The 115,343-nt window shown below is 41.1% G+C and carries 118 protein-coding genes and 2 pseudogenes (2 of these 120 cut by a window edge); 100 read left to right on the top strand and 20 right to left on the bottom strand.

All coding sequences use genetic code 11. The features are described from left to right. Window positions 1-144, bottom strand: partial view of a helix-turn-helix domain-containing protein gene (locus BLS49_RS05115; RefSeq protein ID WP_091227254.1) — the 5' portion only. It extends 75 nt beyond the left edge of the window; 144 of the gene's 219 nt are visible here — the first part of the coding sequence; the start codon lies at window positions 142-144; its stop codon lies beyond the left edge, outside the window. 108 nt (window positions 145-252) lie between these two features. On the opposite strand from BLS49_RS05115, the gene BLS49_RS05110 reads away from it, so the two are divergent. The 3 genes from BLS49_RS05110 to BLS49_RS05100 all read left to right on the top strand — a co-directional run bounded on the left by BLS49_RS05110 (window position 253) and on the right by BLS49_RS05100 (window position 1,339). Continuing rightward, window positions 253-528 carry a DUF6809 family protein gene (locus tag BLS49_RS05110; RefSeq protein WP_091227252.1) on the top strand — a complete coding sequence of 92 codons (276 nt, stop codon included), beginning with the start codon at window positions 253-255 and terminating at the stop codon, window positions 526-528. 198 nt (window positions 529-726) lie between these two features. After that, window positions 727-1,008 (top strand): hypothetical protein, encoded by a 282-nt coding sequence (locus BLS49_RS05105; RefSeq protein ID WP_091227251.1) that lies wholly within the window; start codon window positions 727-729, stop codon window positions 1,006-1,008. 52 nt (window positions 1,009-1,060) lie between these two features. Continuing rightward, entirely contained in the window at window positions 1,061-1,339 is a 279-nt protein-coding gene (locus BLS49_RS05100; RefSeq protein ID WP_091227249.1) for an NlpC/P60 family protein, read from the top strand. A 585-nt stretch (window positions 1,340-1,924) separates the two neighbouring features. Here BLS49_RS05100 and BLS49_RS05095 read toward each other — a convergent pair. Then, window positions 1,925-2,332 (bottom strand): DUF6979 family protein, encoded by a 408-nt coding sequence (locus tag BLS49_RS05095; RefSeq protein WP_091227248.1) that lies wholly within the window; start codon window positions 2,330-2,332, stop codon window positions 1,925-1,927. Between the two features lie 205 nt (window positions 2,333-2,537). Between BLS49_RS05095 and BLS49_RS05090 the strand changes: the two genes are divergently transcribed. The 17 genes and pseudogenes from BLS49_RS05090 (at window position 2,538) to BLS49_RS05010 (ending at window position 24,763) form a co-directional block, all read left to right on the top strand. Beyond that, on the top strand, window positions 2,538-3,077 hold the full coding sequence (locus BLS49_RS05090; protein WP_091227246.1) for a VUT family protein: 540 nt from the start codon (window positions 2,538-2,540) through the stop codon (window positions 3,075-3,077). 51 nt (window positions 3,078-3,128) lie between these two features. Then, a complete protein-coding gene (gene dpdA, locus BLS49_RS05085) occupies window positions 3,129-5,159 on the top strand; it encodes a tRNA-guanine transglycosylase DpdA (RefSeq protein ID WP_091227244.1) in 2,031 nt (676 codons plus the stop codon). Between the two features lie 57 nt (window positions 5,160-5,216). Continuing rightward, the gene (locus BLS49_RS05080; protein ID WP_091227243.1) at window positions 5,217-6,005 is read left to right on the top strand and encodes a hypothetical protein; all 789 of its coding nucleotides are present in this window, start codon (window positions 5,217-5,219) and stop codon (window positions 6,003-6,005) included. 99 nt (window positions 6,006-6,104) lie between these two features. After that, window positions 6,105-7,037 (top strand): tRNA guanosine transglycosylase family protein, encoded by a 933-nt coding sequence (locus BLS49_RS05075; RefSeq protein WP_091227240.1) that lies wholly within the window; start codon window positions 6,105-6,107, stop codon window positions 7,035-7,037. Beyond that, window positions 7,003-7,779, top strand: a complete 777-nt coding sequence (locus tag BLS49_RS05070) for a hypothetical protein (protein WP_091227239.1) — start codon at window positions 7,003-7,005, stop codon at window positions 7,777-7,779. The genes BLS49_RS05075 and BLS49_RS05070 overlap by 35 nt, the downstream gene beginning before the upstream one ends. Next, a complete protein-coding gene (locus BLS49_RS05065; protein WP_091227238.1) occupies window positions 7,748-10,939 on the top strand; it encodes a hypothetical protein in 3,192 nt (1,063 codons plus the stop codon). The genes BLS49_RS05070 and BLS49_RS05065 overlap by 32 nt, the downstream gene beginning before the upstream one ends. Window positions 10,940-11,005: 66 nt before the next feature. Beyond that, on the top strand, window positions 11,006-11,677 hold the full coding sequence (gene queC / locus BLS49_RS05060; RefSeq protein WP_091227326.1) for a 7-cyano-7-deazaguanine synthase QueC: 672 nt from the start codon (window positions 11,006-11,008) through the stop codon (window positions 11,675-11,677). Continuing rightward, entirely contained in the window at window positions 11,674-12,165 is a 492-nt protein-coding gene (gene queD, locus BLS49_RS05055; protein WP_091227236.1) for a 6-carboxytetrahydropterin synthase QueD, read from the top strand. The genes queC and queD overlap by 4 nt, the downstream gene beginning before the upstream one ends. After that, window positions 12,162-12,896, top strand: coding sequence for a 7-carboxy-7-deazaguanine synthase QueE (queE, locus tag BLS49_RS05050; RefSeq protein ID WP_091227234.1), 735 nt, complete (start codon window positions 12,162-12,164; stop codon window positions 12,894-12,896). The genes queD and queE overlap by 4 nt, the downstream gene beginning before the upstream one ends. Before the next feature lie 161 nt (window positions 12,897-13,057). Further along, window positions 13,058-15,928 (top strand): PD-(D/E)XK nuclease family protein, encoded by a 2,871-nt coding sequence (locus tag BLS49_RS05045; protein WP_091227232.1) that lies wholly within the window; start codon window positions 13,058-13,060, stop codon window positions 15,926-15,928. Window position 15,929: 1 nt separating this feature from the next. After that, entirely contained in the window at window positions 15,930-18,221 is a 2,292-nt protein-coding gene (locus tag BLS49_RS05040; protein ID WP_091227231.1) for a UvrD-helicase domain-containing protein, read from the top strand. A 415-nt stretch (window positions 18,222-18,636) separates the two neighbouring features. Beyond that, entirely contained in the window at window positions 18,637-20,418 is a 1,782-nt protein-coding gene (locus tag BLS49_RS05035; protein WP_091227229.1) for a hypothetical protein, read from the top strand. Window positions 20,419-20,555: 137 nt separating this feature from the next. Then, window positions 20,556-20,810, top strand: coding sequence for a hypothetical protein (locus tag BLS49_RS05030; RefSeq protein ID WP_091227227.1), 255 nt, complete (start codon window positions 20,556-20,558; stop codon window positions 20,808-20,810). A 473-nt stretch (window positions 20,811-21,283) separates the two neighbouring features. Then, entirely contained in the window at window positions 21,284-22,210 is a 927-nt protein-coding gene (locus BLS49_RS05025) for an ATP-binding protein (RefSeq protein WP_091227226.1), read from the top strand. 50 nt (window positions 22,211-22,260) lie between these two features. Next, a complete protein-coding gene (locus tag BLS49_RS05020; protein WP_091227225.1) occupies window positions 22,261-22,896 on the top strand; it encodes a hypothetical protein in 636 nt (211 codons plus the stop codon). Between the two features lie 201 nt (window positions 22,897-23,097). Beyond that, window positions 23,098-23,433, top strand: a pseudogene (gene tnpA, locus BLS49_RS05015) (IS200/IS605 family transposase); the annotation flags it as partial. Between the two features lie 484 nt (window positions 23,434-23,917). After that, window positions 23,918-24,763, top strand: a complete 846-nt coding sequence (locus BLS49_RS05010; RefSeq protein ID WP_091227223.1) for a MerR family transcriptional regulator — start codon at window positions 23,918-23,920, stop codon at window positions 24,761-24,763. A gap of 39 nt (window positions 24,764-24,802) precedes the next feature. Here the strand turns inward: BLS49_RS05010 and BLS49_RS05005 are convergent, their stop codons facing one another. Next, window positions 24,803-25,063 carry a hypothetical protein gene (locus tag BLS49_RS05005; RefSeq protein ID WP_425432111.1) on the bottom strand — a complete coding sequence of 87 codons (261 nt, stop codon included), beginning with the start codon at window positions 25,061-25,063 and terminating at the stop codon, window positions 24,803-24,805. Window positions 25,064-25,388: 325 nt separating this feature from the next. Between BLS49_RS05005 and BLS49_RS05000 the strand changes: the two genes are divergently transcribed. The 11 genes from BLS49_RS05000 to BLS49_RS04955 all read left to right on the top strand — a co-directional run bounded on the left by BLS49_RS05000 (window position 25,389) and on the right by BLS49_RS04955 (window position 32,409). Continuing rightward, window positions 25,389-26,372 carry a MerR family transcriptional regulator gene (locus BLS49_RS05000; RefSeq protein ID WP_245742272.1) on the top strand — a complete coding sequence of 328 codons (984 nt, stop codon included), beginning with the start codon at window positions 25,389-25,391 and terminating at the stop codon, window positions 26,370-26,372. Next, the gene (locus tag BLS49_RS04995; RefSeq protein ID WP_091227219.1) at window positions 26,359-26,976 is read left to right on the top strand and encodes a DUF6273 domain-containing protein; all 618 of its coding nucleotides are present in this window, start codon (window positions 26,359-26,361) and stop codon (window positions 26,974-26,976) included. Before BLS49_RS05000 ends, BLS49_RS04995 begins: the two co-directional genes overlap by 14 nt. 444 nt (window positions 26,977-27,420) lie before the next feature. Beyond that, window positions 27,421-28,113 carry a hypothetical protein gene (locus BLS49_RS04990; RefSeq protein ID WP_091227218.1) on the top strand — a complete coding sequence of 231 codons (693 nt, stop codon included), beginning with the start codon at window positions 27,421-27,423 and terminating at the stop codon, window positions 28,111-28,113. 18 nt (window positions 28,114-28,131) lie between these two features. Next, window positions 28,132-28,365: a hypothetical protein gene (locus BLS49_RS04985; protein WP_091227216.1), complete on the top strand. Its 234-nt coding sequence runs from the start codon at window positions 28,132-28,134 to the stop codon at window positions 28,363-28,365. Next, on the top strand, window positions 28,355-28,615 hold the full coding sequence (locus tag BLS49_RS24470; protein WP_139173100.1) for a hypothetical protein: 261 nt from the start codon (window positions 28,355-28,357) through the stop codon (window positions 28,613-28,615). Before BLS49_RS04985 ends, BLS49_RS24470 begins: the two co-directional genes overlap by 11 nt. A 162-nt stretch (window positions 28,616-28,777) precedes the next feature. Continuing rightward, window positions 28,778-29,503: a LytR/AlgR family response regulator transcription factor gene (locus tag BLS49_RS04980; RefSeq protein ID WP_139173099.1), complete on the top strand. Its 726-nt coding sequence runs from the start codon at window positions 28,778-28,780 to the stop codon at window positions 29,501-29,503. Further along, window positions 29,503-30,804 (top strand): sensor histidine kinase, encoded by a 1,302-nt coding sequence (locus BLS49_RS04975; protein ID WP_091227213.1) that lies wholly within the window; start codon window positions 29,503-29,505, stop codon window positions 30,802-30,804. The genes BLS49_RS04980 and BLS49_RS04975 overlap by 1 nt, the downstream gene beginning before the upstream one ends. Window positions 30,805-30,897: 93 nt before the next feature. Further along, window positions 30,898-31,041 carry a cyclic lactone autoinducer peptide gene (locus BLS49_RS04970; protein WP_091227211.1) on the top strand — a complete coding sequence of 48 codons (144 nt, stop codon included), beginning with the start codon at window positions 30,898-30,900 and terminating at the stop codon, window positions 31,039-31,041. 23 nt (window positions 31,042-31,064) lie between these two features. Beyond that, window positions 31,065-31,628 carry an accessory gene regulator B family protein gene (locus BLS49_RS04965; protein ID WP_245742275.1) on the top strand — a complete coding sequence of 188 codons (564 nt, stop codon included), beginning with the start codon at window positions 31,065-31,067 and terminating at the stop codon, window positions 31,626-31,628. Window positions 31,629-31,664: 36 nt separating this feature from the next. Then, complete coding sequence (locus BLS49_RS04960; RefSeq protein ID WP_091227208.1) at window positions 31,665-31,988, top strand: DUF3221 domain-containing protein; 324 nt, start codon at window positions 31,665-31,667, stop codon at window positions 31,986-31,988. Window positions 31,989-32,046: 58 nt separating this feature from the next. Further along, entirely contained in the window at window positions 32,047-32,409 is a 363-nt protein-coding gene (locus tag BLS49_RS04955) for a hypothetical protein (RefSeq protein WP_091227206.1), read from the top strand. A gap of 103 nt (window positions 32,410-32,512) precedes the next feature. Here BLS49_RS04955 and BLS49_RS04950 read toward each other — a convergent pair. Then, window positions 32,513-33,320 (bottom strand): annotated as a pseudogene (locus BLS49_RS04950) (alpha/beta hydrolase fold domain-containing protein). A gap of 215 nt (window positions 33,321-33,535) precedes the next feature. On the opposite strand from BLS49_RS04950, the gene BLS49_RS04945 reads away from it, so the two are divergent. Both BLS49_RS04945 and BLS49_RS04940 read left to right on the top strand, forming a co-directional pair. Next, window positions 33,536-34,435: a LysR family transcriptional regulator gene (locus BLS49_RS04945; protein ID WP_091227204.1), complete on the top strand. Its 900-nt coding sequence runs from the start codon at window positions 33,536-33,538 to the stop codon at window positions 34,433-34,435. Window positions 34,436-34,495: 60 nt separating this feature from the next. Then, window positions 34,496-34,678 carry a hypothetical protein gene (locus BLS49_RS04940; RefSeq protein WP_091227203.1) on the top strand — a complete coding sequence of 61 codons (183 nt, stop codon included), beginning with the start codon at window positions 34,496-34,498 and terminating at the stop codon, window positions 34,676-34,678. Between the two features lie 152 nt (window positions 34,679-34,830). On the opposite strand, the gene BLS49_RS04935 is transcribed toward BLS49_RS04940, so the two are convergent. Beyond that, entirely contained in the window at window positions 34,831-35,805 is a 975-nt protein-coding gene (locus BLS49_RS04935) for a GntR family transcriptional regulator (protein ID WP_091227201.1), read from the bottom strand. Between the two features lie 122 nt (window positions 35,806-35,927). On the opposite strand from BLS49_RS04935, the gene BLS49_RS04930 reads away from it, so the two are divergent. The 9 genes from BLS49_RS04930 to BLS49_RS04890 all read left to right on the top strand — a co-directional run bounded on the left by BLS49_RS04930 (window position 35,928) and on the right by BLS49_RS04890 (window position 44,364). After that, window positions 35,928-36,452: an HPP family protein gene (locus tag BLS49_RS04930; RefSeq protein WP_091227200.1), complete on the top strand. Its 525-nt coding sequence runs from the start codon at window positions 35,928-35,930 to the stop codon at window positions 36,450-36,452. Window positions 36,453-36,593: 141 nt separating this feature from the next. Beyond that, the gene (locus BLS49_RS04925) at window positions 36,594-37,508 is read left to right on the top strand and encodes an ABC transporter ATP-binding protein (RefSeq protein WP_091227198.1); all 915 of its coding nucleotides are present in this window, start codon (window positions 36,594-36,596) and stop codon (window positions 37,506-37,508) included. Beyond that, a complete protein-coding gene (locus BLS49_RS04920; RefSeq protein WP_091227197.1) occupies window positions 37,505-38,359 on the top strand; it encodes an ABC transporter permease in 855 nt (284 codons plus the stop codon). Before BLS49_RS04925 ends, BLS49_RS04920 begins: the two co-directional genes overlap by 4 nt. 87 nt (window positions 38,360-38,446) lie before the next feature. After that, entirely contained in the window at window positions 38,447-39,649 is a 1,203-nt protein-coding gene (locus tag BLS49_RS04915; protein ID WP_217640032.1) for a DNA glycosylase AlkZ-like family protein, read from the top strand. Window positions 39,650-39,783: 134 nt separating this feature from the next. Beyond that, window positions 39,784-40,332, top strand: a complete 549-nt coding sequence (locus tag BLS49_RS04910) for a polymer-forming cytoskeletal protein (RefSeq protein ID WP_091227194.1) — start codon at window positions 39,784-39,786, stop codon at window positions 40,330-40,332. Window positions 40,333-40,575: 243 nt separating this feature from the next. Beyond that, window positions 40,576-41,397: a histidine racemase CntK family protein gene (locus BLS49_RS04905; RefSeq protein WP_091227192.1), complete on the top strand. Its 822-nt coding sequence runs from the start codon at window positions 40,576-40,578 to the stop codon at window positions 41,395-41,397. Window positions 41,398-41,430: 33 nt separating this feature from the next. After that, complete coding sequence (locus tag BLS49_RS04900; RefSeq protein WP_091227190.1) at window positions 41,431-42,231, top strand: nicotianamine synthase family protein; 801 nt, start codon at window positions 41,431-41,433, stop codon at window positions 42,229-42,231. A gap of 2 nt (window positions 42,232-42,233) precedes the next feature. Further along, on the top strand, window positions 42,234-43,514 hold the full coding sequence (locus BLS49_RS04895; RefSeq protein WP_091227188.1) for an opine metallophore biosynthesis dehydrogenase: 1,281 nt from the start codon (window positions 42,234-42,236) through the stop codon (window positions 43,512-43,514). Further along, a complete protein-coding gene (locus BLS49_RS04890; RefSeq protein ID WP_091227186.1) occupies window positions 43,504-44,364 on the top strand; it encodes a DMT family transporter in 861 nt (286 codons plus the stop codon). The genes BLS49_RS04895 and BLS49_RS04890 overlap by 11 nt, the downstream gene beginning before the upstream one ends. A 230-nt stretch (window positions 44,365-44,594) precedes the next feature. Here BLS49_RS04890 and BLS49_RS04885 read toward each other — a convergent pair whose 3' ends face one another. Beyond that, window positions 44,595-45,863: a condensation domain-containing protein gene (locus tag BLS49_RS04885; protein WP_091227185.1), complete on the bottom strand. Its 1,269-nt coding sequence runs from the start codon at window positions 45,861-45,863 to the stop codon at window positions 44,595-44,597. Between the two features lie 24 nt (window positions 45,864-45,887). Further along, window positions 45,888-46,409, bottom strand: a complete 522-nt coding sequence (locus tag BLS49_RS04880) for a TetR/AcrR family transcriptional regulator (RefSeq protein WP_091227183.1) — start codon at window positions 46,407-46,409, stop codon at window positions 45,888-45,890. 226 nt (window positions 46,410-46,635) lie between these two features. Between BLS49_RS04880 and BLS49_RS04875 the strand changes: the two genes are divergently transcribed. From BLS49_RS04875 to BLS49_RS04850, 6 genes are all read left to right on the top strand, one after another. Beyond that, window positions 46,636-48,300: an ABC transporter substrate-binding protein gene (locus BLS49_RS04875; RefSeq protein WP_091227182.1), complete on the top strand. Its 1,665-nt coding sequence runs from the start codon at window positions 46,636-46,638 to the stop codon at window positions 48,298-48,300. 5 nt (window positions 48,301-48,305) lie between these two features. Next, a complete protein-coding gene (locus tag BLS49_RS04870) occupies window positions 48,306-49,271 on the top strand; it encodes an ABC transporter permease (RefSeq protein WP_245742271.1) in 966 nt (321 codons plus the stop codon). A 1-nt stretch (window position 49,272) separates the two neighbouring features. Next, a complete protein-coding gene (locus tag BLS49_RS04865) occupies window positions 49,273-50,142 on the top strand; it encodes an ABC transporter permease (protein WP_091227178.1) in 870 nt (289 codons plus the stop codon). 14 nt (window positions 50,143-50,156) lie between these two features. After that, on the top strand, window positions 50,157-50,987 hold the full coding sequence (locus BLS49_RS04860; RefSeq protein WP_091227176.1) for an ATP-binding cassette domain-containing protein: 831 nt from the start codon (window positions 50,157-50,159) through the stop codon (window positions 50,985-50,987). Then, window positions 50,978-51,580, top strand: a complete 603-nt coding sequence (locus tag BLS49_RS04855; protein ID WP_091227175.1) for an ABC transporter ATP-binding protein — start codon at window positions 50,978-50,980, stop codon at window positions 51,578-51,580. The genes BLS49_RS04860 and BLS49_RS04855 overlap by 10 nt, the downstream gene beginning before the upstream one ends. A gap of 178 nt (window positions 51,581-51,758) precedes the next feature. Beyond that, window positions 51,759-51,998 carry a hypothetical protein gene (locus BLS49_RS04850; protein ID WP_175471313.1) on the top strand — a complete coding sequence of 80 codons (240 nt, stop codon included), beginning with the start codon at window positions 51,759-51,761 and terminating at the stop codon, window positions 51,996-51,998. Window positions 51,999-52,179: 181 nt separating this feature from the next. On the opposite strand, the gene BLS49_RS04845 is transcribed toward BLS49_RS04850, so the two are convergent. The 5 genes from BLS49_RS04845 to BLS49_RS24735 form a co-directional block, all read right to left on the bottom strand. Continuing rightward, window positions 52,180-52,854 (bottom strand): ABC transporter permease, encoded by a 675-nt coding sequence (locus tag BLS49_RS04845; protein ID WP_091227173.1) that lies wholly within the window; start codon window positions 52,852-52,854, stop codon window positions 52,180-52,182. Window positions 52,855-52,874: 20 nt separating this feature from the next. Then, a complete protein-coding gene (locus BLS49_RS04840) occupies window positions 52,875-53,744 on the bottom strand; it encodes a DUF4097 family beta strand repeat-containing protein (protein WP_091227171.1) in 870 nt (289 codons plus the stop codon). A 33-nt stretch (window positions 53,745-53,777) separates the two neighbouring features. After that, window positions 53,778-54,452 (bottom strand): ABC transporter permease, encoded by a 675-nt coding sequence (locus tag BLS49_RS04835; RefSeq protein WP_091227169.1) that lies wholly within the window; start codon window positions 54,450-54,452, stop codon window positions 53,778-53,780. After that, a complete protein-coding gene (locus tag BLS49_RS04830; RefSeq protein ID WP_091227167.1) occupies window positions 54,449-55,186 on the bottom strand; it encodes an ABC transporter ATP-binding protein in 738 nt (245 codons plus the stop codon). Before BLS49_RS04830 ends, BLS49_RS04835 begins: the two co-directional genes overlap by 4 nt. A gap of 257 nt (window positions 55,187-55,443) precedes the next feature. Continuing rightward, entirely contained in the window at window positions 55,444-55,620 is a 177-nt protein-coding gene (locus BLS49_RS24735) for a hypothetical protein (protein WP_175471312.1), read from the bottom strand. Window positions 55,621-56,140: 520 nt separating this feature from the next. Here BLS49_RS24735 and BLS49_RS04825 point away from each other — a divergent pair. From BLS49_RS04825 to BLS49_RS04765, 13 genes are all read left to right on the top strand, one after another. Then, the gene (locus tag BLS49_RS04825; RefSeq protein ID WP_091227166.1) at window positions 56,141-56,509 is read left to right on the top strand and encodes a GntR family transcriptional regulator; all 369 of its coding nucleotides are present in this window, start codon (window positions 56,141-56,143) and stop codon (window positions 56,507-56,509) included. Further along, the gene (locus BLS49_RS04820) at window positions 56,510-57,214 is read left to right on the top strand and encodes an ABC transporter ATP-binding protein (RefSeq protein WP_091227164.1); all 705 of its coding nucleotides are present in this window, start codon (window positions 56,510-56,512) and stop codon (window positions 57,212-57,214) included. Continuing rightward, entirely contained in the window at window positions 57,211-57,996 is a 786-nt protein-coding gene (locus BLS49_RS04815; RefSeq protein WP_091227162.1) for a hypothetical protein, read from the top strand. Before BLS49_RS04820 ends, BLS49_RS04815 begins: the two co-directional genes overlap by 4 nt. A 332-nt stretch (window positions 57,997-58,328) precedes the next feature. Beyond that, window positions 58,329-58,538, top strand: a complete 210-nt coding sequence (locus BLS49_RS04810) for a hypothetical protein (protein ID WP_139173098.1) — start codon at window positions 58,329-58,331, stop codon at window positions 58,536-58,538. 477 nt (window positions 58,539-59,015) lie between these two features. Beyond that, entirely contained in the window at window positions 59,016-59,687 is a 672-nt protein-coding gene (locus BLS49_RS04805) for a GntR family transcriptional regulator (RefSeq protein WP_091227159.1), read from the top strand. 52 nt (window positions 59,688-59,739) lie between these two features. Then, complete coding sequence (locus BLS49_RS04800) at window positions 59,740-60,897, top strand: amidohydrolase (RefSeq protein ID WP_425432112.1); 1,158 nt, start codon at window positions 59,740-59,742, stop codon at window positions 60,895-60,897. A gap of 35 nt (window positions 60,898-60,932) precedes the next feature. After that, entirely contained in the window at window positions 60,933-61,958 is a 1,026-nt protein-coding gene (locus BLS49_RS04795) for a methionine ABC transporter ATP-binding protein (protein WP_091227158.1), read from the top strand. Next, the gene (locus BLS49_RS04790) at window positions 61,951-62,610 is read left to right on the top strand and encodes a methionine ABC transporter permease (protein ID WP_091227156.1); all 660 of its coding nucleotides are present in this window, start codon (window positions 61,951-61,953) and stop codon (window positions 62,608-62,610) included. Before BLS49_RS04795 ends, BLS49_RS04790 begins: the two co-directional genes overlap by 8 nt. Before the next feature lie 28 nt (window positions 62,611-62,638). Then, on the top strand, window positions 62,639-63,658 hold the full coding sequence (locus BLS49_RS04785) for a uroporphyrinogen decarboxylase family protein (protein ID WP_091227154.1): 1,020 nt from the start codon (window positions 62,639-62,641) through the stop codon (window positions 63,656-63,658). 11 nt (window positions 63,659-63,669) lie between these two features. Further along, window positions 63,670-64,497 (top strand): MetQ/NlpA family ABC transporter substrate-binding protein, encoded by an 828-nt coding sequence (locus tag BLS49_RS04780; RefSeq protein WP_091227153.1) that lies wholly within the window; start codon window positions 63,670-63,672, stop codon window positions 64,495-64,497. Between the two features lie 12 nt (window positions 64,498-64,509). Continuing rightward, window positions 64,510-65,322: a pyrroline-5-carboxylate reductase gene (proC, locus tag BLS49_RS04775; protein ID WP_175471311.1), complete on the top strand. Its 813-nt coding sequence runs from the start codon at window positions 64,510-64,512 to the stop codon at window positions 65,320-65,322. Window positions 65,323-65,324: 2 nt separating this feature from the next. Next, a complete protein-coding gene (locus tag BLS49_RS04770) occupies window positions 65,325-66,089 on the top strand; it encodes a VOC family protein (RefSeq protein WP_091227150.1) in 765 nt (254 codons plus the stop codon). A gap of 339 nt (window positions 66,090-66,428) precedes the next feature. Then, window positions 66,429-66,665, top strand: a complete 237-nt coding sequence (locus BLS49_RS04765) for a hypothetical protein (RefSeq protein ID WP_091227148.1) — start codon at window positions 66,429-66,431, stop codon at window positions 66,663-66,665. A gap of 114 nt (window positions 66,666-66,779) precedes the next feature. On the opposite strand, the gene BLS49_RS04760 is transcribed toward BLS49_RS04765, so the two are convergent. Beyond that, window positions 66,780-67,730 (bottom strand): serine hydrolase domain-containing protein, encoded by a 951-nt coding sequence (locus tag BLS49_RS04760; protein WP_091227147.1) that lies wholly within the window; start codon window positions 67,728-67,730, stop codon window positions 66,780-66,782. A 113-nt stretch (window positions 67,731-67,843) separates the two neighbouring features. After that, window positions 67,844-68,194 (bottom strand): DJ-1/PfpI family protein, encoded by a 351-nt coding sequence (locus tag BLS49_RS24980; RefSeq protein ID WP_217640030.1) that lies wholly within the window; start codon window positions 68,192-68,194, stop codon window positions 67,844-67,846. Between the two features lie 377 nt (window positions 68,195-68,571). On the opposite strand from BLS49_RS24980, the gene BLS49_RS04750 reads away from it, so the two are divergent. The 6 genes from BLS49_RS04750 (at window position 68,572) to BLS49_RS04730 (ending at window position 75,322) form a co-directional block, all read left to right on the top strand. Continuing rightward, window positions 68,572-69,006 (top strand): hypothetical protein, encoded by a 435-nt coding sequence (locus BLS49_RS04750; RefSeq protein WP_091227145.1) that lies wholly within the window; start codon window positions 68,572-68,574, stop codon window positions 69,004-69,006. A gap of 59 nt (window positions 69,007-69,065) precedes the next feature. After that, a complete protein-coding gene (locus BLS49_RS04745) occupies window positions 69,066-69,374 on the top strand; it encodes a DUF6933 domain-containing protein (protein WP_091227144.1) in 309 nt (102 codons plus the stop codon). Window positions 69,375-69,789: 415 nt separating this feature from the next. Then, entirely contained in the window at window positions 69,790-69,966 is a 177-nt protein-coding gene (locus BLS49_RS24730) for a hypothetical protein (RefSeq protein WP_175471310.1), read from the top strand. Window positions 69,967-70,128: 162 nt separating this feature from the next. Beyond that, on the top strand, window positions 70,129-72,435 hold the full coding sequence (locus BLS49_RS04740) for an ATP-dependent DNA helicase (protein ID WP_091227142.1): 2,307 nt from the start codon (window positions 70,129-70,131) through the stop codon (window positions 72,433-72,435). Between the two features lie 110 nt (window positions 72,436-72,545). Next, window positions 72,546-74,015 (top strand): protein adenylyltransferase SelO, encoded by a 1,470-nt coding sequence (locus BLS49_RS04735; protein WP_091227140.1) that lies wholly within the window; start codon window positions 72,546-72,548, stop codon window positions 74,013-74,015. Between the two features lie 119 nt (window positions 74,016-74,134). Then, window positions 74,135-75,322, top strand: coding sequence for a glucosaminidase domain-containing protein (locus BLS49_RS04730; protein WP_091227139.1), 1,188 nt, complete (start codon window positions 74,135-74,137; stop codon window positions 75,320-75,322). A 116-nt stretch (window positions 75,323-75,438) separates the two neighbouring features. On the opposite strand, the gene BLS49_RS04725 is transcribed toward BLS49_RS04730, so the two are convergent. Further along, on the bottom strand, window positions 75,439-76,170 hold the full coding sequence (locus tag BLS49_RS04725; RefSeq protein ID WP_091227137.1) for a DsbA family protein: 732 nt from the start codon (window positions 76,168-76,170) through the stop codon (window positions 75,439-75,441). Between the two features lie 211 nt (window positions 76,171-76,381). Further along, window positions 76,382-76,948, bottom strand: coding sequence for a beta-class carbonic anhydrase (locus BLS49_RS04720; RefSeq protein ID WP_091227136.1), 567 nt, complete (start codon window positions 76,946-76,948; stop codon window positions 76,382-76,384). Window positions 76,949-77,101: 153 nt separating this feature from the next. On the opposite strand from BLS49_RS04720, the gene BLS49_RS04715 reads away from it, so the two are divergent. The 19 genes from BLS49_RS04715 (at window position 77,102) to glnA (ending at window position 100,173) form a co-directional block, all read left to right on the top strand. Next, complete coding sequence (locus tag BLS49_RS04715) at window positions 77,102-78,619, top strand: carboxypeptidase M32 (protein WP_091227134.1); 1,518 nt, start codon at window positions 77,102-77,104, stop codon at window positions 78,617-78,619. 178 nt (window positions 78,620-78,797) lie between these two features. Beyond that, window positions 78,798-79,799, top strand: coding sequence for an ABC transporter substrate-binding protein (locus tag BLS49_RS04710; protein ID WP_091227133.1), 1,002 nt, complete (start codon window positions 78,798-78,800; stop codon window positions 79,797-79,799). A gap of 136 nt (window positions 79,800-79,935) precedes the next feature. Continuing rightward, window positions 79,936-80,715 (top strand): ABC transporter ATP-binding protein, encoded by a 780-nt coding sequence (locus BLS49_RS04705; protein ID WP_091227323.1) that lies wholly within the window; start codon window positions 79,936-79,938, stop codon window positions 80,713-80,715. A 22-nt stretch (window positions 80,716-80,737) separates the two neighbouring features. Next, window positions 80,738-81,541, top strand: a complete 804-nt coding sequence (locus BLS49_RS04700) for an ABC transporter permease (RefSeq protein WP_091227320.1) — start codon at window positions 80,738-80,740, stop codon at window positions 81,539-81,541. 120 nt (window positions 81,542-81,661) lie between these two features. Next, window positions 81,662-82,633, top strand: a complete 972-nt coding sequence (locus BLS49_RS04695; RefSeq protein ID WP_245742270.1) for an aromatic acid exporter family protein — start codon at window positions 81,662-81,664, stop codon at window positions 82,631-82,633. Window positions 82,634-82,768: 135 nt separating this feature from the next. Then, window positions 82,769-83,311: an outer spore coat protein CotE gene (gene cotE, locus BLS49_RS04690; protein ID WP_091227129.1), complete on the top strand. Its 543-nt coding sequence runs from the start codon at window positions 82,769-82,771 to the stop codon at window positions 83,309-83,311. Between the two features lie 166 nt (window positions 83,312-83,477). After that, the gene (locus BLS49_RS04685; protein WP_091227128.1) at window positions 83,478-84,941 is read left to right on the top strand and encodes a putative amidoligase domain-containing protein; all 1,464 of its coding nucleotides are present in this window, start codon (window positions 83,478-83,480) and stop codon (window positions 84,939-84,941) included. A gap of 57 nt (window positions 84,942-84,998) precedes the next feature. Further along, a complete protein-coding gene (gene mutS / locus BLS49_RS04680; protein WP_091227127.1) occupies window positions 84,999-87,677 on the top strand; it encodes a DNA mismatch repair protein MutS in 2,679 nt (892 codons plus the stop codon). 55 nt (window positions 87,678-87,732) lie between these two features. Continuing rightward, window positions 87,733-89,682: a DNA mismatch repair endonuclease MutL gene (mutL, locus tag BLS49_RS04675; RefSeq protein WP_091227126.1), complete on the top strand. Its 1,950-nt coding sequence runs from the start codon at window positions 87,733-87,735 to the stop codon at window positions 89,680-89,682. Window positions 89,683-89,698: 16 nt separating this feature from the next. Continuing rightward, window positions 89,699-90,478 (top strand): class I SAM-dependent methyltransferase, encoded by a 780-nt coding sequence (locus tag BLS49_RS04670; protein ID WP_091227124.1) that lies wholly within the window; start codon window positions 89,699-89,701, stop codon window positions 90,476-90,478. Beyond that, window positions 90,468-91,445: a tRNA (adenosine(37)-N6)-dimethylallyltransferase MiaA gene (miaA, locus tag BLS49_RS04665; protein WP_091227123.1), complete on the top strand. Its 978-nt coding sequence runs from the start codon at window positions 90,468-90,470 to the stop codon at window positions 91,443-91,445. Before BLS49_RS04670 ends, miaA begins: the two co-directional genes overlap by 11 nt. A gap of 24 nt (window positions 91,446-91,469) precedes the next feature. Continuing rightward, window positions 91,470-91,709 (top strand): RNA chaperone Hfq, encoded by a 240-nt coding sequence (hfq, locus tag BLS49_RS04660; RefSeq protein ID WP_091227121.1) that lies wholly within the window; start codon window positions 91,470-91,472, stop codon window positions 91,707-91,709. Window positions 91,710-91,873: 164 nt separating this feature from the next. Beyond that, on the top strand, window positions 91,874-94,513 hold the full coding sequence (locus BLS49_RS04655; protein ID WP_091227120.1) for a PBP1A family penicillin-binding protein: 2,640 nt from the start codon (window positions 91,874-91,876) through the stop codon (window positions 94,511-94,513). A gap of 155 nt (window positions 94,514-94,668) precedes the next feature. Further along, window positions 94,669-95,217: a ribonuclease FAU-1 family protein gene (locus BLS49_RS04650; RefSeq protein ID WP_091227318.1), complete on the top strand. Its 549-nt coding sequence runs from the start codon at window positions 94,669-94,671 to the stop codon at window positions 95,215-95,217. A gap of 82 nt (window positions 95,218-95,299) precedes the next feature. Then, window positions 95,300-95,905, top strand: a complete 606-nt coding sequence (locus tag BLS49_RS04645; protein ID WP_091227317.1) for a YdcF family protein — start codon at window positions 95,300-95,302, stop codon at window positions 95,903-95,905. 97 nt (window positions 95,906-96,002) lie between these two features. Next, window positions 96,003-96,980 carry an AAA family ATPase gene (locus BLS49_RS04640; protein WP_091227118.1) on the top strand — a complete coding sequence of 326 codons (978 nt, stop codon included), beginning with the start codon at window positions 96,003-96,005 and terminating at the stop codon, window positions 96,978-96,980. Between the two features lie 64 nt (window positions 96,981-97,044). Then, complete coding sequence (locus BLS49_RS04635; RefSeq protein WP_091227116.1) at window positions 97,045-98,298, top strand: methionine gamma-lyase family protein; 1,254 nt, start codon at window positions 97,045-97,047, stop codon at window positions 98,296-98,298. Window positions 98,299-98,415: 117 nt separating this feature from the next. Next, a complete protein-coding gene (locus tag BLS49_RS04630) occupies window positions 98,416-98,826 on the top strand; it encodes a MerR family transcriptional regulator (protein WP_091227115.1) in 411 nt (136 codons plus the stop codon). Window positions 98,827-98,844: 18 nt separating this feature from the next. Then, window positions 98,845-100,173, top strand: a complete 1,329-nt coding sequence (glnA, locus tag BLS49_RS04625) for a type I glutamate--ammonia ligase (protein ID WP_091227113.1) — start codon at window positions 98,845-98,847, stop codon at window positions 100,171-100,173. A gap of 252 nt (window positions 100,174-100,425) precedes the next feature. Here glnA and BLS49_RS04620 read toward each other — a convergent pair whose 3' ends face one another. Both BLS49_RS04620 and BLS49_RS04615 read right to left on the bottom strand, forming a co-directional pair. Beyond that, complete coding sequence (locus BLS49_RS04620; RefSeq protein ID WP_091227112.1) at window positions 100,426-100,602, bottom strand: YjfB family protein; 177 nt, start codon at window positions 100,600-100,602, stop codon at window positions 100,426-100,428. Window positions 100,603-100,688: 86 nt separating this feature from the next. Further along, window positions 100,689-101,027 carry a L,D-transpeptidase gene (locus BLS49_RS04615; RefSeq protein WP_091227110.1) on the bottom strand — a complete coding sequence of 113 codons (339 nt, stop codon included), beginning with the start codon at window positions 101,025-101,027 and terminating at the stop codon, window positions 100,689-100,691. An 86-nt stretch (window positions 101,028-101,113) separates the two neighbouring features. Between BLS49_RS04615 and BLS49_RS04610 the strand changes: the two genes are divergently transcribed. Then, window positions 101,114-101,923: a hypothetical protein gene (locus BLS49_RS04610; RefSeq protein WP_091227109.1), complete on the top strand. Its 810-nt coding sequence runs from the start codon at window positions 101,114-101,116 to the stop codon at window positions 101,921-101,923. A 418-nt stretch (window positions 101,924-102,341) separates the two neighbouring features. On the opposite strand, the gene lexA is transcribed toward BLS49_RS04610, so the two are convergent. Continuing rightward, window positions 102,342-102,968, bottom strand: coding sequence for a transcriptional repressor LexA (lexA, locus tag BLS49_RS04605; RefSeq protein WP_091227107.1), 627 nt, complete (start codon window positions 102,966-102,968; stop codon window positions 102,342-102,344). Between the two features lie 202 nt (window positions 102,969-103,170). On the opposite strand from lexA, the gene BLS49_RS04600 reads away from it, so the two are divergent. The 5 genes from BLS49_RS04600 to BLS49_RS04580 all read left to right on the top strand — a co-directional run bounded on the left by BLS49_RS04600 (window position 103,171) and on the right by BLS49_RS04580 (window position 105,770). After that, window positions 103,171-103,545 (top strand): LysM peptidoglycan-binding domain-containing protein, encoded by a 375-nt coding sequence (locus tag BLS49_RS04600; RefSeq protein ID WP_091227106.1) that lies wholly within the window; start codon window positions 103,171-103,173, stop codon window positions 103,543-103,545. 138 nt (window positions 103,546-103,683) lie between these two features. Then, complete coding sequence (locus BLS49_RS04595; protein ID WP_091227104.1) at window positions 103,684-103,857, top strand: DUF896 domain-containing protein; 174 nt, start codon at window positions 103,684-103,686, stop codon at window positions 103,855-103,857. A 70-nt stretch (window positions 103,858-103,927) separates the two neighbouring features. Further along, window positions 103,928-104,458, top strand: coding sequence for a hypothetical protein (locus BLS49_RS04590; protein WP_091227103.1), 531 nt, complete (start codon window positions 103,928-103,930; stop codon window positions 104,456-104,458). 61 nt (window positions 104,459-104,519) lie between these two features. After that, window positions 104,520-105,314: an HAD family hydrolase gene (locus BLS49_RS04585; RefSeq protein WP_091227101.1), complete on the top strand. Its 795-nt coding sequence runs from the start codon at window positions 104,520-104,522 to the stop codon at window positions 105,312-105,314. 30 nt (window positions 105,315-105,344) lie between these two features. Beyond that, window positions 105,345-105,770 (top strand): FixH family protein, encoded by a 426-nt coding sequence (locus tag BLS49_RS04580; protein WP_245742269.1) that lies wholly within the window; start codon window positions 105,345-105,347, stop codon window positions 105,768-105,770. Between the two features lie 63 nt (window positions 105,771-105,833). Here BLS49_RS04580 and BLS49_RS04575 read toward each other — a convergent pair whose 3' ends face one another. After that, window positions 105,834-106,055, bottom strand: a complete 222-nt coding sequence (locus BLS49_RS04575) for a hypothetical protein (RefSeq protein WP_091227099.1) — start codon at window positions 106,053-106,055, stop codon at window positions 105,834-105,836. 192 nt (window positions 106,056-106,247) lie between these two features. Between BLS49_RS04575 and metH the strand changes: the two genes are divergently transcribed. The 8 genes from metH to BLS49_RS04535 form a co-directional block, all read left to right on the top strand. Further along, window positions 106,248-109,685 carry a methionine synthase gene (metH, locus tag BLS49_RS04570; protein ID WP_091227097.1) on the top strand — a complete coding sequence of 1,146 codons (3,438 nt, stop codon included), beginning with the start codon at window positions 106,248-106,250 and terminating at the stop codon, window positions 109,683-109,685. A gap of 96 nt (window positions 109,686-109,781) precedes the next feature. After that, window positions 109,782-110,711 (top strand): ribonuclease Z, encoded by a 930-nt coding sequence (rnz, locus tag BLS49_RS04565; protein WP_091227095.1) that lies wholly within the window; start codon window positions 109,782-109,784, stop codon window positions 110,709-110,711. A gap of 150 nt (window positions 110,712-110,861) precedes the next feature. Further along, window positions 110,862-111,665: a TIGR01457 family HAD-type hydrolase gene (locus BLS49_RS04560; protein ID WP_091227094.1), complete on the top strand. Its 804-nt coding sequence runs from the start codon at window positions 110,862-110,864 to the stop codon at window positions 111,663-111,665. A gap of 34 nt (window positions 111,666-111,699) precedes the next feature. Next, window positions 111,700-112,518, top strand: a complete 819-nt coding sequence (locus BLS49_RS04555) for an Fpg/Nei family DNA glycosylase (protein WP_091227092.1) — start codon at window positions 111,700-111,702, stop codon at window positions 112,516-112,518. Beyond that, window positions 112,508-113,383 carry a deoxyribonuclease IV gene (locus tag BLS49_RS04550; RefSeq protein WP_091227091.1) on the top strand — a complete coding sequence of 292 codons (876 nt, stop codon included), beginning with the start codon at window positions 112,508-112,510 and terminating at the stop codon, window positions 113,381-113,383. Before BLS49_RS04555 ends, BLS49_RS04550 begins: the two co-directional genes overlap by 11 nt. A 32-nt stretch (window positions 113,384-113,415) precedes the next feature. Further along, complete coding sequence (locus BLS49_RS04545) at window positions 113,416-113,769, top strand: cyclic-phosphate processing receiver domain-containing protein (protein WP_091227315.1); 354 nt, start codon at window positions 113,416-113,418, stop codon at window positions 113,767-113,769. A 56-nt stretch (window positions 113,770-113,825) separates the two neighbouring features. Next, the gene (locus BLS49_RS04540; protein WP_091227089.1) at window positions 113,826-114,884 is read left to right on the top strand and encodes an SAM-dependent methyltransferase; all 1,059 of its coding nucleotides are present in this window, start codon (window positions 113,826-113,828) and stop codon (window positions 114,882-114,884) included. 183 nt (window positions 114,885-115,067) lie between these two features. Next, window positions 115,068-115,343 carry the start of a serine/threonine-protein kinase gene (locus tag BLS49_RS04535; RefSeq protein ID WP_091227088.1) on the top strand. Its footprint extends 1,251 nt past the window's final position, so only the first 276 of its 1,527 coding nucleotides appear in the window; it begins with the start codon at window positions 115,068-115,070; its stop codon lies beyond the right edge, outside the window.

Here is a 115,343-nt window from a genome sequence, read left to right as displayed (position 1 = left end):
TAGCTTAATCAAAATCGTAGTAGGAATATCAACATCACCCCGTTCGTAATTGCTGTATATCCGTTGACTACAGTTTAGATGTGCAGCAATCTGTGTCTGCGTCAAATCCTTATCCTCACGTAAATTTCTGATTCTTTCGTACATACCTGACACCTCCGTTACTAGGATATCCTAGCGAATTATTCGCTATTGAATTTTAGCGAAAATATCGCTAAAATATTCAGTAACGAAATTACAAAGGGGAATTAGGTAATGAGCAACAGTATATTAGAACAACTGTATTTTGGAGAAATTCGACCTGAAGAAGTTATTGTGCCTAAAAATCCTGAGTACCGAGCACTTAATAAGAAAATATCTATCTCCAAGGAGTATTTCAAAAATATCCTTTCTGAAAATGACTTCAAGCTTCTTGAAGAAACGTTTGATTTAACTGGGGAATCATGCTCAATGCATTCGACAGAAGCTTTTATTTATGGGTTTAAGATGGGGGCTTTGATGATGGGGGAGGTGTTTGGTGGGAAGGATTGATCAAATGGATAAGTTGAAGTAAAGTCTGATCTTTAGGTAGGCTTTTCTTTATAGCCTAATAGGTAGCTTCAATATATGAATGTGGGAAATTAAATCTATTCGAATAAGCGAGTAAATCTTAGCTGAGTAGAAATGAAGATACATAGCAAAATAGTTACTATTCAAGCAGAAGAAATGGTATACGGGTGTTAAGCATGATTGATAACGTTAGACAAGTTGCATGAGTTATATGAAGAGGACATGCTAACGAAGCAGGTATTTTTGGAGTATAAAGCTATTCGGTCTAGACAGATAAAGAAGCAGGAGGAAGAGTTGAAGGATTTGCGGAAAGTTATATTAGATGAAGGAAATTATCCGACTATTGAGCAGATATATGAACGGGCAGGTCGGTTTAGGGAGTTGTGGAGCATTGCAGTGAGCGGTGACAAGTTAAGAGAAGAATGGGGCGTTGAAGAAGCTGGTGCAGTGGATTGTATATAATCAGGGGGGATCTGTGGAATTGATATTTCGTTATAAATAAGAGTGAGTACTTTTGGAAGTCACTTCCCTTGTCTTACATACAGCGGCAGAACAGCCACCTTATATTGTAGATAATAGTCTTGCAATTCAATATGAGATTTTAGCACCGGGTGATTTGGTTTTTTGGAGCTATGAACGAAATGGTTGTTTTATGGATATAACACATGTAGGAATCTATGCAGGGAATGGCAAGGTAGTCGATGCCTTCTCAAGCCGTGGGCAGGTGGTTTATCGGAATTTGTTTGATGGGGATAAGCAGGTTATGTATCGGAGGGCTTCAAGGCCATTTTAATAAGAAGTTATAAAATAAAAGTTTAACTCGTATTTAGAAATAATAATGGGAAGCATTTATAATCGAATCAACAGTGTGAGTGTGGCCCGATCTTTGAAATCTGAAGCCAATCCATTTATTTAACAATTCTCCTTCTTGTTAAACGTATAGGTTAAAGCACAGAAAAACCATTTTAAAAAACGCGGCCCAACCTAATTGTGAGCAAGTAGGCGGAAATTACTTATACTTTTTAATGCTTTGACCAAGCCCACCTTGTATTGAAAGACGGATCAACAGATATGTAATGAGCAGGCCGCTGATGACGCAATGGTATGCGTATTTAGTTTCGAGCATAGTGTTTCCGATTCAGACCAATTGCTTTCGCAAGAGATGCATGATTATCGAATTTATAAAATGAAACTAAGTAGCCAGCCCGGCAAAAATTTTACCGGGCTACCGCTTCACAATGTGAGTAGGGGCTATGGCTTCCATTTAACCATTGATTATAGGCAGATCGAGCTATTCTGGCACTTTTTTTTATTTTTGCACTGTCTACTTGACCGGGAATACCTCAGTCTGGATTGTGCATTTATTTTTTTATGAAGATTAAGCCATAATATAAGTTTTAGCGGGAGAAATCATGCCATTGTTCCATAGTGCCAGTACTACGTCCATTTGGAAATTATGTGACTTTTGATTTCCTAGCATAATAATCCTCCACAACTGAAGCGATTTGTATGAAGCGTAATCTTCATTTTCTGTGAGCAGTTGAACAGCTTCAATCGCATGATCTTTGTTAATTGTATTTTTGAGAGGCTGTTTGATATGTATCTGATGAACATCTTTTATTAAGCCTGCTTCGCAAAGCCCCAAAAAAGCACTTCTGGGACATGCCTTGGTTTTAATTGTGAAAAATTCTGTGGTCGCTTTTTTCCAGGCATCTTCCGTATAAGGAACTTCACCGGATTGAATGAGTTCTACTGCTCGAATAGCAGATTTTCCATAATTATTCAAAAAAATAACCTCCATCTTCAACCAATCTATAAAAGTTTAATCTCTCATTTAATTATTCGACTTAAAGTAAAAAATACCTCCCTTAATAAATATTTCTTAGCAAACTGAGTCGAAATTTGTAGTATGATTTAGTTTAGCGAGGGTAGGTCGGAATCAAAAGTGGTGTTATAATTGGTGATGGATCAAATTGAAGAGGTGATGTAAAATTAAATATTTAACCATCGTAGCTTATTTACTGGCTATCGTTTCATCAAATGTTGTAACAGCAGGAGTACCCCCATTTTTTATCGGTCCCTTCATTGTTCCGGCAGGGACTTTTATAATTGGGGCAACATTTATTTTCCGTGATTTTGTTCAAAATTTCATTGGTCGACGCAGGACCTATTTGCTTATTTTATTAGCAATGATTTTATCAGCATTAACATCGCTTTTACTGGGAGATACACTTTGGATTGTTTTTGCATCAATTATTACATTTGCAGTATCTGAGACCACAGATACAGAAATCTATTCCCGTCTTAAATTACCTTTTCATCTAAGGGTAGCGTATAGTGGAATTGTTGGTGGAATCTTAGATAGTATTATTTTCGTTGTTATTGGTTTATCACCGTTGGGGGCTAATATTCTTCCGTGGAATGCTGTGTTTTTAGCTATCGTTGGCCAAATTATTGTTAAGACATTAGTTCAATTAGTTGCTGCAATTATTGTTAAACGAATTTTCTTTAAACAAGCAAAAGTTGTTTGAAAATAGGGCGTTCTCGCCCTATTTTATATTGTGTTAAAGGATGGGATGTTTTTGTCAAACCGTATTCTTGTTGTGACTTCTTGTACTGGAGAGAAGTTACACAAACCTATAAATCAACTTGTATTTGACGATTTTAAAAATAAAGAAGTCTTGAGAAGAAGAGAAGAAGAATTATTGGAATTTAAAGAACGTGCTGATGAAATGTACACCGGTAGTCAACATCTTGCGCTAATGAATGGTATTAAAGAATATCGTCAGCAAGGAGGGGACATTGATCTTTGCATTATTTCAGCGGGTTATGGCCTTTTGAATGAAGATGAGCAAATTGTGCCTTATGAAGTAACTTTTAACACGATGGACTCACGGTCTATAAAAAGATGGGCGCGAGAACTCAAAATTACGCAGGTACTACAAACAAAAATTGCAGAATATGATCTTATTTTTTTCTTGCTCGGAGATAAATATTTACAAGCTGTGGAGTGGCCACTGAATCTGGATAAAAATCAAAAGGTTATCTTTTTTGCTGGAGCATCTAGTCGTGCTAGAATTTTAAATTGGGATGATTATCATGTATTAACTATTGGTGAAAAAGAAGCTAAAACCTTTAAATATGGATTGATCGGAATTAAAGGTTATCTTTTTGCACATTTATTAAGAAATATTATTACAACTGATATTGATCAGAAATGGAGCACAATAATACATCATCCTGATCAAATTAGATCATTTATTTTAGATTCGATTGCTTCAACTAAACAACTTGAGTTATTTAATGAAACATCGGATAGTGGAAATTTATTAAAGTTCTTTAGTGAAATGTTCCCTGTACCGGATGAGTTGGTCGCTATAAATTGCATTGAGGAACCAAGATTTTACCTTCCAGAGAATGATGATAGGGTAGATCCTAATTATGATTTTATGACTGATTTCTCAGAAAAAAATAGAAATCCATTAGAAAATGATGTGTATGCTCACCAGATATTCGATAGACCACAGTTTGATGGGTTACTTGTCTCTAAAGTAAACATTGATAGTGCCACCAAACAAAAAAATCAGATGATTGAAGAAATGGGTTTGCACGATTTTTATAAACTACCTAGAGAGTATCCTATTATGGGTGATTGCGGTGCTTTTAGTTATATTGATAAAGATGTACCACCGTATACGACCGAAGAAATTATGGATTACTATCATACTTTAGGTTTAGATTATGGTGTATCTATTGATCATCTGATAGTCGGACCCTTTCAAAAAGATGAAAACATTCGAAATCAGCGTTATGAATTAACCCTTACGATGGCGGAAGAATTTTTACACATGTATAGAGAAAGAAAAGAAATAATGAACTATCAGTTCCATCCGATAGGTATAGTTCAAGGGTGGGACCCGCCTTCTTTCCGAAGAGCGGTTGCGCATCTTATTGGGTTAGGTTACGATTATGTTGCCCTAGGTGGTTTAGCCAGAGAACAATCTGAAAAAATATATGAAATTTTAAAAGAAATAGCGCCTATTATTCCAAGCCCTACGTTTCGAATGCACTTATTTGGTGTTGCACGAGATGTGAGAACAATGGAGTCATTCCATAAGTTGGGCGTGACATCATTTGACTCTTCTTCACCATTGAGAAGAGCATGGTTAGGAACAGGGCATAATTACCACTCTTTAAATGGAAAACATTATACAGCGATTAGAATTCCAGAAGCCAAAGAAACATCTGGTCGAGTGAAAAAAATGTTGCAAAATAGTGATGAAATAGAGTTTGCGGAATATAGAAGACTTGAACAAGAGGCTTTGGGCGCTCTTAGAGAGTTCAGCGCAGGGACAAGAGAGTTAGATTCGACACTTGAAGCTATACTGGAGTATGACAAAATACTTGGTGAAAAGCGTGAAGTTCATGAGGACATGTATAGAGAGGTTTTATCTGAAAGACCATGGGAACAATGTGGTTGTAATATATGTAGGGAAATTGGAATTGATGTCATAGTATTCAGGGGTAACAATAGGAACAGACGAAGAGGCTTCCATAATACACATGTATATTATAGTCAAATTCAGGAATTAAAGAAGCGGTGGAATAAATAGTGCGCAAATATGCCTTAGTGTGGTACACTAAGGCATATTTGCGTTGGGGGAAATTCCATGTTTTTTACTTTTGAGAACATAAGCAATTTAACGAGAAAGAACAATAAAGTTTATTTTACTGTCTTGCCCCTAGGTCAGATCAAAGATTGGGGATTTCCAGTAGTTCAGTCTGATGTAGTTGGCGAAGACGTCATTTTAGTCAATTATGATACTGTCGTGAGTTTAATTGATAACAAATTACAAGTGAAAAACCCACAATTTACATACAAATTGCCCAATGGTAGTAAGAATGATGAGTATGTTGTTCTAATTGTATCTGAAGTACAACAGTTTCCAAGTTACTGTGTTCATCAATTATTGTCTTATCAACGTTTTGAACGGTTAATAGAGAGGGGAGAAAAGATAAGTAGTAACTCCACTAAACTAATGACCATCAGATCGTTGCATGATATTTTTGAAGATTTTCTAAACTATCGAATTGAGCGTAGTTTATATCCTCAATTAACCAAAGATTTAATCAAGTACGTTGATTCTTTAATGAATGATTACTCTGAATTAGGATACCTTTCTGTGGTACAAAGGAAACAGTTCCGAAAAAAATCTATTGCTGATTCCTCTATAGCGTGGTATTGCTATATTAGATATTTCATTGAACAATGGATTACTGGTTCACAAATTTTGCCGCGTCCATTGTTATTAAAGAAATTTCATTATGAAAATTGGACTGGAAACTTCTTTGACAGAGATAATCCTGTCTTAAATGTAAATAATGGTCGCTTCAAATTTAATGATGAACAGCGCGGATTAATATATGAAATATGGAGACAATGGATAAAAGAAGCCTGAAGGCTTCTTTTTTTATATTTTTTAGAGTAGTTATGTGAAGAAAAATATGCTAAAATCAAAATATCACGTATAATCACGTATGAAAAGGAGGTTCGTGTTGTGGATTTTTATATTGGTTGGTCACATAGTGATGCAATTTTTTGTGACTACTTCCCTACGTGTCCGGTGCTAATAAGTGCAATTCCAGACAATAGAGGAGGAGTAAAGAAGTATAGAAACAAACCTAAAAAGTTAATACTAGATTGTGGATCAGTTTTTTATGTTAAACAAAAAAGTAGGCCACCACTAAAAGATGTTTTTGATATTCAACTATCAATCTTGGAAGATTGCGATTCAACGGCAAAAATTCAAATGGTTCATTTTGATGAACCCCTATTAAATAAGACCTCTTTATCTGAACGATACATGGCCATAGAAAGAACGCTATTTAATGCGTACGAATATTTAAATCTCTTTAATAAGTATGAGCTTCCTAAATTTGTTCAACCAATGGGAGTAATCCAAGGTTATGACCAAGCTAGTATAGAGTTTTCAGCATATGAGTTAATTAAGATGGGGTATGAAAATTTCGGGATCGGGTCCTTGTTATTTAAGCATCAGACTGAACAGATTGAAATGATTAGGAGAGCTGTAGATGTTGTTGGATCTGCCAACCTTCATGTCTTTGGAGTAACAGGGATTCCTCAACTTCATGCGATGGTTGATATTGGAGTAAAGTCATTTGATTCAACTCGACCAACAATGGCCGCTGCATTCTTTCAGGTATTTTACAGTAGACCATTTAGAACATTTTTTTTATCAGAATCCAGAGCAAAACCCACAAGCCCTCGATTGGAAAATCCACTTCATTGTGAATGCCCTGTATGTGAAATTAATGCAAAACAGATTTTTATTCCCTCCCCGAGAGAATATATGAAGTTAAGATCAGTCCACAATTATTATCACTTATTAAGAACATTTAAAGATATTTTAGAAAATAAGCAGAGGAGGGGCGAACATGTTGTTCCAAATGTGTTACGGGCCAGAAATTGAAGTAATTTATGAGGAACTAAGAGCTAAGCCTGGAATGGATGCAAATGGGTTAAAAACAAAGTTCCAGTATCGGGAAGAGGGTGACATTACCTCTTTAATCGAATGTGCCTTGACGGTATTAGAAGATTTACAATTCATATATAAAGACAAAGCACGATTTTATGTGTCACAAAATAAAGCATGGTCTAACAAAGAAGTTTTTCTGAGATTAAGGGGGATTTCAACTTCTGATAATATGCCGAGCGATTCACTTGATAATTTATTTACGACAATTTTTGAAGAGTTCTTTGTAAAGCCAGATAGACTATTTGTGAGTAATATTCATTACCAAGTTAATAGCCAATTAATGAAGACAGTAGTTGGTCATGAAAAAGTAAATGCATGGAAGCGTATGATGGAATGTTGGGGATTGGGGAGACGTGTCTACTCAGGTTTTTATGCACTTCCACAACTTTCATTAATGAGAAGTATTATTGAAAGAAACGAGACATGGGAGGGTGGATTACATCTATTCTGTGAAAGATTTATTCACCCGGTTATTCCATGCTTAACATCAGAAGGGAATATTTATAAAGGGATTATTTTTTCATTGATGGGATTAGCTGAGGCAGGGGAAATAGAATTGAGTTATGTGCAAGATTTTCCATATAAATCCTATGGGCCAAAAAATACATTGAACTGGATTAAGGTAGAGGGGAGATGTGATACTAATGCTTCCTTGTCTCAACAAAAATTCGCTTAAACTTTTAGCTGGTACTGCAGATGAGCGATATGACCAATCACCTGAGTATTTCAGAAGAACGCATTTTCCGCAAGTAATGCATAGGTATAACGGTAGTCAGTTAATCGCTGAGGTTACGGAAGATGAATTGTTGGGAGAACTCAAAGAAACTGATACTAGTGGCAACAGAGTTTATTTAGTATTCGGTTCGACAGGATCGGGGAAATCCGAACTGCTTCGTTGGTTAAAAGATAAGTGGGTAGCGGAAGTATCAGATAGACCCGTGATACGAATCTCACGAACAGAACTAAATCCTCAGACCCTGATCAAAAAATGTTTAGAAACACTGAATTTATCCCTAGATGTTTGTATTGATGAAGACAGGTGGGGGATTTTGCTTAAAAAGCCCATAACCCTTGTTAACCAAATGGTTTGGACAACATTAGCGGAAGCTATGGAGTCCGATGAGGAGATCGTTCCAACAGCACTATTGTTAAGGCCGGTGATTGAGCAAAATATTATTGATTTTACATCACAAGTTAAACGAGGAAAAATTAAAAATCCACTAGAGGTGATGCATCGGGAACAGTTTGAAACTTTACTCGCCAATACAACCCTTCATATTCCATTAGAATACGCAGCATTTCGACAAAATCTCTCGCGGCAGTTGGACCATTTTCTTTTCGAGGGACAAGATATCGGAACCCTTTTTAAACAAATGTCTTTGCAGATAAAAAGCAGAGGAATCCGTCCTTTGTTGTTGATTGATGATTTAGTTCAATCAGTTAATATTTACGCAACCAGTATCCTTGATCAACTTATTACATTAGAAGAAGGGAGCTGGGATGTGGTCATTGGTTTGACACCTGGTGCAGTTCAGGATACAGAGAAGGGGTTTAGTCTCACACAAAGAATACAGAATCTTGATACTATTAATGATCGTGTAAAAAAGCTATGGCTATCGGATGAGTCTGGGAAAGACTTTTTCAATCTTGATCGTAAGCAAGTAGTACCATATATAGCAAATTATCTTACCCAACTGAAAGCGACGCAGGGATTCAACTGCTCTCTTAAATGTCCGCACTACAAACAATGTTCTGGTATCCTGCCAGAGGAAAGCGACAAGGATAGTAATTTAAATTATCTTGGAGTTCAGTTGCTCCCATTTAATAGTCACATGCTAAGACGCACATACGATGCTATTCCTATAGGAAAAGGTAAATTACGTTACATGATACTGAATAGCAAGGAAATCTTACGCTTCTTTCTAAAAGGTAAAAAGCATGTTAGTAGAGTTATTCCACTTATACGCAGGGAAATGTTTGCGGAGCATGAAGATATGTTTATTAAAACACTATCTGAATGGTATGCGTCTGAGGATGCAATTCAAATGATAATTTCTGAACCCCTGTTAAAGCACTTTGGTTATAGCGAAAATCAAATATCTATTAAGTTAAACAAGATAGCAGCAGGTAATACAAGGGAAGAACTACCGCTTCAAATAGAGTATAAAAATGAAAATAATGCTGTCTTCAATGAAAAAGAGGTAGTCAGAGATTGGGTAGAAGGAAAAGAAGTAAACGATGAACTATTATTACCTGTTAGATCTGGAGTTGCTGCTCTGGTACATGATGTTATAAAGGGGGTACATATGAACCGCTCATTCACATCTCGAACCTCCTCAGTTATTCAATGGAATGAAGTTGTTAATCGAACACGATATCCTATTAAACTAGACAAAAATGACGAGTTCTCTATAAATGTAAATCGTAGCTACGTTGGCATTCAAATTACCAACTTTCAAACGATGAAGTATTCAGAAAAATTAAATACATTTCAAAAAATCTCGAATGAATATGAAACCTCCAAATGGATATATCAGGCAGAAAATGTTCGTAAAATATGGTTTGAATCTCTCGAGCTAGCTCTTGGGTTGAAGCTACCTGTATTTGTGCACGGAATGAGGAATTGGGCGCAACAAGCCAGAATATATAGCGAATCCTCATGGACTTCCGATGCGAAAGGAAAATCTCCCTTCAACAAAGAATTAATGTCATTGCTTGATGAATGTTATTCAGATTGGTATTTGTTACGTGAAAATTTTTATGAGACTCCAGATGATGATGTATTAGCGAATGAAGAATTTGATCTATGGTTATTAAGTCTTGTACCTTCTAAAACGTTAGAAAGCTTTACAATAGGTAGTCTAACCTTGAAGGAATTCTTATCAAACTTAAAAGAAAGCTATAGTGGTTATCTTGAACTGCTTCATCAAAGCTTTAGGCAATCAATTGAAAAAAGACTAACGATGATTCCATTTCTAATGGGTTCTTGTAAATCAGAATGGATTAAACTTGCAGACCAAATTTGTACTTTTAACGAAAAGATATTTCTTCGACAACAAGACCTTGTGAATTATACGCTGCTGGAACAACAATTAGAACAACCAGAGTTAGTCATTCAATTTAATAGGTTATTTGCTTTAAACAATGAAGTTGATCAATTATCAAAGCAATTTGACCAGGCTTTAATGGAAGTAGTTGATTTTCTTATTGAGTGTGGTATGCAAGCGACTTATGAAGAAGTGGGAGTAGAAATTGTTGATGATGGTAAGTTCTCTTTGTCTGAATTAGAGAAGAAGAAAAGAAAAATTCTAACTAATGTGCAGCAGGTATCAAATCTAAAAAACTGTCTTGCTTTAACTCCGCGCACTTTAGTTAAGTATTTGTTAAATCTTCAAGTCCAATTAGAAATTCTAAAGCCAATTAAGGAACTTAAATTAAAAATGATTGCATGTGTTGAGCTCTTAATGGAGGGTTCACAGATTGAATCTGAACTCAATTCCGTAATTGATGAGTGGCAATCAATAGACTTTTATGAATTAAGAGAACTGGTTGAAAGAAAACTTCAACTTGAGCAGATCAAAATAAACCTTCTTGAAGTAATTCGGAATGATCTTGATTATGAAGACGTTGGGAATATTTATCAACTACTCGAAAGAATAAATCACAATTCTCAAATCAGGCCTTCTATAAAAAGACATATTAGATTACTCATTGAGAATGGTTATAGTACCCTCCCACCAGTCCAAGGTAAACGTCTGTTAGAAGAGATTAAAGAGAAGTTTCCTAATTTGTTTGAAGTTGTAGAGATTAGATTAGTTGTGGGCAACGATAAATAGTCAACTTTCGATAAAATAGTACATCTGTTATCATTAAGGGAGAATGGTGAGAAAGTGGGTAAGATTATGGAACAAAAAAACAGAAAAGCCGTTGTAGTTTTTAGTGGCGGTCAAGATAGTACAACTTGTTTGTTTTGGGCAATGAAGCACTTTGACGAAGTTGAAGCAATCACCTTTAATTATGGACAAAGGCACGCTTTAGAAATTGAATGTGCTAAAAAAATCGCCGATGAACTTGGAGTAAAGTGGACGTTACTTGATATGAGCTTGCTCGGTCAACTAACTCAGAATGCTCTGACACGTAATGACCTCCAAATTGTTCATAATGATGGTGAACTTCCCAGCACATTTGTGGAAGGACGTAATCATTTGTTTTTAAGTTTCGCCGCAGTATTTGCTAAAGGAGTAGATGCTAGACATATTGTAACAGGCGTCTGCGAGACAGATTTTAGTGGATATCCTGACTGCCGGGATGATTTCATCAAGTCCCTAAATGTGACGTTAAATTTAGCGATGGATCATAATTTTATCATTCATACTCCGTTAATGTGGATTGATAAAGCAGAGACGTGGGAAATGGCAGATCAATTAGGGGCGTTTGAATTTGTACGCCAAAAGACTTTAACTTGCTACAACGGTATTATCGGTGATGGATGTGGTACTTGTCCTGCTTGCCAGTTGAGAAAAGCTGGTTTGGATAGATTTTTGCAAGGAAGAAATCCGGAGCAGATGTTATGAACAAAATGCCAGGGCAATTCGTCATTGTAGATGCATTGCAAAAGTTTAAAGAGGATATTACTCAAGAACAGTTGAAATATCATCAGCGCAGAGTATTAGTCAGTAAAGAATTTACTTTTGACGCGGCGCATCACTTGCATGCATATGAGGGTAAATGTAAAAATCTACATGGTCACACCTATAAAGTTGTTTTTGGAGTAAGTGGATATACAAATGAAATTGGCATGACGATAGATTTTGGAATGATAAAAACAATTTGGCGTGAGCAAATAGAGCCATACTTAGACCACAGATATCTAAATGAGACGTTGCCGTTAATGAATACGACTGCTGAAAACATGGTCGTTTGGCTTTATGAGCAGATGGAAACAGCGCTAAGTACTGATAAATACTCATCAAAAGACGTGGATGCAAGAACTGAATTTGTCCGGTTATTCGAAACACCAACCAGCTATGCCGAAGCAAGACGGGAGTGGATGGCAGATTGACTTCTAAGGAAAAGCCCATCCCGGTGCTGGAAATATTCGGTCCAACTGTTCAGGGAGAAGGTTTGGTGATTGGACAAAAAACAATGTTTGTTCGAACAGCTGGCTGTGACTATTCCTGTTCATGGTGTGATTCTTCCTTTACATGGGACGGTTCTGCAAAGAATGAAATTAAACAATTATCTGCCCAAATGATTTGGGATGAATTGAAAATTCTTGGTGGAAACACTTTTGAGCATGTAACCATCTCTGGCGGTAATCCAGCACTCTTAAAGAATATTGGATACTTAGTGAATCTGCTTCATGACCAAGGAATTCGAGTTGGGTTGGAGACACAAGGAAGCAGATGGCAAGAGTGGATGGCAGATATTGATGACTTGACGATTTCCCCGAAACCACCAAGTTCAGGAATGATAACTGATTGGGAAAAATTAGACGAGGTTATGGAGAACTTGAAAAATAGTTCAAATGAAATATGTATTAAAGTAGTCGTTTTTGATGAAGATGATCTTCAGTATGCAGTACAAGCTCATAAACGATATCCTCACATAAGGTTGGTTTTGCAGGTAGGTAATAGCGATGTAACGACATTAGATAGAGAAGGATTGGCATTTGCACTATTAGAGAAGTATGAATGGTTGATTAATCAAGTCATGGCTTCCTCAGATTTGAGACAAGTTAAAGTTCTCCCGCAGTTACACACTTTGTTGTGGGGTAATAAGCGTGGGGTTTGAAGTGAAGATAAAGAACATTCCTATTGGGAGTGTTCTTTTTTTTCTAAAAAAGGGTTTGAAGGGTACGCTAAAAGAGTAGTTCTATCTTCCTATGAGCGTAAATTATGGTAAAATGTAAAAAAGATGAAACTTGAAAAAATTTAAAGGGTAGGAGGGCTTTAATGCCTTACTTATGTACGTATGAGAATTCTCGACCATCTGATGCATTAATTAAACAAGAGATGATTATGGGTAAATCCTATTTATATGTCACTGCAACAAAAGCATTGGCTCGTGAACGTAAGGAGCTAATTCCTAGGACTCAAATATGGGAGGATAAAAAGTGTGCCTTGTTTAATGATTTTCTTAAAGGAGTTCTGAAAGAAAAAGGTGTTAAGTTTGCTACACGTGGAGAGGAAAAGACCTTTCTAAAAAGAGCTTTAAAAGAAGTAGCTGCTGACGATATATTGCTACATGATTTATTTCATAAGGACACGAATTCTTTTTTGCGTGTTTTTTATGATTTAGCAACTCAGGGTATTGACTTGCGATACACTTCTCTTCCGCAGGAAAAATTAGATTGTCTTGTGAATCCAGAATTGGGTAGGTATTTGATTGCAATACATAATTCATTTCATAATGAAATGAAAGCAAAAAATCGAGAGCTATTTGAAACTGCTGCTAGGAAGTTTCTGCTTAATGGATTTGCTCCAGAATCAGTTGTGATAATGGAAGGATTTACATTTTTTACTGAACTGCAGAAGCTTTTTGTTCAAACTTGTTTGAATAAAAAAATCCAACTATATTTTGTCGTTCCCTTAAATCCTAATCAACCTAAAGGATTTGAAATAATAAGCAACACCTACAGTTCTGTTCCGAATATTACAAATAAAGTTCTGGAGACCGATCCCAATAGTAAAAAAGAAGACTTAAACTTTTTGCAATCAAATCTATTTTCTGATAATACAGTGAACTACGCAGGGGATACTTCAAATATTATCATAAAAAAATATCCAAATCGTGATAGGGAAATGTTGGCTTGTATCGACCAACTGCAAGTTTGGTTCGCAGACAAAACGTACAAACCTGATGATGTAGTGATTGTTATGAGAAGATCTAAAGAATTTATTGATCGTTTTAGAGATCACTTAGCGATGAACCCACTATTATTTTATTCGGACAGTTCTTCGGAACCAATTCCGGTTACATTGTCTATTCAACCTCGTTTGTTGTTACTCACACCAGTTGGTCGTTTTGTATTGACTTTGTACCGTATATGGGAAAATGGAAATTTAAAGTTGACAATGGACGAACTGGAGACAATTCTGGCTTCAGGTTGGCTTGGGCCGCGGTTGCAAGATTCAGCATCGTTGTTTCGCTCTGTAAAACATCAGTATTTTAGTGATTGTGAAACTCAGGAACAGTGGAATTCGGTTTTGGAACGACTTATTCTGAAACATAAAACACAATATAAAAGATTACCTTTACATTTACTTGAACTTGATCATCATACATTAGCAAGGTGGAAGGAAGTTGTTTCACTTCTAGAAAGTGCATGTGTTCGGTTGTTTGTTAGAGGGCAAAAAACAATTGCATCTCATATTGAATTATTGCAAGCCGAAATGAAAAAATTATTACCAAAACGGCTGCGTCGTGAAGAACAAGAAGTTCTAGAACAAATTCAACAGGTTTTCGAAGAACTTGGGAGTTATTATTCTATAGATATCACATCGAGTGAATTTGGAGAGGCAATTCACGCTCTGACTCGGGGTACTACTGAGCAGGAGGAGGAAGACGAGGATAACAACAACGATAACGACGATCATGGTAAAGAAGATCACCGTTTAAGCATTGTAACTCCAGAAACATTGGATGGAATTAACAAGCCAGCAGTTTTGTATGTAGCTGTTGACAGTCAGCACTCTCCAGTATTGTACTCTGAATCATGGCCTTTTTATGAGGACAATCGAGAGAATCATATGATGAAAGAACGTTATATGTTCTTAACCGTAATTCGTTCTGCAAGTGAAAAGCTTTGGTTATCATACTCTAGCAAGGATGGGGAACGTGCATTTCAAAAAAGTGTTTATCTTGGCGAAATTGAAAGGCTAATGAATAAGCCTACTGAAGTTAGCAGTATTTTTGATCAATTAGATATCTCACTCGCCAAAGTCCCACCAGTCTTTCCACCTCCGCCTCCTGCACGGAGAAAAAGGTATGAGTTAAATGAGCTTGCCCATTATGGGTTATGTCCCCTACGATATCGTTTAGAACTACTGCATCCAGAGGCTATGGTTTACCGCACTGAATGGCAACTTAATATTGTTGCAAAAGGAATTTGGTTAGATAAAATTTATACAAATTTAGCTCAATATACAGGTGAATGGCCAAATCCGAGGGTCCTAAGATCAGAAGATGAGAAGATAGATGGATTGTTTCGCTTTCTTTTGGAAGCCAAAAAGTGTGTTAAGGATCAAGTAACAGAGTTGTTCCCAACTTTTGATTCTAAGACATGGGTAGCCGTTGAACGTCAAGTTGAAGACCAACTTCAATTTCATGCAAGTAAGCGTGGACTGTATCCAGTAAGAATAATTGATGGGGAGAATGAAGAATTTGATGTCACACTTCCTAGTGATGATAACAAAATTATTTCTTTCAATGTGCCTAACTATTTGAATTCTGGAATCCTAACTATTCCGTTATTAGATTATGAACTTAGTCATGAATGGCTTCTAAGTGCTACAAAAAAACAAGATGAAACCCGTGCCCAATCAATTATGATGAAAGATATTGATGGTGTAGAAGTATTTGAAACATTATTTGATGCTGTTTCTTGGTGGAGGTTAACTATTCAATCCCATGTAATCGAAAAATTTCAATATAAAGACACTGATTACACGAGAAAAACACTTTCGCACAAAGATTCATCGGAAGAACAATTAGCAAACTGGATAGTTTCTATAGAGGAAAATAAGTTTCCAAAACATGCTGGTAAACATTGTACTACTTGTCCAGTTCGTATGGAATGTTTGGGAATTGGAGGAGGGGAATAAGATGAGTGGAGGAATTTCTATTACAGTTGAAAACAATAAACGTGGAGGAATCGAACTTTCAGAAGAGCAACTACTTATAGTTGATCGAGTAATTGGTTCTGATAAGATAACAGTTGTTTCTGCCGGAGCGGGTTCCGGTAAAACGCGGGTGATGGTAGCTACTGTATTACATCTGGTAGATACTTTTCGAAGTGAAACTTCTATAGATGATTTCGCCCTCATCACGTTTACTAATAAAGCCACTGATGAGATGCGCCAACGCCTTGAAGAAGGTGTTGAAAATCTGTTAAGGAAGTCTGAACTAGAGGATAACGAACAAGAGCGTAAATTTTGGTTCGCACAGAAAGAAAGATTGTCATCTACTTTTATTGGAACTATTCATGGTTTCTGTTCCATGATGCTTAAAACATTTGGTTACCAGGAATACGTACCGCACGAAACAGAGGTTTTGATTGCCCGCAGACACTTTCTTGGAGCTTTAGATGATACAATGAACTATGCTTTAGAAAATGCAGAGATGTCAATCTTGTTTCAATCTAATAAAATACCTTGGGCTATACATGAAATGCGTTCAAAATTAGAAGAATGGTATGAACGGGTACGTGGAAATGGTAGGAAAATTGAAGATCTCTACAATGAAACAGTAAATCAACCAAATGATGATGGGAAAGAATATCGTGTGGCGGTTGCTGCCTTTTTGAATAATTTAGACAAGAGATATAAGAGTATTAAAGAGTCTTTAGGCGGGGTTGATTCCAATGATTTACTTCACAAGACTGCAACTATGATGCAGCAAAATGGAAGTACTATTGCCCCCCTTTTAGGGCGCAGATTCCAATACCTCTTTGTGGATGAATTTCAAGACACAGATCGCTTACAAAAAACAATAATTGATCAATTAATTCAAGAACTAAGACATGTCTTAGTTGTAGGAGATCGTAAACAGGCTATTTATGGGTTCCGCGGCGCAGATGATTCAATTATCAAACAGATGGCTGAGGAAAATGGTGTGACTATGTTGTCATTAAATGCTTCGCGTCGCCCAACAAAGCCGTTAAACGAGGCTCAATCAGCGCTATTTGACAGTATGGGGGAACGATATAGTGTGATGAAAGATGTACTAGTTACCCCAAATGAAGCACATGTACCACAGGATAGTATGGTTCCATTTCAGTATTATCATGTTTACAGTCGTAATAAAAATGAATTGGTGGAGGAATTAATAAAGCGAATAAAAATGTTTCAAAGTCAAGAGATAGATATGCATGGAAAGGGTCTTTGTAATGTACAATACAAAGACATTTGCGTTCTTTTTCGTTCGAATGATCAGATGCTTAATTATGAGCAGCAATTCAAAGAACTTAAGTCAGATATTCCAGTTGTAACAGATGTTAGCGGAGGTTTTTTCCAAAGAAATGAGATAATAAATTGCTATTATATGCTGCAAGCAATGATGAAGTATCGTGATGATGTTTCTTTAGACCTTGCATTAGAGACACCATTTTTACCGTTTAAAGCTCCGGTTCATATTTATCGCCAAACTGACTCAGTAACTCCTTTATGCGATTGGTTTGAGGGAACCCCTGAATGTTTGGATTGGTATAAAGGAATAAAGGAATTCAGAAAACGTATTAAGATTGAACTTGTTCCGCAATTGTTGATTCGTTTATATGAATTTACAAAAATTAGAGAATATTATAAATCAAGAGGGAATGCTCAAGCCGTGGCAAATCTTGAGAAACTCGTGATGTGGTCAAGAGAACAGATGAATGCTGAAGCCTTGACGATGCAGCAGTTCTTAGAACGGTTCCAAAATGCATTCTTGACAGAGTTAGCAATGGATGATGCTGAGGTGGACGAAGAAAACCAACAAGTGAAAAATGCAGTAAGATTTTCAACGGTTCATTCGGCAAAAGGCTTAGAATATCCTATAGTTATTATTCCAAATATCGAGAGACCTTTGTTAAATGATAAACAGATGCCCGAGTTTTTTGACATTGATGAAGATAATTGGGGATTGGATGTATGCCTTCAAGGAGAAAAGGGAATGTCATCTCGTTATCAGGAATGGATTGGAAAATATAATCAAAATCATTTGGAGGAAGAAGCCCGTATTTTTTATGTAGCTGTTACTCGTGCCCAACATGTAGTGTGCTTGATTAGTGGTGGAGACTATTTGAAGCAGAATAAAATTGGTTCAAATAGATGGTCTTGGAAAGATGAAGTATTATCCGCTTATAGTGGACTTACAGCATTAGGAGAAACTAAAGCTTTAATGCCTAAAATTAAATAGAGTAAAGAGAATGAATGAATTCCAAGCTTTTAGTTTTACGAAAATAATGGCAGTATTTTCTGAAGTTTGTACAAAATTGAATCAATAGGATGTATGAAGATGAGAATTGATGGAATCGAGTACAAAGAGGTCCTAGAAATTACTGAGTATTAAGTGATGCGTTCAAATGCTGGTTTTTATATTGGCCGTGCGGCAATTACAACCTATTCAAACGGTAACTATATTCCTTTTGATCGTTTGTCCGGGTATTATCGAAGTCAACAAAAGGCTGAACAATCTGTTGAGTTGTTCTGCAGGATTTAAATATTTTATTCTATGATGGCTACTACAAGATATAACTGTGGTGGTCATTTTTTACTTTATATCACTTTTTTGTTTTAAAGGGTTACATCTTCAAAAGGAGCATAAAATTAACTTGAAAGAATGGTGGAAGGTTATGCCAAAATATAATTTGGGGCAAAACGAAAAAACAAAATGTTTGCTAACGATGAACGAACTGTGTCAAGAAATAGCAGATGAGAATGAAACTGAAAACATGGAATCAAATTCTGTAGAAGCAATAAGAAATAAGTTTAAGAATTCTGATCAAAGTGGAATCATTAATAAATTAGAAAAATTGTTGTATTTTCATATTGAAGAATTTACGGATAAATATAGTCGTCTGAAATTTTTGAAATACTTATATAATATAGAGAAGAGAGGAATCAGTAAATCGAAGAGTAAATTATACAATAAAACCAGGGTTAGGATAATAGATATATTAAATAAACCTAGATTAGATAATATAAAAACAGATATAACGTCTAAAAGTGCTTATGGTAGTATTACTACAATGATGAAAAAAAATATTGCAATAGAACTTGCAGAGGATATCCAAAAATCAAAACAAGTCTATTTTGAGCACTTAAATTCATACTGGGATCAAATAGTCACAAAGTTATTTGATTATGTTATGACTGATAGGGCATTGTGTGATCCCGCTACTGCATTGAAGGAATTAGAGAGAATAAGAGTCTTTCTAGAAACCAGAGTGTTAAGTAGGCTCCCAAATAAAAGTCTAAAACTTCCTTACAAAGAGTCCGCTTTTGAAATATTTTATAATATACTTTTGTCTCATGAAGTACTCTGTAATGATGCAGATCGTGTAAATATTAATTATAAAATATCTTTGGATGATCCACCAACAAAACAGTACAGTGAGATTTTTAAAAAATATGAAGAAAAGTTTGTAGTAACAAGTGAAAAAATACCCGAAATACTTAAAAAGATTTGTATTAAGGGACCTATTGAAGATAGCGATATTGACATAATAAAAAAAATGATGACAGGAAAAACGTTATTAGATGCGGTTGATGTGAAAAATCTAAAATTTGCATTTAAATACGTTGAGACCCTACTAGGGTGGTTTGAAAATGTCAAGAAAATTGATTTTTCAGAGGGATACAATTTTTCTATTTTTACCACTGCAATACAAGAATTGATATCTGTTAATGCAAACAAAGAAATATTTGTGAATGATTTTTACGGCAATAAGTATACAGCAAAATCAATGATATCTGCATTAAAAAATGGAGAGGAAGTAGAAGCGGTAATTAAACAAGCCTGGATTAATAAATTAGAAAACAGATATGCATCTAATTTAGGTGTTCATGAACTTATCAGAGCAAAACGATCAGTTGAGAATGTAATTTTTGAAATAAAGAAAAAGCTGTTTATCTATCAAAATATGGAGGATCTCCAAGTTGCTAATGAAATGATTACTTATTTTGTATCTAGAAGTTTAATAAGTAGAGATGTGGCTATGGACATAGGTGCAAAATTTGGAGAACTCATCAATAAAAATTGTAGTGAGTATAGATTTATTATTTGTGATAGAGGAATTAATGTTTTAAATATGTTCCGAGAATTTTTACTTTATGAGAAGACTATGGAAGAAGTAGTTGATGATATTAGCGATATGATTCGCGATTTTGAGTCTGAACAAGCCGTCAATGATTACAGTTTTATTGTTGCAAGAGAAATGTTTTACACATTCGAAATACAATTAAGTAATACTCATGAAAAAAGATTTCTTTTTAATTTTATTGTTAATCGAAAAGACAAGGTACTAGAGGGATTGAATTTTATGGAAATGATCAGTGGTGAAGAGTCACAGGAAAAAATAGAGATAGGTCTTGGAAAGTTCATGCTTGGTTGAAGTTTTGGAGGGACTCTCAGAAGAAAAATGAGAGTTCTTTTTTTATACGTGTTACTTACATACGATTAGTCTCTCAAATGATATTTTAATACTACGCCTGCTAATCAAACTATAAAAACGAGAGCGAGGAAGTAATAATGGGAAAATTAAAACGAAACAAAGAAATAATAGCACAGGTTAATCAAAGACTGAAGGATTTTCAGATTGATGATCAGTTGTTGTTTGAACCTATTGAAAATGCCTTCAAGAGCAGACCGAAGTATGGAGTTTATAAGGATGGAACACGGAGATTTTCCGCCTTTTTATGGCATCTGAATACGCTAGATGGAAGTGTTTTAGCTGTTGAAATTGACTCAATAATCAATAAAGCGAGAAAACATTTCAAGATATAAATAGCGACCTATAAATTGTCACAAATAATACTTATTTTCTGATTACAGGCTGAAAAGAGTTATGATAAAGATTCTGTTTTTCTATGTCAACTAAATAAAGGTAGTCGTGGATTAGTACTTGATAGATAAGTATTTCTATTGTATTCAACGTTCATGTTAGTTCTATAAAGAGAGAGAAGACCGGACAATCTGGTCTTCCTTTCTGTTATATATTGATCTAAAAAAATTTGGATTTGTACGAAGAGCCGTGGCAACTAATACATGAATTGATATGTTGTTTATGAAATATATGTATCATAATTATAATTAAATTGTAAGTAATTTTGGGGCAAAGAAAGTTTATAATAACTTTTTTTCAGTCAGTGATTTACGTATCTTGTAACATCAAAAATTTGTATAATATATATTAAAAGAGTTTTAAAAGGAACTAAAATGAATCCCTCTCAAAATATTAAGAAGAAGGAAAGGTAACTATGAAAGCCATAAGCCTAAGCTCATATGCTGACGCATACAAGTCATTAAAAGAAGATCAATTTAACAGATACCTTAACTATTTTGGAATTACGGTTAAGAAACAAGAATGCATTGATGTTCAAGACATGATTTTGGAAATTCTTGATTGTGATATTCGAACTGTTCAAATGAGCGAATTCTATATGGGCTACACCATCCCCCAGATTTCCAAAGAGTTTGATCTCTTGCGGTTTGGGACTAACTTCACGCTTAACATTGAAGTGAAAAACAACAGCCAACCAAATCGGGTTCAAAAGCAACTATCTCAAAACAAATACTACTTACGCGCATTAGGTTATGAAGTGAAATCATTCTCATATATTGCAAAGACGAATGAGTTTTATAGATTAGATGATTCTGAAAATCTCATAAAGTCTACTATAGACGACTTGGTTAATGTCATCAAAACTCAAAAGCCAAAAGTCATAACTGAGATAGATGCACTATTCAAGCCAAGTGAATATCTTGTTTCCCCACTTAACTCGACGGCGAAATTTATTGGTGGAAATTACTTTCTCAACGGTAACCAACTAACCGTTAGGGATGAAATCATCAAGATTATTAATCAAAATAAATTACCGTTTGTTGCGATTGAAGGGAAACCAGGTACGGGCAAATCACTCTTGGCTTATGACATTGCTAAATATTACATAGAAAATGGATGGAATGTTGCCATTTTTCATTGTGGAATGTTATCAGAAGGACATGAGATACTGAGTAGAAAAAATGGATGGAATATATTCGCTGCAAAGGATATAGATACTGCAATAGCGAGTCAGAACTTCGACTTGATAGTGGTTGACGAAACCCAACGAAAGAAGATCGAATTGTGGAGATTCAAGAATTCGGAATGTTTAATAAAAAGAAGTAAGAGATTTTTAGAGTGAGTTAATTAATTATTGGATGGGACAGTCAATAAGTTTGTGTGGGAGGTACTATGAAGAAATCTACATTAGGTATTATAATTTTGGTATTTTTGGCTCTAGCGGGCTGCTCACAATCTACTAATACAGAAGATTATATTCTGACTCCAGCAACATCAGCAGAAGAATTATTAATTGGTCTGTCTAATTTACAATTTTCAATCCAAGGGGATCAGATTGGTAAAAGTGATTACGCTTCCATGGAGGACTTCGGACAATCTTTCGTCAATCTGTATACCGGGGCGGTTGCAGAGCAGCAAACGGTATCATTTGAAAATTACATAGCGAACGAAAATTTACTTACGTTCACCAATAAAATGTTGGCATTAGAACAACAACAGGAATTGAAGGGCGGCATTGGGGTTATTTTCGGCATGGAGAATAAGTTTAAGGAAGTTGAGATCAACAAGCTTGATGATAATCTTTACTATTTGCATATAACTTTTACCAAAGAGGGGTCCGGGATGAGCTGCAAGCTGTTGGTTCAGTCTGTCAACAAGTCATTAAAAATAGTAGATTTGTATTTTGGCAACAAAGATGGTGTAGATACGATAGCAACAGGTCATCCGAGTGAAAGAAAGCTTGATAACCCTAAATTATGGGACGATCAGGAATGGGTTGATGCTGTAATGGAGAAGCTTAAGCAATAACATGGAAAAGCACTTTAACTCTTCTGATAACTTAGAGGGGAAGCGACTAGCTTCCTCTTATTATGGCTTAAGCCAGTTGAGCTCGCGAAGCGTGCGAAACAAAAAACCACCTGATGCGGGTGGAGGGATCAAGGGTTTGACCACTAAGACCAAGCCGATAGAATTGAGATGTTCAGGCGGGGTTGAAAGGAATGGTCTTAGATGGCAAACAAGAACTACAGTTTAGCGCACACCAAGTGGATGTGCAAATACCACATTGTATTCACCCCGAAGTATAGACGGAAAGAGATCTATAATCAAGTGAGGAAAGACTTGATCGAAATCGTCAAACGTTTATGTAAATACAAGGGAGTGGAGATATTAGAAGGTCACATGATGCCAGATCATGTACATATGTTAGTAGCAATTCCTCCAAAAATCTCAGTATCCTCATTTATGGGATATCTGAAGGGAAAAAGCGCACTGATGATATTCGAGAAGCATGCGAATTTGAAGTATAAGTATGGCAATCGAAAATTTTGGGCGGAGGGATACTATGGGCCTTATATATTAGGAAAACAAACTGCCTTTGGTATTGCGGCGGTCAGATTGCCGCCGCAGGGGTATTGACTTCAATGTACTCCGCTACTCTGTGGTACTCGTCAGCGAACTTAAACCATAAAAAGCCCCTCGGCGGTTGGGCTTACCCGCAGAGAGGCTTGTATTATTTTTGTGGAAGTGGCCGCGTTTTTATGCTATGCTATGCTATCGTTAAAGGCGCATTGAGGTCGGGACGGCAACTTACATACTTTTTCAAAGTATGTAACCCACTATGACACTTTCCCGCTGCGCGGGCAAAGTGCCGTGGGCGCTGCCGCGGGCTTAGGGCGAACTCATGAGTTGGTTACGAAACGTATACGAAAAAATTTGTCCGCTAATGAAAATTTTAAAAATACTTATTGACTCTTGGGTTACCCAAAGGCGTAGTCTATTAACAGACGACAGGGGTGCACACCTGTAAAGTCTGTTGGGAGATGATATTTTGTTCAGAATTGGTGAGTTTTCAAAGCTATGTGGCTTATCGGCAGACACGCTATATCATTATGAAAAACTTAAAATTCTTGTGCCAAAGACAGTTGATAAATTCACCAGCTATCGTTACTACGATGCTTCACAACTGGTAACTGTCAACAAAATATTGGCATTAAAGGACGCTGGTTTTTCATTAGAAGAAATCGCCGATGTTTTGAATAAGGGCATTTCGGTGCCAATGTTAATTGAAATGCTTGAAAACAAAGCCGTGCTTCTTGAAACCACCTTGTCCAATGAATACAACAGGCTTGAACGTCTCCATACAAATATCTTTTTAATAAAGAATGGAGGCATAGCGCAAATGAATGAAATAAGCATAAAAAAGGTTGAGCCGATTCTTGTTGCATCAGTCCGCAAGGTTTTTGCTAAAAAGGGTTTCGATGAAAACTTAGAAAAAATGTGGCCGACAGTCAATGAGTACATTGACAAAAAAGGTGTTAAACGAACAATCCCCTGCCTTATGCTTTACCACTCCGGATGGTGGAATTTGGAGCAGTGGAATGTCATGTACGATGAGCAGAATCTTGATGTTGAGGTAGCCGAACCTGTTACTAAACCCTTTGAGGGCAACGGTGAGGTAAATGTTTATGAGCTTCCAAGAGTTGAAAAAATGGCCTGTATTGTTCACAATGGCCCATTCTCAACTATCAGTAAAACGTGCGATACGCTCTTTGAATGGATGAAGCAGAACAACTATCTTGCTGATGGCCCAATCAGAGAAATCTACCATAAAGGTGAATGGGCTACAAATAATCCCGATGAATATATTACCGAAATGCAGATACCAATTAAGTAATAAAAACGGATACCTTGTCATGGGGTATCCGTTTCTCCGTTATTGATTAACCGCCACAGGCAAGACGGCTCTGGTAGGCTCATTTTTCGGCAAGTGGCTAACTGGAACAAATACGCCTTTTTGAATATCCTCGGCTCGCAGGGTGTTCTTTTTCATGTCCATCTCAGCCTTTTTCGCAGCCTTGATTTTGTCCTCATATTCTTTTTGCTTGCCGTTAGCCTTGCGGCGCAGATAGTTCTGATGAAGCCTGTCCTTGCGCTCCTCACGTTTGCGTAGTTCCTCTTGTTCTTCCGGGGTCAAGGTCACTTCCCCGGATTTATAACAGCTTGTAGCAATAATAATAGCTATGATAATAATATATCCTTTAAGATTGTTAATTCCTATATGAAAACAATTATGAACATGCTCATATTATTATTTGAAAAGTTATTATAAGTTCAAATATAAAACGGACGTGTTATCTAACACCATTGGAATACGGCCTGATTATGGGGTATCTCTTTGGTTTACCGTGCGTTTTATAAAACGCATTTTTTTGGTTACTCTGTTGACTTTAACGTCGCGTTAACCTGTATATTTATACTCTGAAGGAGGGATAGTCATCGAACTGCAAACGATTAGTCAAGTGTCAAAGCAGTTTTCAATCTCAACCCGTACACTTAGGTATTACGAGCAAATCGGCTTGATTACTCCTACGAAAAAGGAAGATTCTACATATCGCGCATACGACGCCGAAACCATCACACGTCTGCGTCAGATTATCGTTCTGCGTAAACTGCGGATACCGCTGAAACAGATTGCCGAGGTTCTGCAAAGCTCGGAAGCGCGCGTTGCAATCGAAGCCTTTGAGCGTAACCTTGCGGATATTGAGGACGAAATCACTGCGCTCTCCACTATTCGCAGCGTCATCAAAGCCTTTGTCGAATATCTAAATCTCAGAGGAGCGAAATTCGCGCTACCTGACGACGCAAGTTTACTGGAGGTTGTGGATTCCTTGACTGTCTCTAAAATCAACTTCAAGGAGGAAAAGTCAATGGAAGAAATAAACAAGGCAAATGAAAATTTAAACAAACTGAAGGACGAAGATGTGCGGATTGTATATCTGCCGCCCATGACTGTGGCTGCTGCTTACGCAACGGGAGAAGGCTGCGAAGGTAAAGCGATTGACATGATTACGCAATTTGTAGTAGAAAGCGGATTGCTAGATATCAAACCCGACGCCCGAAGTTTTGGTTTTGACTGCTCTAAGGGGGCAGCAGTACTCGGAGAACCTTCGCATGTATATGAAGTGTGGGTGTCGATTCCCGACGACATAGAGATACCCGCGCCTTTAGTAAAACGAACTTTTGACGGTGGGTTATATGCCGCACATGTGTTGAGGACGTGGGACTTTCAGGACTGGCGTTTATTAAGAGAATGGGTTGACGCAAGCGACAAATATGATAATGATTTGGATTCCCCACGCTGGATATCTCCGGAAACAGTGGCGGGGCAAGGATTTGAAGAAACGTTGAACTTTTATAATTTTATACATAAAGGAAGTAAAATGGAAGATTTACAGCTTGATTTATTGTTTCCCATTAAGGAGAAAGCAGATGGAAGATATTAAAATCGACTCATCATTATCATTCGGCGGTTATCATTGGCGTGTGCTTGACATAAGGAACAATACGGCTTTGATTATAACTGAAAATATTATAGAACAACGCGCTTACCATGATGCTTATAAAGATATAACATGGGCTGACTGCGCGTTAAGAAAATATCTTAATGGTGAATTTTATGACAATTTCAATGCAACTGATCAATCAAGAATAATGCCGGTAATAAATAAAAATCCTGACAATCCGTGGTATGGTTCAAAAGGCGGAACAGATACGCAAGACAGTGTGTTTTTATTAAGCATTGAGGAAGTAGTTTGCAAATATTTCGGTGATAGCAGTTCAAAACTGTATAACCGAGGAAAAAATCAAAAATATTGGTTTGAAAGAAAAGACGAAAACAACAGTAAGCGAATAGCTAGACTTGAGGCAAATAAAGGGGGGATTATTTGGTGGTGGTGGCTTCGGTCGCCCGGCCGCGTTAATGTAAAGGCCGTGTACATCCACGGTGACGGTAATATAGGTATCCAAGGCAACAATATATTGAAAGGCAACATCAGCGATGGCAAATGTACAGGCGGTGTCCGTCCCGCTTTGTGGCTAAAGCTGTAATTTGAATCATGTCTAATAAGCAAAGCATAAAGCAGGACTTAATACGGCACAACGCCGTGATTAACCGGATTAGATACGCTCCCCCCATAGGACAAGGCTATTATGGCTTTGTCCTTATTTTTATGCTCGAACTAATTCATATACTTATTAACTATCCGTATGCAGCATGCCTCTGGATTCGATTTCTCATGGTTTTATTCTCAGATTTCCTTTAAGTTTTACCCAAAAAATACATCAATTTTGATACCCTCCCGTTTCGTATAAATATTTAATGTATTCTATAATTGGAATAATCGGAACCATATTTTTGCATTGAGCCAAGCAAAGGAGGGGGATATTAATGAACTATATTAGAGCGCAATGAGAATGCCATAACACATAGAACGTGTCTTGAGCTTCGCAGAACTAACGAGATTACTGAATGATTTACTAAAAGGTGGTACTATGGAGAAATTTACGATAAGTATTGCAGTATTGGTTTTTGTGGTCGTTGTGGGCTGCTCTCAGAAGGAAGATTCACAGAAGGACAATAATCCAACAAAAGAATCTATGTCTAATATAGAAGCTTCTGTTGAATTGCCAGAGCAATCAGAAGCAGAGAGATTAAGTGAACTGGTTAATAAACAGTTTGCAATCCAAGGGGATCAGATTAGTAAAAATGATTACGCTTCCATGGAGGACTTCGGAAAAGCCTTCATCAATCTGTATACCGGAGCGGTTGCAGAGCAGGAAGCTGTATCCTTTGAACACTACATCGCGAATGAAAATCTGCTTACCTTCACCAATAAAATGTTGGCATTAGAACAACAGCAGGAATTGAAGGGCGGCATTGGGGTCATTTTCGGTATGGACAATGAGTTTAAGGAAGTTGAGCTCAACAAGCTTGAGGACAATCTTTACTATGTGAATTTAACTTTTACGAATCAGGGGTCCGGGATGAACTGCAAGCTGTTGGTTCAGTCTGTCAACAAGTCATTAAAAATAGTAGATTTGTATTTTGGAAACAAAGATGGTGTAGATACAATAGCAACAGGTCACCCGAGTGAAAGAAAGCTCGACAACCCTAATTTATGGGACGATCCGAAGTGGGTGGATGCTGTCATGGAGAAGCTTGAAAAATATGAAGCCTTGAGCTGAATTATAAGGATTACCAGATTGATTAGCCCTTACCAGACGGAAAAATACAGCAGTGACAAAACAACCAGCTCGGAGCTGCTTCATGTAACGCTCTCAAAAGCTTCGAATGGCGAACTAAAGCTGATTAGCTGCTATGAACCATATGAAAGCGTAACATTGGGACTAATAGATCAGCTATTTCAGGATGCCAATTTGTTTAGAGCGGACACAGATACGCTTTTAGATAAGTATATTAAGGATTTTGAAGAGTAATCCGGGGAATTCGAATAAAGGGCCTTATGGAACGTTAAAGACGTTGTCATATGCCAACGCATTTTTAGGTGATATTGTTCAAGGCCATAACGGAACTATATGGAGACATTCTACGGTGGTCACCAAGTTTGAAAATAGCAAGGTTTATGTAACAGGCAGAACCGGAGACGGAGCCTACAATGACAATCAATTAGCCACAACGATCTATGGCACTCAAAGACTCATTTATTTAGAGGGAAATTATAATTAACTATCTGAAGCAGCAAAATAATAGCAAAGTAAGGCACTTTAACCCGCCAGTTAAAGTGCTTTTCTTTTTTTGCAACAATCTATCACAAGCTCTATATTTGGCAAATAATAGATTTCATATGATACAATTGGTATAATATCCAAGCCAAGGCGGGTGAGCACCGTGTTACGCATTGCCATATGTGATGATGAGAAGCATGTTTGTGCGCAAGTGGAAAGTATACTATTAAATTTAAACAAGGGCCTCCCGAGAAAAATAGAAGTTGAGGTGTTTTATTCCGGTGAAGCTCTCATTCAGTTTCTTTCCGACGGAGCGTATTTTGATATGATTTTCCTGGATATAGAGCTTCACATGCTGAATGGGGTAGAGGTAGGTCGAAAAATCAGAGATGAATTGAATAATGAAAACATACAAATTGTTTATATCTCGGGTAAAGACAGCTACGCGATGGAGCTATTCGAGATCCGGCCGCTGAATTTTTTGATCAAACCGCTGCAGCAAGAAAAAATAGAGGCTGTGGTCCGAAAGGCCATTGATTTAGTAGATCGGGGAAATCATTTTTTTGAATATAAATCAGGGCGTACCAACAATAAAATTCCGATCAAAGATATTTTATATTTTGAAAGTAAAGGCAAAAAGGTGAAGCTGGTGCTGCAGGATCAATATCATGAGTTTTATAGCAAGCTTCTGGAGATTGAGCAGCAGCTCCACCATCAGGATTTTATTATCATACATAAATCGTATTTGGTTAATTATTATCATGTCATTGAGTACCAATATGATTATGTCAAAATGTCCGATCAAACGATCTTGCCGATCAGCCAGCAGCACAGAAAGGGTGTTCGTGATCGACTTTTACAGCGTAGGCGAGAGGGTGCCAATTGCTAATGGATGTCTACGATATCGTATATTTGCTGTCTAATATTTTTGGGACTTATACCATTTATAAGTTTATGAGCATTTTTTTTGAACGCAATGAGCTAAATCCAAAGCTTGAACTGATCGCCTATATATCATATTTTCTCGTCATTGGGTCAATACATATCATCTTTTCTGTTCCGATCCTTAATATGTTATCGAATTTCATCTTATTTTTCCTGATTACCGCACTGTATTCTAGTTCTCTTAAGTTACGGGTTACGGCTGTAGTTTACATCTATGCGATTTTGATATCCGTTGAAACCATTACGATCATCATGTTTTCTTTACTGGACTTGAACAAGCATGCTTATTCTATCGATGTAGATTTAATTTTATCTTTGATTGTAAGCAAAATTCTGTCCTACACAGTCGTATTAGTCATCTCCAATTTCAAAATGCTGAAAACCGGCATTGAAATCAGTCCGCTGCACTGGTTTGCTGTTGTGGGCATCCCTTTTGGCACACTGTTTTCTACCTTTATGTTAATGACAGAGAGCAATAACGATAACCTCATCCAGCTATTCATTAGTATTACAATCCTATTTTTGATCAATTTTTTTGTGTTTTATTTATATGATGTTCTGATCCAATCTTATCAGGAAAAAATGGAAAGAAATCTATTCAAGCAACAAAACAATGCTTATATGAAGCAATTGAAAATCATAACTGAATCCCAGGAAAACATAAAAATCATTCGCCATGATATCAAGCTGCATATTTCAACACTTCAAGGCTTGATTGAAAAGGGCAATAACGACGTTGCATTGGATTACATACAAAATATATATCATCTTGCCAGTTTTACGAATGAATACGCCAAATCGAACAATACCGAGCTGGACAGCATATTGAACTATAAAATATATGAGGCTCAGAAGCTGGGGATCGAGATCAAATTGCATTTAAATGTTCCTGAGCAATTCAATTTTCGATCGATTGACATTGTCATCATTGTCGGCAATCTGCTTGATAACGCTATAGAAGCAACCTCAAAACTACAAGAAAAAGAGAACATTGAGCTGTCGATTGATTTCAGTAGAAATGTTCTTTATATCAGATTGATTAATTCATATAGCGGAGATCTCATTATTGAAGATCATAAAATAAAAACGACCCATGCAGATAAGGAAAATCACGGACTGGGCCTGCAAAGTGTACAAAAATCATTAGCAAAATACAATGGTTCAATAAACCTGGACTATACCGGGGAACGATTTTGTGTGGATGTGCTCCTTTATAATCCTGTGAATGTTAATTTTACCCAATAAATATATGAATTTTACCATCTCAACGCACGAGATTTATTTTCATGATAGTGTGGCTATGAAGTAATTAAAGTGAAACTTGGGAGGAGAATTGATATGAAGAAGCTTATTGTTAATCTCTGTGGCATGGTTGCAAGCTTTTCGCTTTTCATTACGGCATTGAATGTAAATACCAACTGTATTGCGTTTATCCATCAACCGAAGCTGCCCAAGGGAGCAGAGCGACTTCGTAAATTCTAATGGCAGCTCAATTATTGGACAAAATGATAGCACAGCTTATTCACTCGGGTAGTATACGAGAAGATGATAAAGACCTTTACGCTTACGGCTTGCAGCAAGGTCTTTTTATTATCTTGAATGTACTAACGACTGTCGCGATTGGCTTAATCAGCGGGATGTTTTGGCAGAGTATTTTGTTCATGGCTGCTTATCTTCCGTTACGCTCATTTGCTGGTGGATATCATGCAAAAACACAATTATTATGTTATTTGTATTCCATCATGTTAACCTCGGCAGTGCTTTGGGCAATTAAGCTGATTCCGTGGACGAATTCTATATGCTTGGGATTGGCCTTGCTAGCAGGTGCTGTCATTTTTATTCTTGGACCTGTCGAGGACAGTAACAAGCCACTGGATCAAATAGAAATAGCAACGTACAAAAGGCGGACGAGGGCGATTCTGCTATTTGAAATGTCTATCATTGTATTAATGCTGGGAGTAGGACACAATGATATTCTTCCTGGTATGTCCGTATCTCTGTTTGCGTTGAGTGTTATGCTGGTGCTTGGGAAAGTAAAAAAACATAATAAAGAGCGTGATTTTGTTTAATCAATATCAGCATGTTTATCTGATTAAGGAGATACGATGAGGAGTATAATTTTATTACTAGCGGTATTGTTTATACTGTCAGGCTGTAACTCTAACATGAAAATTGAGGGATATGTTATTCAGAAGGATGAAGGAAAGATTCTTTTATTTGAAGGCATTACTAAGAACCAACTGAAAGAATCATTAGAAAGTGATGATCCATTGGAATTAAGTTATCCAGCATACTCCATCCGCGTCGGACACAGCACATACCAGGAGATAGAGATCGGGCAAAAGGTGGCAGTGGAAATTAAGGGTGGTATTGATGATGCATATCCGGCGCAAGCAAACGCGAAAAATGTAAGGATAATATCTGAATAATCCAAATTCGGTTTTTTTAAAAGACTATTGCACTGGTGTAATTGTCAGATGCCGTTCTTTGCTTTTAGTAATACTATGGTCTGGCAATAATTTTTCAGTTCGTAGAATAGTCTTTAGACGTGGAGGAGTTGCGGTTCGTGATCTTGGAGCGTTTCGGTTCAACAACGTTCTTTCGAGCTTCAGACTTAGAAACGTGGCCCAGAGCTCCGAAGTAACGCTGGTGCTGTTCGCGGGAATAAACTTTCAGGGATCTTTCCGTGTGTTCCGTGGCAGCCAAAGTGTGGCGAATTTAAGCAATTTTAATTTTAACAACGTCACTTCTTCGTTTATTTTGGTAGGCCGCAATCTTACGAATAACGAGATTACTCGGATTCAAAGCACAAGTACACCTCCAAGAGACATCCTCATCATCAGACAATAATGAGCAAATGTGTAATCTGAGATAGAGGATTGAAAAGAGCAGCTCGTTCCTATTTAGGAGAGCTGCTTTTTTCTGCCAAAGAAATTAGTTATACGGACTGAAGTTAGTTCTTTATGATGTCTATCATTTGTTGCATAGCCCTCTTGGCTTCCGGAATAGGAAATACAGGGAATACATGGTTCATTTTGGGGTACTCAAAATAATTAATGGCTACTTTTTCTTGTTCAGCTAATGTCTTGAATTTTCGAGCATCGGGCAGGAATAATTCGTGAGTACCTGCAAATAATGAAATTTTGCCTAAGCCTTGCAGAGGGCCGTTGATCGGACTTAATAAATAATTACTGGTTGCTGTTTCCCCGGCATAAGCTTTACCGACCTCAATCAATAGCTTCGCATCCAGCATAGGCTCTTTATTTTCCATTCCTGCTATGTCCGGATGACTTAAGGTGATGTCCAAGCCACGGGGAAAGAAGGATAATGTTGCCTGGTTGCGAAATCCCTTGTTCCAATAACAATTGTGTTAAAGCTAGTGCAAAGCCGCCACCTGCGGAGTCGCCCATCAATACAATATTTTCTGGCGAAACCTTGGTTAATAAGTCTTCATAAATAGGAAGAACCTTCTCAAAGGCTTCCTTATATTGATGATTTGGTGCTTTGGGATACACAGGGACAGATATCGTTCCATTCAACTTTTGGGTTAATTGATATAAAAAACGCCAATGCCATGATAGTGGCTGTTCGATATACCCTCCACCATGCAAATATAAAATTTGTCGTGTATCCGGCTGTGAGGTCGATTTCAACATGTAGGTATCTAATGAATAGGTATTAATTTTCAGTATATTATATTTTTGTTGCAGCTTAGCGGGTAGTACATAAGGGGTTTCATTAGCTATCCTTTTTTGTTCCATATAAGTGGCAGTATTAATTTGCTTTTTAGTTAGTATTAATAATCGTTCGACAAGAAAGCTTTGCCAACTTCTCATCCTGCTGACCTCCTTGCTGTGGATACAACTCATATCAACTATAGAACTTCCCTTGATATATGTATAATACCAATTCATCATGATAAAATATATTTAATTATAATTAATCAACCTAAATATATTTTTAAGGATGAGAATTCATGAATATTATACAACTACAATATTTGATTACGGCTGCGGGTTATGGGTCTTTTACTAAGGCTGCTAGTGTGCATCATATGACAGTACCCACGATTAGCCAATCGGTACGGCAGCTGGAAGAAGAATTGGATACCGTGATCTTTCATCGCACGAAGAAAGGGATTGTTCCAACGAAAGAAGGACAGCTTGTACTTCAACACGCAGCATCCATTCTCAAAAGCGTGGATTTGATGAAGCAAGAACTTTCACATCTTAAAGAGGAATATTCAGAAAATATTATCATTTCCACCATACCTGGATTGGTTCCACAGGTTGTCCAGACTACTATTGAATTTGCTGGAAAATATCCTTTGCTCAATGTTCAAATGATAGAGGGAGATACGCAGACAGTAATGAATCACGTCAATGAAGGGCATGCAAGTATGGGTTTGATTTCTTACAGCTCTAAGCAGCAACAGGATGCTTCTTTGGACTGGATGCCTATAATACAAGGCAATGCCGTATTGATTGTGAACAAGAATTCATCGCTTCGTTTTTTGAACACGGTAACTGCTGAAGATTTAAAGAATGAAGTATTTGTCCTTTATAAAGATGAAGATATCGAACGGATTGCTCAACATTTGGTATCTGAGCATCCTTCAAACCGTATTGCCCTATCAAGCAACAATATGGAGGCCTTATATCAAATGGTTGTTAAAGGAGATACCATTACGATTGGACCTGATTTTATCCTGCATTCTTTGCCTGCAAGCTATCAAAAACAGATCGTGACTATTCCATTGAAGCAGTATCATTCCGATCCGGTTATTTTAGGGAGAATCACTAGAAAAAAAGAACAAGCCACAAGGATGGTAGAAGAGTTCACGGCCAGGCTATCAGAGTTGCTCAATGGAATCTAAAATAGTACCCAAAAACTGACGATAAAAAGAAGGTACTATACATAACGTGTTTGGAGCTGAATGTTAATTGAACTTATTAAACGTGCCTTTATTGTAGTGATGCTGTTTTTGGTGACGACGGCTTGCGGAACTGCGGCAACTGAGCAAGTGAAGGTTGATCAAACGGTTACGAAAACGGAAGCAGTGGATATACCTGATGTTTCGACTGTTAATCATATAGATGAGAAGATGAAGAATATATAGCCATGAAGAAATCTAAAATTATTTTTCCGTATAAGCAATCAGAAGAAATGCATCAATCGATTATTTTTCATAAGCTTCGAGAGAAGTTTCAAACTCCACCATCTGCATAGAAAAGGGGCCCAAAAGAACAATGCTTTTGGGTCCTTTTTAAGTTATTGCTCACGCGTAATCTCCTTCAAAAGATTCTCGCTGCTCTTCTCCAGGTGCATGGGGTAGAGTTCGACTTTATCAGGCAGCATTTGTTTGACCGCTGGAAATACAGCAGAGGAAGCATAGATTTGATCAGATTGCTCCAAAATGCTAGCAACCAGCTCTTTATCTGCGCCATATAACCCTACAGTGTTTGCTTGCTTCAGGTGAATACCTGCTTCCTCGACTCGACTAGCCATCCATTCTCCGCCACTTTTCCCGAGACATATAAATGCCACGCTGGCCTCAGCATTTAATCTTGCCATATGGATCAGGGCCGATGGTTCAACCGTTGCGCCTATCACGTGAACTTTATGATCATACTGAGATACAAGCATCTTTACTTGATCGGCATGATTTAATGTGGTTACAACTATGTCGCTTGGGACAAGCACATCTGCAAGATTGACCTCGCCCGATGATAAATCCTCCAGAAATAGTGGAAGGATCTCACAACCGGTGATTCGTTCAATTTCCTTTACATAAAAGGGGTGATCATGTTCTTTACATTCCACAAAAACAATACGCTGCGCTTTGGTTGTTCCTGTGTTGTGCTGCAAAACATAAGCAAGACCGGCTATGAAAAAATCGTGCAATTCAATGCCTTCCGATTGCGCATGGTGAATAGTATCCGTTAGCAAACGCAACATGGGCACACGCTCTCTTTTCAACTGCTCAACCTCAGGGCTATTACATACAATTGTACCCCGGCCCTTATGCATCGAAACGATGCCTTCATCACGCAGTTGATTGTATACCCAATTGATCGTATTTCGATTCAGCCCCAATTCATTGGCCAATTGACTGGCAGCAGGCAGCATGTCTCCGGATTCGATTTCTCCAGTACCAATCATCCATTTAAGCTGTTCCTTGATTTGCGTATTCACACTGAAGGTCATGTTTGGATCAATTTTTAGAAGCAGCTCTTTATGATTCATAAAAACACCCCATTACATAGTTAACTAGTTATATTATAGTTTCTGTTGAGGCTATTGACAACCCGAATGACATATTATATAACTAAATCACTAGATAACTATGTATATAGGAGTGATTAAAAATGAGTGGAAATCAGGCTTCAGCATTTTTTGAAAAAATGAAAGGGAAGGGCAGAACACCACTAAAAGTGCTGCCGGCAAATGCTCTGATCGGTGCGGTGGGCGGATTTATCTCGATTGCGATTTTAGCTTTTTTAACGGAGTTTACGGTAGAAGCATGGATTATGGCCCCTTTTGGTGCAAGTTGTGTACTTGCATTTGGAGTGTGGGATGCGCCGTTGTCTCAACCTCGGAACATCATAGGAGGGCATATGATCTCAACCTTTGTAGGCTTGGTTATGTACCATCTTTTTGGGCAGGGCATTCTTGTTATGGCTGCTGCGGTGGGCCTCGCCATTGGGTTAATGATGTTGACGAAGACAACACATCCACCAGCTGGTGCAAATCCGTTAGTGGTGATTATGGCAGGCAGCGGATGGTCGTTTCTATTTGCCCCAGTGCTGATTGGTGCTGTTGTTATTGTATTGGTTGCGTTATTAGTGAATAACATGGACAAGAAACGGCAGTATCCGACTTTTTGGATATGATGCGAGGGACTATTTACACAATGATCTGTTGGTGTTGTATTATTGATCATTGAGTTGCTTTGGATAACGAGCTATCATTGTAGAATCAAGCCTATTATGGAAGGGTTATACAATGACAATTGAACATGGGGTGAATCAGCTATGGAGCCAATTATTGAAGTGAAGAACTTAAGCAAATCGTATGGCAATGTGCAAGCGGTTAAAGATATTAGCTTTTACGTGGAGAGGGGGAAGATGTTCGCCTTTTTAGGTCCTAACGGGGCCGGGAAATCAACAACGATTGATATTATTTGTACATTTCTTAAGCCCGATTCTGGCACGATTACTATAGATGGTTACCATTTGGGTAAAGACGATGATAAGATACGCTCCGTCATCGGCGCTGTATTTCAAGACGGATTGCTGGATTCTTTACTGACAGTAGAAGAAAATATGAAAATCAGGGGCGGCTTTTATGGGGCGAAAGGAACAAAGTTGGCGGAATCCGTGCAAAAAGCGGCGGAAGCAGCGGGTGTAACCGAGTTCTTGAAACGTCCTTACGGAAATCTGTCAGGCGGTCAGCGCCGACGTGCCGATATTGCGCGCGCACTTGTACATACACCAACCATTTTAATATTAGATGAACCTACAACGGGGCTTGACCCTCAAACCAGAAAAAATGTGTGGGAAATCATTAAAAAGCTGCAAAAAGAAAATAACATGACAGTATTTCTAACCACACATTATATGGAGGAAGCGGCTGATGCGGATTATGTCGTCGTGATCGATAATGGTAACATTGCGGCAAAGGGAACACCAACCGAATTAAAAAACAGGTACGCCAGCGATCAATTAAACCTTTTCTCAGGAGATATTGAGGCATTGACGGAGTTCCTGACAGAAGCACAAATCGAATTTACCCAAAAGGTCGATAAAATAACAATAAATATTCCATCCACATTGGCTGCATTACCGATTCTTGAACAATGCAAACCGTACATAAAAGGCTTCGAAGTTCTAAATGGAACGATGGATGATGCTTTTATAGGTATAACTGGAAAGGAGCTTAGACAATGATTGGGTTCGCTAAACGAAATCTCCTCCTCTTTTTCAAAGATAAAAGTACAGTGTTCTTCTCGTTGCTTGCTGTGTTTATTATTATTGGTCTATATGCCTTGTTTTTGGGCGATGTGTGGACGAGTGAATATAAGGAAATAGCAAATATTCGCTTTCTTATGGATAGTTGGATTATGGCGGGGCTGTTGGCAGTAACTTCTGTAACAACAACCATGGGTGCCTTTGGCACGCTCGTCAGTGATCGGGAAAAGAAAATTATCAAGGATTTTAATTCCGCACCTGTAAGCAGAAGCAGCATCGCCGGTGGATATGTGATTAGTGCATTTCTGATCGGTTGCATCATGAGTGTTGTAGCACTTGTATTAGTGGAAATTTATATCGTGGCCAATGGCGGTAAATTGCTGTCTGTAGTGGCGTTTGGTAAGGTTTTCGGGCTTATATTGGTTTGTACTCTTGTCAATACATCCATCGTCTTTTTTGTAGTCTCCTTCTTTAAAAGCAATAATGCATTTGCTACAGCGAGTACGGTAATCGGGACACTGATCGGTTTTATGACAGGGATCTACCTCCCAGTTGGAGCTTTACCGGATGCTGTTCAGTTCGTGATCAAAATATTCCCTGTATCACACGCTGTATCTATTTTTCGGCAGGTTATTATGGATGTCCCCCTCTCTGAGGCTTTTGCAGGAGCACCCGCTGAGACTTTGATTGAATTTGAGAAAATGATGGGTGTAACCTATTATTTTGGCGATTATGAGGTAACCGCTTGGATCAGTATTCTTGTTCTAATCGTGACAACGGTTGTCTGTTTTGGACTGGCCGTTTTGAATATGACACGCAAAAGCAAATGAGGTAGAAGTTATAAATCAATAATATACGACAAACTGTTGTCGCCTTTGTCCTGTTAAAATAAAGAAATTCATATAAGGAGGGATAACGTGAAAAGTGAGTGTATAACCAAAGACGAAGCTAGACGATTTCTTGTAAATTATCACAATTTAAACGGCAGTCAACACTATAGTGGTTCAGAAGGTGTCATACAATACTTTACTAAAGTGAGGAGCATTCAATATGACCCTCTTCATGTAGTGGGGAGAAATGCTGATTTGGTGCTGCAGTCTAAAATAACGGATTACAAACCGGAAATGCTGAAGAAGCTTTTATATAAGGAACATCTCCTGGTAGACGGGGTTGATAAAGAGATGTGTATCTACTTATCTGAAGACTATTCTAAGTTTGAAAGAATAAGAGCAGCGAGTGGAATGAGCACAAAAAACACATTAGCCCATCGAAACCAGCTGGATGCTCTGGAAATACTTGATGATGTGCGGGATCATATTAGAAAAAATGGTGCGATCGGCTCTAAGGATATTTCTATTTCGATGGGTCAAAACAATGAAAACCGTTGGGGTCACAAGAAATTATCCAGTGCTGCGTTGGACTATCTTTATACTATTGGCGAGTTATGTGTTGTTAACAAGAATGGAACGCAGAAACAATATGATTTTACGGAAAATGTATTACCTTCACATCTGCTTAAGACGGATTCTATTAAAGGTGAGGAGGAATTTTTACTCTGGTATATTAAGCGGCGGGTCAGCAGTGTAGGGATGGTGTGGGACAAAAATGGAGGCGCATGGCAAGGACATTTCCTCTCGGATAAGGTAAAGAGAGAACAAACCTTGAATGAGCTATGTGAAGCAGGTGAAATCATACGGTTGTATGTCGAAGACATTAAAACCCCATTTTACATCAAAAAGGGTGACGAACATCATTTTACGAACACTAGCAAAAACGATCAAATCAGGTTTCTAGCACCTCTCGATAACGTTCTCTGGGATCGGGAAATGGTTAAACAGCTATTTGATTTTGAATATCGTTGGGAAGTATACACGCCTGCAGAGAAACGTAAATATGGATATTATGTTCTGCCCGTTCTCTATGGTGATCAACTGATTGCAAGATTTGAACCAGAGAAGATGAATACAAAAACCCCTTTTACCATCAAAAATTGGTGGTGGGAGCCAGGTATGAAAGTCACAAATGATTTACATGATGCTATCCATACGGCTATCTACGATTTCAGCAGGTATTTAGGTACAGAGTGTTTAGATGATTATTCTAAAATAATAATGCAATGACAAAAGTATCATTGTCAACATTTTCCTCCGTGAAAATTAAAAACTGACACAATATTGTGAAAACTGGCACATTATTACCTTCAATTTTAGATATATACTAGAGTCATAATAAATATAAAGTTGGAGGGGTTACTGTGAAACTGTTTAGAGGATTATTGGTGGCTGGGGTCGCAATTGCATTATTGTCTGGTTGTGGTGGAAATAAGGAAAGTGCTTCGAATGCAACACAACCACCAGCAACTGCTGAGACAACAGATGCTGTAACAACGGCATCCATTGTGAACGATGGCGAAGCTTTTGTTAAGGCAGTGAGTACAGAAGGAACCTGGATTGTTGCTACTCTTAATGACCTTACACTTGATAAAGATGTTGTTGTAGCTGGGGAATTCCGTAATAAAGGTGCAGCAGACGGCGATATCTATCGTAAGATTGCATTGTACGCTCAAGATGCAGACAAGAACATTACTGCACAATATACACTAACTGTACCTAAATTTACTGTACAAAGTGAAAACTTGAAGGTTCAAGGCGGAACAATAAAGGGTGACGTGTACGTAGAAGCAAATGGTTTTAACTTGCATGAAACTGCAACGATCGATGGTAACCTCAACTTTGCAAATGAAGATGTAAAAGCTACTGCAGTACTTGATGGCAAAGTGACCGGAGAGACAAAGGTACAATAATCAACCTAAATCGATACGAATAGCATAAATGAATAAGAGAGCCTTCAGTCAATGGTTATTGCTGAGGGCTTTTTTGCATTTTTAAATAGTTTTAAAAAGAAAATATTGACATTTTTAATAGTAATTATTACGATTAACCACACCCACCTCTTTACCTTTATCTAACGTTACTTCCAGTATTCGTTCAGTCTCAAAGAATTACTGTATTACATTCTCTTCCGAAATCGAGGTGTATAGGGCAAGATGGAGGTCAAGTTTATTAAGACGAATCCGACTCAGAATATGACGATCCTAGTGGAGAGTCATCACACCCGGGATACTTACCAGCAAGTGGCTTCACGTATGATGGCGTATGACCATGTTTGTGCTGAACAGGTTGGATTTATTGAGTTGTCGGAATGCGAGGGGGCTTGGGCACGGCTTCAAATGATGGCTGGAGAGTTTTGCGGCAATGCGACGATGTCTTTAGCGGCGGTGATGGCGTGGAGAAGGAATTTGCGGCCTGGACAGCAGCTGGAGGTTCCACTTGAGGTGTCAGGAAGTAACCGGATATTGATGTGCCAGGTACAAGCGCAGCAGATCGGATATCTGTGTAGGTCAGAAATGCCGATTCCTTTAGCTATTGATAATCTAATGATCAACTGCAACGGCGCGATGATACAGGCTGTGGTTACTCGGTATCCTGGTATTGTTCATACGGTAGTGGAAGTAGACAGTTTTAACAGCTCTATTAGGGATTTTGCGCGGAGGATGGTGAAATGTCCAGAGCTGCTGCAAGGTGAAGCGGCACTTGGGATTATGCTGTATCGGAGGCAAAGTCATGAGCTGGCGCCGCTGATTTATATCCCTGATACGGACACGATGATTTGGGAGCGGGGTTGTGGCTCTGGTGTTGCTACCATAGGTGCATATGTGGCGAAGAAAGAGGGAAGAGACATTCATCTTGAAATTACACAGCCGGGTGGAATGATTGAGGTTTGGGCTCGATGTCACAGGGGAGATATTACGAGTCTGGAGATTCAAGGCCATGTTGATATATCTGCTGTAGGGACTGCGTTTGTTTAGTTTGGATAAATAAGGACTAAGAGGGGGAATAGAATGACCACTCCAGCTATGCTGATACAGCACATGGAAGCTTTTTTATCCGAATTTAGAGAACTGAATATGTCATATGACCAGCATGCCAATAACTATAGCGAAATGGAGAAGACGATTGGTGAATTTACGGCTTTTGTATTAAATCAACAGAATGAAGAGATATGGAAGCAAGTAGAGAGTCAATTCAACAATAATAAGCTAGCCAGGAACATAGCAGAACTTAGGGAGCAGTCCGCTTATTGCGTCTGGGCTATGGAGAAATATAGAGCGATGGAGCTTCTGCTAAACAGGCAGGGCATTGCAGAGTACTTTAATAATATTGAAGCCTGTATTGCAAGTGAATTTGGCCGCTTTGAGATCACTACTGGCTCCAAGGTGCTGTTGATTGGGGCGGGGGCATTTCCGATGACTCCATTGCTTATTGCGAGAAAAACGGGAGCAGAGGTGGTTGGTATCGATATCGATCCGGAAGCAGTAGGTCTGGCAAGAAATGTTGTGAGCTTACTGGGTCAAAATTCCAGCATCAGGATAGAGAATATTACGATCGATCAACTGGATTTTACACAGAGGGCTACACATATCGTGTTTGCATCAACGATCAAAGAGAAGTTTGAGCTATTACAGCAGCTGCACCCATTAACGAATGGGAATGTTGTTGTCGCTATGCGATATGGAAACGGTCTGAAATCTTTGTTTAATTACCCGTTACAGGATGTAGACTCTTCGCTGTGGAGAATCGTGAACCGGGTACAGCAGCCGGGCAATGTATTTGATGTTGCTATTTACAAGAAGGAGGCTTAGTCGTGAAAATTCTGGAGAAAGTCCTTATATTGGGCACAGGCTCAGCGGCGATACAAATTGCGGTTAACCTGAAAAATAATCTGGAATGTAGTGTAGGAATAGCAGGCAGAATTTCAGCGCGATCACAAGCATTTTTTGAAGAGCTGTTTGAAAACAACCATAAATTGTGTGCCCATGTGCAGAACAAGGAGCATCATTTGTTGTCGGGTGAATGCGTTATAAACCATGCCTTTGTTGGCTATGATGCGGTTAACGGGGAGTGGGATACGATGATCTTATCCGTTACGAACGACGCTTATATCAGTGTGTTGAAGCAAATGGATATCGGGATATTGAGGTGTGTAAAATGCATTGTCCTTGTATCGCCAACCATTGGTTCACATCGGATAGTCAGCCATTTTTTGCAGCAATCCGGTTGTAATGCTGAAATTGTTAGCCTGTCAACGTATTATGCAGCGACCAAGGGGAAAAACTCGGCGATTGAAGTATTGACCAAAGGTGTGAAAAAGAAAATCTACTTGGGCTCAACAAGTAAAAACTCCGATGCTGCCCGGCAGCTGATAGATTGGCTTCGTACATTGGGGATTGCCGCTGAATTAACGAGAGATCCCTTTGTAGCGGAGAGCCGAAATATCTCCATTTATGTACATTCGCCGATATTTATGAACGAATACGCATTAAACTATATATTTGGAGAAGACGGGACCTTAAAGTATGCGTACAAGTTTTACCCGGAAGGACCGATCACTCAGTATGTTATACACGATCTGCTCATGCAGTGGGAGGAAATCACAGGGATATTAAATGGCTTTAATGTAGAGCAATTTAATCTGCTTCAATTTATGAATGATGATAATTATCCAGTAAGGACAGAGAGCTTATCACGAGAAGATATTGAGAATTTCACCTCATTTTCTGCGATCAAGCAAGAGTATTTGTTGTATATCCGTTATGCTTCTCTATTAATTGATCCATTCTCGACTCCGGATGCAAATGGCAGGTATTTTGATTTCTCGGCTGTCCCTATCCAGAAGGTATATCAAAATGAGGCAGGTTATTGGTGTGTGCCAAGAGTGCCAAATGAAGATTATTACAGGCTGAAAATATTACAAGGTTTAGCGCGTAATCAAGCATTGGGGACACCTACTATAGATAAAATGATCAATCTCTATGAGCAAAAGTTGAGCTTGTTTGCGCTGATGCATCGGGACTCCTTGTTATCAGATGATTTTGCGCTGAAAAGCCTCGATGAAGAGTTGACATTCGTTTGCTATGAAGATTAACCATCATCCAGCCATCAGCGGGATATTGTATGCGATTGCGTCCAGCTTCATTTTCAGCATCATGAACGCATTCGTGAAAGCAACAGCAGCATCGATTCCTTCTAATGAGATTGTGTTCTTCCGTAGCTTGATAGGAACGATGATGATTGTGTATTTTATGAAAAAAGATAAGGTGCCGTTTTCAAAAGCGGGCATTCCGATGCTGGTTTTACGGGGCTGCTGCGGAGCATTATACATGATTTTTTATTTTTACACGATCGCTCATATGCCTTTGGTGGATGCCATTATTCTTATCAATACATCGCTTATTTTCACGATTCTGCTGTCCAGGCTTTTCCTGAAGGAGAAGATTCCGCCTAAAGTTTATTTCATCATGCCGAGTGTTGTTGCCGGAGTCATGTTTACTATAAAGCCATTCGGATATTCTACTTATTCGATCGTTGCTTTACTGGGGATTTTGGCTGCTTTGTTTTCTGCTGGAGCGGGGATATGCATAAGGTATTTAGGTCAAAAGCATCACACATACGAAATTATATTTTATTTCATGGTCACGGCAACATTGATATCCATTCCTCTCATGTGGAGCAAATTTGTAATACCGAGTGCTGAAGAGTGGTTATATCTGATCTGTATCGGAGTCATTTCCTTGCTGGCACAAGTATTTTTAACTAAGGCTTTTACTCATGAAAATGCGGTGGTCGTCGAAATCGTGCGATACATCGGAATTGCGTTTAATGCGTTGTGGGGCTTTGCCTTTTGGCTGGAAATACCTGATGCGTTCTCGATCATAGGCATGATTCTGATTGTAGGTGGATGTATTGCTATAACTAAAGTGAGAAAAAAAGATTGATAAACGATAGTTGCATAAATCATGCAAAGAGCATTAAAAGAAGCCCTGACCTATGATAGACTTGCTATCTAAGGTTAGGGCCTTTCCGAAAAAATCCAAATGGAATTGGGCTGTTTTTTTCACAGGTCCCATATGGATGGGTTATAACATACCGCCTCAGTTTGAAGCATTCAAAATTCGCAATTTTGGTTATGTTTATATCTGGACTTAAACAGAGAGCATTAAGGTAATTAAGATTGATATGGCATGAGTTCCTGTATAGCATTTTCGAAGAATACCTTTTCAGATGGAGTGATCGTATTCTTTTCTACGCGCATAGAGATGGTTAGTGTTTCTTCCAATGTAGCTATTCCTATGACACGTTTGCCATTGGGTACAAGTGGTGGAACCATTGTAAAATCAGATAGAGCGTATTTTCCATACTGAGCAGGAATATTGAGTTTGGTCAAATTGGTAAGGCTAATTGCTTTAGGATTTCCGTTATAGCCGAACATTTTTTGCATCGTCTTTGCTGCTTTATTCGAATATCCATCAAAGGCAGCGAAGTAGGCTGCGTCAATCAAGGTGGGGGCCAGCCCACTCATGAACTGTAATAAGAAATATTTTTTAGCATTGTTATTCAATTTATCGTAAATAAGGCTGTGTACCACTTGTGCATTTTCCCAGAAATTCTTTGCGTGATCATAAGTGTATTGTATCGAGATTCCACTAGCATAATTTCCCATGCCAGAATAGCCTTCAGGACGTATGCTAACTGCCATACCTACATCTGATTTTTCTTTGGCAGCCTTAATAAATGCGGTTGAAATCGTGGTATTCAGTGTGACGGAATTGGCTTTAGACAACTCTTGCAGTTTAGTGAGATCACCCTTACGTATGTTTTGAGTAAAAATAGCCGCTTCTCGTTCTGTCCAATAGGTGTGAAACATCCATTCATAATCCTCGAAAGAAAAGACCTTCCCCGACTTATTCCACTTTTTGTTTAGTCTTGACATCATAATTCTCAAAAAGGGATTTAACTTGCCGTACTCATCCTTGTTTTCCGTTGACCAGAGCTGTAATGGCTTGTATGTAAGAGGATTACCCGCAAGTGCATTCATAATATCTTCTAGCAAGTACGAAATGGACAGTCCGTCACCCGCAAGGTGGTGAGCTACAATGACTAATCGAACGAAGTTGTCCTGAGGTATTGCGAAAAAACGGATAAGTTCACCTTGCTTTAATTGAAAAGGAATGCGTTCTTGCTGCTTGATTATTTCTTGCCATTCCAGATTAGTAACGCTGAAGGAATAACATGGTTTTGCTTGTACGGAATAATAAGCGTCTCCATCATCAGCAATTCGAATTTTGCATTTCAAAATTTCATTGTTGGATACAGCTCGAGAGATGGCAGATTCAAGTAGATTCAGCTCTACATCACCCGTAATTTGAACCATCACCCCGATGTTGATGTTAGGTGAAAACAAATGTGTGCGTTCCTTACTAATTTTAACGTCCATTATACTTACACCTCTTTCAAAGAATTAATCTGGTTTACCGTGATAGAAATCTTGAAAAACTTCGATAAGCAACTCACGAATTTCGGTCTTCGGTAGTACGGTCGTATTTGTGGCTAGAATAGAAGCGATCCCATGTGTGAAAATCCACATTTTTGTAATTACTTTGGAATCCAAAGAAGGTATGTCTTTACCAGCCAATTCATACAAGCTATCCAGCTGAAAAGAATCCGACATACATAACAATCGAAACAGATGTTTTTCTGTTTGCGCCAATTCCAGATAGCTTAACCCCATACTTAGAAACAGTGGAATATCAGGATCTGTAGATGGCGTATTCATTACCTCTGAGAAATAAAGGCGGACATTATCATATAAAGCCGCTTTAAGATGATTCATATTTTCAAAGATATGAAATATGGGTTGTGTAGAACAATTGAGCTCCTTCGCTAGTAATCGGGCCGTCAAATTCTCGTAACCGTTTTTCCTCGTAAGCTCAAAGGCTTTATCAAGTATTTCTTCACGGGACACCTTTGCTTTTGGTGGCATTAATGATCCCCCATTTCCTTGTGATTACGTTATATAACGATGTTATATAACAATGTTATTATACGATAATTTTGGTTGTTCGTCTATTAGTGAAAAGCTCTTTTACATTGTGATTCCATATAAAGAAGAAGAAATTATTGACAATTTTAATCGTAATAATTACAATTAACACGATATTAATAGTAATGATTATTATTAATAAACAACCATACTGTGGAGGTATCTCATGAGAGCATCAAATAGAAGATGGTTAGCAAGAAAGAGGGCTTTATCGTATTTTCTAAGCGCATTTTCGGTGTTTTTGTTATTGACAGGCTGTGAGTCTGGTTCATCTGAATTGACAGCAAATCATGATGCATCTAGTGCAATAAATTCGCAAACGGATAAAGAGGAATTGGTGCTTGCAGTAGGAAAAATGGACGGAGGGCAGTTTGATCCGAAGAAAGGCTGGGGAATGACACAAATTCGTCTGACGCATAGCTCGTTGCTTACGATTGACCCAGAGCTTAACTTTATCGGGGATCTTGCCAAATCCTATACGATTAGCGAGGATGCGCTGACGTGGACCTTCCCATTACGCGAGGATGCTAAATTCTCCAACGGGGAGCAGGTTACCGCGGGAGATGTAAAGTTTACATATGAAATGCTTAAAGAGGACGGTATTAAATTCGATTTGTCGTTTGTGAAATCGATTGAAGCTACTGATAACCACACCGTTGTCATTACACTTAACGAGCCGCGTTCCACCTTTGTAAGCCAGCTCACTGAGATCGGGATTGTTCCGAAGGCTCATTACGATGACCATTATTCACAGAATCCGATTGGTTCAGGACCGTATAAGATTGTTCAATACGATGATGGGCAGCAGGTTATTATGGAATACAATCCTTACTGGTACGGGACAGAGCCCCAATTCAAAAAGCTGACTTTTCTGCTGTATGAAGAGGACGCCGCATTGGCTGCTGCAAAGGCTGGTGAGGCCGACATCGTCTATGTTCCTCCGACATTCGCGGAGCAGCAGGTGGAGGGGATGACACTTCGCATATATGAGAGCATTGACTCCCGTGGAATTATGCTGCCTACACAACCGAGCGGCGGCAAAGGTCTGACTAATGGCAAAGAGGTGGAGTACGGCAATGATGTGACCAGCGATCTCGCAATACGTCAGTCTCTGAATGTTGGTCTTAACCGTCAGGAGCTTCTTGATGTCGCATTGAACGGTTACGGGCAGAAGGCGTATTGTCTTTGTGACAATATGCCGTGGTTTAACGAAGAGACCGTTACTGAGGATGGTGATGTCGAAGCTGCCAAAAAGATACTTGCTGATGGGGGCTGGGTGGATACGAACAAGGACGGAATTGTAGAAAAAGACGGTCGCAAAGCTGAGTTTACCCTTTATTTTAGCTCAAGTGACCAGCTTCGCAGTGACCTTTCATTAGCTGTAGCAGATCAGGCCGCTGAATTCGGCATCAAGATGAACACGGTGGGTACGACCTGGGATGATATTTATGTGAAAGGCAAGACCGCCGCAGTGGCTTGGGGAGGGGGGAGACATCACCCACATCAGCTATACACAATGAATTCCTCCAAGGTGTTCGATCAGGGCATCAACAATATGTCATATTATCGCAATCCCAAGGTCGATGAGTATCTGGACAAGGCGTTAACCGCACCTACTCAGGAGGAGTCAAACAAGTACTGGAAGCTTGCTCAGTGGGATGGAACAACCGGATTTAGCGGAATTGGAGATGCGCCGATTGTTTGGCTGGTGCGTGTAGACCATTTGTACCTGGCTAATGAGAAGCTGGATCTCGGCAAGCAGCCGATTCACTCCCACGGTCATGAATGGGCTTTGTTTGGCAATGTTACAGAATGGACTTGGGGCAAATGATCGTAATGAAAAGCATAGTGGTCCGCCTGATTCGTGTAGTAACGCTGTTATTCGGGTTATCTGTCCTGACTTTTTCGTTGATTCATCTGTCCCCCCTTGATCCGGTTAACGCATACATCGGCGGAGACAGCTCGGCATCGCCGGAGCAAATTGAGAAATTTAAAGAGTATTGGGGCGTGGATAAAAGCCCGGTAGAGCAATACTTGTTCTGGGCAGGGGCGATGCTGGAGGGCAACTTTGGCATCTCTAAGCTGTATCGGAGTCCGGTCATTGATATTATCCAGAGTCGATTCTTGACCTCATTGGCGTTAATGGGCACTGCGTGGATTTTATCAGGGGTTTTCGGGTATTTGCTAGGGATGACCGCTGCTATGAATCGGGGTAAAAAAATAGATAAAATCATTAAATGGTACAGCTATACGCTGGTATCCACCCCTATTTTCTGGATGGGGCTTATACTGTTAATCGTGTTTGCCGTCTGGCTTAAGTGGTTCCCCGTAGGCTTGGCGGTTCCGGCTGGAATGCTGGAAAGCGAAGTGCGTTTCATTGACCGGATTCATCATTTTGTGCTGCCAGCTCTGACTTTAAGCATTCTGGGCGTTGCCAATGTGGCGATGCATACGCGCGAGAAAATGATCGATATCCTGAACACGGAGTACGTTACCTTTGCTATGGCGAGGGGCGAAAGCCGATGGCAAATTTTCAAAAACCACGGCTTTCGTAACTCCATCATTCCTGCCATATCCCTGCAATTTGCTTATTTTGGCGAGCTGTTCGGAGGCTCTATGCTGGCGGAGCAGGTGTTTGCTTATCCGGGGCTTGGCAGCACCTTGACGACTGCCGGTTTAAAAGGTGATCTTCCCTTAATGGTAGGCATTATTCTGATCAGCTCCTTGTTTGTATTTGCAGGCAATCTGATTGCTGATATGTTGAACAGAATCGTTGATCCACGAACGAAGGGGGTGGTTTAGTATGCTGAGTATACAAGAGGAGATCGAAGTCCAAGGAGTGAAAGTAGGCGGGGAATTTAATGTCCGAAAAAAAATGCTCTTGTGGCTAACGATATCCTCCGGTTTTTTGCTCATCATTCTGATACTTAGCTTCTGGCTAAGCAATGACCATCTTCGCTTGAATGCAACGAACAAAAACCTTGCCCCAAGTCTGGGACATTTGTTCGGAACGGATTGGCTTGGACGGGATATGCTGACGCGAACGATGAAGGGTTTGCGTCTGTCATTGGCAGTGGGGGCATTCGCCTCCTTGATCAGCGTTATTATCGCAACGGTTATGGGGATTTGCGCGGCGACGTTTGGTAAGGCGGTGGATGCAGTTATCTCCTGGATCATCGATTTATTTATTGGTATGCCGCATCTTGTATTTATGGTTCTGATTTGCTTTATCGCAGGTGGAGGTATTCATGGTATCGTATTGAGCATTTCTTTAACTCATTGGACAGCATTAGCAAGGGTAGTGCGTTCTGAAGTGCTTCAAATCAAAAGCGCCGAATATATCCAAATATCCAGAAGCTATGGAAAATCTCCGTGGTACATTGCAAGAAAGCACATCATGCCAGCGATTTTTCCGCAAATTATGATCGGGTTTTTGCTCATGTTTCCCCATGTGATTTTGCATGAAGCGGCGCTAACCTTTCTCGGCTTCGGGCTGTCTCCGCAAACTCCGGCGATCGGGATTATATTGTCTGAAGCGATGAGCCATATTTCAACGGGAAAATGGTGGCTGGTTGTTTTTCCGGGTCTGCTGTTAGTAGTTGTCGTTAAATGTTTTGACAGTATAGGTGAGCAGCTCCGTATTTTGCTGGAACCAGCAAGCTCGAATGAATAGAAGGGGGATTCAGCTTGAGTTCAACACAGAAAAAAACGTTACTACAGGTGGAAAACCTGTCGATTGGCTTCTCTCAATATGTTAAGGGAACGCAAAAGCGCGTAATATGGCCGATCAACGATATGCATGTGGACATTGCGGAAGGTGAGATTGTGGCCGTGGTAGGTGCAAGCGGTTCAGGTAAAAGCCTATTGGCACATGCGTTGCTAGGCATTTTGCCTGGCAATGCCATCTGCCTCGGAAGCATCATGTATAGGGGTGAAGAGTTGACCGACAAAAGGAAGGGACAGCTTAGGGGACGCGAAATTTCCTTTATCCCACAATCGGTTAATTATCTTGATCCTCTTATGCGTGTCGGAAAGCAGGTTCAGATTGGCCTGAATAAGAAATCAGCAAAGGCACAGCAGGAACGGCTCTTTGCACAACATGGCTTGAACAATAGCGATGGTCGGCTGTTTCCACATGAGCTGTCAGGCGGGATGCTGCGCAGGGTGCTGTTTGCAACCAGTGTAAGGGAAGGCGTCAAGCTTGTTATTGCTGACGAGCCAACGCCCGGAATCCATCCTGAGGCGCTTGCTGAAATCTTGAAGCAGCTTAAGCAATTTGCCGATGATGGTGCGGGAGTGATGCTGATTACCCATGATATCATGTCGGCTCTTGAAATCGCGGACCGTGTGGCTGTCATCAAGGACGGAACTACGGTGGAAATCTCTGAGGCGGAGGCTTTTGAAGGCAATGGTGAACGGCTGAAAACTGAATATACCCAAAGGCTATGGAGAGCTTTACCGCAGCATGATTTCGATACGGAAGTTACGGGAAAGGCAGTGGTTGCACCATGTCTCTGATTGGGGAAAATCTGGGTTACTATTATCACAAGGACCGCTGGATATTGAAGGATACGAACATATCTGTAGCTCCAGGCGAGGTGCTGGGATTATCCGGCTATAGCGGTTGCGGCAAAACGACGCTCTCCAGAATTTTGGCCGGGTACATTGCACCTCAGAGAGGGCGTGTAACGGTGGATGATCAGGTAATGGAGAGGCATACTTTTCGCCCCGTTCAATTGATCTACCAGCACCCGGAAAAAGCAATTAATCCCAAGTGGCGCATGCGCGATGTTTTGACTGAATCCTATGCACCCTCACAGGAAATTCTCGATGCCTTTGAAATACGGGAGGAATGGCTAAGTCGCTGGCCTGTCGAGCTGTCCGGTGGTGAGAAGCAGCGCTTCTGCATAGTTCGTGCGCTGAATCCTGCCACTAGATATATCATTGCTGACGAAATGACAACCATGCTCGATGCGATTACTCAAGCTAAAATTTGGCATTCGTTTCTTAACATCTGCAAAAACAGGGATATCGGAGTTATCGTTGTCAGCCATGAGACGAGTCTGTTGAATCGAATTTGTGATCGTATATTTAAGGTCGGGGAGCAGTAAACAATGATTAAAGCAAAAACCTAAAGCCTGCAAATGTGCAGGCTTTTTGCAATGAATTCGCACAATTCTATAGAAAGCCAGCAAATGTGCAGTTTTTCTCTCTGAATAAGGCAAAATATGAGCTGAAGATAGAAATAAGTTGCATATTTGCAGGAATTATCTTGGGTGAAATATTCAAATGAAAAAAAACTGCACTATTGCCGGAATTTCGCCGTTTCTAACGATTCAGCAGGTGGCAGGTGCTATTGGTATATCCGTTATGGTCTCGCTTTTATCAGCTAAACAAAATACTTACTTATCCACTGTGTCCAATGATATGACAGAAGCAACGGCATCGGGATCATCGTTTGTGCTTACGATTGGTCTAGTATTGGCGATTATCAATTTGGTATTGTCGTTATTTATTGTTGATAGTTGATTCCATTTACACCGGTTATTTTACGATAGAAGAATACACTTTGAATTATAGGAGCTTGTTGGGCGAAATCCATACTTATAATATAAACTAAATGAACGGGTTCTCCAGTTTGAAATGCTCCCCTTACGGCAGATAGGTTTAAAAAGAAAACCTGCTGCAGTGAGGGGAGCATTTTGCTTGGTTAAATATCCGACTTTTTAAAATGCGCTAGGGCAAAGATCAAGATGCTTCCACAGAATATCACCCAACAGCCTGCTGAGAACAAAAGTCCGGTCTGCGGAAAAATAAACATACTTGGCATGCTCTGAAGTGATCCCATAAGAACAAGGCACATGATGATAAATAGAACAGAACTTCGAATCATAACAGCTAGTGAGAAGAACAGTGTGGTATATAAAATAAAGGCGACTAGCTTTATGGTGCACAAAATATAGAGTTGCTGCAGGTTATCCCCGATCAAGGAAACCCCTCCTGACATTGGAAGAGCCAGTAGCAGACAGGAGACGAGATTGATGATCAGAACCAGAAATGCAAACTGAACGCTGGATATCCATTTTGCCAGTATGATTTGCAAACGGGATATGGGGCGAATGAACAAAAGCTTGGCAGTACCTGATGAGAATTCGTAATTGATGATCTGGGAGACGAAGAGAATTAGAATAACATATAGTATCTGGTTTTCCATCTGGAATAAGTTGAACACAACGGTCCAGTAATTGCTAATAGGCTGGTTCTGAAGTGTGGTTAATAGCAGGATGGTTAGAATGGAAACAAAAGATATGCAGAGCATGATCCAAGTGGACTGCATGTTATACAGCTTCATGTTTTCATTACGAACTAATCCAAACAGTTTCATATAAAATAGCACCCCTACTTTCAAGACTTAGTGAATTTCTTACTTTTTTTAACGATAATTTTTCCTGTGTCGCTGCCAATCTCAAGCTTGGCAGGATGATCCGTCATTTCACCAAGTTTGCCCGCTATTCGATTCATACCGATCTGGCTAAGCGGAGCAGGTACAGTTGTGAAGGAAGCATCAAGATCTGTACGGACTAGACCGTTGGAGTAGAACAAGAAGGATAGAGCCTGTGAAGAGGAAGTAATGCCAACCTCAATATTTCCTTTATTCGTCTGCACCTTATTTTGCTTATTAAGCGGCCGCCATTGCTCAATGGTTATTTGACCGGAGCTTGTAGTTAGTGAGGCATCTCCTTCCAGCTTCTTGATTTGAATATTTCCGAGGCCGGAATCAACTGTTAACTCTTGACCAGCATAAGAATCCAGATAAATACCGCCAAGATTGCTTTTGAAGCTGAAATTTTCGGTTGTCAGGGGCTGCTCGGCATATACGCTTCCGAATTTGGTTCTAATGGTTAAGTTTTGGAGTTGGTTAGCGGGTAGATCAATATGCAATCCGACAGATTTGGTCAGGCTGAGTGAGGAGATAGCAGCATTCTTCTCAAGTGTCTGTATGTGCAAATGATCGTTATCAGATACCAGAAAAACGTCGTAATCACTCAGCTTGGAGGCTATGCCAGTGATTTGCGCATGTATTTGATTATCGGGGCTTATTGATAAATAAATGTCCGTGATATCACTGCTGATTGTAATATTTTCTATGCCATTTGCTTCAATACTCTGTTCCTTGTCCAAATCAACCGTATAGAGACTATTGACTCCTACTATGCCTGCAATAATAAGTACAAGCAGGAGTAACAGGCTGATCCAGGTCATATGTTTTTTCATGATTTGACTTCCTTTCAGGTGCTCTTTCTTTTGTTATACCTCTTGTCGCTGGAATGCTCTCCAGCCAATGATAAGGAATGCTGCATTAAGCAGGCTCCAAGACAAAAAAGTGACAGAGGTGCTCATTCCGGGGATCACGGGAACGAAACTTACAGTAATGGAAAAGAATAGTATCGTAATAAGAAGGGAGAGGCCTTGATGACGAGTAAGTATAGTTACCATAAAGGCCAATGCTATATAAAATGGGAAAATAAACAGCTTCATTACAAATAGCTTAATCATCACTGGCAATCCCTCCATCTGATTCCATCCTTCGAATCCGGATATAATCCCTGCAAGGGTCATGGTCAGCGGAATGCTGCCTAGGATACCAAGCAGTGCATATAAGAGAATCGTAATGTACTTGGATAACAGGATCGAGCTTCGAGACAGCGGCCTGATCAGCAGAAGTTTAATGGTACCGGCTGAATACTCTCTGCTAATCATATGGATGGAAATAATGATCGAGATCAACATGAAAAGCTGGGTAAATATCTGCAATGCATACGAGACGCTGTCCCAATAAGTTGAAAAGGGCCACGAGTTGCCCCAACGCTGTCCGATGACCGCTAATGCAGTGCATGCATATACAATCAACAGTGAGAGGATACTGCTTCGCTGCTGATAGAGCTTCATATGTTCATTTTTAACCAGATTGATAAACTTCATATAACATTCCCACTTGTGATTCTCAGGAAGGCATCCTCTAAAGGCGTTTTGGACTGAGAAGCGGAGGATAATTCTGAAATTTCCAGGGTCTGCAAAAGCTTGCCTTGCTGTACAATACCTACCCGATCACACATCAGCTCGATCTCGGAGAGCAAATGGGAAGAGATGAGAACGGCAGTATTGTCTGCATGAGCCAATTTGCGTAGATAATCGCGTGTTTCTCGGATACCGGCAGGATCAAGTCCATTTGTGGGTTCATCGAGAATAAGCAATGAAGGGGAATGAAGCAGTGCTTGCGCCAGTCCTAATCGTTGCCGCATACCGAGTGAGTAACTGCGTACAGTATCATGGATTCTGTTCGTGAGTCCTACGATGTCAGCCATCTCCATAATTCGATCATGCGCGATGTTCTCATGCATACGAGCGAAGTGGAGCAGGTTCTGATAGCCGGTGAGATACGTATACAGGTCGGGTTGTTCTATAATAGCCCCTACCTGGGAAATAGCTCTGGAAAAGTCGGTCCTAATGCTATGGCCGTGAATCACGATATCTCCTTGCTGTAGCGAGGTCAAGCCGACGATTAATCGAATGGTAGACGTCTTTCCAGCCCCATTGGGACCCAGCAGACCGAATACTTCACCTGGGAATATATCCAGATTCATTTGATCTATAATCTTTCTGTTATCGATTGTTTTGCTGACATCACGAAGTTGTAATACAGGTTCCTGTAGCATGGCTTTCACTCCTTTATCTTCTCATTCCTTATATTCAATGAGAATTTGGTATCGCAGGCAGATAGGATCCGCTGATAAACTCTGGAATCTCCTTAGTAGGATTGCTGTCAGGGATAGATTTGAGATGAAGGGGGGAGTTTATTGTTCATCATAGAATACCTCTCTTTACAAGTTGACCAGAATAATTTTTTGTCTTAGGAATTAGACAATATAGGGTAAAACATAGAGAGTTGGCCGAAGGAGCAGTAACGATAATTTTATTTCTTCTTTCTGGTTAGAAGAGCGGTGATTCCGGTGATTAGTCCCAGACCTGCTGCACTTACAAGACTGTACAATAGCTCTGGTTTTCTAATTCCTACATAAAGAAACCCGTTCAAGAACAAGGTAACAACACATAGTAAAAATATCCATTTCATAATTTGATATGTTGACATGATTAATCCCTCTCCTTTTCAAAATCCATTTTTTCCATGTTCTTCTCTGTAAAAAGAAATATATCCCGCCAACAATTTCGCAACTTGTAAAATTACCCCATTTGTATTACTATCATAGTACACTAAGATAGTATGAATGATCAATAGAAAAATAAATAACTCCTACATTAGTGAAGGAAGTATTCCAAGGAAATGCACTCGATCTCACATACCTTCAATTACAATTAGTGTGTTTACAGGATTGTGCTCGGCATATGGAAATATGATGCTCGTTACCGTTTATCAGCTACGTCTAGATCAAGATAAACTGTTTACTTTTAAATAATGTTATGACTATTTCTAACTTATTAAAGTTTAGCATCGTGGTGTTCAGTGTGAAGGGGATTCGAAGTGTTTCAGGGGATGGAGTAAAGATAATGTTGATAATGAAATGGATGTAACAAGTGTATCTTTAGTTGCCCGATACCAATATATAGAATAAAATAGAATTATGTGGAGACTAAAAGAGTGAGGGCAAATAATGAAATTCTCCAATGATCATCCGATATATTTGCAAATTAAGAATGACTTCTATCAACGCATCTGTAATGGCAATCTCCGCCCTGGGGACAAGCTGCCATCGGTAAGAGAAATGGCTATTGAGGTAGGAGTGAACCCCAATACGATTCAGCGAACGTACACTGACATGGAACGAGATGGTGTGGTTGAGAAACGACGGGGGCAAAGATCATTTGTGACTGATGATGAGGAAATAATAAATCAACTAAGGTCTCAGATGGCTGAAGTAGAGGTGAATTTTTTTTTAAATTCAATGAAGCAAATGGGTTACACTAATGAAGAAATCCAGCAGCAAATTACTGAAGTGATTAAGAGGGAAGGGGGTTCCTGATTGCAACATTCAATTACGGTTGAGCTAGATCAGGTTACAAAGCGGTTTGGTAGGATTGTGGCTGTTAATAATGTCTCTCTTAGGTTGCCTGATCAAGGATTTGTTGGACTGCTTGGACTAAATGGCAGCGGTAAGACAACTCTTCTGAACCTAATTGCCGGATTGTTACGTCCCACAGAAGGTAGTATAAGACTAGATGGATCTAGGGTAACACGACAATCAGGTAAGCAGATTGCATATGTGACAGATGATCAGTCTTTATATGGCTTCTATACGATTCAGGAGACGATAGGTTATGCCGAGAGGGTCTATCCCGACTTCGTAAGGGCGGCAGCAGAAGAGATTGTTACGTTCCTGAAGTTTGATGTAAATAAGAAGGTGGCTCAGCTATCCAAGGGCAACAAGATGCGATTGAATATTGCTATCGCACTTGCACGTCGAGTGCCGCTGCTGCTTATGGATGAGCCTTTGGCGGGGCTGGACCCGCTTGTACGAGAGGATATTTTGAAAATGTTTGTTCATTTCGGTTGTATTTATCAGAAGACCATTGTTATTTCTTCTCACGAGGTGTCCGAGATAGAGCCTTACCTGGACTATGCGATCTTCATGAAAGAAGGCCAGATGACGCTTTATGCTTCAGCTGAGAAGATTCGAGAAGAACGTGAGCAAAGTATGTTAAACGTAATGAGGGAGTATTGTGTATGACATCCTGGATAACGTTATTTTATAAAGAATTCAGAGCGTCGAAGATGTGGATCTACTTCAATATACTCCTCATCTTAATCGGAGCAGCGGTTTTTTTCTTTATCGACGAGACTCAGATCGTACTCTATAGCTTATTGGTGATGATTTTATTCCATGTCATCTATCTTCCGGTATGGGTCATTTATTCAATCTTCACCGAATGGAAGAATAGAACGTTAGTCCACTGGTTTAACCTGCCGCATTCAGGCTTTGTACTTCTTACAGCCAAGTACGTCGCTGGAATTGTGATGATGATTGTGTCATTAATAGTATGCAACAGCTTATTGGTGCTGCTGTATAGCTCGATACTGGATACGAGTAATGAATTAGTAATTCAAGCAAGTGACTGGTTTGTTACTCATTTCTGGAGTATTTTTGTTGGCACGATGATCATGGCTATTTTTTCAGGCACTCAAGTTGTCTGTGCTATTATTATTGCGAAAAGTGCCACCAGATTCGGTTTAATCTTTGTCGCTATCTTCTTATTGTTACCAACCCTGTTCCAGATATTATTTCACGATACGATAGGTTATACGAAGTTGGTATCATGGGGAATGACTACTTCAGCTTCGGCAGAGTGGCTGCATCCACTTTTATTGAATCAGCATGAGACGCTACCTGCTATTAATGTATTATCTGAATTAACGATTTTCTCGCTGGGTATTATGCTGCCACAGCTTGTTTATTCGATACTTCTCATCTGGATTAGCAGCAAACTACTGGATAAGGCGGTTCAAGTTTAGTTATAGTCATATACAAGAAATAGGTTGAGTAGAGAAGCGGCATTTACCAGTTTAAGTCTTCTAATTCGTGGATCGTTTGCAAGAAGACAAATCCTGCAGCCACTGTAACGTTTGGTTTGTCTTCCTTGTGCAGCTAAGTGCATCTATTTATACGGTTTACAGAGGTGGCTCGGCTGATCCCTGCGTAAACGAAAGAGATTATCCCATATACAGTTAAGCCAGTGATGCTATGTTGCTAGACAACGAAGAAATCATGGATATGATTCTGCCCATCATGAGGTCGGATATGCAGCTGTGTGATACATATACCTATCAAGATAGACCGAGGAACTATGGATCTAGAAGTGAGCGAGAATCAGTTATGGGCATGGAAGGATCTGACTGCAAGTGATTTTAAATTGCACATGCTGCCCGGTGACCACTTTTTCATTCATAGCCAGCAGGACATGCTGACCAGGCTCCTCTCCCAGGAAATTTCGCAGCTCTTGGCGAGAGAGCTAGGAGAGATGACTTTTAGTTATCAATACATTGGAGTACCTTAATTGTATAAGACGATGCTAAGCAGGAGAAACATTTTCTTACTGTTTTTTTATTATAAAATTTTTTAATAATTTCCACCCTGTGTTAACTATTTAAAATGGGCAATATTATACAGCGAAGCAGTATATAGTGATAATATTTGTCATGAAGTACAATAGCTAGTAGAAATACTTACCGTGCAATTGATTCTTATACAAAGAGATCATATTGAATAGAACAAGCCGAGGCGAATTGATACGCTCTGGGCTGTTTTATTATGGGTGAAATTTTATTTCTAATCCCTACTTGACTAGGTGGAATTATTGGAATATAGTATAAAAAAGCTTAAACAGGTTTACTAATCACAATCTAAATAAAGACATAAAGATGAATAATATGGATACATTAGGGTGTAAATATATCCCATTCCAATAATTGTATACAATTATACAAATATATTGTTAGGCTTGTAGCCACACATTATCGATAAGGAGCAATAAATGGTGATACGATCGCGGAGGTTGTCAAAGGATAATACCTACTATGCATTAAAACAAAAAATTATTGATAGTGAGTTAGAGCCGAATCAACCTGTGCACGAAGAAAAATTGGCGGCGTTGCTCGGAGTCAGTCGTACTCCGCTAAGAGAAGCCATACAGAGATTGGAGAATGAGAACTTTCTCGTTAGACAGCCGAATGGTCGGCTGCGGGTAGCTACAGTCACCATTAAAGAGGTAGAAGAAATATTTCTTATTCGCAGTATGCTTGAAGGCTATATTGCAAGAAGTGCAGCTAGGAACGCTACTGACAAAGATATTCATAATTTAACGACGATAGTTAAAAAAATTAAGCAATCCTTCCAACTTGGTGATAATCAGAATTTTGTATCCTATGGCTTTGAGTTTCATGATTATTTATCTGAAATAAGTCAGCTCACAACGTTCGAGAAGGTTCTGAATCAATTAAGAGATCATTCGCTTCGCTACTGTCGATTCGTCTCTATGCACGGAGATTGGAGCAAGCAGGCAGATGAAGGCCATGATCTGATCTTCCAAATGATAGCTGAGAAGAATGAAGAGGGTGCAGAACAAGCAATGCGAGCTCATATTTTAAGCAGCCTATCTACTGCGCTCAAGCGAATCGAAGGGGTTGAAGATAACGAGGAGGCATGAGCTCGTGTCCATTGAGCCATATCGAAAGGGGAGTACATCACCTATGAATCCACTGAATGAGGTTGATCAAGCTTTAGCTAATCAATTAATAGATGTTCGAAGAAATTTGCACCGAGAGCCTGAATTAGCTTATGAAGAGTTTAGAACGACAGAGAAATTACGGGAATGGTTGACCCATGCGAATATTCATATTCTGGATCTTCCGTTGCAAACCGGACTCATCGCAGAGATCGGACAGGAGAAAGGACCTATTGTAGCCATTCGCTGTGATATTGACGCACTTCCGATAGATGAACAAACCGAATTGCCTTTTGCCTCTGAGGTCCCTGGAAAAATGCATGCATGTGGTCACGATTTCCACACGGCTACTATTTTAGGTGCTGCGCTCCTATTGAAGGCCCGTGAAGGAGATTTGCCTGGAAGAGTTAGAGTGCTGTTCCAGCCGGCAGAAGAGACAGGACATGGAGCTGAAAGTGTCTTGGCCTCAGGGGGGCTTAAGGATGTTGCGGCTATATTTGGTCTGCATAATTCACCAGACTTGCCTACAGGTGTTTTTGGGACGAGAACAGGAGCTTTAACGGCAGGTGTTGATCGGTTTGAAATCACTGTAAAGGGTGTCGGCGCTCATGCGGCTACTCCTGAAAAAGGTGTTGATACGATAGTGACTTCAGCTCAAATCATAACAGCTCTACAAACCATCGTAAGCCGTCAGAACAGTTCGACAGAGCCGGTTGTGCTAAGTGTTACCAGAATTAATGGAGGCTCTACATGGAATGTATTACCGGAACAAGTTGAATTAGAAGGCACGGTTCGAACTTACAATGAAGAGATTCGTCGTCTCATACCTATACAAATGACTAGAATTATCGAAGGGGTCGCTGCAGCAGCTGGGGCAGAGGCACAATTACATTGGTATCCAGGCCCTCCAGCAACGATAAATCATGGAGAATGGGCTGACTTTACCAAAGAGATCGCCTCACAAGCCGGTTATGATGTACATGATATCCCGCCGCAAATGGGAGGAGAAGATTTCTCATTTTATTTACAGCAGATACCCGGTGCTTTTGTAAATATAGGAACAGGCCCGGCCTATGCTTTACATCATCCTCGTTTCGATGTTGATGAGGCTGCGATATTACCTGCTGCCAAATATTTTGCTTTATTAGCCGAACAAGCACTGGTGAAGCTGCAGGAGAAAGCTAATTCCTGAATCCAAAATTCGAAGTACGATTGGGGGGAATAAAAATGATTGAATTAAAGAATGTTTACAAAACGTTTACTAGGAAAGGGATCACAATTGATGCTCTTAAAGGGATCGATTTAAAGGTCGAAAAAGGCGATATATTCGGGGTTATCGGCTACAGTGGTGCAGGGAAGAGCACATTAATTCGTTTAGTCAATTATTTGGAAAGACCAACCAAAGGACAGGTTCTGGTATCTGGACGTGATTTAGGCACTTACAATGATAAAGAATTACGAGCTGCTAAGAAAAATATAGGCATGATCTTTCAACACTTTAATCTATTAGAATCTAAAAAAGTATTTGATAATGTGGCGATCCCTCTCGTTCTATTAAAAAAGAATAAAAATGAAATTCGCCAGCGGGTATTGGAATTGCTAGAGTTTGTTGGTTTGACCGACAAAGCGGACAGTTACCCGAGTGAATTATCCGGTGGACAGAAACAGCGTGTCGGGATTGCCAGAGCGCTTGCTTCGAATCCGTCTATCCTACTGTGCGACGAAGCGACCTCTGCTTTGGATCCGCAGACGACCCATTCGATCTTGCAGCTTTTGAAAAAAATCAATGCTGAATACAACATTACTGTGATGATCATTACTCATGAAATGTCTGTCATTCAAGAAATTTGTAACAAGGTGGCGGTGATGGAAGAGGGGCGGATTATCGAACAAGGAAGCGTTCTAGATGTTTTCGGACATCCCAAACATCAGACTACACAAAATTTTGTCAAGACGGTTATTCAAAATAGCGTTACTTCAAGCGTTCAAAAATCAATCCATGCAGAACATGGCAGTCATCGTTATAAACTTAGTTTTGCCGGTGCAAAAGCTTCTGAGCCTGTCCTGTATGAGATGATTCGTTCCTGCGATGTGAAGGTCAATATTTTATTTGCGAATATGACAGAGATTCAAGAAACGACATTGGGAACCATGATTATTCAATTAAGTGGAGAGGCATCAGAGCTTAACAATGCTTTATCTTTCTTAAAAAGGAATGGAGTCGGTATAGAGGAGGTAGAATCTGATGTTTAAAACAGCAATAACCGGTGATCAATTTCTGCAGGCGATTATCGAGACGATTCAAATGGTGGGAATCTCTTTGTTTGTTGGCTCGCTGATCGGCATTCCATTTGGGATACTACTTGTAGTCACTCGTCCAGGTGGGGTTTTGGAGAACAAAGTGCTTTATGCCATACTAAATCCGATTATCAACATTATACGCTCTTTGCCTTTTATTATTTTGCTAGTAGCGATTGTACCCTTCACCCGCTTGATTGTGCAGACCTCAATTGGGACAAGTGCAGCGATCGTACCGTTGATTATCTATATTGCACCCTATATAGGACGTTTGGTAGAAAACTCCCTGCTTGAAGTGAATCCGGGAATCCTTGAAGCCGCCGAGTCGATGGGGGCTACTCCATTTCAAGTCATAAAGTATTTCTTGCTGCCGGAGGCGGTTGGATCATTAATCCTGTCTTTGACAACTGCCACGATCGGTTTGATTGGCGCAACTGCAATGGCCGGAACTGTGGGGGGCGGCGGTGTCGGAGACTTGGCTATCGTATATGGATACCAACGTTTTGACACTGTTGTTGTGATAGCTACTGTAATTATTCTCATTATTTTAGTACAAGGCATTCAATCTTTAGGTAATACACTAGCAAGGAAAATTCGTCGCTACTAGTAATAACATACATTGGGGGGATCGACAGATGAGTGAGTGGAGCAAGCAAGATCGATTTAATGCATTATTATCCGGAGAACTGGCGGATCGTCCGATTGTCAGCGGATGGCGTCATTTCATTGACAAAGAACAAAATGCAGATGATTTAGCAGAAACAACAATTTCTTTTACCAAAAAATACGATTGGGATTGGGTCAAGATTAATCCAAGAGCGACTTATTTAGCGGAAGCTTGGGGGAATCAATACGACTTTAAGGATTATCAGACCGTATTTCCTAGGCAGCAAACGACGGTGATTCCGACAGCAGCTAATCTGTGGGATATCGAAGTCATAAAGGCTGTAGATTCAGCACCTTTGGCAGAGCACTTAGATGCGGTTAGAAAAATTCGTCAAGGATTGCCTGAAACCCCACTAATCCAAACGGTATTCTCACCATTAACAGTGTTGCTATTTATTGTAGGCCGCTCTGCTTATGTTTACAAAACAGTGTTTGGCATTGAGCACCCTGTAACTTTGGAATCTTTGTTTAAAGAGCATAGGGCAGCAGCACATCATGCGTTGCATACTATTTCATTAACCTTGGCCGATTATGTACAAGAGCTGCGGCAAGCAGGTTCCGACGGCTTATTCTACGCAGTAACGGGTACGGCTCACCCTGAATTGTTTGATGATGCTATGTTTAATGAGTTATCCAGACCCTATGATTCTATTGTCCTGGAGGCTACGAGCTATGGCAAAAACATTCTTCATACTTGCGGACCTTATGCAAGGCCTGAGATATTCAATGATTATCGGATTGATGGGATTAGCTGGGATACTGTAGCCGAGGGAAATCCAGGTTTGGATGCGAATCTCAAAGCTACCAAGGTAGGTGGAGTCGATCATGCGCTGTTTGCTGCAAACGATATTGCACAAATCAAGCAGCAGGCTAAAGAAGCATTGACATTAATGAAGAATCAACCGTTTATTCTTGCGCCAAATTGCGCCATCCCACTAAATGTGACGGATGAAGCGTTGGAACAATTAAAAAAATCTGTATCTGAATAGGAGAGGAAAGTATGAAAAAGTTAGTGTTAGTGATGTTGATAGGTGTTCTGGCAGTGTTGACGGCTTGCGGAAATCAAGCAGCAGAGAATTCTGGAGATAAGAAGAAGATTACCGTTGGATTTGGTGTCGGAACCTATGAGGAACAATTCCGTCAATCGATTCAACCGATTCTGGAGAAAAAGGGATATACCATTGATATAAAAACCTTCTCGCAGAACATGCAAGTCAATCCAGCGATGAAGGAAGGCTCTATTGACGCTAGTATATTCCAAAGTACGGCCTATATGGAGGCCATTAACAAAGAAATCAATGCAGACATGGTAGGCATAGCTTATGTACCGGGTGCTCCGCAAGGTCTTTATTCCGTAAAGCATACTACGCTGGACGATGTCAAAGATGGTACAACCGTAGCTGTTCCGAACGATCCGGTGAACCAAGAGCGTGCACTGCGTATTCTGGAAGAACTGGGTTGGGTCAAAATTAAAGATGGTGCGGGTGTAGCTGATTTTAACATTAACAGTATGGAACCGGATAAATATAATATTGACATTAAAATCCTGGACCCGGCTCAAATTCTGGTTTCCCTTCAAGATGTTGATTATGGTGTTGTAAACGGTAATTACATTGCGAATTCGGACAGAAAGATTACAGATGCTTTAAAAATAGAAAATACACCGCTGGAACACAGAATTATCGTATCGGTAAATAAAAAGGACGAAAATGCTCAATGGGCAAAAGACTTGAAAGCAGCTTATGAATCCAAAGAGTTTGAAGAATATATTATTGGATTAGAGAAATATGATGGCTTCATTCTGCCTGAAGCATGGAATAACAATTAATTAAGGATGTGAATGAAAGTGACAAAAGAAAGGATTCATTTTATTGGAGGAGGGCAGATGGCGGAAGCGATCATTCGGGCAAGTATAACGAATAACAGCCTGTCTGCAGATCAAATTAGTGTATCAGATATTAATGAGGCACGTCTTCAGTTTTTGAATACCAAATACGGCGTGGATACGAAGAATTCGCAAGCGCAGGGCCTGTCTACAGCTGATCTGATTGTGGTTGCTGTCCGGCCGCAGGATGATTTAGTTGCACTTGGACAAATTGTACAACAATTTGCTGCATCTTCTGCCGTAATTGTATCGATTGTGGCAGGTGTGACAAATGCGCAGTTGGCCGGTTATTTTGGAGCTGAACGCTCTATTATCCGGGTCATTCCTAATACATTGACCGATACTGGGTACGGATACAGTGGTGTAGCGTTAAATGCTTACGCTACTCGTGATCAAGTGGAGCGTTTCTTGCTCGGATTTGGAAAGGTAGAATATCTGGATGAGACATTAATGGATGTCTTCACTGGTTTTGGTGTAGCTGGCCCCAATTATATCTATTATTTCATTGAATCTCTAGCAGACGCTGGTGTTCTCGCTGGACTCCCGCGGGAACAAGCATGGAAGGTAGCGCTGGAGAATGTTATGGGAGCAGTCGTTATGCTTCAGCAAACAGGGCTGCATCCAAGACAGCTACTCGATATTAATAATTCTCCCGGCGGTGTTGGGATTCATGGCTTGTACGAGTTGAACAACAGTGATTTCGCAGCAGGCCTGCAAAGAAGCGTTCTTGCTGCTGTAAAACGAACTACTGAGCTAGGAGTGAAGTAATCATGGCCACGATGAAGTGGGATCATTTAGTACACTATGTTAATGATCTGAGCAAACCGATTGCAAGTTTTGAAGATCATGGATTGGTTGCTTTTAAAGGGGGTTCTCATAAAGATTGGGGAACCTATAATGCCTTAAGTTATTTTGGACTGACTTATATTGAGTTTCTGGGCATCGAGAATCTTGAATTGGCCAAGGCAACAGAACATAACCGAGTGGTAAAAGATGCGGTTAAAGTTCTACCGGAGCATGAAATCTTAAGCAGGGTAGTTATCCGGACGGATAATATTGAAGAAGTAGCAGCGTCCTTGAATGAAGCAGGCTTATCATTATCTCCTATCATTAATGGCAGGCGTTTAGATAACGAGGGCAGATTAATAGAATGGCGGATGATGACTATTGATGGGCACTTTGAGGGACTGGTCTATCCATTTATCATTCAATGGAACGGAACAGATGCAGAAAGACTGGAAAGATTAACATCATCCGGAGTCATTCAGCCACATCCTGCAGGACATGCTGAAATCGTGAGCGCAGTATTCCGTGTCTCAGATCCTGCGGCTACCGCTAAACATTGGGGAGCGCTATTAGGACTGCCTGTTGCAGAGTCAGAGGACGATGCCTTTAGCCTAAAGATTGGAGATAAGTCTTTTGATTTCGTGCAAGGTGATGAGAATCAATTCAAACAGGTTATTTTTGAAACGAATTCGACAGCACTCAAAGGAAAGACGATTCAGATTGGTGAAGGAGAATATGTTTTCGTTTAATATCTTATAAATACAAATGCCAGATCGTCAAGCAATGTTCGAAATTGCCTGGAGATCTGGCATTTGTATTAGACCGGATGTATTCTACACTATTTTGATGCCAAGAGAGGCGCTATAATCTCGCGAAAGACGTCCACAGGAACCTGCTTCTTTTTCCGTTTATCATCACTCAAAACAACTACTGTTTGTATGCTCGGAATAACGTATCGTTCGGTCCGGCCGCGTCAAGACTCACTGAATTAATTAACTATATCTAGCGATAATAGAGATCATCAAGTAAAATAGTAATATCTATTCTTAAAGTCACTAGGTACATAGACACATAGAAAAGGAGACACCATGGGAAACTATCAAATATGTGATTTTTGTGGAAATTTATCCGAGAAAACAAGTAGAAAAATGTGCAAAAGCTGTGAGGACGCCTACCTCAAAATACGCAGCATCGTCGAGGTCTACCCGGACACCATGGTGATTGATATTTCGAAGCAGACCGGAATAAGTGCCAGTAAAATATTAGCCTTCGCTAGAAATGGATATTTCGTATTGAAGGAAGGAACTATTGAGGGGTTAGAGTAAGCTCGAATTATGATATAGCAGAAACAAGCCGGAGCTTGGTAATTTACCAAGTTACTGGCTTGTTTAATTTATGCGACTTACAAACTGGGGGTGACTTTGCGAAGGGGCTTTAAGCTATTGCTGGTGAATCAGCGTAGGCGCAATTAGCTGGCGGAATACATCATAAGAATACTGTTTCTTTTTAGGTTTATCATCACTTAAGACAACTACGGTTTGCAGGCTCGGAATAATGTAGACATACTGTCCACCATAACCACGGGCGTAAAAATATTGGGTAGCAGGCGCAGATGACATATCCGATGGATCAGAAACTGAATCGGTCCACCAATGCCAGCCATAGCTTCCGCGGTATGGAGCATCTACGGAGATGAAGGGCTGTACAGATTGTGCTAACAGCTCCCTTGAGATGAGCTGTTTGTTGTTCCATGTACCTTGCTGTAGATAGAGCTGCCCGAACTTCAGCATATCTGTTGGACGAAGCCACAGCCCGAAGCCGCCCGTATGTATTCCTTGAGGGTCAATCTCCCAGTTGTAGGTTTCGATACCAAGAGGCTCGAACAAATATCGCTCGGCAAATCGTGCGGTAGACATGCCCGCTGTTTGGACAAGAATGGCGGACAGCAGTTGTGAATTGCCTGAATTGTATTCCATTTTAGCCCCTGGAGGGTCTGACAAAGTCTGTTCCAGCACAAAATTAGTCCAATGGGGCGATTTGGTCATTAGAGGGAAGGACTTCTGCCCGCCAAATTCCGTCCAGTTAAAACCCGAAGACATCGTCAACAGATGCTCAAGTGTGATCTCCTGCTTTCGGGCATCATTGTCCATTTTTAGCTGTGGAAAAAATGCTGTTATTGGTGTATCAGATTGTGGAAGCAGCCCCTTATCCATAGTGATACAAATGAGTGAGGACAAGATGCTTTTGGTGCAGGAATTGATTTTTGCTAGTTCAGTCACTGTGTGTTGATTCCGATAATATTCAAAGTTTAACGTACCTTGCTGGCTAATTAAGCAGCTTCTCAGATCAAGAGCTGTAATGGCTGGATATAGTGAAGATAGGCTGTTCATCGTATTTTCCTTTTTGTCATCATTTAATGATCTGTATTGTATACATTTATATCATGATTTACCCAGAGAGTCAGTTCAATTGTTTAAATTTCAATCAAACTGTAGTGTTCTGTTTACTCATGGTAATATCCCGATTTATGAAGTTTATACCAATCCAAAACAGTGTTTTCAGATTTGGCTTTCAATAACAACAAGATTTCTTTTGCAAATTCCAACGCTGCAGAGCCATTAGCCGTAATTATATTCGAATCGCAGACAGCTTGTTTTTCAATGAAATTCTGTTCTCCATTATAATGTGGTGCTTGCGATTTCATAAAATCAAGAGTATTTCCAGAATGCTTAATTTTATCTAAATATTTATTTTCAGCCATAAAGTTAACTGCATTGCAAATAGCACCCACAGGAATATGCCTTTTAACTGCATGATCAACAACCGGTAGTACAGCATTGTTTTTCTGTTCCATCCAGGCATCCCCTCCAGCTAAAATTAGTAAGCTAAATTTTCGGGAAAATCCTCAACTGAATAATCTGGAAGAACCTGAAACCCGCCCATTGAAATTTTAGGGGTTTTATCAAGGCTTAATGTCTTAATAACATATTCTGAATCCGAAGAATTCAATTCGGAACATATATAAGCAGGTTCCCAGTCAGCATATCCATCAAAAATAAATATCAATACTTCTGTCTAAAGACCAACTTATGAGGTCTATAAAATACTAAATGAAATTTATCCAAGTTATTGGAAATTTCGTTAATTTCATTAATAAGAAGGAGTTACTTACATCTTTAATGAAATAGTATAGGATAAATATTATAAGTACATTAGAGGGAGGCACTCTCAATGAAAAAAGGATTTAAAATTATACTAGTGTTTTCGCTATTTTTTGCCATTCTCGTACAACCTGTAACGGCAGCAGCAAAGACAATAAAGTTAAAGGTAACTCTCGTAAGTGTGGAATTAGTAGAGAATAATCATGTTGGTAATGATTGGTATACAATCGCATATGTTAATGACAAAGAAATTGAGGAAGGATCAACAGTAACCCTAAGTTTAAAATCATCTGATAGCATTAAATTAGAAGCATATGCTGAGGAGCAAGATAAAATACCTGATAGTAATACTTCGAGTTTAACTATAAAGGTATCCTCTGTAACAAAAACCATAAACAAATCAATCAAGGTAAATGTTGAAGAAAACCGGGGAAGATATTCAGGAAATACAGCAGAGTGGAAGTTTACATTTAAGATACAAAAAATAGATAAGAAAACTGACTAGCAAATCATACTTATGACTATGAAGCCAGTGCGAATATATTTAAGGGAGCAAAAAATAAGATGCTAGCGCTTAGATTTACTCAAAAACTTATAAAAGATATGAAGGTAACTCCTGTTGAATTACATGAGGTTGATTCGCTTTTTAGTTGGCATGTTAATATATTGCAATTAAGAAGAAAACATATAGTTTTTGTAAATGATAAGAGTGTCCTGGGAACTATGAAGGAAATGTCTCTTTATTGTAGTGACGTGGAATTTAATCATACGTTTGATCTTAGTGCCTGGTTGAACAAGTTTATCTATAAACCTATTGATTATAAAAAACCAATTCAAGTATTCAAGAAAGAATTAGAAAGAAAATATCAATGAAGTTTTAGATGTATATATAGATGAAAAAAGAAATAAAAAATTATAATTACAGCTATAAAAGAATGAAAACCAACAGAGGTGGATAAAGAGAGGTATAGTTGATGAAAGCGTCTTGAAATTTTGGGCTTAGAAAGAAATCAAGGAGAAAAGATTATCCGGCCTCCTTATCTGATTATCTAGGCAGAAAGGTATGGACTACAAAAAACTTGGTGAAATAATAAAAACACCCGAAGTAATATCTGGTGGACTGCTACATAAGATGTTTGCATTAGAAACTACAACAGGAAAATTTAGTAAACTGGCTAAACCGTATTAATCTCAGTAAATTCGGTTAGCTTTATTATAAGGTGTATGATTTTCGTCATATCGGACTGGCTTTCATTTTGCTAATTCTACCTTAGGAGGTGGGACATAAATGAAGGTCAGTTATCCGTTCAAAGGAAATGCCGATATCAAAGAAATTAAAGAGTCACTTAAGCCTTATGGGGGACGATGCGCGAAAATCGTAGAAGGAGCTCTTGAATATCAAATTCAGGATGACAATCAGGAAGCAGCGTATGAAGCTCTAAAGAGCAAAGGATATATCGATTAAGAGAAGTCAGGAGAAATCCTGGCTTTTTCATTTTATACGTCCAACCATCACGATTTTTCGTCAGAAAACGAAGTTGAATGAAAGTATTTTGAGAGGCAGGTTCATGGTATACTATATAGAACGAATGTTCTGTGAAGTATATTGAATCGGCAGGTGGATCGATTGGGCGACCCGATTAAGATTGCAGTAAGACCTCTAGTGGAATATGTATTTAGTAGCGGGAGTTTGGAGAGTGGCTTCCGCAATATGGGTACGATGGTTGAAGGTACGAAGGCGCATCAGAAAATACAGAAACAATACAGTGAGCTAGATCAGAGTGAAGTTTATTTATCGATGGAGATTCCCTATGGGGATCTTCTCTTTGTCATAGATGGACGATGTGATGGGATTTTATTGGCGGAAGACGGGACCTATACCATAGATGAGATCAAATCAACTGCAGCAGACATTGGTTTGATCACTGAAGAGTCGTATCCGGTACACTGGGCGCAGGCTAAGTTTTATGCATATATGTATGCTAAAGCAAACGGGGTTCCGACAATGAACATTCAACTGACTTATGTTGACCTCGATGTGGAAGAGCAAAAACGGTTTGTGCAAAAGCTGGATTTTGCTGAGTTGGAGGGTTTCGTAAATGACACCGTGGGTCAATATGTCCCTTATGCCAAGATGTCTGCAACGCACCGGATAAGAAGAAATCAGAGTATCGTAGACTTATCGTTTCCATTTCCGGGATATCGGGCGGGTCAGCGAAAGCTGGCGGGAGCGGTGTATAAGACGATTGCAGAAGGGGTTAGTCTTTTCGCCAAAGCTCCTACCGGGATTGGGAAGACGATATCCACCACTTTTCCGACGCTTAAAGCGATAGGTCAAGGGCTATTGGAACGGCTATTTTACTTGACTGCTCGTACGACAACACGGACTGCTGCGGAAGAGGCTTTCGTCTTGATGGAATCCAAGGGACTCCATTTGCATGCGGTGACCCTTACAGCGAAGGAGAAAATTTGCTTCCAGGAGAAGGTTAGCTGTCGAAAAGAAGATTGTGAATATGCGGATGGTTACTATGACCGGATCAATGGCGCGGTGCTGGACATCTTGTCGAATGAAACGCGAATGAATCGGGAGGTCATCGAGCAATATGCCCGCAAGCATCGGGTGTGTCCATTTGAGTTTTCGCTGGATGTTTCGTACGCTTCGGATGCGATCATTTGCGATTACAACTACATTTTCGACCCTCGTATATCCTTAAAAAGAATGTTCGCTGAGCAGAAGAATCAGACCGCGTTGTTGGTTGATGAGGCTCATAACCTGGTTGATCGGGCTAGAGAGATGTTCTCAAGCACCTTAAACAAGCTTAGCTTTCTTGATCTGCAGCAGGAATATAAAGAGCTTAACCGCGGGATATATGATGTGACCCAAGGGTTAACCGCTTATTTTAATAAACTGAGTGAGCAGGCAGCAGAGGGAGAACTCATCCTTAAGGAACTACCTGCAGATTTCATAATGATGGTGGAATCCTTTGCTCTTCAAGCTGAGAATGAGCTGGTCAATACCGGTCTTGCTGAGCAAAATCCACTGTTGCTGGATGCTTTTTTTGCTGCTCAGAATTTTGTGAGAATCAGCAAGCTGTATGATGAACGGTACGTTACGTATGTGGAAGTCATTCAACAGGATGTTGCGATCAAGATGTTCTGCTTGGACCCCTCGTTTTTGTTAGGGGAAATGGGGAAGAGCTTCCGATCCCATATTTATTTCTCGGCCACTTTATCCCCATTGGGATATTACAGGGACATGTTAGCTGCCGGTGAGGAGGATTATAGTCTTTCTATTCCGTCACCCTTCAATCCGGAGCAATTGGATGTGCATGTGGAGCCATTATCGACTCGGTATCATGATCGAAAAGGAAGCAAGAGCCGATTGGTTCAATTATTGTTCGAGTTAACGGCAAACAGGAAGGGTAACTATTTGTTCTTTTTTCCGTCGTATGCCTATATGAATGAGATTCATGAAGCTTTTATGGCAAAAGAGCCTGATGCCCGGGTATTACTGCAACGAGCGAACTTATCTGAGGAAGAACGTGATGGGTTTCTATCTGCTTTTGATGCGAACAATCGGAGAACACTTATAGGGTTTGCAGTGATGGGAGGAATCTTCTCCGAAGGTGTCGACTTGGTTGGTGATCGGCTGACAGGTGTAGTTGTGGTTGGTGTAGGCTTGCCTCAAATCGGGTTAGAGCGCAACATTATTAGAGATTATTTCAACGAGGCAGGCAAGGATGGATTCGACTATGCTTATGTGTATCCCGGTATGAACAAAGTACTTCAAGCCGGAGGCAGACTCATCCGCTCTGAGGCAGATCGTGGAGTAATCGTACTGGTGGATGACCGCTACCTTCAGCCGCATTATGCATCATTACTACCGCCCGAGTGGCGGGAGCGTATGGTGATTGGAAAAGGCGCTAGAGGTTGAAGAGAACATCTGGCAACTTCGTCAAGTCGTTATGGCGAAAATGGATTGAGAAATGAGTTAAAGGTTAAAATAGCATCATCATTCTTTTTAAAGGAGCTACGACACCTGATATGACTTCTATCCAAAAAGCAGGCTGGAATTTCGACAATAGTTATGCTCGTTTATCGGGGGCTTTTTATACAAAACAAAATGCAGCACCTGTTCGTTCACCCGAGTTGACGATTTTGAATGAACAATTGGCGGCCTCCTTGGGACTGGACGCCAAAGCTCTAAGAAGCAGCGAAGGAACAGCCGTGTTTGCGGGCAATATGATTCCGGAGGGGGCTGAACCGCTCGCGCAGGCATACGCAGGGCATCAATTCGGGCATTTTACGATGCTTGGGGATGGGCGTGCACTTTTACTAGGTGAACAGCTTACTCCTTCAGGACAACGGTTTGATGTTCAACTTAAAGGAGCAGGTGCAACACCGTATTCCCGGGGCGGTGACGGTCGGGCTGCGCTAGGGCCGATGCTGCGGGAATATATCATCAGTGAAGCTATGCATGGGTTGGGGATCGCAACTACCCGCAGCCTGGCTGTTGTAACAACGGGTGAGGAGATCATCCGCGAAACGATGCTGCCAGGGGCTGTGCTGACCCGTATTGCATCCAGTCATATACGGGTAGGCACTTTTCAATACATTGCAAATTGGGGTTCTTCTGAAGAGCTTCGTATGCTGGCGGATTATACAATACAAAGGCATTATCCGGAAATCGATATGGACGAGGATCGCCGATATCTCTCACTGCTTAAATCTGTGATTAAGCGTCAGGCCGGGCTCATTGCCAAATGGCAGCTTGTCGGGTTTATCCACGGGGTGATGAATACCGATAACATGGCGATCAGCGGGGAAACGATCGATTACGGGCCGTGCGCCTTCATGGACACTTATGATCCAACAACAGTATTCAGCTCGATTGACCGTCAGGGCAGGTATTCGTATGGAAATCAGCCGAACATAGGCGCGTGGAATCTTGCAAGATTTGCAGAAGCTCTGTTGCCTTTAATTGATGATGATTTAAATCATGCCATAGTGTTGGCCGAGGAGGCAATTTCGGATTTTGCCGATCAATTCCATCACAACTGGCTGAACGGAATGAGAGCAAAGCTGGGGATTAATACTGAAGAAGAACAGGATGAGGAGCTCGTTCAGGATTTGCTACGCTTGATGCAGCATTCAAAAGCGGATTACACGAATACATTCGTTGCTTTGACTCACAATAAGCTGGAGGACCTGCCGATGTTTGGCTCAGCGGAATTTGAACAATGGCGGGAGCAGTGGCACGCCAGACTGAGTAGGCAGCAGGGCGCCGAAGCAGCTGCAACGCAATTGATGCGCAGCAGTAACCCTGCGATCATCCCTAGAAATCATCGGGTTGAAGAAGCTCTGGAGGCGGCTGTTAAGGATGGGGATTATAGCGTTATGGAGCAGCTTTTGAACGTCCTTGCCAATCCTTATGAGCATTCACCGGGTCAAGCTAAATATTCAGCAGCTCCCGAACCGTCTGATTGCACATATCGAACCTTTTGCGGCACTTGAGATTTGCCTTGGAAAAGATGAACTTTATATAAGCAGGATTTCCCAGCCTGTATATGGAATCATTTTCATAGGGGATTTTTTCCTCTGCAAGAATTTGTGAATAGGCTGGGATACATAGAATGCATGAGTATGTTTTATCGAATGGCGAAGCGGTTCGTCTGAAGAAATACATAGAGTTGAAGCATAGAGACCTTGAAGCAGAGCAGCGGCTCGCGATCTGGTCGGACGCCGCCCATCGGATTATTGAGGGGCGGCTGCCTTCCTTTCCCGATGAGGTGAAGAAGCGGATGCGAGCCGAGCTGCTGAACAAGGGTAAGGATACGCTCGTCATTCATCAGGATGATGCACTCAGAGAGTGCATGGCTCTGGATCTGGATCAAGAGGAGCTCATGGTTCCATTAGCTGTATGGGTAAGCAGCAGAGCAGCCGTTCCTGTAGAAGAAAACGTGCTGAGAGACACGCTGCATAAGTGGTCGCAGCATCCGTCAGCTGCTGTTTCCCTAACCGCATTGGCGGATGAGTTGTCTCAAGCGCCGGAAGCCTCGGAAATCCCGCCGGATTTGGTCGAGACCGTTACCTCTGAGGAGGCAGCAGTAACGGCCGAGATTACCGCCGCTGCTGAGACGGCTGACATCTTTGCTCCACAAGAAAAAATAGGCTGGTTCACATTCAATCGGAGAACTGCTCTGTCGATATCGATAGGGTGTATTGCTGTTGCGGCTGTGCTTATGTTTGCAATTTTCTATCCACACGAGCAAGAAGAAGCTATTATAATGGAGGAATTTCATCCAGCCGCATTGGAAATGGCACAACTCAGAATCAAAGAAAGAGCCATGCTCCGATTCGTTGACGGCATTCCGGCCGAGCTCCGATACGTCGATGTGAACAAAAAGCGATTGCAAGCATTTTTACAGGAAAGAAATTCAATGCTGGCTGATGATCCATACTTTTCATCCATCATTGAGTCAGGAAGGCTATACGATATTCATCCTCTTTTACTGTTTGCCATCACTGGACAGGAGCAGGGCTTTGTTCCCAAGAGCCACAAGGACGCCAAGAAAATTGCGAATAATCCCTTTAATGTCTTCGGAAGCTGGGAGAGCTACAATTCTAGCATTGAAGCTTCATCCAACATTGCTGCAAAGACGGTTAAAAATATTAGCAATCGCAGACCGGGAGCCAGTCATCCTATCCAATGGTTAAATCAAACCTACGCAGAGGACCCCAACTGGTGGATCGGTGTGACCTGGTTCTTCAATACGATGCTGCAAGAAATTGAGGGCACTTCTTTTGAATGGGTAGAGTAGAAGAGGATGAGATGGGGTGCTCTATAAGTTCGTAGAACAGAAAAAGAAGTCTCCCAATCTAACATATTAATGATTGGAGACTTCTTTTTAATTGGTAGCATCAATGCTTGGATGTTTTACTCTGCCGCTGCTAGTGCTGCATCAACAGCCGCCGCCAAGGCTTCGTAGGAGGTTTCTCGAATAAGCTGATCGTTTACGAAAAATTGAGGTGTGCCGTTAACCCCGTAATTACCGCCTGTTTTGTAATCCTCTTTGACATCCAGCATATAGGTGTGGTTTTTCAAATCCTTCTCAAATAAATCGTAATCGATACCTTCGATATTATTCTTGACGAAATCGAGTAGAAAGTCTGGAGTAGCCCAAATCTTGGATTCATCTCCTTGATTAGCGAATAACTCCTGATTATACTCCCAGAATGCCTCATTATTTTGATGATAAATCGCTTCACCAGCACTAGCTGCAAGGATCGAATCACGGTCAATAAAAGCGAAGTTCATAAAAAATAATTCAACTTTGCCAGTATCAACATATTCCTGCTTAAAGCGTTCCATGTTCGCTGCCGACCATTTAGCACAAGCAGGGCATTTATAATCAGCAAACTCGACTACTTTCACTTTGGCATCTGGACTGCCAAGATGGGGTTGCTTTTCGTATTTAAAGCCTTCAATGTCATACTTTCCCTTGATCTCCGTATAATTTGGCATACCTTTGAAAGTGGAGGATTCACTTGCATTGCGCAAAAATAATAATAGTACTAGCAAAACCGTAATAAGAGCGAGAATACCAATAATTACAAATAGAAAAGAATTGTTCTGCTTGCTCTTACCTTTTTTAGGAACACTCCTCATTCAATTGAACCTCCTATTTTTTATCAACGTATTTATATCAAATTAATATAAATAATCTTCTAGAATTGTAAAATAAATGGATAATACTATTCTGTGTCATTTATCACACTTTTGTACCTGTTATTTGTCATTCTTTTCTTGGAATCTGTTTTAAAGTAAAATGACGCGACTCCAGAGATGGAGCCACGCCAATTTTAAGAATGTTAACTAATTATTTATTTTTAAATCCGTCTACAAGAAGTTCCAATTCTCCTGTAGTTGAGTCAATAAGCATGCCGTGAACAGGCACGTTTGCTGGCAGGAGAGGGTGATTTTTTACTGTTTTAACAGTATGAATGACGCCTTCCTTCTCGTCGCTGAAGCCACGCAGCCATTTGCCAAGCTTGATGCCGGAATTCTCAAGTGTATTCAATACATCATCTGATATTCCACGCTCAGACATGGAGTTAATCATATGTTCAGAGTTAAGGGATGCCATCCCGCAGCCTGAATGACCAACAATGAACACCTCATCAGCATGTAATTCATAGATTGCAACCAGCAAACTACGCATTACGCTGCCGAAAGGCTGAGAAATGATGGCGCCCGCATTTTTAATGATCTTTGCATCACCATTGCGAAGGTTCATAGCTTTCGGAAGAAGTTCAACAAGTCTCGTGTCCATGCAGGTCACGATGGCTATTTTTTTATCCGGATACTTGTCTGTGATGTATGCCTCGTAGTCTTTGTTAGCGACAAACTTTTGATTATGCTCCAAAATAGTTTGAAGTTGTCCCATGTTTAACTTACCTCCTCTAAACTTTTAACACATAAAAAATTATGAATCTTAAAACTGAGAAATAAAAAACCTCGTCTAAAATTTGATTATACGACCTGTAAAAAGTATCATCAAGAGGAATACCTAAATTCGTTAATCGAGGTGGAAGCTGGCATGAAACAGGAAACTGCCGATAAATGGAAATTATATGTGGATTTTTTGCGGAAAATAAAGAGTTATGAAGAGGCCGTGGCTTTAATGCATTGGGATTTGCGTACAGGAGCGCCAAGAAAAGGTGCAGCTGCTCGTTCCGAGACGATTGGATTGATGTCTACTGAGGCGTTTAAATTACAAACATCCGGGCAAATGAACGATTTTCTAAAATACTTCAATACTCCTGAAGTGATGAGTGAGCTTGATGAGACAAGCCGAAGAATGATACTGAACTCACAGGAAGACTATGATAATAGTGTTAAAATTCCGCCTGAAAAATACCGCGAGTATGCTGAGCTGACTGCTCATGCAGAGACGTTATGGGAGGATTTTAAGGAAAATAATGATTTTAATGGATTTGAGCCATACTTAACTAAAATTGTTGCGATGAATCAAGAGTTCATTGATTACTGGGGACCTAAAGAGACTCGTTATGATACCCTGTTAAATCTCTATGAACCGGAGCTTACGGCTGAGAAGCTGGATCAAGTGTTTGGACAATTAAGAGATCGTCTTGTTCCTTTGGTGGATGCGATCGCTGCTTCGCCAAATAAACCGGCAAATCCTTTGCTTAATAAAACATATCCTGCGAACGAGCAAGAGAAGTTCGGTAAATTTCTGCTGAACGAAATCGGCTACGATTTTGAAGCAGGTCGGGTGGATGAAAGTGTGCATCCGTTCGAAATTACACTTAACCAAGGTGACGTGCGGATTACAACTCAATACTTACTGAACGATGTCGCAAGTGCTGTTTTTAGTAGCTTGCATGAAGGCGGGCACGCGCTTTATGAACAAAATATTAGTCCAGACCTGGCTGGAACACCGCTAAGTCAAGGTACATCGATGGGTATCCATGAATCGCAGTCCCGTTTCTGGGAGAATTTCATCGGACGTAGCCGTTCCTTCTGGGAAAAATATTACGGGGCTCTGCAGCAGCATTTCCCGGAACAGTTTAAAGGTGTAACAGCTGAGGATTTTTATCGCGCAATAAATACTGTAGAGAATTCTTTGATCCGCATTGAAGCGGATGAGCTTACCTACAATCTTCATGTTATTATTCGATATGAGATCGAGAAAATGATCTTCAACGAGGGACTTAAAGTGAGCGAGCTGCCAAAGGTCTGGAATGAAAAATATGAAGCCTATCTCGGAATTACGCCGCCAAATGATGGTGTAGGTGTATTGCAGGATGTTCACTGGTCTGGCGGCAGCTTCGGTTACTTTCCGTCTTATGCACTGGGGAATATGTATGCTGCTCAATTCGCTCATACGATTCGCAAAGAAATCCCGGAGTTTGATAACCTGCTTAAGGAAGGCAACTTCACTCCGATCAGAGAATGGCTCACGGACAAAATTTACAAGTACGGCAAGAGCTTGAAGCCTGCAGAGATTATTGAAAGAGTTACGGGGGAAGAACTCAACCCTAACTATTTAGCCGATTATCTCGAGCAGAAGTATAAGGAAATCTACGGACTATAATTAAGACAATTTGCAGAGGATCGCTGGCGCTTGCTGGCGGTCCCTTTCGTTATTTGCTCGGAAAATCTGGCATAGTAGATTATAGAGGAAAAACAGCCTGGTTTAACCATTTGATGGGCAGATGCATACACTTTATTAAAAGTTGTGCATTTATTTGTCCATGAAAGAGGTGATCGGTATGTTTAAACGTTACGGATGGATTGGTCTATCACTAATCATTTTATTTGCTACAGGCTTAAGCGGGTGCGGCAGCAGTCAAACGTCTAAAGTGAAAATCGGGGAGGTGGCTCGTTCGGTATTTTATGCTCCGCAGTACGTAGCCATTGAGAAGGGATTTTTTAAAGACGAGGGACTTGATGTTGAGCTGCAGACTACGGCGGGGGGAGACAAAACGATGACTGCTCTGCTGTCGGGAGCCATCGATGTTGCATTAGTTGGAGCGGAGACCTCGATATACGTGTACCAACAGGGCGCGGAAGATCCGGTCATTAACTTCGCCCAGCTCACGCAAACGGACGGTACTTTTTTAGTTGCGAGAGATGAAATTAAGGATTTTGACTGGTCTCAGCTGAAGGATAAAGTGTTCCTGGGTCAGCGTAAAGGTGGAATGCCGCAAATGGCCGGGGAGTTCACTTTAAAGAAGCATGGGATTGATCCACAAAATGATCTTGAGCTCATCCAGAATATTGAATTCGCCAACATTGCCGCAGCTTTTGCATCAGGAACGGGGCAATTTGTTCAGCTGTTTGAACCGACGGCTTCTATTTTTGAACGAGAAGGAAAAGGTCATGTCATCGCTTCGTTCGGCACAGAGAGCGGACGTCTTCCATACACAGTATTCATGACTAAGCAAAGCTATATTAAAGATCATGAGGATATTGTGCAAAAGTTTACGAACGCAATATACAGAGGTCAGCAGTGGGTACAAACTCATTCACCTGAGGAGACGGCAAAGGTCATAACTCCATTTTTCAAGGATACGGATCAGGATATTCTGGTAAGCGCGGTGAAGAGATACTTGGAGCAAGGGACCTACGCAGAATCTCCGGTTCTGGAGGAATCAGCCTGGAACAATCTGCTTGATGTTATGGATTCAGCTGGAGAGCTTAAATCACGTGTTGAGCCGGATAAGGTGGTGGACAATACATTCGCCAAAACAGCTATTCAATCGTCACGTTAATATAGATCGCGGGAGGGAGCGTGAAGAAATGGAGCCGCTCGACGATCCAAATGATTCGAATGATCCGAATGATCCGAATGATCCGAACGAGCTTAACGAAGCCAGCAAATTATACAAGACCGCCATTGAAGCTGATATCAAGCCTGTCGTTGAACTGAAAAACGTGGATCTTGTCTATGTGACGGACAGGGAAGTGTTGCTGGCTCTGACGGGGATGAATTTGAATGTTCATTCCGGTGAACTGGTCAGTCTGGTTGGTCCTAGTGGATGCGGTAAAACCACGCTCCTCTCTCTCATTGCAGGACTGATGTTCCCTTCTCGGGGAGAGGTGCTTGTTCACAGTCATAAGGTGAATGGGCCATCCCCTGAGGTGGGCTATATGCTTCAGCAGGATTATTTGTTCCCATGGAGAACGATTCTGAGCAATGCTACATTGGGCCTGGAACTAACGAAGCGTTTAAATAACGACAGCCGCGAGATGGTTATTGAACTGCTCGAGGGCATGGGGCTGGGGAATACAACGGAGCTGTATCCTCATCAATTATCGGGTGGCATGCGGCAAAGAGTAGCGCTTGTTCGTACGCTGGCAACTAATCCGGATTTACTGCTGCTCGATGAGCCTTTTTCTGCTTTGGATTATCAAACCAAGCTGCAGCTTGAGGATTTGGTCGTTGATACGTTAAGGCAGAGAGGGAAGACAGGGATTCTTGTGACTCATGATCTGTCTGAAGCGATAGCGGTCAGTGATCGGGTCATTGTACTGGCAGCGAAGCCGGGTAAGGTTCGAACCATATATGATATACCGGACAACATACGTTTAGCTCAGCCGTTTTATGCGCGCGAAGAGTCAGGGTTTAATGAACTGTTCCATGAAATCTGGAGAGATCTGGAGACGTTGGATGGAAGGGGGGAGTGAGCCTTTGACCGGAGGAAAAAATATGGATGCCGAGTGGATTAATGAGAAGTGGCGTGAACACACTAAAAATAAAAAAGTAAGCTCCCGGCTTGTTTGGTCAACTCAGCTGGCTATTCTTATTGCTTGTATAGTTCTGTGGGAGCTGGCAGGGCGGCTCAGATGGGTTGACGTTCTCATTTTCAGCTATCCGTCCAAAATCGGCAGGCAAATCGTTAATGATGCGTTGAACGGAGAGTTATGGCCACATCTGGCGATGACAGTAGGAGAGACGGTTGTGGGCTTTTTGCTTGGAACTCTAGTAGGAACTCTGCTTGCTGTGCTGATATGGTGGTCTCCTTTTTTATCCAAGGTTCTTGATCCATATATGGTTGTGTTTAACAGTATGCCGAAGGTCGCGTTGGGACCGATATTTATTGTATTGTTTGGGGCAGGGTTTACAGCAATTGTGATCACTACGCTCTCCATTACTGTAATCGTAACGACATTAGTGGTGTTTAACAGCTTCAACGAAGTAGATCGCAATTATATAAAAGTAATTCGTACTTTTGGCGGCAACAGGCGGGATATTTTTCTGAAGGCGATATTTCCTGCTTCTTTCCCGACGATTGTATCTACGCTTAAGGTTAATGTTGGAATGGCGTGGGTAGGGGTAATTGTAGGAGAATTTCTAGTAGCAAAAATAGGACTCGGCTACTTGATCGTCTACGGGTTCCAGGTTTTCAATTTTACTCTGGTGTTATCCAGTTTAGTCATAATTGCAATTGTAGCGACTGCTATGTATCAGCTGGTAGTCTATATTGAACGGAAACTTATCAGGGAGCGGTGACGCTCCCTATAAATTTGTTGCGCTCGGACAAGAAACTCATTGTACCTGACTGTGAAATACAGTACGATGTGTTTTAAGATATTTTCTGAAAAGCTGATCATTAGAGACAGAGGTGGATTTATGCGGGTAATTAAAACGGCGATCGCCGCGCTTATGGCAATTATTATCGCTGATGCTTTAGGAGTTGAAGGAGCTAACTCAGCGGGATTATTGGCGATTCTGGGGGTTGATGTTACTCGTAAGAGAAGTATTGCGACCGTATCATCCAGATTTTTTGCTTCTATTCTGGGTTTGTTACTAGCGTTTCTTTTATTTTATGTCTTTGGTTTTCATATTTGGGTTTTAGCCGTATACATATTAATCGCATTCCCATTAATATCACGCGCTCATTTCAAAGAAGGCATTGTCACCAGCTCGGTCGTGGTATTTCGGGTGTTTGGCGGGGAGCATTTGAGTGTTGACGTGATGCTTACGCAAATTGAGCTTTTGATTATCGGGCTTGGTAGTGCGGTGATCGTAAATATGGCCTATATGCCAAAAGAGGAAAATAAATTGCTTGATATCCGCCGTAAGGTGGACAGGCTGTTAGCGGTCATTTTCAATCATATCGCTGAATCGCTTCGTGATCCTTACCATCTGTGGGATGGAAAAGAACTGATACAAGCAGGAAAGCTGGTAGATCAGGGACTGAATTCTGCCCAAAGAGCCTTGGAAAACCAGATGATCGCTCCCAATGAAACATGGTCTGTTTATTTTTTCATGCGAAAAGAGCAGCTGGATCGTGTTGAAACGATGCTTGAGCTGATCTCATTAGTCTACCAACGTATGCCTCAGGGAGAGCACGTAGCGATGCTGTTTGATCGACTTAGCCAGGATGTTATTAGCGAGGAATATACAGGACAGACGGAAGTCATGCTGCATAAGCTTGAGGAAGATTTCAAGCGGATGGAGCTTCCATCCTCTCGTGAAGAGTTTGAATTAAGATCTGCGATTCTGCAGCTGTGCCGCGAACTGGCCAACTATCTATATATCGCGAAAAAGGACAAGGCTCCTGCAACACTTAACAAACGCTGGAAGCTTGGACGAGGTTAGATAAAAAGTGCGATTTTCAGCACCGAGAACGTGATCAAAATCTGACTTTTTGAACAACCTCATAAAATAGTTGTCACCCTAGACGAATGCCCTGCATACACATGTATTGAACGATGTATGGAGGAGGTTCTAATCATGTCATCGAAATATCAAAGTAGAGAGATCATCACGAAAGCGATCTGCGGAAAAGGTCGTAAGTTCTCTACCGTAACACATACCGTGACTCCGCCTCACAAGCCGACAAGCATTCTGGGGGCCTGGATTATTAACCACCAGTATGAAGCGGTAGCAGCCGGTGACGGAATTGAAGTTATTGGTACTTACGATATCAACATCTGGTATTCCTACGACAAAAACTCGCAGACCGAGGTTGCTAAAGAAACGGTTTCCTATGTAGAAAATGTGCCGCTTAGCTATCTTGATTCCAAACACCGCGCTTCAACGGTTGAAGTCACTGCGGAGGCAACGCAGGAACCAAGCACCGTTGAAGCTAGCGTGTCAGGGGATGGACGCGTCATCATTCGTGTGGAACGGGAATTCGCCGTTGAACTGGTAGCTGAAACGAAGCTTAACGTCTTGGTAGCGCCTGGGGGCGACGAAGATAAGGACTTCGACTTCGGTTCAGATGACGGTGATTATGAAGATTTAGATCCTGATCTCCTCGACGACGAACTGTAAGAGGCTGAACAACACGTAGCAGGTATCCCGTTGCAGTTTTGTAATGGATTATAGTCTACCATATGCGGCAGGGGCGTCGTCGTCGAGGGCGGCTGCCCTCTTTTTGTTTATTTAAGCAAAAATGGGCTAATTATTTATGCTTCTCACCGATCAGGAGGGTGGGCTTATGGCGCAAATGACTAACCATGTCTTGAAAATACAGGTTGAGCAAGGAAGCTTTAGAAGTCGTCTTCTTCGTTGTCTGGAAACCATTGGAGGGACGTATCGCGTTATTCAGCGATCTGGAGCGTTAAAACAGCAAGATAATCTTCAAAGTAACGCTATAGAGTGGATTGAGATTGGTGCACCCCTGCACAGGGAAGATGCAGAAACCAGAAATTGGATCATGAACTCGGAACTAACGCAGTATAAGGGCATGTCGGTAAAATCAATAAAGCAAAGACTTGAATTAGCAGGAATTTATCATAACACCAATAACCAACAACCTGATCAAGCATGGGCAAAAAATAAGGCAGCATATTTTCGGAGATATAAAGTGAGCGTTTTTCATCTAAAAGCGTTAAGAGCGGTTCCCTTACGTACAGGCGGCAAAATGAGCTCGATGCATGAACAACAGCCGGATCGGCAATCGCCATTATGGAAACGCCTTGAGAGAACAGCAGTGAAGACGCTGTACGCGCTGGGACTTGATCTGGGGGAGGTTCTCATTAACGCTGGGGAGGAAGGTAGATTTATCGTTGAAGAAATTCATGTCACTCCGGATGCTCGGGATGACAGCGTGGTTCCATTATTTGCTCAGGCTATGAGCAGCCTGCTTGATGAATTGCATACATTTTCAGTGGTTAAGCCGGAAATTTTGCTCGGAATGGACCCGGAATTTCTGCTGTTTGACCACGGTAATCGGAAGGTTGTTCCTGCCTCGCGATATTTGAATCGGCAGGGCGAGGCAGGATGTGATGTATTACGTTACAGGGGCAGGAAACTGTATCCACTGGCGGAATTGCGACCGGCTCCAGGGCGTGAACCGAGTGAAGTAGTGCTCCATTTGCTCCATGCCTTCAGGTCGGCGCAACGCGCCATACCAGATAACGGACTGTTATGGCAGGCCGGGGGGATGCCACAACGTGGTTTCCCATTAGGAGGACACGTTCATTTTAGCGGAGTTCCACTGACTGGCGAGCTGCTTAGAGCTTTGGATAATTATTTGGCTTTACCTGTTGCAGCTATCGAGGACCCAGGCAGCTTTCGCCGTCGTCCATTGTACGGTAATCTCGGTGATTTTCGTGAACAAGGATATGGAGGCTTTGAATATCGCACCCTGCCGAGCTTCTTGGTATCCCCTCTTGTTACAAAAGGTGTAGTCGCATTAGCCAGACTAATAGTGGAGAATGTGGGGGAATTGTCGCTTCGACCTCTACACAGAGATGAAATATATCAAGCGTTCTATACTGGTGACCAAAAAATGTTGCGCTACGCTTTGCCGCCATTAATTAACGATATTACTTCTGCGACTACCTATCATCGCTACGAGAACTACATTTCACCTTTTCTTGAAGCAGTTCTATCCGGCCAAACCTGGGATGAATCTGCGGATATCCGAAGACTATGGAAAATACAAAATCGCTCGTAAGCCTCCTACCCTTTCTGGTATAATAGAGATCTATGAATGGTTACTTGGAGGTTACTCATGGCTACCTATACGCCGATGATTCAACAATATTTGAGTGTGAAAGCCCAAGCGAAGGACGCCTTTCTGTTTTTTCGATTGGGTGATTTTTATGAGATGTTTTTTGATGATGCAATTTTAGCTTCTAAGGAGCTGGAGATTACGCTGACTGGAAGAGAGGGCGGCGTCGAAGAAAAAATCCCGATGTGCGGCGTGCCCTATCATTCGGCAGACAACTATATTTATCGTTTAATCGAAAAAGGGTACAAGGTTGCGATTTGCGAACAGGTGGAGGACCCTGCGGCTGCAAAAGGCGTAGTTCGACGCGAAATTGTTCGTGTTGTCACACCGGGTACGGTTATGGAAGGCAAGGTTGTCGGTGAAGTATCGAACAACTATATTTTGTGCCTGACTGAACGTGAAGGTGTTAAGGCAGTAGCGACCTGCGACTTATCGACAGGGGAGCTGTACGTTACTTCATCCCCGTCGAACAACAAATGGCTTCGGGATGAAGTGGCTCTTTATGATCCATCTGAAATGATCGGTGACGAGATTTTATTGAATTGGATCTCTGAACAGTCGTCATCTATAGGCAAACCCGTTGTCTATACCGCTTGGGATAAGGAGAAGGAAGAGATCGCCCGCAAACAGTTTGGTGAATCGGCTTGGATCAGACTGGAGCCTGAGCGTCAACAGTGTATTTCACTATTAGTTGGATATCTCAGCGAGACTCAAAAACGCTCGCTGGGACAATTAACGAAAATTTCCACGTATGAGCCAGAGCAATATATGATTCTTGATCCTTTCACACGTCGCAACCTGGAATTGGTTGAAACGGTTCGTGAGCGCTCAAAGAAAGGCTCTTTATTATCGCTTCTGGATCGAACAGAGACTTCCATGGGTGCTAGATTATTGCGCCGTTGGATAGACAAGCCTCTTTTGCAGAAAAATCGAATTGAACAACGTCTTGAGGCAGTTGAATCGCTGCATCGTGATTTTATTTTACGTGAAGATCTGAAAGGACTATTGCAAAATATTTATGATCTCGAACGTCTTACTGGACGGATTGCATATGGTAACGCAAATGGACGAGATATGAATGCACTCAAGACATCGATTCGTCAAGCGCCTGCTATCATCGAGGCCTGCAAAGCCTCCTCATCGTCTACTCTACGCTTCATTGCGGAAGGAATGGACGCTTGCGATGATCTGGCGGATTTAATCGATCGTGCAATTGCTGACGAGCCGCCTGTCTCTGTGAGAGATGGAGGGATTATTAAGAATGGATTCCATGAAAAACTGGATGTGCTTCGGGAAGCAGGAGTTAACGGAAAACGCTGGATTGCCGAGCTGGAAGCCGCTGAACGCCAGGCTACTGGAATCAAGTCGCTAAAAATCGGCTATAACAAGGTGTTTGGGTATTACATCGAGGTGACCAAGTCGAATTTATCGACTCTGCCTGAAGGACGATATGAACGCAAGCAAACGCTGGCGAACGCAGAACGTTTTGTTACTCCGGAGCTAAAGGAGAAAGAGACGCTAATTCTGGAAGCAGAAGAGCAGATGGTTGACCTTGAATTTGCCCTCTTTAACGAGCTGCGTGTGTCTATAGCTGCAGAGATCTCCAGATTGCAGCGTCTGGCGGAGCAGATTGCCGAGATCGACGTGTACCGCTCGTTATCTGCTGTCGCAGCGGATAGTGGATTCGTGAAGCCAGTTCTAACGGACGGATTTGATTTAGTAGTCGACCAGGGCAGACATCCGGTTGTAGAGTCGGTGATGAATGATTCCGCGTTTATTTCCAACGGAACACACCTGAGCAAAGAAGAAGCTAGCATTTTGCTTATTACCGGTCCCAATATGGCAGGAAAAAGCACTTATATGAGACAAGTAGCGCTCATCTCTATTTTGGCGCAAATGGGTAGCTTCGTACCTGCAGCCCAAGCTGAGGTTCCGATGATTGACCGTATATTTACCCGGATTGGGGCAGCGGATGATCTGATCGGTGGTCAAAGCACCTTTATGGTCGAAATGGCTGATATTCAGGTCATGACTGAAAAAGCAACGTCTCGAAGCCTGATCATCATTGATGAGCTGGGGCGCGGAACTTCTACTAGCGAAGGTATGGCAATCGCTCAGGCTGTTATTGAGTATGTATATCATCATATTGGCTGCAAGGCGCTTGTCTCGACGCATTTTCATGAACTGGCGCATTTGGAGAGCAGTCTTCCAGGACTTAGAAATTATTGCATGGCTGTACAGGAGAGTGGCGAAAAGGTACACTTTCTGCGCAAGCTGATTCCAGGAGCTGCAGATAGCAGCTACGGTATTTATTGTGCCCGGCTGGCTGGACTTCCTGGTGATATAATAGATAGAGCTTATGGTCTGCTTCAAGGATTCGAGCAAGCCGCTGCAGCGACGCAAAGAACGGGTTCAGTGGAGACAGCAGCTACGGATCAGGGCAGCATACCTACAGAAGTTCGCACAGAAAAGTCTAATCGTAACGAGGTTGTTCAGTTATCCATCTTTGGAGATGAGCTACCGGCTAAAAAAAGCGGAGGAAAAGCTTCGGGCAGCTCTGAGGATCATGTTTTAAGAGAAATAGTTAACATGGTTAAAGATGCTGATTTGATGAATATGACCCCGCTTCAGGCCATGCAATTAATTAATGAAATGAAAGCAAAATCGAGACATCTATAGGTTTATTATCAGTAATTATTCGTGATCAAGGATGTTATGCAAGGAGGGACAAGCAGTGGGTAAAATTGTAGTGCTTGATGAACATATCGCGAATCAGATTGCCGCAGGTGAGGTTGTAGAACGCCCTTCATCCGTTGTCAAAGAGTTAGTAGAGAACGCGATTGATGCCGGAGCGACGAAAATCGAAGTTTTGATTGAAGAAGGCGGACTTGAACTCATTCGAGTTGTTGATAATGGCAGCGGCATTGATCCGGAGGATTGTGAGGCAGCTTTTTACCGACATGCTACAAGTAAACTGCTCTCCGGCCGTGATTTGTTTCAAATACGCAGTCTTGGCTTCCGTGGAGAGGCATTACCGAGTATAGCGGCAGTGTCCAAGGTTCGGCTACTCTCAAGCAACAATGATACGGGACTAGGTCAGGCTGTCGTTATAGAAGGCGGCACATTAAAAGAAAATGAGCAGACAGCAGCCCCTAAAGGTACTGATATCACGATCAAGGAATTGTTTTATAATACTCCGGCAAGGCTTAAGTATATGAAGACGATTCAGACCGAGCTCGGTCATGTATCAGACGTGATGTACAGGCAGGCTCTGGCCCATCCGGAAATAGCTTTTATTTTGCGTCATAATGGAAATACATTGCTCCAAAGTCAAGGCGGCGGAGATATGCTTCAGGTGATTGCATCCATTTATGGCATAAATACGTCAAAAAAAATGGTCAGCATTTCTTCAGAAAACCTGGATTATATAATATCAGGATATATTGGATTGCCTGAACTGACTCGCTCAAATCGCGGAGGAATGTCTACGATTGTTAACGGCCGTTACATTCGAAATCAGGGTCTTCATCAAGCTATTTTAAGAGCTTACCATACGCTGCTTCCAATTAATCGTTACCCGCTTGTTGTGTTGATGCTCGACATGCATCCTTCATTGGTTGATGTTAACGTTCATCCAGCCAAGCTTGAGGTCCGTTTCAGCAAAGAAGCTGAGCTTAATGCTTTTGTAGAGGATAGTATTCGCCGTTTACTTTCCGAACAAGTTCTCATTCCTCAAGTGGTGAAGCAAAATATTGGAAGAGGAGAATCCAAGTCTGTCATTCAAGAGCAGTTCCACTTCCAATCGCAGCGAAATGAGAATATACAATACAAACAATCTCAGGCTCCTTCTCAGACTGAAATAAACAGCCCTCAAGGGGGATATAGCAGTAACCGGGACACTACTAAAAAAAACGTTCCTAACAGCGGTTTTACAGTGCGTGAGCAAGTATCTACCGGTGACAGAGCAAGATATACCGGTGGGACTGCTGTCCCCCCAGTATCAGGTGCTTCAGGCAAACTGAACAACAGTAATTCGTATAATGCTAAAGTACAGATTCCTGAAGCATTATATTCTTCACCAGAGCAAAAACCTGAAATTCCGGCTTTTCCTGAACTATCACTGATCGGTCAGCATCATGGCACTTATCTAATTGCCCAAAATGAAGAGGGTTTGTATTTAATCGATCAGCATGCGGCCCATGAGAGAGTCAACTATGAATATTATTTCGAAAAATTTGGTCACCCTGCTGACGCTTCCCAAGAGCTGCTTATTCCGATTACTCTTGAGTTTACCTCTGCTGAGAGTGAAAAAATTAAAGAACGGCTTCATTGGTTCGAACAAGCCGGGGTTATTTTGGAACACTTCGGAGGCGGAACATTCCGTGTGGTCTCACATCCGTATTGGTTTCCATCCGGTGAAGAGACAGCCATCATTGAAGAAATGGCCGAATGGGTTCTCAATGAACGCAGTATTGATCTGGCGAAGCTAAGAGAAAAATCATCCATACTTGTTTCTTGTAAAGCATCGATAAAGGCTAATCAGAAAATAACGCCAGAAGAGGCAAATACGTTAATTCAGAGACTCGGTGCTTGCAAGCAGCCATATACTTGTCCGCATGGTCGGCCGATTGTAATTTCTTTTTCAGCTTATGATTTGGAAAAATTGTTTAAACGGGTAATGTGAACGGAGGAAATGGTAATTGATTATTACGACGGGAGACAATGAAGCACCTGAAGCGGTAGAGCGAGCAGAGGCACTATCCATAGAATCGGGGGTACAATATGTTCGCAGAAACCGGACTTCTGTGTCTAAATTGTCTGAGCGTTATGGCAACACAGATATACTAGTTATTGTAGAAGGTGGAGCAAGACTGATACGATCCGATGGAGAGTCATTCATGTTTCATCCCAGTATGGCTTTTGTACGTGCAAAACGGCTGTTAAAAGGCCAAAATGACACAATGCTGGATGTTGCAAAAGTAACGCCTGGTGACACTATTATCGATTGTACCGCCGGACTTGGGTCGGATTCAGCCGTTTTCTCGCTTGCGGCAGGACCCGATGGCGAAGTTATAGCTCTTGAAGACTCACTTCCTCTATGGGTTTTGTTGCGTGAAGGCTTCCGATCCTATGTATCTGGAATTCAGGCTTTTGACGATGCCCTGCGGAGAATAAAGCCACGGTGTATCCATCATCTTGCTGCACTGCGTGAGATGCCTGACAAGAGCGCTGATGTCGTGTATTTTGACCCTATGTTTCGTGATCCGATTATGGAATCATCTGCTATTTCGCCGCTCCGTATGTTCGCAAATAATGACTGCCTGTCTGAGGACGTCATCGCAGAGGCCAAGCGAGTGGCACGAAAAAGTGTCGTTCTAAAGGAAAAGAAGGGCAGTGGTGAGTTTGAACGGCTCGGATTTAATCCTGTGGAGAGATCCCATACTAAAATTGTTTACGGAGTGATTTCGCTTGAGCACTAACGACAAACCTAAACTGCTTGTACTTGTTGGACCAACGGCAGTTGGCAAGACAAGCCTAAGCATTGAGCTAGCCAAGATGTTCTCCTGCGAAATTATATCGGGGGATTCGATGCAGGTCTACCGCGGGATGGATATCGGTACAGCGAAAATCACAACAGAAGAAATGCAGGGGGTTCCCCATCATCTGATTGATGTGCTTTCGCCGGATGAAGCATTTTCAGTGGCTCAGTTCCAGGAATGGTGCAAGGAGCTTATTCCGGCTATTCATGGCCGGGGAAAGCTGCCCTTTATCGTAGGTGGTACGGGTCTTTATATAGAATCGGTATGCTACGAGTATCAATTTATCGAAGCGGGAGCAGATGAAGATTTCCGTCTTGCTCAGCAGCAAATCGCAGATCAGGAAGGACCGGAAGTGCTGCATGCCAAACTATCCGCTGTAGATCCAAAATCGGCAGAACGGCTTCATCCAAATGATGTCCGCCGAGTCATTCGCGCTCTAGAAGTATTTCATCTAACCGGGGACACATTATCTTCACGATTAGAGGAGCAGATTAAGCAGTCTCCATATCATCTCTGCATCATCGGTTTGACAATGGACCGTAAAATGCTATATAACCGTATTGAACAGCGTATCGATCAAATGATGGAGTCGGGCCTCGTTCAAGAGATACAAAATCTGCTGAATCAGGGCTATGCCCGTCAACTCGTATCCATGCAGGGATTAGGTTATAAGGAAATCGTGGAGCATCTTGTAGATGACGTCCCGCTAAGTGTTGCTGTGGAGAAACTGAAGCGGGATACTCGAAGATTTGCAAAACGGCAGTTGTCATGGTTCCGCCATATGGCTGATATCTCATGGATTGATCTGGGGGAGGGCGAAAAGTTTTCCACGATTTTGGATTCTGCTCGTGATATAATAGCAGGAAAGTTTCTTACTGATCTTGAATATAATTCTAAACACTACTAATTGATTCTTATGGGGGTACCGCTAATGAACAAATCCATTAACATCCAAGATACGTTCCTGAACCAAATGCGTAAAGAGAGCATCCCTGTTACTGTTTTTCTAACAAACGGTTTTCAGATCAGAGGAACGATTAAAGCGTTTGACAACTATATCATTGTGATTGATAGTGATGGACGTCAGCAAATGGTGTACAAGCACGCGATTTCAACCTTCCAGCCACAGCGTAATGTTTCACTTATGCAAGATACTCAGAATGAAGGATAAGTTCTGACTGAAACTTTTTCAAATTCGATACGTTTAATGCTATAGGAAGTGGAGCGGAGCAACCTGAAACAAGGTTGTTCTTTTCTTTCCGAGCATAATAATACTGATCCGTTTATTGAATACAATGCCATCATTGATCAGTATGAAGGGAGTCAGAGAAATTCATGTCTACAAAGAAAACTTCTGGATTGACTAGAAGCACAACGCCAGATCGGAAGCCAAGAAAACCGAAGGGTCATAAAAAGAAAAAACTGACGATGAAACGTGTGTTATTGACGATGTTTTTTACCGCGGCGATTGCGATATTCTGTGCGATTGCAGGGTATTTGTACATTACCGTTAGCGGCGAGAAGATACTAGCCGAGAATGTGGACAAACTGCAAATTTATGAAACTTCAAAAGTTTATGACCGCAGCGGCAACCTCATGGGAGAATTGTCAATAGATAAAAGTGAGCCCGTGGATCATGAAGATATTCCTCCGCTCCTATTAAATGCATTTGTGGCGACGGAAGACAGACGTTTCTTCGAGCACAATGGGGTCGATTTATGGTCAATTGGACGCGCAGCGGTTAAAGACATTGCAGCACGCTCCATGGTTGAGGGCGGAAGTACGATTACACAGCAATTAGCCAAAAATATTTTCTTAAGCTCAGACAAGACGTTTTTCCGTAAAGCTACCGAGATGTCAATAGCGATGGCGCTCGAACGTAAAAAAACTAAACAAGAAATTTTAACGCTGTACTTAAATCGTATTAGTTTCGGGGGTACGGTTTATGGGATCAAGGCTGCTTCCATACGGTATTTTGGAAAAAGTGATTTAAATAATTTGGATTTGTGGGAAATGGCTACGTTGGCAGCAATGCCTAAGGGTCCATCAAGATACAATCCGTTGAAAAATCCGGAATTATCCAAACAACGTCGTGCTGTAGTGCTTGATTTGATGTTTCAGGAGGGCTACATTAATGCTGCTGAACGGGATGAGGCTAAAGCAGTAGAATATACTTATGAGCCCCCGGTCAAAAATCAAAGCTATCTGGCATTTAAGGATTATGTAATTGAAGAGGCTGAGGAGAAATTTGGTCTGACAGAAGACCAACTGAACCGTGGCGGGTATAAAATTTATACCACGATGGATGCCCAGGCTCAGAAAGCAGTCGAAAAGGCATTTGCCAACGATGATTACTTTGAAAAGAGCAAAGATGATCAACAGGTTCAGGGTTCAATCGTGATCATGAATCATGCAAATGGCAGTCTCGTTGCTGTTCTAGGTGGACGTGACTACCAGCGTAAAGGCTTCAGTCGACTTGATAGCCGACGTCAGCCTGGCTCCGCATTCAAGCCGATCGTATCTTATGCACCTGCGCTTGAAAGTGAGAAATATTCACCTGATTCGATGATCAGTAACGAGCAGCAGTGCTTCGGAAACTATTGTCCGAAAAACCTGCATGGTTATTCTAAGTCAATCAATTTGACAACCGCCTTGACCAGATCCGAGAATATTCCAGCTGTATGGCTATTGAATGAAATCGGAGTGAAGACAGGCGTAAGGTATGCTGAAGAAATGGGCATTAAGATGGACAAGGATGATCGCAACCTTGCGATTGCACTTGGCGGTCTGACCCATGGTACGAACACATTGGAAATGGCAGGAGCATTCAGCGTGTTTGCTAATGGTGGCGAATATAATGCTCCGTATTCGATTAAATCGATCGTGGATCATGATGGAGTCGAGAGATATAAACACAATCCGCCGAAATCCAAGCAAGTCATTAGTGAACAGACTGCGTATTACATGACTGAAATGCTGCAGAACGTCGTTAATGACGGTACAGGTAAACGCGCGAAGATTAGTCGTCCGGTTGCTGGTAAGACAGGAACAACGCAGCATGGTATCAATGGCTTGAACAGCAAAAAGAATCGTGACGTTTGGTTCGTTGGTTATACGCCTGAATGGACGGCAGCGATCTGGATGGGCTATGACAAGCCGGATAAGAACCATCTGTTGAATGGCAGCAGTGGACAGACAGCAGCGATGTTTGCAGCAATTATGGAGGAAGCCCTGAAGGGAGTTCCGGTTAAAGATTTCCCGGTACCCAAAAATCTGCAGAAGCCGGAACCGGAGCCGGAGCAAACGGTTGAGGCACCTGCAGGCTTGTCAGCCTCCTACAGTGAGGATACCGGAGTAATATCATTGAGCTGGACTGGAGTTAGTCAGAATGATGTAGTCTACCGTATTTATCGGAAAGATAACACGCAGACTGAGTTCTCTCACTATATGGATTCAGTAGGAACGTCTTATGATGATATTGGTGTTGTCGCGGGCACGGGCTATGAATATTATGTAAGAGCCTATGATCCGGTAAATAATACTGAAAGTGATCCTTCGAATACAGTTCAGGTTCTTATAGTCGCAGATGAACCGCCGATGGATGAAGTTGATCCAGGCCTTAATGGTAATGGAGATGGTCTGCCAGAGGGGCCAGGCAGTGGAAATGGAACTGACGGAGTTACACCTCCAACAGGTGATCAAGGAACATTACCGGGTAATGGAAACGGTCAACCCGGCAACGGTTCATCTGGAGGGAATAGCGGCCAAAGTCCTGGAACAGGAAACGGTAATGGCAATGGAAATGGAAACGGTAGTGGGGGTTCTGGAGGAACATCCTCTGGAGATACCGGCGGAGGTAACTCTTCAGATAATAGTGACACGGGTGTACCACTGGATAATGGCACGAGCCCGGATAGTGGAACACCAGATGCTCCAGCAGGAAATGATGGATCGGGTATAGGCACTAACGGTTGATGGAAAATTGTTGTTATATCAAGAGGTACAGGTTCTTATATTAAGGAGCCTGTACCTCTTTGTTTGCGCAGGAGCTTGTCCTTGAAAAATCGTTTTTGAGACTGTCTATTAAATATGGTAAGCTGAAGGTACATTGTTTTGAGAGGGTTAATGCCATGAAACGTAAATTCGGAGACCGCGCGAATTGGCGCAGAGTAACCCAGCGTCAATTTAAATCCAGGTTTGTTGAGAGTGATGATTTTACAGGCTATGTTACGGCATACAGCATTAATGCACTACGTGATCCTCTGTGGAAAACATATGGTGGACATACTTTTCGGATTGCAGATAAGGGCTATATTTGGCTGCAGTATTATCCAAAAGGAGTACATTATGTCATAACCGCTATGTTTGATGATAAGGGAGAGATCGTAGAGTGGTATATCGATGTCTGTAAAACACAAGGGGTTACCGATCAAGGAGTACCTTGGTTTGACGATTTGTATCTGGATATAGTCGTGTTAAAAAGTGGTGAAGTTTTTCTGCTGGATGAGGATGAGCTGGATGAGGCTTTAAGTAAAGGGTTTATCAGTGTCAGAGATTACGATATGGCCACTGAAACAGCACAGGAAGTGCTGCATGCAATTCAAAATCACGATTTTCCGTTTTTTGAAATGTCATTGAATCATTATCGAAGCGAATTCGCTCAAGGTGATTCTATGTAATTTGGAGGGAAGCATGTTCGTATCGAATAAGAAAACCTATTCAGGATCTGCAAATCGCCCCCGGCGATCTTGGCGAAGACGGATGTTTAGATGGACGTTATTGTTATTGCTGGCATGCATATTGTGGCTCGTTTATGTTATTGCGCAAATCGGAAGTATTGAGCGGAATCCTGCTGTTGTGAAGCAAATGGCAACGCCTGCTGACGCAGGAATTTTACTTGGCGCTGCTATGTGGGGGGATCAACCCAGTCCAGGTCTGGAAGAGAGATTGCAGTTAAGTCTGAAGGATTATAGGGACGGCAAGTTTCAAGTGTTTATTTTGACCGGAGGGTTGGACCGACCGGAGTATCGATATACGGAAGCAGAAGGAATGGCAATTTATCTTGAGGCTCATGGAGTTCCCAGAGATAAAATATTGCTTGAAAATAAAGCTACCAGCACCTATGAGAACCTGAAATTCAGTAAGAAAATTATGGAGGAGCATGGATTAAAGACGGCTCTTATTATGACCCATACCTACCATGGGAACAGAGCTTTAGAAATCTCTCAGATGCTGGGTTACTCTGATCCTAAGCTATCTTTGACAGAAACGAAGGTTCTTAAACCGACGCAGAAGACAGCTAGAGAAATACTAGCTTATACCAAATGGAAAATGGACCAGATCGCGATCATCTTTGGCTGGAAATGATAAAACTTCTAATAACGGACAAGAAGAGAGAATACATTCTATATGTGCGTGTCTAACAAGAAGCTTTGGAGCCACTATATAATGGGGTGATCTACATATGTCAGGGCGTGTGATGGCCAGCAGCGGTTCTTCGGAAGAGAGGCCTTCCAGACAGATTAATGTAATATTGAGAAGTTCCGAGCCTCCATTGTTATCGCAAGCTGTACCCGATAGTGATCCATTAGGGTCTGCGAAAGGAGTTCAGCAGCAGGGGCAATTTGCAGAGTTGCAAAAAGAAATGGACGGTCTTATTGGACTCGATCATATCAAGGAGCTTATGTTTGAAATTTTCGCTTTGCTGCAAATTGCGACGATGCGCTCGGAAGCAGGGTTACTGACTGGAGCTCAGGTGTATCATATGGTGTTTAAAGGTAATCCCGGGACTGGAAAAACGACGGTTGCAAGAATTGTTGCCAAGATGTTTCAAAGAATGGGCGTGTTGAACAAGGGTCATTTGATTGAAGTGGAACGAGCGGATCTAGTTGGTGAATACATCGGACATACGGCTCAAAAAACGAGAGACCTGATTAAGAAGGCGCTTGGTGGGGTATTGTTTATTGATGAAGCCTACAGTCTTGCACGTGGTGGAGAGAAGGATTTTGGAAAGGAAGCAATTGATACTCTTGTAAAAGCGATGGAAGACCAGAAAAACCAGTTCATTCTTATCCTTGCTGGTTATTCTGATGAGATGGATTTCTTCCTGTCTACTAATCCAGGCTTACCTTCACGGTTTCCAATCCAGATGGATTTCCCTGACTATACGATTGACCAATTGATTCAAATCGCTGAGGGCATGGTAAGAGCTCGGGACTATACCATGATGCCACAGGCCATCCTTAAGCTAAAACAGCATCTCCTTCGAGAAAAGTGTGAAAGCGAGCAAATTTTCAGTAATGCGCGATATGTCCGTAATATTATTGAACGAGCGGTTCGTCATCAGGCGGTACGTTTGCTCAATCAATATGGAGGAGGATCTCCGGGCAAATTGGAGCTTATGACACTTCGAACTGAGGATTTGAAGCTGGATAATAAGTAATAATAATTATATGATTAAGGTTAGAATAACACCTAGGGGAACGTAAGGGAGAGGTAAGGGTATCATGGCAGTATTTTCAGAGGAAATTGTAGGCTGGTTGGAAGAAGCGGAACGGAAGGCGGATTCCAAATTCCGTGAAATTGATTCAATCGTTGACCGGAATCAGTGGAAGGTCATCGAGGCATTTCAAAAACACCAAGTGAGCGATTTCCATTTTGCAGGATCTACGGGTTATGCGTATAATGATCGCGGACGCGAAGTGCTTGACCTTGTGTATGCCGATGTTTTCGGCGCAGAGGCGGCGCTTGTGCGTCCGCATTTTGCGTCAGGAACTCATACGATCGCAACGGCATTGTTTGGTGTTCTCCGTCCTGGGGATAGACTGTTGTACATTACGGGCCGTCCATATGATACTTTACATAAGGTGATCGGTAAGCCAAGTGATGGCACGGGTTCGCTTCAGGATTTCGGAATTCATTATGACGAAGTAATGCTGCTGGAAGATGGAACAGTTGACTGGGATGCGGTAAAGGTTAAAATGAAGTCTGAGACCAAAGTAATCGGTATTCAGCGTTCACGAGGGTATGAGTGGAGAGACTCATTCTCTGTAGAACAGATCGGAGAAATGGTCCGCCGTGTGAAGGAAATAAATCCGAATGTAATCGTATTTGTTGACAATTGCTACGGTGAATTTACAGAGCTTCAAGAACCTACTGAAGTCGGTGCGGATTTGGTTGCCGGTTCGTTAATCAAAAATCCGGGTGGCGGAATAGCAGAGACAGGCGGATATATAGCAGGGCGGGAACATTTGGTTCAATTGTCCGCGTATAGACTAACTGCTCCAGGCATTGGTGGTGAAGTCGGGGCGATGTTAGGGACGACTAGAGGAATATATCAAGGGCTGTTCCTTGCCCCGACACTTGTAGGACAAGCGGTAAAAGGAAGTGTGCTCGCAGCCGCAGTATTTGAGCGGGCAGGCTTTCAAAGCCGGCCAAAATGGAATGATCACCGCAGTGATTTAATCCAGGCAATTTCCTTCAGCGGTTCACAGCAATTGATAGCTTTTGTACAGGGGATTCAGCGCGCAGCTGCCGTTGATGGTCATGTTGTTCCAGAACCTTGGGATATGCCTGGCTATGAACACCCAGTAATTATGGCAGCCGGAACCTTCATTCAAGGCGGTAGCCTAGAATTATCAGCTGATGCCCCGATTCGCGATCCATATATAGCGTATATGCAGGGCGGGTTAACTTACTCTCATGTGAAGTTTGGACTTCTTACAGCCTTGCAGACAATGAAGGATCGGGAGCTGCTGTAATCACGTTTTTAACCTGAATGATCAGCTTTTTGTGAGTTATTCTAACATTTGTATTGACATGTTAGGATAGTTTACATAGAATTATAGATAAGATCATTTACTGGAAGGTTGAGAGCGATGAGTGATGATATTCGGAGAAATATGGCATTGTTTCCAATCGGTATCGTAATGAAGCTCACGGATTTAACTGCACGTCAAATCCGATATTATGAACAGCATGAGCTTATTGTGCCTGCACGTACTTCAGGGAACCAGCGTCTGTTTTCATTTAACGATGTTGAGCGCCTCCTTGAAATTAAGGGTCTCATTGATAAAGGTGTCAATATTGCTGGCATTAAGCAAGTTATGAATCCGATGAACAAGGAATCCGAAGAAGCGACCGTGATGAATAGAGACACGGAAGAGAAACGGAAAGAGATGAGTGATTCACAGCTTTATCGTATGTTGAAGCAACAGCTGGTAACCGGTAAAAGACCGGGTCAAGTATCCCTTATTCAGGGAGAATTGTCTCGCTTTTTCAAATTATAAACGTTGGGAGAGGTTATGTTGAGTTACTCAAAAGAAGATATTATGCGCATTGCCAAGGAAGAAAATGTTCGCTTTATCCGTTTGCAATTTACCGATCTACTTGGAACAATTAAAAATGTAGAGATTCCGGTAAGCCAATTGGAAAAAGCTCTTGATAACAAAATGATGTTTGACGGTTCATCGATCGAAGGTTATGTTCGGATCGAAGAGTCCGATATGTACTTATATCCAGACCTTGAAACATGGGTGATTTTCCCTTGGGTAACTGAGGGTCGTGTTGGTCGACTGATTTGTGATGTGTATATGCCGGATGGAACTCCATTTGAAGGCTGTCCTCGTGGAATTTTGAAACGTGCTCTTAAGGAAGCGGAAGAATTAGGTTATACAGCAATGAACGTAGGTCCGGAGCCGGAGTTTTTCTTGTTCAAGACAGATGAGAAAGGTAACCCAACTATGGAGTTGAATGACCAAGGTGGTTACTTTGATCTTGCACCAACAGATCTTGGTGAAAATTGCCGTCGTGAAATTGTTTTGCAATTGGAGGAAATGGGCTTTGAAATCGAAGCTTCCCACCATGAAGTAGCTCCTGGTCAACATGAGATCGACTTTAAATATGCAAAAGCAATTAAAGCGGCTGACCAAATTCAAACCTTTAAATTGGCAGTTAAAACAATTGCTCGTCATCACGGCTTACATGCGACATTTATGCCGAAACCATTGTATGGTGTAAGTGGTTCGGGTATGCATTGTAATCAATCACTATTCAAAGGCAAAGTAAATGCATTTGTAGATGAGAATGATTCAATTGGCTTGAGTAAAGATGCACGCCATTATATGGCAGGTATTCTGAAGCATGCACGTGCGTATGCAGCTATTACTAACCCAACTGTTAATTCATACAAACGCCTTGTTCCTGGTTATGAGGCTCCTTGCTATGTTGCTTGGTCTTCCAGTAACCGTAGCCCAATGGTTCGTATCCCGGCTTCTCGCGGTCTTAGTACCCGTATTGAAGTTCGTAACCCGGACCCTTCAGCTAACCCATACCTTGCACTTGCTGTAATGCTCAAAGCAGGTCTTGACGGAATTAAGAACGAATTGCCACTCGCAGCTCCAATAGATCGCAATATCTACATCATGACTGAAGAAGAATTGATCGAAGAAGGAATTCCAAGTTTGCCAGCTAACCTCAAAGAAAGTCTGGACGAAATGCTGCGCAGCGAATTGGTTGCTGATGCACTTGGCGAACACGCACTAACTCACTTCTATGAATTGAAAGCTATCGAATGGGACATGTTCCGCACTCAAGTACACCAATGGGAACGTGATCAATACATCTCTTTGTACTAATTAACATTAGTAATTGTAAACCTCTGATAATTCTGACTGACAGTTGGAATCATCAGAGGTTTTTTTATCGGAAAAAAGATGATTATTGTGCAAGGTTAGTATTAGGTGGAAGGTGGGAAATGGAGGGACATGAGGGACCTTATTATGTGGAATAGGGGCTGATGTGTCCATAAAGTGGGGGAATTAAGGCATATATGCAAATAAAGAATGGAGAAGACTTAAAATCATAAGTCCTCTCCATGGGCCCTCAAACTAAGCTTTAATGTCGATATTACCGCCTAAATGTGGTTGAATGCTCTGCTCCATCATTTTGATGAGTGCCTCACCATTTACCTCTGCTTGATCTTTTGACATCTTTAATACCGAGATGCTTACTGCTTGTTTCAGGTTGCTTTGAGAAAGACCAATGGATAACGCAGCAACGTCCATAGTTTCTACCTCCTAGTTGTTTGAATGGGCTACATAAATGTTATCGGTTATTTTATGATAGAATTAAACAGAGTTTGTTTGTTGCGTTAATATCTGATAGTAACACTAGTTCCGATCGGAACTATACCTGCTAATTGAACGACATCCTCATTGTGCATTCTTATACAGCCGTGAGAAACCTCGTGACCTATTGAAGAGGGGTCGTTTGTTCCATGAATTCCATAATGAGGTCTGGATAAGCCCATCCAATAAGCACCAAAAGGGCCTCCCGGATTAGGAGCCTTATTGATGATTGTGTATGAACCGACTGGAGTCTGCGTTAACATTTTACCGATTCCAACCGGATATCCTTTAATAACGATGTTGTTATCCAATAAATACAGCATTCGGTCAGACAAATCGACGATGATGCGATAGTTTGGCATATAGTTATTTGCCTCCGTTTTTTATCTAGTTTATGACCCATAGACTAAGGTTGATTGGGCAATTTCACATATATGGAGCTGAGAAGATGGGAACTCGGGAAATAGTATTCACGTCAATATGCGAAAAATTAAAAAACGCGGCGGAATTTGAAGAATTGGAAATGCTTCTAATGAATGAGTCGAATTTACCTGGACCACGCGGGAATTTGGAGCTGGCTGCTTTTTTTGCGGATCAATATCAATCAACTGTTGTAACAGATAAAATGTGGGAGCTTTTATTGAGATGGGTGAAATATGATGAGAGACAGGCTGATACTAATGATCCTCGTGTGTTTTTGCCGTTTTGTGCGATTCAAGCGATGGGAGCCTTGTACATATATGCGAATGAAGCTAGGAGGGAGCTCATTACAATCGAAATTGTCAAAGCCATGAATGATACTCGCTGGAGAATACGGGAGGGAGCAGCTATGTCACTGCAAAGAATTGGAGAGAAACAATTTGTAGTCATACAAAACCTGTTCGAACGTATGTACCATAATGCTAGTCTGTTAGAAAAACGTGCGTTTGTAGCTGCAATGGCACATCCTCCCCTTTTGAAACAAGAATCTAATACACGTTTTTCAATAAAATTATCTGAAAGAATTCTCGATGATATTGTTTTAGATGACACATTAGGCAAATCAGAGGATTATCGGGTTTTATCCAAAGGATTGGAGTATGCACTAAGCGTGTTCGTGGAGAAATTGCCTGTGGAAGGTTTTGCGCTTCTTAATAAATACTCGGACAAAGGGGACAAAAGAATAAACAAGATTATTAAGTCAAACCTCGGTAAGTCACGTATTGCTAAAAAATATTCTGATGAAGTAGAACATACTATCGCATTGTATGGTTTTTGATAGAAATAGAAGAGGCTGTCCCAAAAGTTATCTAAGATAACTTTGAGGGACGCTTCTTGTTTAGCAGTGTAAAGGCAAGATATCAGGAAAAGGATGCAAAAATACAGTTTTTTTAAAGTAGCTACCGAAGGATGAACAAAAGCCTGCCAAAATGCAGGAATGTGGTTCAGAATAGACTAGTTTGAAGAGAATCCTTAGAGAAAGCCTGCACATTTGCAGCAATTTAGGACATTTAGTGGATTTGCATGATCAGAACCTGCACATTTGCAGGAATTCCGCATCATGACACTATTACACATGAGATACAGTCATAGAATCTGGCAAAATCAAGCGGTGCAGGATCATCTTCCTAGCACCGCTATTTCTAGTTTTGACGCTAACCCTACTTTTGGGACAGCCCCTTCATTGTACATACGAATTAATGCATGTCTCGGAACAAGCCGACGACTTTGCCGAGAATACTTACATGCTTCAACCGAAGAGGCTCCATCGCAGGATTCTCTGGTTGTAATCTAATATGATCCTTCTCTTTATAAAAAGTCTTGACTGTAGCTTCATCTTCTTCAGTCATCGCGACGACGATATCTCCATTGTTCGCGGTTTGTTGCTGACGAACAATTACATAATCACCGTTATGAATGCCTGCTTCAATCATACTATCTCCTATAACAGATAACATGAAGACTTCACCATCTCCAGAGTAGTGCTGGGGAAGAGGGAAATAATCTTCAATGTTCTCAGTTGCCGTGATCGGAACACCTGCAGTTACCTTACCGATTACCGGCACTCTGGCTACACTATGTGAGAATAAGCTAGCGTTCTCTGACTCATCATGTCCTAGTAATTCTATAGCCCGAGGTTTGGTAGGGTCACGCCTAATAAAACCCTTCTTCTCCAAACGGTCAAGATGACCATGTACAGTTGAACTGGAAGCCAGTCCAACAGCCTCACCAATTTCACGTACAGATGGTGGATAACCTTTCAATCGGACTTCATTTCGTATAAATTCAAGAATTGCTTGTTGTCGGCTAGAAACCTTAGACATACTAATCAACCCCACTTAGTAACGTTTGGGAAAATTATAACATAGAACTACCGTTCGTACAAACATAAGTTCTAAGTTTTAAAATATTAACCAATGAAAGAATTAATAAAATAGGAACAATTGTTCTAAAATCTATTGAAACAAACAAATGTTCGTGTTATAGTATTTGTAAATAACAGAACACTTGTTTGGAGTGGTGATAATGTTGAGATATAGTACATATAAGAGTATTTATGATAATAAGCCTGCAACACGCAACCATTTGAATATCAATATTACGATTGAAGGTTTGCTTCGTCGTCGCGGAAGCTTAATAAAGATTGTTGCTCTTGTTTTGTTCTTAACAGTTACTACTACTGGAATGGTTACTGCATTTGCATCTAATGGTCATGAGAAGGATAATACTTCTTATGAGACGGTAATAGTTATGCCTGGAGATACATTGTGGGAAATTGCAGCCAATCATAAGCCTAACGGTAAAGATACAAGAGTCTATATAGATGAAATAAAACGGGTTAACAAGATGGTAGTAAGCTCAATTCAAGCTGGGGATACTCTGCTGTTACCGGAAATTTAATGATATGATTTATGTTATGTTTAAGAGCTTGTCTGATGCGAGATCATCGCCTTGACAAGCTCTTTTTATCATGTCAAAGTATAAATTGATGCCTAAAACGATTATTATGATTTTATTGAGGCTAAACAGGAGGGAATTATGGATATAGATTCTTTGGTGGAGCGCATTAATGAATTGGCTCGCAAGCATAAATCAGTTGGATTGACTGAGGAAGAGAAAGCCGAGAGAGCAGAGCTTCGTGAAGTTTATTTGCAGAACATTAGAAAAAACTTTCGTCAACAGCTTGACTCCATTGAAATTGTCGATGAGTAAGTAGAGCCAGCCGCAAGGTTTGGCTATACATAAATTGAAATTTATGCAGCTTAATTGGGAGGAAAATGGAATGGGTTCATTTGACAGAAAAGTAGAGCGTAACCAGATTAAGATGAACAAGAAAGGAAAAGGTCCTGTCATTAATAAAGGTGGTGGCAATCCTCGAACCAGTCTTGGGGCTAAAGGAGAAGGAGAATTGTTTCAAGGCCGCAAGATTATTTTGCCTGTGGCATTAGTATTGCTTGCAGGACTATATGGTGGTATAGGTCTTATTGGCAACTCGTCAGAGTTGAACTCAAGCTTATACTGGATAACAATTGGGTTGTACTTGCTTTTAGCTTTGACCATTTTCCTAAGAAAGCCATATCTGCGTGTGAACAAAAACTGGCTCTATACATCTAGATTCAATAGAGATAAGCTGCTGGAAGCTGGAAATATCAAAAGTATCAAGGTAAGCCGTAATAAAGTAACCATTGTTCCAAAAAGCAAGGATACAAATTGGATCTTTTATCGTACGCGTAATCTATTTAATACTGCTGCGATGGGTGATACTTTGGAGCAGTTCGCCAAAGCGTATCAAGTGTCTTTTGAAAGAGAATAGTAATCGATCAATTAAAATTATGTGTAAGAATTGAATTGTATAGAGGAGAGGAACGGTTAATATGGCTATTAAAGCGGTATGTTTTGATTTGGACGACACATTGCTCTGGGATGAGCGAAGCGTAAGAGAAGCATTTGAAGAAACTTGCCGTAAGGCGCAGGCTGAGGCTGGAGTCGATCCATCTAAACTTGAAGAAGCGGTGCGTAAGGAAGCAAGAGAACTGTATGAATCCTACGAGACGTTTCCATTTACCAAATTAATCGGGATCAATCCTTTTGAAGGACTCTGGGCTAATTTCACAGCGGGCGAACAACCGGAATTCCGTAAACTGGAGCAATTAGCGCCAGTATATCGCAAAGAGTCATGGCGTCGTGGACTGCTTGCTCTTGGTATTGATAATGAGAATCTTGCCGCGGAGCTTGCAGAAATGTTCGGTAAGGAACGCCGTTCCCGTCCACATATTTATGAAGAGACCTTTACAATTCTGAATGAATTGAAGGGAAATGTTAAATTGCTGCTTTTAACCAATGGTTGTCCTGCGCTTCAGCAAGAAAAGCTGGATGGAGTACCTGAGTTGACTCCTTATTTTGATGAAATTATTATTTCAGGGAACTTTGGAAAAGGAAAGCCGGATGCGACGATCTTCCATCATGCGCTTGATAAGCTCGGCGTGGAGCCTAAGGAGGCTATCATGGTTGGGGACAAGCTGACAACGGATATTAAAGGTGCTCTTGGAGTTGGAGTTACGGCGGTGTGGATCAACCGTGATGAAAAAACTCGTGACGATGAAATTGTGCCAAATTACGAAATCAAACATTTATCACAATTACATGACATTATAAAAGAGCTTTCTTAATTTGCTACGAACGGGTGAAGGGAGATCAAAGTGAAGATTAGAAGATGGTTTACCGTAAGTCTTGTGATCATACTGGTTTTTATCGTTAATGGATGCGGTAAAAGCAGTAACACTTCAGGACATTCCGCACATAACGGAGGAGACACTGTCCCACAACCGATTGAAGTTCACCTTCAAGTAAATCCGATTGAGGCTAAGGCTGGGGAAACAGTAAAATTCGAAGCTAAAGTGACTCATCAAGGTGATAATGTTGATGATGCCAAAGAGGTTATGTTTGAGTTTTGGAAAGACGGCGAAGCCGAAGACAAGCATCAAAAAGTAACGGTCGATAGCTCGGGTGACGGAGTGTATGTGTTGGAGCAAGCCTTTGAGGAGGCTGGTACTTATCATGTAATTTCGCATGTCACAGCCAAAGATCAGCATTCTATGCCTTCAACTGAATTCACAGTGAAATAATAAAAACTGCCTTTTCCTGATTTTCCGGAGGGGCAGTTTTTATTATGGTTGAGTTGTGTAATATCATATTGAACTAAGCCTTTTAAGCTCCTTAATTTCAGCGTTATAGGTATTTAAAATTTCGGCTTTTTGTTCGTCATTTAGAGTGAAGTTATCATGTAAAGCATTAGGGATTTTATCTGTATTCCAGTGTTCATAAATAACATCAAATTGAGAAAGTAAATCCCGAACATTTTCTTCGCCGGCAATAATTTCATTCGTGTTTCTTATTCTTATTTCCGCCATAGGATTACCCCGCTTTCGGTGAGCTTGATAGAATTATATCTGATGTGAACACTATTGTCGACAGTTTATTTAAAATTTAAAATCATGAATATAGTCAGGAATAGCAAGAGAAGTCCATTTTGAAATGTGACTTTTCTTCCACGCTTTAATCTGATAAACTAAAAATTAATGTTTCACAGGAGGGGTCAGAACGTGAGTAAACCAAGTTTAGAGTCAAGAATGAAAGAACGAATATTAATACTTGATGGTGCTATGGGCACTATGATCCAGCAGGAGAACTTGTCAGCAGCTGATTTTGGCGGGGAAGAGCTGGATGGCTGTAATGAAATGCTCGTGCTCACCCGACCTGATATTATTCAGAAAATTCATGAACAATACTTTGAGGCTGGCGCTGATCTTATCGAAACTAACACGTTCGGTGCAACCTCTGTAGTGCTTGCAGAATATGATTTGCAGGATCGGGCACGTGAAATAAACCTTGCAGCTGCTCAGCTTGCGATCGCTGCAGCTAATAAATACAGCACTCCAGATCATCCTCGTTATGTCATTGGTGCGATGGGACCAACAACAAAGACGCTTTCTGTCACGGGTGGTGTCACTTTTGATGAGTTAAGCGATAGCTATGAAGAGCAAGCTGTAGCGCTTATTGAAGCAGGTGTGGATGCACTGCTACTGGAAACGTCTCAAGATACATTAAACGTAAAAGCCGGAAGTATCGGGATAACTCGTGCTATTGAAGCTACTGGCAAAAAGCTGCCTTTAATGATCTCAGGGACTATTGAACCGATGGGAACGACGCTGGCTGGTCAAAATATTGAAGCATTTTATATTTCACTTGAGCATTTGAACCCAATTTCGATTGGTCTGAACTGTGCGACCGGACCGGAATTTATGAGAGATCATATCAGAACCCTGTCGGAAATGGCGAAGGCAGCTGTTAGCTGCTATCCGAATGCAGGACTTCCAGATGAGAACGGTAATTATCATGAATCACCGGATTCACTCGCTCAGAAGATGTCAGCATTTGCAGAGCAAGGCTGGCTGAATATCGCTGGTGGTTGCTGTGGTACGACACCTGCACATATCGCTGCTATGGCAGATAAATTAAGTCAATATAGTCCACGACCTCTTGCAGGCGAACATCCACCTGCACTGTCCGGAATCGATCCGGTCTATGTTGAATTTGACAACCGTCCTTATATGGTTGGGGAGAGAACAAACGTTCTGGGTTCGAGAAAATTCAAACGCCTCATAGTAGAAGGCAAGTACGAGGAAGCATCTGAAATAGCCCGTGCACAGGTGAAAAACGGCGCTCAAGTCGTTGACGTCTGTGTTCAGGACCCTGATCGTGATGAGTCTGAGGATATTAAACAATTCCTTGAACTTGTTGTGAAAAAGGTAAAGGTACCGCTCATGATCGATACAACCGATCCCAAAGTACTTGACCTGGCGCTTAAATATTGTCAGGGTAAATCAATAATTAACTCCATTAACCTTGAGGACGGCGAAGAAAAATTTGAGAGCGTTACTCCTCTTATTCTTAAGTATGGTGCAGCTGTAGTAGTTGGTACCATCGATGAACGAGGACAAGCTATTACGAGGGAAGATAAGCTGGAGGTTGCCAAACGTTCTCATGATTTACTCGTTAACAAATATGGTTTGAATGCTGAAGATATCATATTTGACCCATTGGTGTTTCCGGTGGGGACTGGTGATGAGCAGTATATTGGCTCTGCCAAGGAAACCATTGAAGGCATTCGTTTGATTAAGGAAGCTTTGCCATCCTGTCATACCGTTCTCGGCATTAGTAACGTCTCCTTTGGTTTGCCGGAAGCAGGACGTGAAGTTCTGAACTCTGTGTTCCTGTACGAGTGTACTAAAGCAGGTCTGGATTATGCGATTGTGAATACAGAGAAGGTTGAACGTTATGCTTCGATTCCTGAGGAGGAACGTAGGCTTGCAGAAGAACTAATTTACAATACGAACGATGATACTTTGGCTGCGTTTGTTGCGGCCTTCCGTAATAAGAAGGTTGAGAAAAAAGAAAAAGCAGTTAATTTATCTCTGGAAGAACGATTGGCATCTTATGTTGTTGAGGGAACGAAGGAAGGTTTGATTCCGGATCTCGAAGAAGCTTTAAATCGTTATACTGCGCTTGAAGTCATTAATGGCCCTCTGATGGCAGGTATGGGGGAAGTCGGACGGTTGTTCAACAATAATGAGCTGATTGTAGCGGAAGTGCTTCAGAGCGCAGAAGTTATGAAAGCATCCGTAGCATATTTGGAAAACTTCATGGAGAAGAATGAGTCCTCTGTAAAAGGTAAAATTCTTCTTGCGACAGTTAAAGGCGATGTCCATGATATCGGTAAAAACCTTGTCGAGATCATTTTGTCCAACAACGGTTATCATATCGTAAATTTGGGTATAAAAGTACCACCGGAACGGATTATTGAAGCCTACCGAGTGGAAAAGGCCGATGCGATCGGGCTGTCTGGATTGCTTGTTAAATCGGCACAGCAAATGGTATCCACAGCTCAGGATTTACGCAATGCTGGAATTGATGTACCGATTATGGTGGGCGGTGCTGCACTTACTCGCAAATTTACGAAGACGCGTATTCGCCCCGAGTATAACGGCATGGTCGTTTATGCCAAGGATGCGATGGATGGTCTCGATTTGGCGAATAAGCTGATGGACCCTACAAGCCGTGAAGAAATGCGACTCGCTATGGAAGCTGAAAAGGAAGCTGATACGGATACGACAACAGCAAAGCAGCTGCCGGAGCTTACTAGAGCGGTGAGATCAAATATTTCAACAGATGCACCTGTCTTTATACCACCTGATTTGGATCGCCACGTATTGCGTGATTACCCAATCAATCATATTATCCCGTATATCAACATGCAGATGCTTCTGGGACATCACCTCGGTCTACGTGGATCAGTTGAGGGATTGCTGGCATCAGGTGATGAAAAAGCAGCTTCCCTGAAAGCAACCGTTGATGAATTACTGCAAGGAGCTGTGTTAAATGGTATAATACGTGCTCAAGCGATGTACCGGTTTTTCCCGGCTCAATCGTCAGGAAATGATATTATCATTTACGATCCTGAGGATCACACCAAGGTTCTGAAGACATTTAGTTTCCCTAGACAACGTGTTGAACCGTTCTTGTGTCTGTCAGACTTTTTGAAATCTGTAGACAGTGGTGTTATGGACTATGTTGGATTTCTGGTAGTAACGGCAGGACAGGGAATTCGTGAGCTGTCTGAAGAAATGAAAAACAAGGGTGACTATCTTCGTTCGCATGCACTTCAATCCCTTGCGCTTGAAACCGCTGAAGCATTAGCAGAACGCGTTCACCATATGATGCGCGATACATGGGGCTTCCCTGATCCGCATGATATGACGATGAAGCAGCGTCATGGAGCAAGATATCAAGGAATTCGGGTATCCTATGGATATCCTGCCTGCCCTGATCTCGAATATCAGGCGCCATTATTTGAACTTATGAAGCCGGAGGATATAGGCGTGCATTTGACTGAAGGCTTTATGATGGAGCCGGAAGCTTCAGTGTCTGCTATGGTATTTGCACACCCTCAAGCACAATATTTTAACGTTGATAAAGCTTAATGATGACTTATTATGTTCTACGGCAAAACCCTCCGAATATTCGGAGGGTTTTGGCAGTCGTAGAGACAGCTGGCAGAACAGTGAGGAGGATGTAAGGTGGAATTATATTTTATGGGAACGAACGCTGGTGTACCTTCGTTAGAAAGAAATGTGACTTCACTTGCACTTCGATTATTTGACGAGAGACGCACGTTCTGGTTGTTCGATTGTGGCGAGGCAACCCAGCATCAGATATTACGTTCACCGCTGAAGCTGAGTAAGCTTGAGTATATTTTTATTACTCATCTGCATGGGGATCATCTTTTTGGACTTCCGGGACTTATATCCAGCAGAGCTTATCAGGGAGGCAACACACCTCTTACTTTGTTCGGGCCACCAGGACTAAAAAAATTTATTATGACCGCACTTGAGATTAGTGAGTCGAGAATTAGCTACTCGCTCGAAGTAGTCGAGCATGAAGGAGGCATTCTTTTTGAGGATGAGTCTTTTTGTGTTGAATCGGCATTGCTGGATCATCGGATCGATAGCTTCGGTTACCGGATTACGGAGAAAGACCAGCCTGGAAAGCTTGATATTGAAATGCTGGCGAGACATGGTATCAAGCCCGGACCGATGTATGGCAAGCTAAAGCGGGGAGAAAGCATCAATTTACCAGATGGGTCTCTTTTGCATTCTACAGATGTACTCGGTATCTCGAAGCCTGGACGGATTGTAACTATACTTGGCGATACGAGACCATGTGAAGCAGCAGTACAGCTCGCACAAGATGCAGATGTATTGGTTCATGAATCCACGTTTTTACATGAACTCGCTGAGACGGCATATACTTATCATCACAGCACGACCAAGCAGGCGGCAGAAGCCGCTAAGAGAGCCGGAGCAAAACAATTGTTTCTAACCCATTTCAGCTCAAGATATAAATATAATGATCAATTGCAACAGCTTGAAAGAGAAGCCAGAGAGGTATTTCCTCAATCGGATCTGGCAAGGGAGCATGTAATGTATCCTATTCTAAGACATGGGTAATAAAGAAGATAATAAAAATTATTTTCCGGGAAAGCGCAGGAAGCGACAGGAGCATCAAACTTTGGAGAAAATTTGCCAAATCTTTGTCAACCTAGGTACAATGATAAGGTAGATGCTACTATGATTTTTGCATGAAAGGAAGTATTCATCATGACAGCTTCTTGGAAAGCTTATCTTATAGATTTAGACGGAACCTTATATCATGGAAGTCGTATTATACCGGGAGCGGCGCAATTGATATCTGATTTGAATGCTCAAGGGATTCCCCATTTATTTGTTACTAACAATTCATCTCGAACTCCTGGTGAAGTAGCTGCACATCTTCGGGAAATGGGTATTGCTGCTGAGGAACAGGAGGTATGCACATCTGCTGTCGCAGGGGCAGAATATATTGCGTCAATAGAACCTGGTGCAAAGGTGGCGCCAATTGGTGAATTTGGACTGTTGAATGCGTTGCGTGAAGCAGGTTTGACTGTGGAGAAGGATCATCCTGATTTTGTTATACAAGGGATAGACCGTTCCTTTACATATGAAACTTTAACCCGGGCCACACAGTGGATTTCTGCCGGAGCTCGTTATGTTTTGACAAATCCTGATTTGCTTTTGCCGTCGCAGGAGGGGCTTATGCCGGGAGCAGGAACTATTTCAGCGGCCATTCAAGCAGCAACTGGAGTAGAACCAGTAATTATCGGTAAACCTTCAAGTATACTCATGAATTTCGCTATCGATCGGCTTGGGCTGCGCAACGAAGAGGTTGCTGTCATTGGAGACAACATGTTAACGGATATTTCAGCTGGAGTTCATGCGGGATGCGGCACGATTCTTGTATTGACTGGTTTAACTACAAACGACAACTTACAGAGATTTATTGATGCTTCAGGTGTACAGCCAGATCACGTTTGCAACGATTTGGAAGAACTTCGAAATATGATCTGTAGTACAGCAGCAATCTAATTAAGCATTATGTGAATAAAGGGGAAGATGAGCCATGCCGGAACTGCCGGAAATGGAAAATTATCGAATACAACTCTCGAAGTATATATTGGATCTTCCAATTACCGAGGTTATCGTAAATCGGGATAAATCAATCAACTTGGAAGTCGCGGATTTTATTCATGAATTAAACGGTAGACAAGTGATTTTTGTGGAACGTCGCGCCAAGCATCTTTTGTTTCATTTGGACAATGGGCGTCGTCTTATCCTGCACTTGATGCTGGGAGGAATAATTTATTTAGGCAATAAAAATGATCGACCTTCGCGCAATACACAAATAGAAATCAGCTTTGGCGATGAGTGGGTTCTATATTTTATAGGATTAAGACTTGGCCACCTGCATTTGTTAACTGCAAAAGAGGCTGAAGAAAGCTTGGCCCATCTTGGGATTGAGCCATTTGGACGCAAAATGAATGAGTCTGTGTTCGTATCTCTCCTGAAAGGAAGAAGAGGCAGTCTCAAAACGGCTCTTGTTAATCAGGAAATTATCGCAGGCATTGGTAATTGTTATGCTGATGAAATTGCATATGCAGCTGAGCTCAGACCGTCGGTCAAACTGCAAAGTTTGCAAGCCGAGGATTTTGAACGACTATATATTGCGATGAGAGAGGTTCTAAGTGAAGCAACAGAAGCGGGTGGATATATGGAAATGCCGCTAACTAAGGACGATACGCTGACTGGTGGAGCAAATGATCTGTGCCGGGTATATGACCGGGGAGGAGAAGTATGTCCACGCTGCGGAGATACTATCGTAAAGAGCGAATTGAACGGACGTAAAGCATTCTATAGTCCGGGATGTCAGCATGACCGCTAACCTTAAAATCGGAGCACATTTGAGCATTAAAAAAGGATATTTTGGAGCTGCAAAAGAGGCTTTTCGACACGGGATGGGGGCTTTTCAATATTTCCCTAAAAATCCTCGAAGTCTTTCCGTCAAAAGCTTTGATCTCCGAGATGCCGAGCAGTGTAGAGAATTTTGCCTTACACATCAAATAGTTTCGGTAGCTCATACTCCTTATCCGAGCAATTTGGCGATTGATCGACAGGTTGAGCCTGAACAATTTCAAAGGATCGTGATGTCGCTTCGCAATGACTTGGAAATTGCAGAGGCATGTGGTTCAATTGGGATTGTTGTCCATTTCGGCACATTTAAGGCAAGAAACCCCTTACATGGATATCAAAATATTATACAATGTATTAATGAGGTGCTATTAGGCTGGAATGGCAGTTCTAAATTGTTGATCGAGAATCAGGCAGGTAATCATGGCGATATGGGGATGACGATGGAGGAAATGATTTCAGTCAAGAAGCTTTGCGCATCGCCAGAGCATATGGGTTTTTGTCTGGACACGTGCCATGCGTTTGCATCCGGACTATGGCCAAGCAACAAGAATATGGATCGTTATTTTTCACTGAAGGGAAGTCAGCTCGATTATTGGGAAGGATTATCCGTTATACATTTGAATGATTCCAGATATCCAGGTCTATCGCGAAAGGATCGACATGCGAGAGTGGGTCAAGGCTATATTGGTGAGGCAGGATTTAAGGATTTGTTTCAACGGGAAGCGCTAAGAGAATTATTAACTCAAGAAATACCGCTTATTTTTGAAACTGAACCTGGTGAAGATGGAACATACAGCGAGGATATGAAAAAAGTTCAGAGGTGGATAAATGCCTAGCGGTGGAAATACCACAGAAGGGAAGAACAACTGTGATTCATTTATATATGGACGACTTTCGTCGTTGTCCACAAGGCTTTACATTGGCACGAACAGTGGATGAATGTCTTGAAGTGTTAAGGTTAACCGAAGTAGACATTTTATCGTTGGATTATGATATGGGTCCAGGGGAGAAGACTGGAACTGATATGGTTAAAGCAATGGTACAGGAAGGTCTGTATGCTCGTGAAATTTATTTGCATACTTCGAGCATGTACGGAAAGAAAAGTATGTATGAGCTGCTGTATCAGAACAAACCAGAACATGTTATTTTACACAATGGTCCTATTCCTTTTGATCTTCTTGATGAAATAGAAATGGAAAGTGAACGTAAGGCTGGGAAATAACAGCAAACTTGAGGGTTTAGATCGTAGAATCGCATTTACTTCTGGAGGTTTAAAGTTTGAATCATCATAATACACAAGAGAATGAACTAAATGTAATATCAACAAAATATGTCTGTACGGCGAACCATGGATTTGCTCCATATGCTCAGGAAGAGCTGAGAAGAAGCTTCGGCTCGGTGAAGAGCACTATTCTTGTACCAGGTGAGGTTTTTGTTGCCACTCTTCTGGACAGTGAGGAACATGTTATAGAGAAGCTTGAGTCTTCTAGCCCTATGTTTCTTCGTCACATGTTTAAGATAAGCTGGGAATGGAGCTCCAACGAGTCGACTGATTGGAAGAGTGGTTTGATCCAGTATTTGTTGGACAATTCTAAACTTAATGGCTCCAAGGTATCGATCCAGACACGGAAAACAGAACATTCGTTATGGGAAGGCAGTTCCTCCGAGCTAAAAGATGCGATTCAAAATGAATTATCTGGCCTTGAGGCCAATTTTGTTGTACGTGATGCCGACTGGATTATTTCAATTATGGCTGCAAAAGATACTATATTCGCAGGAGTTACGTCCCCGGAACAGAATTTATCGGATTGGAACGGGGGTGCTATTCGTTTTCAGCGAGAAGAAGGACAAATCTCCAGAGCAAAATTTAAATTACTGGAAGCTGAACAGGTCTTTGGTATTGATTTTACTTCATTTCATGAGGCGCTTGATATCGGTGCTGCCCCTGGCGGGTGGACTTCATTTTTGCTTGAGCGAGGACTAAAAGTTACAGCAGTTGACCCTGCTAAAATACATCCTTCTTTACTCCGATCTCCGAATCTCACGTATGTGCAGAAAAATGCGAACAGCGTTAAATTTAGAGATAACCAGTTTGATTTGCTAGTCTGTGACATGAGCTGGAGTCCTAAATTAACTGCGAAGCTGGTTACTGATCTATTGTTTTCTCTAGTACCAGGAGGAACAGCGGTCGTAACGGTGAAGCTATTAAGCAAGAAGCCAATGGCTCTTATTCAGGATGTTATTCATACGTTCCAGGATTCAAGAATGCAGATACAGCGGGCCAAACAATTATTTCATAATCGGGATGAAATCACGATATATATGATTAAATATTAATGTCGTTAATTAATATTTTGTAAAATAGTGCTTTACATTTCAAGTAATTCTGTTCTATACTAATTCCAAAATTATACAATCGTTGCAGGGAAAGTATCCCATGTTTGTATTCAGTCGTTTGGCTGGGACGAGCATTGGAGACTTTCCCTTTTTTGCGTCTTGAAAGGAGGATTAAGCACAAAGTTGACTCTGGAATCTGGATTGGTTAAAGGCGCTATTCTGGCACAAAGATATCAAATTGAACATTTAATCGGTGTAGGAGGAATGAGTCGGGTATATTTGGCTTCAGATTTAAAACTGCCGGGGAAGAGGTGGGCGATAAAGGAAAGTTCTGTATCAGCAAACAGAGGTGATCATTTAGCAGAGGAAGCAGAGGTATTAATTTCGCTCCAACATCACCGCTTACCACATATTGTCGATTTTTTTCATTTAAGCAACACTGGATTTTGCTATCTTGTC

This window comes from Fontibacillus panacisegetis, assembly GCF_900102215.1.
In the GTDB taxonomy this organism is placed as follows: Bacteria; Bacillota; Bacilli; order Paenibacillales; family Paenibacillaceae; genus Fontibacillus; species Fontibacillus panacisegetis.
The sequence above is the reverse complement of the archived record's forward strand: the minus strand, read 5'-3'. Positions and strand labels throughout refer to the sequence as shown.

What these genes read in the sequence shown, in the direction of transcription:
- BLS49_RS04885 (WP_091227185.1), bottom strand. Translation starts at nt 45,863, where the DNA reads ATGGACGTTAAAATTAGTAAGGAACGCACACATTTGTTTTCACCTAAC.
- BLS49_RS04610 (WP_091227109.1), top strand. Translation starts at nt 101,114, where the DNA reads ATGGGAACTCGGGAAATAGTATTCACGTCAATATGCGAAAAATTAAAA.
- BLS49_RS05020 (WP_091227225.1), top strand. Translation starts at nt 22,261, where the DNA reads ATGAAGAAATCTACATTAGGTATTATAATTTTGGTATTTTTGGCTCTA.
- BLS49_RS04650 (WP_091227318.1), top strand. Translation starts at nt 94,669, where the DNA reads ATGAAACGTAAATTCGGAGACCGCGCGAATTGGCGCAGAGTAACCCAG.
- queC (WP_091227326.1), top strand. Translation starts at nt 11,006, where the DNA reads ATGGAACAAAAAAACAGAAAAGCCGTTGTAGTTTTTAGTGGCGGTCAA.
- BLS49_RS04720 (WP_091227136.1), bottom strand. Translation starts at nt 76,948, where the DNA reads ATGGGACAACTTCAAACTATTTTGGAGCATAATCAAAAGTTTGTCGCT.
- BLS49_RS05065 (WP_091227238.1), top strand. Translation starts at nt 7,748, where the DNA reads ATGCTTCCTTGTCTCAACAAAAATTCGCTTAAACTTTTAGCTGGTACT.
- BLS49_RS04930 (WP_091227200.1), top strand. Translation starts at nt 35,928, where the DNA reads ATGAGTGGAAATCAGGCTTCAGCATTTTTTGAAAAAATGAAAGGGAAG.
- BLS49_RS04620 (WP_091227112.1), bottom strand. Translation starts at nt 100,602, where the DNA reads ATGGACGTTGCTGCGTTATCCATTGGTCTTTCTCAAAGCAACCTGAAA.
- BLS49_RS04735 (WP_091227140.1), top strand. Translation starts at nt 72,546, where the DNA reads ATGACTTCTATCCAAAAAGCAGGCTGGAATTTCGACAATAGTTATGCT.
- BLS49_RS04880 (WP_091227183.1), bottom strand. Translation starts at nt 46,409, where the DNA reads ATGCCACCAAAAGCAAAGGTGTCCCGTGAAGAAATACTTGATAAAGCC.
- BLS49_RS04965 (WP_245742275.1), top strand. Translation starts at nt 31,065, where the DNA reads ATGATAGCACAGCTTATTCACTCGGGTAGTATACGAGAAGATGATAAA.
- BLS49_RS04795 (WP_091227158.1), top strand. Translation starts at nt 60,933, where the DNA reads ATGATTGAATTAAAGAATGTTTACAAAACGTTTACTAGGAAAGGGATC.
- BLS49_RS04940 (WP_091227203.1), top strand. Translation starts at nt 34,496, where the DNA reads ATGTTAATTGAACTTATTAAACGTGCCTTTATTGTAGTGATGCTGTTT.
- BLS49_RS04725 (WP_091227137.1), bottom strand. Translation starts at nt 76,170, where the DNA reads ATGAGGAGTGTTCCTAAAAAAGGTAAGAGCAAGCAGAACAATTCTTTT.
- BLS49_RS24735 (WP_175471312.1), bottom strand. Translation starts at nt 55,620, where the DNA reads ATGTCAACATATCAAATTATGAAATGGATATTTTTACTATGTGTTGTT.
- BLS49_RS04850 (WP_175471313.1), top strand. Translation starts at nt 51,759, where the DNA reads ATGAAAAAAAACTGCACTATTGCCGGAATTTCGCCGTTTCTAACGATT.
- BLS49_RS04585 (WP_091227101.1), top strand. Translation starts at nt 104,520, where the DNA reads ATGGCTATTAAAGCGGTATGTTTTGATTTGGACGACACATTGCTCTGG.
- BLS49_RS04685 (WP_091227128.1), top strand. Translation starts at nt 83,478, where the DNA reads ATGGCGCAAATGACTAACCATGTCTTGAAAATACAGGTTGAGCAAGGA.
- BLS49_RS04695 (WP_245742270.1), top strand. Translation starts at nt 81,662, where the DNA reads ATGCGGGTAATTAAAACGGCGATCGCCGCGCTTATGGCAATTATTATC.
- proC (WP_175471311.1), top strand. Translation starts at nt 64,510, where the DNA reads ATGAAAGTGACAAAAGAAAGGATTCATTTTATTGGAGGAGGGCAGATG.
- BLS49_RS24730 (WP_175471310.1), top strand. Translation starts at nt 69,790, where the DNA reads ATGAAGGTCAGTTATCCGTTCAAAGGAAATGCCGATATCAAAGAAATT.
- BLS49_RS04875 (WP_091227182.1), top strand. Translation starts at nt 46,636, where the DNA reads ATGAGAGCATCAAATAGAAGATGGTTAGCAAGAAAGAGGGCTTTATCG.
- BLS49_RS04855 (WP_091227175.1), top strand. Translation starts at nt 50,978, where the DNA reads ATGTCTCTGATTGGGGAAAATCTGGGTTACTATTATCACAAGGACCGC.
- BLS49_RS04975 (WP_091227213.1), top strand. Translation starts at nt 29,503, where the DNA reads ATGGATGTCTACGATATCGTATATTTGCTGTCTAATATTTTTGGGACT.
- BLS49_RS04870 (WP_245742271.1), top strand. Translation starts at nt 48,306, where the DNA reads ATGAAAAGCATAGTGGTCCGCCTGATTCGTGTAGTAACGCTGTTATTC.
- BLS49_RS04640 (WP_091227118.1), top strand. Translation starts at nt 96,003, where the DNA reads ATGTCAGGGCGTGTGATGGCCAGCAGCGGTTCTTCGGAAGAGAGGCCT.
- BLS49_RS04790 (WP_091227156.1), top strand. Translation starts at nt 61,951, where the DNA reads ATGTTTAAAACAGCAATAACCGGTGATCAATTTCTGCAGGCGATTATC.
- BLS49_RS04970 (WP_091227211.1), top strand. Translation starts at nt 30,898, where the DNA reads ATGAAGAAGCTTATTGTTAATCTCTGTGGCATGGTTGCAAGCTTTTCG.
- BLS49_RS04600 (WP_091227106.1), top strand. Translation starts at nt 103,171, where the DNA reads ATGTTGAGATATAGTACATATAAGAGTATTTATGATAATAAGCCTGCA.
- BLS49_RS05040 (WP_091227231.1), top strand. Translation starts at nt 15,930, where the DNA reads ATGAGTGGAGGAATTTCTATTACAGTTGAAAACAATAAACGTGGAGGA.
- BLS49_RS04990 (WP_091227218.1), top strand. Translation starts at nt 27,421, where the DNA reads ATGGAGAAATTTACGATAAGTATTGCAGTATTGGTTTTTGTGGTCGTT.
- BLS49_RS04935 (WP_091227201.1), bottom strand. Translation starts at nt 35,805, where the DNA reads ATGAATCATAAAGAGCTGCTTCTAAAAATTGATCCAAACATGACCTTC.
- BLS49_RS04710 (WP_091227133.1), top strand. Translation starts at nt 78,798, where the DNA reads ATGTTTAAACGTTACGGATGGATTGGTCTATCACTAATCATTTTATTT.
- BLS49_RS04805 (WP_091227159.1), top strand. Translation starts at nt 59,016, where the DNA reads ATGGTGATACGATCGCGGAGGTTGTCAAAGGATAATACCTACTATGCA.
- BLS49_RS04765 (WP_091227148.1), top strand. Translation starts at nt 66,429, where the DNA reads ATGGGAAACTATCAAATATGTGATTTTTGTGGAAATTTATCCGAGAAA.
- BLS49_RS04590 (WP_091227103.1), top strand. Translation starts at nt 103,928, where the DNA reads ATGGGTTCATTTGACAGAAAAGTAGAGCGTAACCAGATTAAGATGAAC.
- hfq (WP_091227121.1), top strand. Translation starts at nt 91,470, where the DNA reads ATGAACAAATCCATTAACATCCAAGATACGTTCCTGAACCAAATGCGT.
- BLS49_RS04645 (WP_091227317.1), top strand. Translation starts at nt 95,300, where the DNA reads ATGTTTAGATGGACGTTATTGTTATTGCTGGCATGCATATTGTGGCTC.
- BLS49_RS04960 (WP_091227208.1), top strand. Translation starts at nt 31,665, where the DNA reads ATGAGGAGTATAATTTTATTACTAGCGGTATTGTTTATACTGTCAGGC.
- BLS49_RS04745 (WP_091227144.1), top strand. Translation starts at nt 69,066, where the DNA reads ATGCTAGCGCTTAGATTTACTCAAAAACTTATAAAAGATATGAAGGTA.
- BLS49_RS05045 (WP_091227232.1), top strand. Translation starts at nt 13,058, where the DNA reads ATGCCTTACTTATGTACGTATGAGAATTCTCGACCATCTGATGCATTA.
- BLS49_RS04900 (WP_091227190.1), top strand. Translation starts at nt 41,431, where the DNA reads ATGACCACTCCAGCTATGCTGATACAGCACATGGAAGCTTTTTTATCC.
- BLS49_RS24980 (WP_217640030.1), bottom strand. Translation starts at nt 68,194, where the DNA reads ATGGAACAGAAAAACAATGCTGTACTACCGGTTGTTGATCATGCAGTT.
- queD (WP_091227236.1), top strand. Translation starts at nt 11,674, where the DNA reads ATGAACAAAATGCCAGGGCAATTCGTCATTGTAGATGCATTGCAAAAG.
- BLS49_RS04825 (WP_091227166.1), top strand. Translation starts at nt 56,141, where the DNA reads ATGAAATTCTCCAATGATCATCCGATATATTTGCAAATTAAGAATGAC.
- BLS49_RS05110 (WP_091227252.1), top strand. Translation starts at nt 253, where the DNA reads ATGAGCAACAGTATATTAGAACAACTGTATTTTGGAGAAATTCGACCT.
- BLS49_RS05070 (WP_091227239.1), top strand. Translation starts at nt 7,003, where the DNA reads ATGTTGTTCCAAATGTGTTACGGGCCAGAAATTGAAGTAATTTATGAG.
- BLS49_RS04560 (WP_091227094.1), top strand. Translation starts at nt 110,862, where the DNA reads ATGACAGCTTCTTGGAAAGCTTATCTTATAGATTTAGACGGAACCTTA.
- BLS49_RS04810 (WP_139173098.1), top strand. Translation starts at nt 58,329, where the DNA reads ATGGATCTAGAAGTGAGCGAGAATCAGTTATGGGCATGGAAGGATCTG.
- BLS49_RS04845 (WP_091227173.1), bottom strand. Translation starts at nt 52,854, where the DNA reads ATGAAACTGTTTGGATTAGTTCGTAATGAAAACATGAAGCTGTATAAC.
- BLS49_RS04700 (WP_091227320.1), top strand. Translation starts at nt 80,738, where the DNA reads ATGGATGCCGAGTGGATTAATGAGAAGTGGCGTGAACACACTAAAAAT.
- BLS49_RS04550 (WP_091227091.1), top strand. Translation starts at nt 112,508, where the DNA reads ATGACCGCTAACCTTAAAATCGGAGCACATTTGAGCATTAAAAAAGGA.
- mutS (WP_091227127.1), top strand. Translation starts at nt 84,999, where the DNA reads ATGGCTACCTATACGCCGATGATTCAACAATATTTGAGTGTGAAAGCC.
- BLS49_RS04785 (WP_091227154.1), top strand. Translation starts at nt 62,639, where the DNA reads ATGAGTGAGTGGAGCAAGCAAGATCGATTTAATGCATTATTATCCGGA.
- BLS49_RS04835 (WP_091227169.1), bottom strand. Translation starts at nt 54,452, where the DNA reads ATGAAGTTTATCAATCTGGTTAAAAATGAACATATGAAGCTCTATCAG.
- BLS49_RS04815 (WP_091227162.1), top strand. Translation starts at nt 57,211, where the DNA reads ATGACATCCTGGATAACGTTATTTTATAAAGAATTCAGAGCGTCGAAG.
- BLS49_RS05030 (WP_091227227.1), top strand. Translation starts at nt 20,556, where the DNA reads ATGGGAAAATTAAAACGAAACAAAGAAATAATAGCACAGGTTAATCAA.
- BLS49_RS04575 (WP_091227099.1), bottom strand. Translation starts at nt 106,055, where the DNA reads ATGGCGGAAATAAGAATAAGAAACACGAATGAAATTATTGCCGGCGAA.
- BLS49_RS04655 (WP_091227120.1), top strand. Translation starts at nt 91,874, where the DNA reads ATGTCTACAAAGAAAACTTCTGGATTGACTAGAAGCACAACGCCAGAT.
- BLS49_RS05080 (WP_091227243.1), top strand. Translation starts at nt 5,217, where the DNA reads ATGTTTTTTACTTTTGAGAACATAAGCAATTTAACGAGAAAGAACAAT.
- BLS49_RS04615 (WP_091227110.1), bottom strand. Translation starts at nt 101,027, where the DNA reads ATGCCAAACTATCGCATCATCGTCGATTTGTCTGACCGAATGCTGTAT.
- BLS49_RS05025 (WP_091227226.1), top strand. Translation starts at nt 21,284, where the DNA reads ATGAAAGCCATAAGCCTAAGCTCATATGCTGACGCATACAAGTCATTA.
- BLS49_RS04905 (WP_091227192.1), top strand. Translation starts at nt 40,576, where the DNA reads ATGGAGGTCAAGTTTATTAAGACGAATCCGACTCAGAATATGACGATC.
- BLS49_RS04730 (WP_091227139.1), top strand. Translation starts at nt 74,135, where the DNA reads ATGCATGAGTATGTTTTATCGAATGGCGAAGCGGTTCGTCTGAAGAAA.
- BLS49_RS04865 (WP_091227178.1), top strand. Translation starts at nt 49,273, where the DNA reads ATGCTGAGTATACAAGAGGAGATCGAAGTCCAAGGAGTGAAAGTAGGC.
- lexA (WP_091227107.1), bottom strand. Translation starts at nt 102,968, where the DNA reads ATGTCTAAGGTTTCTAGCCGACAACAAGCAATTCTTGAATTTATACGA.
- BLS49_RS04925 (WP_091227198.1), top strand. Translation starts at nt 36,594, where the DNA reads ATGGAGCCAATTATTGAAGTGAAGAACTTAAGCAAATCGTATGGCAAT.
- BLS49_RS04760 (WP_091227147.1), bottom strand. Translation starts at nt 67,730, where the DNA reads ATGAACAGCCTATCTTCACTATATCCAGCCATTACAGCTCTTGATCTG.
- BLS49_RS04840 (WP_091227171.1), bottom strand. Translation starts at nt 53,744, where the DNA reads ATGAAAAAACATATGACCTGGATCAGCCTGTTACTCCTGCTTGTACTT.
- BLS49_RS04595 (WP_091227104.1), top strand. Translation starts at nt 103,684, where the DNA reads ATGGATATAGATTCTTTGGTGGAGCGCATTAATGAATTGGCTCGCAAG.
- BLS49_RS04635 (WP_091227116.1), top strand. Translation starts at nt 97,045, where the DNA reads ATGGCAGTATTTTCAGAGGAAATTGTAGGCTGGTTGGAAGAAGCGGAA.
- BLS49_RS04715 (WP_091227134.1), top strand. Translation starts at nt 77,102, where the DNA reads ATGAAACAGGAAACTGCCGATAAATGGAAATTATATGTGGATTTTTTG.
- cotE (WP_091227129.1), top strand. Translation starts at nt 82,769, where the DNA reads ATGTCATCGAAATATCAAAGTAGAGAGATCATCACGAAAGCGATCTGC.
- BLS49_RS04630 (WP_091227115.1), top strand. Translation starts at nt 98,416, where the DNA reads ATGAGTGATGATATTCGGAGAAATATGGCATTGTTTCCAATCGGTATC.
- BLS49_RS04780 (WP_091227153.1), top strand. Translation starts at nt 63,670, where the DNA reads ATGAAAAAGTTAGTGTTAGTGATGTTGATAGGTGTTCTGGCAGTGTTG.
- BLS49_RS04945 (WP_091227204.1), top strand. Translation starts at nt 33,536, where the DNA reads ATGAATATTATACAACTACAATATTTGATTACGGCTGCGGGTTATGGG.
- BLS49_RS04830 (WP_091227167.1), bottom strand. Translation starts at nt 55,186, where the DNA reads ATGCTACAGGAACCTGTATTACAACTTCGTGATGTCAGCAAAACAATC.
- BLS49_RS04750 (WP_091227145.1), top strand. Translation starts at nt 68,572, where the DNA reads ATGAAAAAAGGATTTAAAATTATACTAGTGTTTTCGCTATTTTTTGCC.
- BLS49_RS04920 (WP_091227197.1), top strand. Translation starts at nt 37,505, where the DNA reads ATGATTGGGTTCGCTAAACGAAATCTCCTCCTCTTTTTCAAAGATAAA.
- BLS49_RS04770 (WP_091227150.1), top strand. Translation starts at nt 65,325, where the DNA reads ATGGCCACGATGAAGTGGGATCATTTAGTACACTATGTTAATGATCTG.
- BLS49_RS04555 (WP_091227092.1), top strand. Translation starts at nt 111,700, where the DNA reads ATGCCGGAACTGCCGGAAATGGAAAATTATCGAATACAACTCTCGAAG.
- BLS49_RS04890 (WP_091227186.1), top strand. Translation starts at nt 43,504, where the DNA reads ATGAAGATTAACCATCATCCAGCCATCAGCGGGATATTGTATGCGATT.
- BLS49_RS04995 (WP_091227219.1), top strand. Translation starts at nt 26,359, where the DNA reads ATGGAAGATATTAAAATCGACTCATCATTATCATTCGGCGGTTATCAT.